The 112523-nt window shown below is 71.0% G+C and carries 106 protein-coding genes and 5 pseudogenes (1 of these 111 only partly in view); 32 read left to right on the forward strand and 79 right to left on the reverse strand.

What is annotated here, in order from left to right; all coding sequences use genetic code 11:
* Positions 1-1722: primosomal protein N' (locus ACGFJ7_RS14920; RefSeq protein WP_392642474.1), on the forward strand; the 1722-nt coding region annotated here is incomplete at its 5' end.
* Here the strand turns inward: ACGFJ7_RS14920 and ACGFJ7_RS14925 are convergent.
* The 4 genes from ACGFJ7_RS14925 to ACGFJ7_RS14940 all read right to left on the reverse strand — a co-directional run bounded on the left by ACGFJ7_RS14925 (position 1719) and on the right by ACGFJ7_RS14940 (position 6946).
* Positions 1719-2312, reverse strand: a complete 594-nt coding sequence (locus ACGFJ7_RS14925; protein WP_392642475.1) for a hypothetical protein — start codon at positions 2310-2312, stop codon at positions 1719-1721. The two genes, ACGFJ7_RS14920 and ACGFJ7_RS14925, sit on opposite strands and share 4 nt — an antisense overlap.
* 1237 nt (positions 2313-3549) lie before the next feature.
* Positions 3550-4740: a methionine adenosyltransferase gene (gene metK, locus ACGFJ7_RS14930; protein WP_392642476.1), complete on the reverse strand. Its 1191-nt coding sequence runs from the start codon at positions 4738-4740 to the stop codon at positions 3550-3552.
* A gap of 45 nt (positions 4741-4785) precedes the next feature.
* Positions 4786-6012 (reverse strand): bifunctional phosphopantothenoylcysteine decarboxylase/phosphopantothenate--cysteine ligase CoaBC, encoded by a 1227-nt coding sequence (gene coaBC / locus ACGFJ7_RS14935; protein ID WP_392642477.1) that lies wholly within the window; start codon positions 6010-6012, stop codon positions 4786-4788.
* Between the two features lie 61 nt (positions 6013-6073).
* Positions 6074-6946 carry a helix-turn-helix transcriptional regulator gene (locus tag ACGFJ7_RS14940; RefSeq protein WP_360239284.1) on the reverse strand — a complete coding sequence of 291 codons (873 nt, stop codon included), beginning with the start codon at positions 6944-6946 and terminating at the stop codon, positions 6074-6076.
* A gap of 94 nt (positions 6947-7040) precedes the next feature.
* Between ACGFJ7_RS14940 and ACGFJ7_RS14945 the strand changes: the two genes are divergently transcribed.
* Positions 7041-7739, forward strand: coding sequence for an SDR family NAD(P)-dependent oxidoreductase (locus ACGFJ7_RS14945; RefSeq protein ID WP_360239287.1), 699 nt, complete (start codon positions 7041-7043; stop codon positions 7737-7739).
* 78 nt (positions 7740-7817) lie between these two features.
* On the opposite strand, the gene rpoZ is transcribed toward ACGFJ7_RS14945, so the two are convergent.
* From rpoZ to pyrR, 11 genes are all read right to left on the reverse strand, one after another.
* A complete protein-coding gene (gene rpoZ / locus ACGFJ7_RS14950; protein WP_015623990.1) occupies positions 7818-8081 on the reverse strand; it encodes a DNA-directed RNA polymerase subunit omega in 264 nt (87 codons plus the stop codon).
* 13 nt (positions 8082-8094) lie between these two features.
* Positions 8095-8685: a guanylate kinase gene (gmk, locus tag ACGFJ7_RS14955; RefSeq protein ID WP_360239289.1), complete on the reverse strand. Its 591-nt coding sequence runs from the start codon at positions 8683-8685 to the stop codon at positions 8095-8097.
* 33 nt (positions 8686-8718) lie between these two features.
* Entirely contained in the window at positions 8719-9036 is a 318-nt protein-coding gene (gene mihF, locus ACGFJ7_RS14960) for an integration host factor, actinobacterial type (RefSeq protein ID WP_020517554.1), read from the reverse strand.
* Between the two features lie 187 nt (positions 9037-9223).
* Complete coding sequence (gene pyrF, locus ACGFJ7_RS14965; RefSeq protein ID WP_392642478.1) at positions 9224-10054, reverse strand: orotidine-5'-phosphate decarboxylase; 831 nt, start codon at positions 10052-10054, stop codon at positions 9224-9226.
* 216 nt (positions 10055-10270) lie between these two features.
* Positions 10271-11509, reverse strand: coding sequence for an adenosylmethionine--8-amino-7-oxononanoate transaminase (locus tag ACGFJ7_RS14970; RefSeq protein WP_392642479.1), 1239 nt, complete (start codon positions 11507-11509; stop codon positions 10271-10273).
* 62 nt (positions 11510-11571) lie between these two features.
* A complete protein-coding gene (locus ACGFJ7_RS14975) occupies positions 11572-12609 on the reverse strand; it encodes a quinone-dependent dihydroorotate dehydrogenase (protein WP_360239298.1) in 1038 nt (345 codons plus the stop codon).
* Entirely contained in the window at positions 12606-15920 is a 3315-nt protein-coding gene (gene carB, locus ACGFJ7_RS14980; RefSeq protein ID WP_360239301.1) for a carbamoyl-phosphate synthase large subunit, read from the reverse strand. The genes ACGFJ7_RS14975 and carB overlap by 4 nt, the downstream gene beginning before the upstream one ends.
* 5 nt (positions 15921-15925) lie before the next feature.
* Positions 15926-17032, reverse strand: coding sequence for a glutamine-hydrolyzing carbamoyl-phosphate synthase small subunit (gene carA / locus ACGFJ7_RS14985; RefSeq protein WP_392642480.1), 1107 nt, complete (start codon positions 17030-17032; stop codon positions 15926-15928).
* A complete protein-coding gene (locus ACGFJ7_RS14990) occupies positions 17029-18294 on the reverse strand; it encodes a dihydroorotase (protein ID WP_360239307.1) in 1266 nt (421 codons plus the stop codon). Before ACGFJ7_RS14990 ends, carA begins: the two co-directional genes overlap by 4 nt.
* Entirely contained in the window at positions 18291-19214 is a 924-nt protein-coding gene (locus tag ACGFJ7_RS14995; protein ID WP_392642481.1) for an aspartate carbamoyltransferase catalytic subunit, read from the reverse strand. Before ACGFJ7_RS14995 ends, ACGFJ7_RS14990 begins: the two co-directional genes overlap by 4 nt.
* On the reverse strand, positions 19211-19771 hold the full coding sequence (gene pyrR, locus ACGFJ7_RS15000) for a bifunctional pyr operon transcriptional regulator/uracil phosphoribosyltransferase PyrR (protein WP_360239313.1): 561 nt from the start codon (positions 19769-19771) through the stop codon (positions 19211-19213). Before pyrR ends, ACGFJ7_RS14995 begins: the two co-directional genes overlap by 4 nt.
* A 288-nt stretch (positions 19772-20059) precedes the next feature.
* Between pyrR and ACGFJ7_RS15005 the strand changes: the two genes are divergently transcribed.
* Positions 20060-20548, forward strand: a complete 489-nt coding sequence (locus ACGFJ7_RS15005; protein WP_020517563.1) for a transcriptional regulator — start codon at positions 20060-20062, stop codon at positions 20546-20548.
* A 411-nt stretch (positions 20549-20959) separates the two neighbouring features.
* Here the strand turns inward: ACGFJ7_RS15005 and nusB are convergent, their stop codons facing one another.
* The 4 genes from nusB to aroB are packed head-to-tail and all read right to left on the reverse strand — an operon-like array spanning position 20960 to position 23489.
* Positions 20960-21397, reverse strand: coding sequence for a transcription antitermination factor NusB (nusB, locus tag ACGFJ7_RS15010; protein ID WP_360239317.1), 438 nt, complete (start codon positions 21395-21397; stop codon positions 20960-20962).
* 2 nt (positions 21398-21399) lie between these two features.
* A complete protein-coding gene (gene efp / locus ACGFJ7_RS15015; RefSeq protein ID WP_097324586.1) occupies positions 21400-21957 on the reverse strand; it encodes an elongation factor P in 558 nt (185 codons plus the stop codon).
* Positions 21958-22017: 60 nt separating this feature from the next.
* Positions 22018-22446, reverse strand: a complete 429-nt coding sequence (aroQ, locus tag ACGFJ7_RS15020; protein ID WP_392642482.1) for a type II 3-dehydroquinate dehydratase — start codon at positions 22444-22446, stop codon at positions 22018-22020.
* Positions 22443-23489, reverse strand: coding sequence for a 3-dehydroquinate synthase (gene aroB, locus ACGFJ7_RS15025; protein WP_392642483.1), 1047 nt, complete (start codon positions 23487-23489; stop codon positions 22443-22445). Before aroB ends, aroQ begins: the two co-directional genes overlap by 4 nt.
* Before the next feature lie 109 nt (positions 23490-23598).
* On the opposite strand from aroB, the gene ACGFJ7_RS15030 reads away from it, so the two are divergent.
* The gene (locus ACGFJ7_RS15030) at positions 23599-24276 is read left to right on the forward strand and encodes a Clp protease N-terminal domain-containing protein (protein ID WP_392642484.1); all 678 of its coding nucleotides are present in this window, start codon (positions 23599-23601) and stop codon (positions 24274-24276) included.
* Between the two features lie 90 nt (positions 24277-24366).
* Here ACGFJ7_RS15030 and ACGFJ7_RS15035 read toward each other — a convergent pair whose 3' ends face one another.
* The 3 genes from ACGFJ7_RS15035 to ACGFJ7_RS15045 all read right to left on the reverse strand — a co-directional run bounded on the left by ACGFJ7_RS15035 (position 24367) and on the right by ACGFJ7_RS15045 (position 27910).
* Positions 24367-24879 carry a shikimate kinase gene (locus ACGFJ7_RS15035; RefSeq protein ID WP_392642485.1) on the reverse strand — a complete coding sequence of 171 codons (513 nt, stop codon included), beginning with the start codon at positions 24877-24879 and terminating at the stop codon, positions 24367-24369.
* Positions 24879-26057 (reverse strand): chorismate synthase, encoded by a 1179-nt coding sequence (gene aroC, locus ACGFJ7_RS15040; protein WP_392642486.1) that lies wholly within the window; start codon positions 26055-26057, stop codon positions 24879-24881. The genes ACGFJ7_RS15035 and aroC overlap by 1 nt, the downstream gene beginning before the upstream one ends.
* 1301 nt (positions 26058-27358) lie before the next feature.
* Entirely contained in the window at positions 27359-27910 is a 552-nt protein-coding gene (locus ACGFJ7_RS15045; protein WP_392642487.1) for an RNA polymerase sigma factor, read from the reverse strand.
* A gap of 95 nt (positions 27911-28005) precedes the next feature.
* On the opposite strand from ACGFJ7_RS15045, the gene ACGFJ7_RS15050 reads away from it, so the two are divergent.
* A complete protein-coding gene (locus ACGFJ7_RS15050; protein WP_392642488.1) occupies positions 28006-28539 on the forward strand; it encodes a hypothetical protein in 534 nt (177 codons plus the stop codon).
* Positions 28540-28556: 17 nt separating this feature from the next.
* Here the strand turns inward: ACGFJ7_RS15050 and ACGFJ7_RS15055 are convergent, their stop codons facing one another.
* From ACGFJ7_RS15055 to ACGFJ7_RS15095, 9 genes and pseudogenes are all read right to left on the reverse strand, one after another.
* Entirely contained in the window at positions 28557-29384 is an 828-nt protein-coding gene (locus ACGFJ7_RS15055; RefSeq protein WP_392642489.1) for a shikimate dehydrogenase, read from the reverse strand.
* Between the two features lie 11 nt (positions 29385-29395).
* The gene (gene mltG / locus ACGFJ7_RS15060) at positions 29396-30589 is read right to left on the reverse strand and encodes an endolytic transglycosylase MltG (RefSeq protein WP_392642490.1); all 1194 of its coding nucleotides are present in this window, start codon (positions 30587-30589) and stop codon (positions 29396-29398) included.
* Entirely contained in the window at positions 30586-31044 is a 459-nt protein-coding gene (gene ruvX / locus ACGFJ7_RS15065) for a Holliday junction resolvase RuvX (protein ID WP_360239348.1), read from the reverse strand. Before ruvX ends, mltG begins: the two co-directional genes overlap by 4 nt.
* Before the next feature lie 26 nt (positions 31045-31070).
* A complete protein-coding gene (alaS, locus tag ACGFJ7_RS15070) occupies positions 31071-33755 on the reverse strand; it encodes an alanine--tRNA ligase (RefSeq protein ID WP_392642491.1) in 2685 nt (894 codons plus the stop codon).
* Positions 33752-34018, reverse strand: a complete 267-nt coding sequence (locus ACGFJ7_RS15075) for a hypothetical protein (protein WP_360239354.1) — start codon at positions 34016-34018, stop codon at positions 33752-33754. Before ACGFJ7_RS15075 ends, alaS begins: the two co-directional genes overlap by 4 nt.
* Before the next feature lie 23 nt (positions 34019-34041).
* A complete protein-coding gene (locus tag ACGFJ7_RS15080) occupies positions 34042-34491 on the reverse strand; it encodes a DUF948 domain-containing protein (protein WP_360239357.1) in 450 nt (149 codons plus the stop codon).
* 75 nt (positions 34492-34566) lie between these two features.
* On the reverse strand, positions 34567-35157 hold the full coding sequence (locus tag ACGFJ7_RS15085; RefSeq protein WP_392642492.1) for a hypothetical protein: 591 nt from the start codon (positions 35155-35157) through the stop codon (positions 34567-34569).
* Positions 35158-35308: 151 nt separating this feature from the next.
* A pseudogene (locus tag ACGFJ7_RS15090) lies at positions 35309-35491 on the reverse strand (pentapeptide repeat-containing protein); the annotation flags it as partial.
* Between the two features lie 961 nt (positions 35492-36452).
* Complete coding sequence (locus tag ACGFJ7_RS15095) at positions 36453-36866, reverse strand: hypothetical protein (RefSeq protein ID WP_392642493.1); 414 nt, start codon at positions 36864-36866, stop codon at positions 36453-36455.
* 976 nt (positions 36867-37842) lie between these two features.
* Between ACGFJ7_RS15095 and ACGFJ7_RS15100 the strand changes: the two genes are divergently transcribed.
* Positions 37843-38310 (forward strand): hypothetical protein, encoded by a 468-nt coding sequence (locus ACGFJ7_RS15100; RefSeq protein ID WP_392642494.1) that lies wholly within the window; start codon positions 37843-37845, stop codon positions 38308-38310.
* A gap of 965 nt (positions 38311-39275) precedes the next feature.
* Here ACGFJ7_RS15100 and ACGFJ7_RS15105 read toward each other — a convergent pair.
* From ACGFJ7_RS15105 to ACGFJ7_RS15135, 7 genes and pseudogenes are all read right to left on the reverse strand, one after another.
* A pseudogene (locus ACGFJ7_RS15105) lies at positions 39276-40769 on the reverse strand (replication-associated recombination protein A); the annotation flags it as partial.
* 67 nt (positions 40770-40836) lie between these two features.
* Positions 40837-41052: a hypothetical protein gene (locus ACGFJ7_RS15110; RefSeq protein ID WP_360239372.1), complete on the reverse strand. Its 216-nt coding sequence runs from the start codon at positions 41050-41052 to the stop codon at positions 40837-40839.
* A 65-nt stretch (positions 41053-41117) separates the two neighbouring features.
* Positions 41118-41807 carry a hypothetical protein gene (locus tag ACGFJ7_RS15115; RefSeq protein WP_360239375.1) on the reverse strand — a complete coding sequence of 230 codons (690 nt, stop codon included), beginning with the start codon at positions 41805-41807 and terminating at the stop codon, positions 41118-41120.
* 7 nt (positions 41808-41814) lie between these two features.
* On the reverse strand, positions 41815-42306 hold the full coding sequence (locus ACGFJ7_RS15120; RefSeq protein WP_360239378.1) for a GyrI-like domain-containing protein: 492 nt from the start codon (positions 42304-42306) through the stop codon (positions 41815-41817).
* A gap of 901 nt (positions 42307-43207) precedes the next feature.
* Positions 43208-44011, reverse strand: a complete 804-nt coding sequence (locus ACGFJ7_RS15125) for an SDR family oxidoreductase (RefSeq protein ID WP_392642495.1) — start codon at positions 44009-44011, stop codon at positions 43208-43210.
* A 37-nt stretch (positions 44012-44048) separates the two neighbouring features.
* Complete coding sequence (gene aspS, locus ACGFJ7_RS15130; RefSeq protein WP_392642496.1) at positions 44049-45851, reverse strand: aspartate--tRNA ligase; 1803 nt, start codon at positions 45849-45851, stop codon at positions 44049-44051.
* 51 nt (positions 45852-45902) lie between these two features.
* A complete protein-coding gene (locus ACGFJ7_RS15135; protein ID WP_360239387.1) occupies positions 45903-46577 on the reverse strand; it encodes a hypothetical protein in 675 nt (224 codons plus the stop codon).
* A gap of 124 nt (positions 46578-46701) precedes the next feature.
* Here ACGFJ7_RS15135 and ACGFJ7_RS15140 point away from each other — a divergent pair, with 124 nt between their 5' ends.
* Positions 46702-47721 carry an Lrp/AsnC family transcriptional regulator gene (locus ACGFJ7_RS15140; RefSeq protein WP_392642497.1) on the forward strand — a complete coding sequence of 340 codons (1020 nt, stop codon included), beginning with the start codon at positions 46702-46704 and terminating at the stop codon, positions 47719-47721.
* Here the strand turns inward: ACGFJ7_RS15140 and ACGFJ7_RS15145 are convergent.
* From ACGFJ7_RS15145 to ACGFJ7_RS15165, 5 genes are all read right to left on the reverse strand, one after another.
* Positions 47712-48824 carry an ATP-binding protein gene (locus ACGFJ7_RS15145; RefSeq protein WP_392642498.1) on the reverse strand — a complete coding sequence of 371 codons (1113 nt, stop codon included), beginning with the start codon at positions 48822-48824 and terminating at the stop codon, positions 47712-47714. The two genes, ACGFJ7_RS15140 and ACGFJ7_RS15145, sit on opposite strands and share 10 nt — an antisense overlap.
* Positions 48825-48913: 89 nt before the next feature.
* Positions 48914-50347, reverse strand: a complete 1434-nt coding sequence (locus ACGFJ7_RS15150) for an MFS transporter (protein WP_360239396.1) — start codon at positions 50345-50347, stop codon at positions 48914-48916.
* A gap of 90 nt (positions 50348-50437) precedes the next feature.
* Complete coding sequence (locus tag ACGFJ7_RS15155) at positions 50438-51208, reverse strand: 2-phosphosulfolactate phosphatase (RefSeq protein ID WP_360239399.1); 771 nt, start codon at positions 51206-51208, stop codon at positions 50438-50440.
* Between the two features lie 4 nt (positions 51209-51212).
* On the reverse strand, positions 51213-52391 hold the full coding sequence (locus ACGFJ7_RS15160) for an alanine racemase (RefSeq protein ID WP_360239402.1): 1179 nt from the start codon (positions 52389-52391) through the stop codon (positions 51213-51215).
* Complete coding sequence (locus ACGFJ7_RS15165; protein WP_392642499.1) at positions 52378-52779, reverse strand: hemerythrin domain-containing protein; 402 nt, start codon at positions 52777-52779, stop codon at positions 52378-52380. Before ACGFJ7_RS15165 ends, ACGFJ7_RS15160 begins: the two co-directional genes overlap by 14 nt.
* A 120-nt stretch (positions 52780-52899) precedes the next feature.
* On the opposite strand from ACGFJ7_RS15165, the gene ACGFJ7_RS15170 reads away from it, so the two are divergent.
* The 3 genes and pseudogenes from ACGFJ7_RS15170 to ACGFJ7_RS15180 all read left to right on the forward strand — a co-directional run bounded on the left by ACGFJ7_RS15170 (position 52900) and on the right by ACGFJ7_RS15180 (position 54478).
* Positions 52900-53376: a hypothetical protein gene (locus ACGFJ7_RS15170; RefSeq protein WP_360239407.1), complete on the forward strand. Its 477-nt coding sequence runs from the start codon at positions 52900-52902 to the stop codon at positions 53374-53376.
* Between the two features lie 295 nt (positions 53377-53671).
* A pseudogene (locus ACGFJ7_RS15175) lies at positions 53672-54208 on the forward strand (DUF4158 domain-containing protein); the annotation flags it as partial.
* A 12-nt stretch (positions 54209-54220) separates the two neighbouring features.
* Complete coding sequence (locus ACGFJ7_RS15180) at positions 54221-54478, forward strand: hypothetical protein (protein ID WP_392642500.1); 258 nt, start codon at positions 54221-54223, stop codon at positions 54476-54478.
* Positions 54479-54595: 117 nt separating this feature from the next.
* On the opposite strand, the gene ACGFJ7_RS15185 is transcribed toward ACGFJ7_RS15180, so the two are convergent.
* From ACGFJ7_RS15185 to ACGFJ7_RS15205, 5 genes and pseudogenes are all read right to left on the reverse strand, one after another.
* Positions 54596-55516: an alpha/beta fold hydrolase gene (locus ACGFJ7_RS15185; RefSeq protein ID WP_392642501.1), complete on the reverse strand. Its 921-nt coding sequence runs from the start codon at positions 55514-55516 to the stop codon at positions 54596-54598.
* Between the two features lie 506 nt (positions 55517-56022).
* A complete protein-coding gene (locus ACGFJ7_RS15190; RefSeq protein ID WP_392642502.1) occupies positions 56023-57057 on the reverse strand; it encodes an aldo/keto reductase in 1035 nt (344 codons plus the stop codon).
* A 78-nt stretch (positions 57058-57135) separates the two neighbouring features.
* Positions 57136-57435: pseudogene (locus ACGFJ7_RS15195) on the reverse strand (VOC family protein); the annotation flags it as partial.
* A gap of 33 nt (positions 57436-57468) precedes the next feature.
* Positions 57469-57597: a hypothetical protein gene (locus tag ACGFJ7_RS15200; protein WP_392642503.1), complete on the reverse strand. Its 129-nt coding sequence runs from the start codon at positions 57595-57597 to the stop codon at positions 57469-57471.
* A gap of 130 nt (positions 57598-57727) precedes the next feature.
* Positions 57728-58141, reverse strand: a complete 414-nt coding sequence (locus ACGFJ7_RS15205; RefSeq protein WP_392642504.1) for a DUF1761 domain-containing protein — start codon at positions 58139-58141, stop codon at positions 57728-57730.
* A 134-nt stretch (positions 58142-58275) separates the two neighbouring features.
* On the opposite strand from ACGFJ7_RS15205, the gene ACGFJ7_RS15210 reads away from it, so the two are divergent.
* The gene (locus ACGFJ7_RS15210) at positions 58276-59325 is read left to right on the forward strand and encodes a helix-turn-helix transcriptional regulator (protein ID WP_392642505.1); all 1050 of its coding nucleotides are present in this window, start codon (positions 58276-58278) and stop codon (positions 59323-59325) included.
* Between the two features lie 360 nt (positions 59326-59685).
* Here the strand turns inward: ACGFJ7_RS15210 and ACGFJ7_RS15215 are convergent, their stop codons facing one another.
* Complete coding sequence (locus ACGFJ7_RS15215) at positions 59686-60711, reverse strand: YndJ family transporter (RefSeq protein WP_392642506.1); 1026 nt, start codon at positions 60709-60711, stop codon at positions 59686-59688.
* Positions 60712-60835: 124 nt separating this feature from the next.
* On the reverse strand, positions 60836-62401 hold the full coding sequence (locus tag ACGFJ7_RS15220; RefSeq protein ID WP_392642507.1) for a beta-N-acetylhexosaminidase: 1566 nt from the start codon (positions 62399-62401) through the stop codon (positions 60836-60838).
* A 19-nt stretch (positions 62402-62420) separates the two neighbouring features.
* Here ACGFJ7_RS15220 and ACGFJ7_RS15225 point away from each other — a divergent pair, with 19 nt between their 5' ends.
* From ACGFJ7_RS15225 to ACGFJ7_RS15260, 8 genes and pseudogenes are all read left to right on the forward strand, one after another.
* Positions 62421-63629, forward strand: coding sequence for an amidohydrolase/deacetylase family metallohydrolase (locus tag ACGFJ7_RS15225; RefSeq protein ID WP_360239434.1), 1209 nt, complete (start codon positions 62421-62423; stop codon positions 63627-63629).
* On the forward strand, positions 63629-64009 hold the full coding sequence (locus tag ACGFJ7_RS15230; protein WP_360239437.1) for a RidA family protein: 381 nt from the start codon (positions 63629-63631) through the stop codon (positions 64007-64009). The genes ACGFJ7_RS15225 and ACGFJ7_RS15230 overlap by 1 nt, the downstream gene beginning before the upstream one ends.
* 124 nt (positions 64010-64133) lie before the next feature.
* Positions 64134-64436 (forward strand): urease subunit gamma, encoded by a 303-nt coding sequence (locus ACGFJ7_RS15235; protein ID WP_360239440.1) that lies wholly within the window; start codon positions 64134-64136, stop codon positions 64434-64436.
* Positions 64433-64738, forward strand: a pseudogene (locus tag ACGFJ7_RS15240) (urease subunit beta); the annotation flags it as partial. The gene ACGFJ7_RS15235 and the pseudogene ACGFJ7_RS15240, both read left to right, overlap by 4 nt.
* Positions 64739-65791: 1053 nt before the next feature.
* Positions 65792-67519, forward strand: coding sequence for an urease subunit alpha (locus ACGFJ7_RS15245; protein ID WP_392642508.1), 1728 nt, complete (start codon positions 65792-65794; stop codon positions 67517-67519).
* 2 nt (positions 67520-67521) lie between these two features.
* Positions 67522-68169: an urease accessory protein UreF gene (locus ACGFJ7_RS15250; RefSeq protein WP_392642509.1), complete on the forward strand. Its 648-nt coding sequence runs from the start codon at positions 67522-67524 to the stop codon at positions 68167-68169.
* The gene (gene ureG / locus ACGFJ7_RS15255; RefSeq protein WP_392642510.1) at positions 68159-68854 is read left to right on the forward strand and encodes an urease accessory protein UreG; all 696 of its coding nucleotides are present in this window, start codon (positions 68159-68161) and stop codon (positions 68852-68854) included. Before ACGFJ7_RS15250 ends, ureG begins: the two co-directional genes overlap by 11 nt.
* Entirely contained in the window at positions 68851-69609 is a 759-nt protein-coding gene (locus ACGFJ7_RS15260; protein ID WP_392642511.1) for an urease accessory protein UreD, read from the forward strand. The genes ureG and ACGFJ7_RS15260 overlap by 4 nt, the downstream gene beginning before the upstream one ends.
* A gap of 2 nt (positions 69610-69611) precedes the next feature.
* Here ACGFJ7_RS15260 and ACGFJ7_RS15265 read toward each other — a convergent pair whose 3' ends face one another.
* The 6 genes from ACGFJ7_RS15265 to ACGFJ7_RS15290 form a co-directional block, all read right to left on the reverse strand.
* Positions 69612-70514 carry a sigma-70 family RNA polymerase sigma factor gene (locus ACGFJ7_RS15265; RefSeq protein ID WP_097324464.1) on the reverse strand — a complete coding sequence of 301 codons (903 nt, stop codon included), beginning with the start codon at positions 70512-70514 and terminating at the stop codon, positions 69612-69614.
* Between the two features lie 128 nt (positions 70515-70642).
* On the reverse strand, positions 70643-70897 hold the full coding sequence (locus ACGFJ7_RS15270) for a hypothetical protein (protein ID WP_360239456.1): 255 nt from the start codon (positions 70895-70897) through the stop codon (positions 70643-70645).
* A 266-nt stretch (positions 70898-71163) separates the two neighbouring features.
* Positions 71164-73203, reverse strand: coding sequence for a serine/threonine-protein kinase (locus ACGFJ7_RS15275; protein ID WP_360239459.1), 2040 nt, complete (start codon positions 73201-73203; stop codon positions 71164-71166).
* Positions 73204-73652: 449 nt separating this feature from the next.
* Complete coding sequence (cphA, locus tag ACGFJ7_RS15280) at positions 73653-76409, reverse strand: cyanophycin synthetase (RefSeq protein ID WP_392642512.1); 2757 nt, start codon at positions 76407-76409, stop codon at positions 73653-73655.
* 54 nt (positions 76410-76463) lie between these two features.
* The gene (locus ACGFJ7_RS15285) at positions 76464-78032 is read right to left on the reverse strand and encodes an MFS transporter (RefSeq protein WP_392642513.1); all 1569 of its coding nucleotides are present in this window, start codon (positions 78030-78032) and stop codon (positions 76464-76466) included.
* A 9-nt stretch (positions 78033-78041) separates the two neighbouring features.
* The gene (locus tag ACGFJ7_RS15290; RefSeq protein ID WP_360243424.1) at positions 78042-78458 is read right to left on the reverse strand and encodes a helix-turn-helix domain-containing protein; all 417 of its coding nucleotides are present in this window, start codon (positions 78456-78458) and stop codon (positions 78042-78044) included.
* Positions 78459-78570: 112 nt separating this feature from the next.
* On the opposite strand from ACGFJ7_RS15290, the gene ACGFJ7_RS15295 reads away from it, so the two are divergent.
* Both ACGFJ7_RS15295 and ACGFJ7_RS15300 read left to right on the forward strand, forming a co-directional pair.
* Entirely contained in the window at positions 78571-79074 is a 504-nt protein-coding gene (locus ACGFJ7_RS15295; protein WP_360239468.1) for a PaaI family thioesterase, read from the forward strand.
* A 101-nt stretch (positions 79075-79175) separates the two neighbouring features.
* Positions 79176-79835: a hypothetical protein gene (locus ACGFJ7_RS15300; RefSeq protein ID WP_360239471.1), complete on the forward strand. Its 660-nt coding sequence runs from the start codon at positions 79176-79178 to the stop codon at positions 79833-79835.
* Positions 79836-80308: 473 nt separating this feature from the next.
* Here the strand turns inward: ACGFJ7_RS15300 and ACGFJ7_RS15305 are convergent, their stop codons facing one another.
* Complete coding sequence (locus tag ACGFJ7_RS15305; RefSeq protein ID WP_360239474.1) at positions 80309-81238, reverse strand: acyl-ACP desaturase; 930 nt, start codon at positions 81236-81238, stop codon at positions 80309-80311.
* 135 nt (positions 81239-81373) lie between these two features.
* Between ACGFJ7_RS15305 and ACGFJ7_RS15310 the strand changes: the two genes are divergently transcribed.
* Positions 81374-82522, forward strand: a complete 1149-nt coding sequence (locus ACGFJ7_RS15310) for a serine hydrolase domain-containing protein (protein ID WP_392642514.1) — start codon at positions 81374-81376, stop codon at positions 82520-82522.
* On the opposite strand, the gene hisS is transcribed toward ACGFJ7_RS15310, so the two are convergent.
* On the reverse strand, positions 82509-83828 hold the full coding sequence (gene hisS / locus ACGFJ7_RS15315; RefSeq protein WP_392642515.1) for a histidine--tRNA ligase: 1320 nt from the start codon (positions 83826-83828) through the stop codon (positions 82509-82511). The two genes, ACGFJ7_RS15310 and hisS, sit on opposite strands and share 14 nt — an antisense overlap.
* A gap of 27 nt (positions 83829-83855) precedes the next feature.
* A complete protein-coding gene (locus ACGFJ7_RS15320) occupies positions 83856-84554 on the reverse strand; it encodes an MBL fold metallo-hydrolase (protein ID WP_392642516.1) in 699 nt (232 codons plus the stop codon).
* A gap of 131 nt (positions 84555-84685) precedes the next feature.
* Between ACGFJ7_RS15320 and ACGFJ7_RS15325 the strand changes: the two genes are divergently transcribed.
* Together ACGFJ7_RS15325 and ACGFJ7_RS15330 are read left to right on the forward strand one after the other, a co-directional pair.
* Positions 84686-85546 carry a peptidylprolyl isomerase gene (locus ACGFJ7_RS15325; RefSeq protein WP_392642517.1) on the forward strand — a complete coding sequence of 287 codons (861 nt, stop codon included), beginning with the start codon at positions 84686-84688 and terminating at the stop codon, positions 85544-85546.
* Positions 85547-85578: 32 nt separating this feature from the next.
* Positions 85579-86424, forward strand: coding sequence for a peptidylprolyl isomerase (locus ACGFJ7_RS15330; RefSeq protein ID WP_360239487.1), 846 nt, complete (start codon positions 85579-85581; stop codon positions 86422-86424).
* Between the two features lie 84 nt (positions 86425-86508).
* On the opposite strand, the gene ACGFJ7_RS15335 is transcribed toward ACGFJ7_RS15330, so the two are convergent.
* From ACGFJ7_RS15335 to ruvC, 8 genes are all read right to left on the reverse strand, one after another.
* Positions 86509-88950, reverse strand: a complete 2442-nt coding sequence (locus tag ACGFJ7_RS15335; RefSeq protein WP_360239490.1) for a bifunctional (p)ppGpp synthetase/guanosine-3',5'-bis(diphosphate) 3'-pyrophosphohydrolase — start codon at positions 88948-88950, stop codon at positions 86509-86511.
* 106 nt (positions 88951-89056) lie between these two features.
* Entirely contained in the window at positions 89057-89596 is a 540-nt protein-coding gene (locus ACGFJ7_RS15340; RefSeq protein WP_360239492.1) for an adenine phosphoribosyltransferase, read from the reverse strand.
* Between the two features lie 64 nt (positions 89597-89660).
* Positions 89661-90851, reverse strand: coding sequence for a protein translocase subunit SecF (gene secF, locus ACGFJ7_RS15345; protein ID WP_360239494.1), 1191 nt, complete (start codon positions 90849-90851; stop codon positions 89661-89663).
* Between the two features lies 1 nt (position 90852).
* Positions 90853-92769, reverse strand: coding sequence for a protein translocase subunit SecD (secD, locus tag ACGFJ7_RS15350; protein ID WP_360243427.1), 1917 nt, complete (start codon positions 92767-92769; stop codon positions 90853-90855).
* A 119-nt stretch (positions 92770-92888) separates the two neighbouring features.
* Positions 92889-93275: a preprotein translocase subunit YajC gene (gene yajC, locus ACGFJ7_RS15355; protein ID WP_360239497.1), complete on the reverse strand. Its 387-nt coding sequence runs from the start codon at positions 93273-93275 to the stop codon at positions 92889-92891.
* 150 nt (positions 93276-93425) lie between these two features.
* On the reverse strand, positions 93426-94457 hold the full coding sequence (ruvB, locus tag ACGFJ7_RS15360; protein WP_360239500.1) for a Holliday junction branch migration DNA helicase RuvB: 1032 nt from the start codon (positions 94455-94457) through the stop codon (positions 93426-93428).
* On the reverse strand, positions 94454-95053 hold the full coding sequence (gene ruvA, locus ACGFJ7_RS15365) for a Holliday junction branch migration protein RuvA (RefSeq protein ID WP_360239503.1): 600 nt from the start codon (positions 95051-95053) through the stop codon (positions 94454-94456). Before ruvA ends, ruvB begins: the two co-directional genes overlap by 4 nt.
* Positions 95050-95619 carry a crossover junction endodeoxyribonuclease RuvC gene (gene ruvC / locus ACGFJ7_RS15370; RefSeq protein ID WP_360243430.1) on the reverse strand — a complete coding sequence of 190 codons (570 nt, stop codon included), beginning with the start codon at positions 95617-95619 and terminating at the stop codon, positions 95050-95052. Before ruvC ends, ruvA begins: the two co-directional genes overlap by 4 nt.
* A 107-nt stretch (positions 95620-95726) precedes the next feature.
* Here ruvC and ACGFJ7_RS15375 point away from each other — a divergent pair, with 107 nt between their 5' ends.
* Positions 95727-96263: a hypothetical protein gene (locus ACGFJ7_RS15375; protein ID WP_392642518.1), complete on the forward strand. Its 537-nt coding sequence runs from the start codon at positions 95727-95729 to the stop codon at positions 96261-96263.
* 43 nt (positions 96264-96306) lie between these two features.
* On the opposite strand, the gene ACGFJ7_RS15380 is transcribed toward ACGFJ7_RS15375, so the two are convergent.
* From ACGFJ7_RS15380 to pdxT, 3 genes are read right to left on the reverse strand one after another with little or no spacing between them, the layout of a single operon-like run.
* Positions 96307-96699 carry a Uma2 family endonuclease gene (locus ACGFJ7_RS15380; protein ID WP_392642731.1) on the reverse strand — a complete coding sequence of 131 codons (393 nt, stop codon included), beginning with the start codon at positions 96697-96699 and terminating at the stop codon, positions 96307-96309.
* Positions 96627-97379 carry a YebC/PmpR family DNA-binding transcriptional regulator gene (locus tag ACGFJ7_RS15385; RefSeq protein WP_360239510.1) on the reverse strand — a complete coding sequence of 251 codons (753 nt, stop codon included), beginning with the start codon at positions 97377-97379 and terminating at the stop codon, positions 96627-96629. The genes ACGFJ7_RS15380 and ACGFJ7_RS15385 overlap by 73 nt, the downstream gene beginning before the upstream one ends.
* Positions 97380-97396: 17 nt before the next feature.
* A complete protein-coding gene (gene pdxT / locus ACGFJ7_RS15390) occupies positions 97397-97993 on the reverse strand; it encodes a pyridoxal 5'-phosphate synthase glutaminase subunit PdxT (protein ID WP_392642519.1) in 597 nt (198 codons plus the stop codon).
* A gap of 22 nt (positions 97994-98015) precedes the next feature.
* On the opposite strand from pdxT, the gene ACGFJ7_RS15395 reads away from it, so the two are divergent.
* The 4 genes from ACGFJ7_RS15395 (at position 98016) to pdxS (ending at position 100165) form a co-directional block, all read left to right on the forward strand.
* A complete protein-coding gene (locus ACGFJ7_RS15395; protein WP_360239514.1) occupies positions 98016-98435 on the forward strand; it encodes an AraC family transcriptional regulator in 420 nt (139 codons plus the stop codon).
* A complete protein-coding gene (locus ACGFJ7_RS15400; protein WP_392642520.1) occupies positions 98432-98836 on the forward strand; it encodes a VOC family protein in 405 nt (134 codons plus the stop codon). Before ACGFJ7_RS15395 ends, ACGFJ7_RS15400 begins: the two co-directional genes overlap by 4 nt.
* Before the next feature lie 66 nt (positions 98837-98902).
* Positions 98903-99172 (forward strand): flagellar biosynthesis protein FliQ, encoded by a 270-nt coding sequence (fliQ, locus tag ACGFJ7_RS15405; protein WP_097324397.1) that lies wholly within the window; start codon positions 98903-98905, stop codon positions 99170-99172.
* A 96-nt stretch (positions 99173-99268) separates the two neighbouring features.
* Positions 99269-100165, forward strand: coding sequence for a pyridoxal 5'-phosphate synthase lyase subunit PdxS (gene pdxS, locus ACGFJ7_RS15410; protein WP_360239519.1), 897 nt, complete (start codon positions 99269-99271; stop codon positions 100163-100165).
* A gap of 955 nt (positions 100166-101120) precedes the next feature.
* On the opposite strand, the gene ACGFJ7_RS15415 is transcribed toward pdxS, so the two are convergent.
* Genes ACGFJ7_RS15415 through pgsA form a run of 4 tightly spaced genes read right to left on the reverse strand, consistent with a single transcriptional unit; the run spans position 101121 to position 104408 of the window.
* Positions 101121-101651 carry a hypothetical protein gene (locus tag ACGFJ7_RS15415; protein ID WP_392642732.1) on the reverse strand — a complete coding sequence of 177 codons (531 nt, stop codon included), beginning with the start codon at positions 101649-101651 and terminating at the stop codon, positions 101121-101123.
* Positions 101652-101708: 57 nt separating this feature from the next.
* A complete protein-coding gene (locus tag ACGFJ7_RS15420; protein WP_360239522.1) occupies positions 101709-102851 on the reverse strand; it encodes a glycosyltransferase family 4 protein in 1143 nt (380 codons plus the stop codon).
* Positions 102852-102861: 10 nt separating this feature from the next.
* Positions 102862-103725 (reverse strand): phosphatidylinositol mannoside acyltransferase, encoded by an 864-nt coding sequence (locus tag ACGFJ7_RS15425; protein ID WP_360239525.1) that lies wholly within the window; start codon positions 103723-103725, stop codon positions 102862-102864.
* Positions 103722-104408, reverse strand: a complete 687-nt coding sequence (pgsA, locus tag ACGFJ7_RS15430; RefSeq protein ID WP_392642521.1) for a phosphatidylinositol phosphate synthase — start codon at positions 104406-104408, stop codon at positions 103722-103724. Before pgsA ends, ACGFJ7_RS15425 begins: the two co-directional genes overlap by 4 nt.
* A 208-nt stretch (positions 104409-104616) precedes the next feature.
* Between pgsA and ACGFJ7_RS15435 the strand changes: the two genes are divergently transcribed.
* On the forward strand, positions 104617-106773 hold the full coding sequence (locus tag ACGFJ7_RS15435) for an elongation factor G-like protein EF-G2 (RefSeq protein WP_360239531.1): 2157 nt from the start codon (positions 104617-104619) through the stop codon (positions 106771-106773).
* Here ACGFJ7_RS15435 and ACGFJ7_RS15440 read toward each other — a convergent pair.
* Positions 106766-107899 carry an FAD-dependent monooxygenase gene (locus ACGFJ7_RS15440; protein ID WP_392642522.1) on the reverse strand — a complete coding sequence of 378 codons (1134 nt, stop codon included), beginning with the start codon at positions 107897-107899 and terminating at the stop codon, positions 106766-106768. The genes ACGFJ7_RS15435 and ACGFJ7_RS15440 overlap by 8 nt on opposite strands.
* 55 nt (positions 107900-107954) lie before the next feature.
* Between ACGFJ7_RS15440 and ACGFJ7_RS15445 the strand changes: the two genes are divergently transcribed.
* Positions 107955-108512: a TetR family transcriptional regulator gene (locus tag ACGFJ7_RS15445; RefSeq protein ID WP_392642523.1), complete on the forward strand. Its 558-nt coding sequence runs from the start codon at positions 107955-107957 to the stop codon at positions 108510-108512.
* 16 nt (positions 108513-108528) lie between these two features.
* On the opposite strand, the gene ACGFJ7_RS15450 is transcribed toward ACGFJ7_RS15445, so the two are convergent.
* The 4 genes from ACGFJ7_RS15450 to ACGFJ7_RS15465 all read right to left on the reverse strand — a co-directional run bounded on the left by ACGFJ7_RS15450 (position 108529) and on the right by ACGFJ7_RS15465 (position 112062).
* A complete protein-coding gene (locus ACGFJ7_RS15450) occupies positions 108529-109335 on the reverse strand; it encodes an endonuclease/exonuclease/phosphatase family protein (RefSeq protein WP_392642524.1) in 807 nt (268 codons plus the stop codon).
* Complete coding sequence (locus ACGFJ7_RS15455) at positions 109323-109787, reverse strand: HIT domain-containing protein (RefSeq protein ID WP_360243436.1); 465 nt, start codon at positions 109785-109787, stop codon at positions 109323-109325. Before ACGFJ7_RS15455 ends, ACGFJ7_RS15450 begins: the two co-directional genes overlap by 13 nt.
* Positions 109788-109843: 56 nt before the next feature.
* On the reverse strand, positions 109844-111097 hold the full coding sequence (locus ACGFJ7_RS15460) for a diguanylate cyclase domain-containing protein (RefSeq protein WP_392642525.1): 1254 nt from the start codon (positions 111095-111097) through the stop codon (positions 109844-109846).
* Positions 111098-111174: 77 nt separating this feature from the next.
* Positions 111175-112062, reverse strand: a complete 888-nt coding sequence (locus ACGFJ7_RS15465; protein ID WP_360239549.1) for an ADP-ribosylglycohydrolase family protein — start codon at positions 112060-112062, stop codon at positions 111175-111177.
* Positions 112063-112158: 96 nt separating this feature from the next.
* On the opposite strand from ACGFJ7_RS15465, the gene ACGFJ7_RS15470 reads away from it, so the two are divergent.
* Positions 112159-112523, forward strand: the 5' portion of a protein-coding gene (locus tag ACGFJ7_RS15470) for a response regulator transcription factor (protein ID WP_360239552.1). Its footprint extends 325 nt past the window's final position; 365 of the gene's 690 nt are visible here — the first part of the coding sequence; the start codon lies at positions 112159-112161; its stop codon lies beyond the right edge, outside the window.

A 112523-nucleotide genomic window follows, 5' to 3' on the forward strand; every position in this document is an offset into this window, starting at 1 on the left:
AGCGGGGTCGGCGCGAGCGGGGTCGGCGCGAGCGGGGTCGGCGCGAGCGGGGTCGGCGCGAGCGGGGTCGGCGCGAGCGGGGTCGGCGCGAGCGGGGTCGGCGCGAGCGGAAGCGGTATGGCGGGCGCGATCGGAGGCCGCGCGGCCGGGAGCGGGGTGACTGGGGCGGCGGTTGAGGTTGGTGGCTGGGGATCGTATGTTGCTGGGCCGGCCTTTCTGCGGGCGCTGGCGGATGGGCGGGACGCGCGGGCGGTCTGGAGTGCGCTGCCGGGTGAGGACTGGGCGGCTCGGATCGCCGAGGCGGCCGCGGCCACTGTTCGGGGTGGGCGCGGGGTTGTCATCGTGGTCGCGGACGCTCGGGATCTCGATCGGGTGGACCGTGCTCTGGGGGTGGCGCTGGAGGCTGGGCAGCATGTGGCGCTGAACGCGGCGCTCGGGCCGGCGGAACGGTACCGGCGGTTTCTCGCGGCCAGCCGGCATCAGGTGCCGGTGGTGGTGGGTACCCGGGCCGCCATGTGGGCGCCGGTGGCCAAGCTTGGGCTCGTGGTCATCTGGGATGACGGGGACGACCTGCACGGAGAGCCGCGGGCGCCGTATCCGCACGCGCGTGAGGTGCTTCTGACGCGGGCTCAGCTGAGCGGGTCGGCTGCGCTTGTGGCGGGCTTCGCGCGTACGGGCGAAGGGCAGTTGCTCCTCGAGACGGGCTGGGCCAAGGAGATCAGTGCCGGGCGGGACGTGCTGCGGCGGCGGGCACCGGCGATCCAGCCGACCGGTGACGATCCTCAGCTCGCGCGCGATCCGGGCGCCGCTACCGCGCGGCTGCCCAGTCTGGCCTGGCAGGCGGCTCGGCAGGCGCTGCAGGCGGGAACCCCGGTTCTGGTTCAGGTTCCCCGGCGGGGCTATCTGCCGTCGATCGCCTGCGCCGATTGCCGTACGCCCGCGCGCTGTCCCCATTGTTCCGGCTCGCTGGAGCTTTCCGGCGCCCGCGACGTGCCCACCTGCCGGTGGTGCGGCCGGGCCGCCGCCGCGTACGCGTGCCCCACGTGCGGCGGCCGGCGCCTGCGCGCTTCGGTGACCGGCGCCCGCCGTACCGCCGAGGAACTGGGCCGTGCCTTCCCCGGCGCGACGGTACGCACGTCCGGACGGGACGAGGTCCTGGACACCGTCCCGGCCGAGCCGAGCGTCGTCGTGTCCACTCCGGGCGCCGAACCGGTCGCCGTCGGCGGCTACGGCGCCGTGCTCCTGCTCGACACGTGGGCCCTGCTGACCCGCTCCGACCTGCGCGCCGCCGAGGAGACCATGCGCCGCTGGCTCAACGCGGCCGCCCTGGCCAAACCCGCCCCGCACGGCCGTGTCATCGTCGTCGCCGACGGCTCCCTGGCCACTGTTCAGGCGCTGATCCGCTGGGATCCCGCCTGGTTCGCCACCCGCGAACTCACCGAACGCCGCGAGCTCGGCTTTCCGCCGGCCGCCCGCATGGCCAGCGTCACCGGCCTGACCGAAGCCGTCAACGACTTCCTGAACACCGCGCGCCTACCGGCCGGCGTGGAACTCCTCGGCCCGGTTCCCGCCCAGGACGACCAGGAACGCATGCTCCTGCGGGTCCCGCGCTCCCAGGCCGCCCCGCTGGCTCACGCCCTGCATGAGGCGGCCGCCGTTCGCAGCGCCAAAAAGGCCCCTCAGCCCGTACGCATCGAAGTGGACCCCACGGCCCTCTTCTAACCCACGGCCAGGTCGAACGTGCCGTCCTCCAGCCGCTTGATGAAGTCGGCCGCGTCCGGCGCCTGCACGACGGCGTCCGCCCACGACTCGCTGGCGTTGCTGACCATCAGCACGGGGGCCGGATCCTGCCGCAGGTCGAATACGAAATTCTCGAGACCACCATCGCCGCCGATCAGCGCGATCCCCGGGAACCGCTCCTCGGCCTCCCAGATCGCCAGGATCTCGCGCCCCTCCGCCGGCGGGTACAGCCACACGTACTTCCCCGAGGCGAGCAGCCCCCGCCGAAACCACGACGGCGACTGCAGATAGGCCCGCCACTCCGCCGGCAACGACGGCCCGCCCGCGAACTCCGCGTCATCCACCGCCCCGCGAAAGTCCACAGCCTCCACAATCGTCCCCGCCAGCTGCGTGTTCAGCTCCGCCACATCCCCGGCGGCGACCACGAGCCCGTCGCCGGGAACCGCACCGTCCGCAAAGAACTCCCGCCGAACCTCGAGCTTCAGTACGAAGCCCGCACCTTCCCGCCCCACGATCTCTTCCCGGGCAACACGTTCCGCGGCCCCCCGCCCGGCAAACACGCGAAGGTCCACCCCACCAGGCAACGCCCGCCACTCACCGGCCTCGATCTTCGCAAAGTCCCCGGCCCCCACCGCACACCACAGAGTGACGGCGTCCTCAGTTAGATCTCGACCCATGCCCGAAGAGACTACCGCCAAGATCATCCCCTCTCGCCATCCTCCCCAGCTCAGAATGCATCCTGCCCCCTTTTCCAACCCCAGACCCCTTTCGTCCCCACCCCCACCGTCCTTAACCCACAGTGACCACCCCGCCCGCCCCCGCACACCAAGCCCTCTCCCCGCACGCACCGCCCCCAGACATCACCGATGGCCAACGCGCACGAAGGAGGCCCAACCCGAAGACGCGCCACCCAGGAGCCGCAGGCTTAGGAAGGCGCGGACCAAGCAACGCGCAGACCGAGCACGCGCGCACCGAGCAAGGCGTGGACCGAGCAAGGCGTGGACCGAGGACGCCGCAAACCCCCGGAACTGCGGCCCGCGGTAAGCGCCGCAGACCGAGGAAGACGCGAACCCAGGCAACATTCGAACCACGAGACAATCGACTCACCAAAGTGACGGGCCGAGTCCGGGCCTACCAAGGTGGTGGGTGCGGAACGAGCCTTCCAAGGCATGCGGTCCGCCAGCGCAACGAACGCGACAAGACCACAGACGAGGAAGGCAGCCGCCAAGCCGACCAGCGAACCAAGCGAGACGCCGGACCGAGCCAGGCAGCCGACCAAGCCAGCCCACAGACCGATCCAGACGCCGGACAAAGGCCGGCGCAGGGGCTGGGACCGGCGCAGAGGCTGGGGCCGGCGCAGGGGCTGGGGCCGGCGCAGGGGTTGGGCCGGGGAATGGGTTGGGCCGGCGCAGGGCTGAAGCAGGCGCAGGTCTGAAGCAGCCAGCGGACCAAGCCCGGCAGGGCACCAAGCCAGCCGACAAACCCGCGCGACCGGCCTGGAATTGCCGCCCGGCCCCCCACCCAGCCCGGCCGGCCCGACAGACCCGCCCACCCGAACCCCCACGCGGCAGCGAACCCCGCCCCACACCCAGGCGCAAGGTGAAAGCCCACCCCTCGTACCACCAAGCAGCCAGTGCCCCCCGACTGCCCGGCACCGAAACCCCACGCAAGGTTGAGGGCCGGGTGTGGCCGACCCAGACGTAAAGCGCTCCCCAGCCAGTCAGGGTCGGCCACACCCGGCCCTCAACCGTCCCAGCGCAAGCAAAAAGCCGGCGCCCCCAAAGGGGACACCGGCTGAAAGCGAAACCCTCAGGCAGCAGCGTTCTTAAGATCCTGGGCCCGGTCAGTGTTCTCCCAGAGCAGCTCCGGAATCTCCCGCCCGAAGTGCCCATAGGCCGCCGTCTGCTGGTAGATCGGCCGCAGCAGGTCCAGGTCGCGGATGATGGCCGCCGGCCGAAGGTCGAACACCTCGTTGATCGCCTTCTCGATCCGCTCCACCGGAACGTTCTCCGTGCCGAACGTCTCGACGAACAGCGACACCGGGTGGGCCTTGCCGATCGCGTACGCCACCTGGGTCTCGCACCGCTCGGCCAGCCCCGCCGCGACCACGTTCTTCGCCACCCACCGCATGGCGTACGCCGCCGACCGGTCCACCTTGGACGGATCCTTGCCGGAGAACGCCCCACCACCGTGCCGGGAGTATCCGCCGTACGTGTCGACGATGATCTTCCGGCCGGTCAGGCCGGCGTCACCCATCGGCCCGCCGATCTCGAAGCGGCCGGTCGGGTTCACCAGCAGCCGGTAGCCGTCGATGTCGAGGCCGAGTCCTTCGAGCTCGGGCGCGATCACGTGCTCCCGGATGTCCGGCGTGAGCAGCGACTCCAGCGAGATGTCGGCCGCGTGCTGCGACGACACGACCACCGTGTCGAGACGGACCGGGCGGAAGCCGTCGTACTCGATGGTGACCTGGGTCTTGCCGTCGGGTCGCAGGTACGGGATCGTGCCGTCCTTGCGGGCTTTCGACAGCCGGCGGGCCAGGCGGTGGGCGAGCGCGATCGGCAGCGGCATCAGCTCGGGCGTCTCGGAGCAGGCGAAGCCGAACATCATGCCCTGATCGCCGGCGCCCTGGGAGTCGAGGACGTGCTCGCTGTCGCCCGCACGCAGCTCCAGCGCGCTGTCGACGCCCTGGGCGATGTCGGGCGACTGGGAGCCGATGGACACGCTGACGCCGCAGGACGCGCCGTCGAAGCCCTTCTTCGACGAGTCGTAGCCGATCCGCAGGATGGTGTCGCGGACGATGCTGGGGATGTCGGCGTACGCCTGCGTGGTGACCTCACCCGCCACGTGCACCTGGCCGGTCGTGATCAACGTTTCCACCGCGACGCGGCTGCGGGGGTCCTGCCGGAGCAGGGCGTCGAGAATACCGTCGCTGATCTGGTCAGCGATCTTGTCCGGGTGGCCTTCCGTGACCGACTCGGAGGTGAACAGGCGGCGTGCCACGGTGCTCCTCAGATTTGTCGAATACAACGTAACCGGGAAGTGTAGTCACCGCACCCGGGCTGGCTCACCGCCGCCCACCTGCCCATCCAGTAGGACGGCGACGCGGTCCAAAATCATATTCGCCACATCGTCTTTAGGGAGTTCGGCGTGGCTCGCCGTGCTCCCGTCAGCGCCCAGCAGCGTGACCTCATTGTGGTCGGCGCCGAACACGCGGTCCACTCCCACCTCGTTAACGACGATCAGGTCGGCACGTTTCTTGATCAACTTAGCGCGAGCGTTCTCCAGAGCGTCGTGCGTCTCGGCCGCGAACGCCACGAGAATCTGCCCCTCCCGTTTCGCCGCGCCCAGTTCCGCCGCGATGTCCGGGTTGGTGGTCAGCTCGATGGGCGACGGCGTACCACTGTCTGTCTTTTTGATTTTCTCGGCCGCGACGCTCACCGGCCGGAAGTCGGCCGGCGCCGCCGCCATGACGATCGCGTCCGCCCCGGCCGCCGCCTGCACGGTGGCCGCGCGCAACTCCTCGGTCGTACCCACCCTGATCAGGTCCACACCCGCCGGATCGGGCAGCGTCACGTTGGCCGCGATCAACGTGGTGCGCGCCCCCCGCGCCGCGGCCGCCTTGGCCAGGGCGTACCCCTGCTTGCCGGACGACCGATTCCCCAGGAACCGGACCGGATCGAGCGGTTCGCGGGTCCCGCCCGCCGTCACCACGACGTGGCGGCCCTTCAGATCAAGGTCAAGACCCCGTTTGAGTACGCGCTGAGCCAGCTCGAAGATCGCGATCGGATCGGGCAGGCGCCCCTTGCCGGTGTCCTGGCCGGTCAGCCGCCCCACGGCCGGCTCGATCACCACCGCGCCGCGCGACCGCAGGGTCGCCACGTTCGCCCGCGTCGCCGGGTTCTCCCACATCTCGGTATGCATGGCCGGCGCGTACACGATCGGGCAGGTCGCCGTCAGCAGCGTGTTGGTGAGGAGATCGTCGGCGATGCCGTGCGCCGCCTTGGCCAGCAGATCAGCTGTCGCGGGAGCGACCACGACGAGCTCGGCCGCCCGCCCGATCCGCACGTGCGGCACCTCGTGCACGTCCTGCCACACCTCGGTGGCCACCGGCCGCCCGGACAGCGCGGCCCAGGTGGGCGCCCCCACGAACTGCAGCGCGGACGCGGTCGGGACCACCCGCACCCCATGCCCCGACTCCGTGAACAGCCGCAACAGCTCACACGCCTTGTAGGCGGCGATGCCGCCACCCACCCCGAGCACGACTTCAGTCACCAAGACCCCCGTACGAGAGCGGGACCCGCCATCCGGAATCCCCACCCGATCCTGCCCCACGTCACCCGGGCGCCGTCAGCCGCGCCAGACGCTCGGCGTCCGGCGTGCCCGGCGCGCCGGAGTAGACCACCATCCGCAGATCGCAGCCGGGAACCTGGAGGACGTCGCCGTCCAGGACCATCGGCCCGGCCGTCGGATGGTCGATGTGCTTGCGCATGCCCCGGTACCGCGCGGGCCGGGCCGCGGTCCAGCGCTCGGCGAACTCGGGGCTGGTCTCGTGCAGCGCGGTGACCAGATCGGCCAGTTCGGCGTCGTCGGGCCTCTCCAGGTAGGCCACCCGCAGGTCACCCACTATCGCGTCGCGGTAGATCTCGTCCTCGGCCGGGTCGACCCACACGCGTGGGTTGGGCTGGGTCATCTCGAACCAGACGACGTTGCGCGCCCGCCCCCGCAGCTCGGCCGAGTCGCCCAGCAGCGCCGTCCAGGCCGGGTTCCAGCGCAGCAGCCACCAGTCGGCGGAGTAGACGGCGACCGGCCACTCCGCCAGGCGGGTGACCATGCGATCGAGGCCGGCGGGCACCACCCGGTCGGCCGGCCGGCTCGGCGGAGCCAGGCCGGCCGCACGGTGCAGAAGCGCGGCGTCGTCCTGGTCGAGCCGCAGAGCCCGGGACAGGGCGGCGACCACCGGCGCGGACGGGCGGGCGGCTCGGCCCTGCTCGAGCTGAACGACGTAGTCGACCGAGACGCCGGCGATCAGCGCCAGCTCCTCCCGGCGCAGGCCGGGGGCGCGGCGACCAGGAGCGGCCAGGCCGGGGGCGCGACCGCCGGGAGCGGCCAGGCCGGGAGGGGCCAGGCCGGCCGGATCGGCGCCGCAGCGGTCCCGGAACCCGCGCAGGAGGGTCCCGAACCCCGGCGCCCGCACCGTCTCGGTCACGTGATCATCGTATCCGGCCGCCCGGGTGGTACCGGTGGTCCTACCGACGCACGGCGCCTTCCCCCCGCGCCCGGCCGGCCGCAGGCTGACCGGCATGGAAACGATCACTCTCGTCACCGGCGGCAACAAGGGCATCGGCCGCGAGACCGCCCGCCGCCTCGCGGAGGCCGGGCACACCGTGCTCATCGGCGCGCGCGATCCCGGACGCGGCCGGGACGCCGCGGGCGAGCTCGGCGTCGGGTGGCTGCACCTGGACATCACCGACCAGTCGAGCGTCGACGCCGCGGCCGAGCGGGTACGAGCCGAGTACGGGCGTCTCGACGTCCTCGTCAACAACGCCGCCGTCAACAGCGTCGCCACCCCGCTCGAGCGGACCACCGCCGAGGACGCGGCGGCCGAGCTGGACGCCAACCTGCTGGGCGCGCTACGGGTCACCAACGCCTTCGTGCCGCTGCTGCGCGCGTCCGAGCATCCCCGGATCGTGAACGTCTCGTCCCGGGTGGGCTCGTTCGCGGCCACCCTCGAGTACGACATGTTCGACTGGCGGGTCGTGCCGCCGATCTACGCCATCTCCAAGACCGCGCTGACGATGCTCACCCTCAAGTACTCGCGCGCCCTGCCCGGGATCCTGGTCAACGCGGCCGATCCCGGATACACGGCGACCGACCTGAACGGCGGTCAGGGCACCCAGACGGTGACCGAGGGCACCGACGCGATCGTTCACCTGGCCACCCTCGGCGACGACGGCCCGACCGGCACCGTGCTCAGCCGCGAGGGAGCAGTGCCCTGGTAGGGAGTGCCGAAAATGCAACGATCCCGCGGCCACCGGGGTGGGCGCGGGATCTCCGATGCTCAGCCGTGCGGCGGGCCGTCAGGGGTTGTCGGTCGCCTCGGCGGTCAGGAGACCGGCGTTGATCTCGCGCATGGCGATCGAGAGCGGCTTCTCCTGGGGCGTGGTCTCGACGAGCGGGCCCACGTACTCGAGGAGGCCCTCACCGAGCTGGCTGTAGTAGGCGTTGACCTGGCGGGCACGCTTGGCCGCGAAGATCACCAGCGAGTACTTCGACGAGGTCTTGTCCAGCAGCTCGTCGATCGGCGGGTTGGTGATGCCTTCGGGGTTCGCGATGGTTCCCACAGTTGTTCAGTCCTTAATGCTCTTGGGGCGTCAGAAATGACGAACCGAGTAATCCTACCAGCTCGTCCGCCGCGCGCTCGACGAAGTCGTTGACGACCGTACGGTCGAATTCCTTCTCGGCTTCGAGTTCCTCATCCGCGTGGGCGAGGCGGCGCCGGATGGTCTCCTCGTCGTCGGTGCCCCGGCCGACCAGGCGACGGCGCAGCTCCTCGACGCTGGGCGGGGCCAGGAAGATCAGTTGCGCGTCGGGCATCGAGGCCCGGACCTGGCGCGCGCCCTGCAGGTCGATCTTCAGCAGGACCGGCCGGCCCTGGCCCAGCCAGCCCTCGACCTGCGCCCGCGGCGTGCCGTAGAGGTTGCCGGCGAACTCGGCCCACTCCAGCAGTTGTCCGCCATCGATCAGCCGCTGGAACTCCTGGCGAGTCACGAAATGGTAGTGCTCGCCGTCGGTCTCGTAGTCGCGCTTCTTCCGCGTCGTCACGGACACGGACAGCTTGATCCAAGGCGAGCGCGCCCGGATCAACTCGATCACGCTGTCCTTGCCGACCCCGCTGGGGCCGGAGAGGACGGTGAGTCGGGCCGCCGGGCGCGCGTCGTCATCCATGCTCACAAGGCTCATTCAACACGAGCCCTCGAGTCAGTTCGCAGCGAACTCCCCCAGGAGGGCCTTGCGCTGCTGGTCGCCGAGACCGCGCAGCCGGCGGCTGTCAGCGATCTTCAGCTTCTCCATGATCTGCGTCGCACGGATCTTGCCGATGCCCGGCAGCGCCTGAAGCACGGCCGAGACCTTCAGCTTGCCGACGACCTCGTCCTCTTCCGCGCGGTCGAGCACGGCGGCGAGGGTGGTCTTGCCGGACTTGAGCTGTTCCTTCAGCTCAGCCCGAGCTTTACGAACTTCAGCAGCCTTCTCCAGCGCGGCAGCGCGCTGCTCGGGGCTCAGTGACGGGAGCGGCACCAGTTCTCCTCAGGTCCCTATCGCGACGGTAGGTCAATACCGGCGCTTCTGTGAAACGTGGTGTGCCAGGTAACCAAAGGGGCATGTGGTTCCCCGGCGCGGGGAAAACTAGCGGTCAACGGCGGTTTCGGCAACGTGGGGGTACCCCCGCACCCGCTGTCCGCGTCCCTGGTAAGCAGGGACCTTTTCACCCGAGCGCAGCTGCGCACTCGTCTGCGGCCCGCTCTGCTGCTAGACGCAGCCCGGCCACTGATGGTCCCGCTGTCAGAACTTCCCGTGAGTACGACGGCAGCACGTTACGCAGGCTTTCGCCGAAGACGCGGCGCAGGTCGGCGGGGGTCGCGCCCTGCGCCCCGAGGCCCGGCGCGAGCAGTGGACCGTTCACCGCGGACAGGTCGTGGCCGGTCTCGCCGATCGTCGCCCCGATGACCAGACCGAAGCTTCCCAGGGGCTCCGCACCCCTGTTGAGCTGGGAAATCTCGTCGATCATGGTTTGCGCCACGGTGCGGCCGCCGGCCGCGACGGCATGCTGGACGGACGGTCCCTCCGGATTGGACGTCAGGCCGAGGACGAAGACGCCGCCGCCGTTGGCGGCCGCGACGTCGAGTGCCGGCTGCAACGATCCGAATCCGAGATAGGGACTCACAGTAATCGCATCGGCACACAGAGAACTCGCCGGATCAAGGTAGGCGGAGGCGTACGCGGCCATGGTCGAACCGATGTCGCCCCGCTTCACGTCCAGCAGAACAAGGGCTCCGGCCTCCCGAGACTGTCGGATAGTTGACTCAAGAATGCCGATGCCGCGTGACCCAAATCTCTCAAAAAACGCGGACTGCGGCTTGAGCACGGCCACCCGATCGGCCAGGGCTTCGACCACCGTTAGGGCGAAGCGTTCCAGGCCGGCCACGTCGTCGGGCAGACCCCACTTAGTGAGCAGGGCGGCGTGCGGATCGATGCCGACGCATAGCGGGCCGCGCTTCGCGGTCGCCTCGACGAGGCGCTTGCCGAAGGTCTCCATCGCTGTCATTCCTCTTCCGTGTCGGGTGGCCGCCAGCGCGCGGGCGGCCGATGCGGTAGGGGGTTCATGGGTGAGCCGGCCGCCGGGACGGCGGCGCTCGTTAAGCGGACAAAGCAGTCAGATCGATCGGCCGGGCCGCGACCCGGCAAAGCAGTCGAAAAATAGCGATGTGTTTTGCGCCGCAGAGACGCCGGACGGAGACCGGGGGACGCCGAATCAGCCGACCGTGGCCGCCGCGGCGACGCCCGCGGTGATCCGGGCGACGTCCTCGGCGCCGGTGACGTACGGCGGCATCGTGTAGACGAGGTCGCGGAAGGGCCGCAACCACACCCCACGCGCGACCGCCGCGGCCGTCGCGGCCCGGATGTCCACGTCATGATCCAGCTGCACCACCCCGATGGCGCCCAGGACCCGGACGTCCGCGACGCCGGGTCGCCCTCGCAACGGCTCCAGACCGTCCCTGAGACCGTTTTCGATCAGTCGTACGTGATCTACCCAGGATCCGTCCCGCAGCAGCCTGAGCGACGCTCTGGCGACCGCGCAGGCGAGCGGATTGCCCATGAAGGTCGGCCCGTGCATGAGCCCGCCCCCGGGCCCGTCCGAGATCGCCTCGGCGACCGCCGTCGTGCACAGCGCCGCCGCGAGCGTCAGGTAGCCACCGGTGAGCGCCTTGCCGACACACATGATGTCGGGCCCGACCCCGGCGTGCTCGGCCGCGAAGAACTTCCCGGTCCGCCCGAACCCGGTGGCGATCTCATCGAAGATCAGAAGGACTCCGTACGCCGCGGTCGCCTCCCGCAGCACCCGCAGGTAGCCCGGATGGTGGAACCGCATGCCGCCCGCGCCCTGCACGACCGGCTCGACGATCACCGCCGCGAGCTCCCCCGCGTGCCGCTCGATCATTTCCACGAGCTTTTCCGCGTACGCCTCGTCGAACTCCACCGGCGGCGCGTCCGCGAAGACCTGCGCCGGCAGCACCCCCGTCCACAGCGAGTGCATCCCCCCGTCCGGATCGCACACGCTCATCGGATGGAAGGTGTCGCCGTGGTATCCACCCCGCCAGGTCGCCAGCTTGCGGCGCCCGGGCCGGGCCTGCAACGCCATCTTGATCGCGACCTCGACGCTGACCGACCCCGAGTCGCACAGGAAGACGTGCTCCAGCCCGTCCGGGGCCACCTCGACCAGTTCGGCCGCCAGTTCGACGGCCGGTTCGTGGGTGAGCCCGCCGAACATCACGTGACTCATCCGCCGCGACTGCCCGGCCAGCGCCTCGTCCAGCGCGGGATGCCGATAGCCGTGGATGGCGGCCCACCACGACGACATCCCGTCGACCAGTTCACGCCCGTCGGCGAGCTTCAGACGTACGCCGGAAGCACTCTCGACCAGATAGGGCTCGCTCCGGCCGGGCATCGGCCCGTACGGATGCCAGACGTGCGCCCGATCGAGCGCGAGCAACCGCCCCGCCCGGCCGGCCGAAGACGATGTGCTGCCTGGGGCCGGCGGGGACGGAGGGCTGGTCATCGCGCCGGGCGGACCAGGGTCGTGTGATGGGCGGCGGCCGCCTTCGCCGCGGCCCGGACCAGGGCCGGGCCCCGGTAGATGAAGCCGCTGTAGAGCTGCACCAGTGACGCGCCCGCGTCGAGCAGGCGGACGGCGTCGTCCGGCTCCATGATGCCGCCGACGCCGATGATCGGGAGGCGGCCGTCGGTCTCGGTGTGGACGAAGTGGACGACCTTGCGGGCCTTCTCGGTCAGCGGCCGGCCCGACAGGCCACCCGCCTCGGCCGCCCGCGGCTGGTCCGAGGGGGCCAGGCCGTCACGCGACAGCGTCGTGTTGGTGGCGATCACGCCGGCCGCGCCGTGGCTCAGGCAGACCTCGAGCAGTTCCGCGATCGCCGGCTCGGTCAGGTCGGGCGCGATCTTCACGAGCACCGGCTTCGGGCCGACCAGGGCCTTGAGCAGGTCGGCGATCGCCGACTTGTCCTGCAGGCTGCGCAGGCCCGGGGTGTTCGGCGAGGAGACGTTGACCGCGATGTAGTCCGCGTACGGGTGGAGCAGCCGATGCGAGGTCAGGTAGTCCTCGACCGCCTCCTCCAGCGGGGTCACCTTCGACTTGCCCAGCGAGACGCCCAGCGGCACGCCGATCGGGCCCAGCGCGGCCAGGCGGGTGGCCAGGGCGGCCGCGCCGGCGTTGTTGAAGCCCATCCGGTTGATGATCGCCTCGCTGCCGCGCAGCCGGAACAGCCGTGGCTTGTCGTTGCCGGGCTGCGCCTTCGCGGTGACCGTGCCGACCTCGACGAAGCCGAACCCGAGGGCCGGCCACGCCGGTAGCGCGACGCCGTTCTTGTCCATGCCCGCGGCCAGGCCGACCGCGTTCGGGAACCGGACCCCGAACGCTTCGACCGGCGCGCTCGTCGCGTAGCGGGCACGCATCAGCGACCGCGCCGGCGCCGGCAGCCCGGCCAGCCGATGCAGCGTGAACTCGTGCGCCGTCTCCGCGTCGCCACCGCCCAGCCGGAACAGGACCGGCCGGACGGTGGACTCGAACAAGGTCACTTCTCGGCACCCCGGAGGGCGGCGTGCAGCTCCTGCAGCGGGCGGACGGACATGTCGCCGCGCATCAGCGCCTCGATGCCCATGACCGCGGCCGCCGCGCCCGGCACCGTGGTGATGCACGGGATGTCGGCGGTGACCGCCGCGCTGCGGATCTCGTACCCGTCGGAGCGGGCGTTGGCGCCCGAACCCTGCGGGGTGTTGATGATCATCGCGATCTCGCCGGCCGCGATGAGTTCCAGCGCGTTCTGGCCGGCGCTCTCGAAGTGCTTCGGCACGATCTCGCAGACCACGCCGTAGCGGCGCAGCACCTCGCCGGTGCCGGCGGTCGTGACGATCGTGAAGCCGAGGTCGGCCAGCCGCTTGATCGGGAAGACCATGGCCCGCTTGTCCCGGTTCGCCACCGACACGAAGATCTTGCCGGCGGTGGGCAGCGATCCGTACGCCGCGGCCTGGGACTTGGCGAACGCCTGGCCGAAGCCGGCGTCGATGCCCATGACCTCGCCGGTCGACTTCATCTCGGGCCCGAGCAGGCTGTCGACGCCCTTGCCGGCCGGGGTGCGGAACCGCTTGAACGGCAGCACCGCCTCCTTGATGGCGATCGGCGCGTTCTCCGGGACCGTCCCGCCGTCGCTGTCGGGCAGCAGGATGCCCTCGGCCCGCAGTTCGCCGATGGTGGCGCCCAGCATGATCCGGGCCGCCGCCTTGGCCAGCGGCACCGCCGTCGCCTTGGAGACGAACGGCACGGTCCGCGACGCGCGCGGGTTGGCCTCGAGCACGTAGAGCACGTCGTCCTTGAGCGCGTACTGCACGTTGAGCAGGCCGCGCACCCCGACCCCGCGGGCGATCGCCTCGGTGTAGCGGCGCACCTCGGCCAGGTGCGAGCCGGCCAGGGTGATCGGCGGCAGCGAGCAGGACGAGTCGCCGGAGTGGATGCCGGCCTCCTCGATGTGCTCCATCACGCCGCCGATGTAGACGTCGCCGTTGGCGTCGCAGAGCGCGTCCACGTCGATCTCGACCGCGTCGTCGAGGAACCGGTCGACCAGCACCGGGTGGTTCGGGGAGATCTCGGTGGCCCGCTCGATGTAGCCGCGCAGCGTCGGCTCGTCGTAGACGATCTCCATGCCGCGGCCGCCGAGGACGTACGACGGGCGGACCAGCACCGGGTAGCCGATCGCGTCGGCGATCTGTTTGGCCTCGTCGAAGCTGGTCGCCGTGCCGTGGTCGGGCGAGCGCAGGCCGGCCTTGGCCAGCACGGCGCCGAACAGCCCACGGTCCTCGGCCAGGTCGATCGACTCGGGCGAGGTGCCGACGATCGGCACGCCGGCCGCCTTGAGCCGGTTGGCCAGGCCGAGCGGGGTCTGCCCGCCGAGCTGCACGATCACGCCGATCACGCCGGGGCCGCCGGCGGCCTTGCCCGAGCTGTCCTCGGCGTGGAACACCTCGAGGACGTCCTCGAAGGTGAGCGGTTCGAAGTAGAGCCGGTCGGCGGTGTCGTAGTCGGTCGACACCGTCTCCGGGTTGCAGTTGACCATGACGGTCTCGAAGTCGACCCCCCGCAAGGCCATGACCGCGTGCACGCAGGAGTAGTCGAACTCGATGCCCTGCCCGATGCGGTTCGGCCCCGAGCCCAGGATCAGCACCTTGGGCCGGTCCGAGGGCGCGACCTCGGTCTCCTCGTCGTACGTGGAGTAGTGGTAGGGCGTGTTCGCCTCGAACTCGGCCGCGCACGTGTCGACGGTCTTGTAGACCGGGCGCACGCCGAGCCGGTGGCGCAGCGTGCGGACGCCGTCCTCACCGGCCAGCTCGGGCCGCAGCGCGGCGAGCTGCTTGTCGGAGATTCCGGAGCGCTTGGCCGTACGAAGAAGCTCCTCGTCCAGCACGGGCGCGTCCAGGATCTCCTGGCGGAGGTCGACCAGCGCCTTGATCTCGTCGAGGAACCAGGGGTCGATGCGGCCGCTGGCCTCGTGCACCTGCTCGACGGTGGCGCCGAGCCGCAGCGCGGCCTCCACGGTGTAGAGCCGGCCGTCGTGCGGAACGCGCATCGCCTCAAGGGCGGCCTCCGCCGTCTCGAAAGAAGGCGACGTCCAGAATCCCGCGGCCTTCGTCTCCATCGACCGCATCGCCTTGTTCAGCGCCTCGGCGAAGTTGCGGCCGATCGACATCGCCTCGCCGACCGATTTCATCGTGGTGGTCAGCTCGGCGTCGGCCCCGGGGAACTTCTCGAACGCGAACCGCGGGATCTTCACGACCACGTAGTCGAGGGCCGGCTCGAAGGCGGCCGGCGTCTTGAGCGTGATGTCGTTCGGGATCTCGTCCAGCGTGTAGCCGATGGCCAGCTTGGCCGCGATCTTGGCGATCGGGAAGCCGGTCGCCTTGGAGGCCAGGGCCGACGAGCGGGACACGCGCGGGTTCATCTCGATCACGACGAGCCGGCCGTTGTCCGGGTTGATCGCGAACTGGATGTTGCAGCCGCCGGTGTCGACGCCGACCTCGCGCAGCACGGCGATGCCGAGGTCGCGCAGGTTCTGGTACTCCCGGTCGGTCAGCGTCATGGCCGGCGCCACGGTGACCGAGTCGCCGGTGTGCACGCCCATCGGGTCGACGTTCTCGATCGAGCAGACGACCACGACGTTGTCGTGCTTGTCGCGCATCAGCTCGAGCTCGTACTCCTTCCAGCCGAGCACGCTCTCCTCGATGAGGACCTCGTGCACCGGGGAGGCGGCGAGGCCGGAGCCGGCGATGCGCTCCAGGTCCTCGTCGGTGTGCGCCATGCCCGAGCCGAGGCCGCCCATGGTGAACGAGGGTCGGATGACGACCGGCAGGCCGAGCTCGGCCACCGTCGCCTTGACCTCGTCCATCGAGTGGCAGACCCGCGAGCGCGGGGTCTCGCCGCCGGCCTTGGCCACGATCTCCTTGAACAGCTGGCGGTCCTCGCCGCGGCGGATGGCGTCGACGTCGGCGCCGATCAGCTCGACGCCGTACTTCTCCAGGACGCCGCTCTCGTGCAGGGCGATCGCGGTGTTGAGCGCGGTCTGCCCGCCCAGCGTGGGCAGGATCGCGTCGGGGCGCTCCTTGGCGATGACCAGCTCGACGAACTCGGGGGTGATCGGCTCGACGTACGTGGCGTCGGCGAACTCCGGGTCCGTCATGATCGTGGCCGGGTTGGAGTTGACCAGCGAGACGCGGATGCCCTCGGCCCGCAGCACCCGGCAGGCCTGGGTGCCGGAGTAGTCGAACTCGCAGGCCTGGCCGATGACGATCGGGCCGGAGCCGATCACCATGACGTGCTTGAGATCTTCACGCTTCGGCATGTGGGTCAGCCCTTCTTTTCCACGAGCTCGACGAACCGATCGAACAGGTAGTCGGCGTCGTGCGGGCCGGCGGCGGCCTCGGGGTGGTACTGGACAGTGAACGCGGGCACCTCGATGCCCCGCAGGCCCTCGACCACGTCGTCGTTGAGGCACACGTGCGACACCTCGACGCCGCCGAAGTCGGTGTCGATCACCTTGTTCAGCGGGGCGTCGACCGCGAAGCCGTGGTTGTGGCTGGTCACCTCGACCTTGCCGGTGGTCTTGTCGAGCACCGGCTGGTTGATGCCGCGGTGGCCGTAGCCCAGCTTGTAGGTGCCGAAGCCGAGCGCCCGGCCGAGAATCTGACTGCCGAAGCAGATGCCGAACAGCGGCTTCTCGCGGCGCATGACCTCGCGGGCCAGCGCGACCGGGCCGTCCGCCGTGGCCGGGTCACCCGGGCCGGGCGAGAAGAACACCGCGTCCGGGCTGACGGCCAGGAGGTCCTCGATCGACGACGAGGCCGGGAAGACATGCGTGGTGACGCCGCGTTCGGCCAGCCGCCGGGTGACGTTGCGCTTGATCCCGAGGTCGAGCGCGGCGACCGTGTAGCGGTGCTCACCGACAGCAGAAACGGTGTAAATGTCCGGAGTGCTAACTTCGCCGGAAAGATCCGCGCCAACCATCTGCGGCTGCGCCTGAACACGTTCAAGGAGCGACGAGGGGTCCAGGTCGACCGATGAGACACCGACTCGCATCGCGCCGCGCGACCGCAGGTGGCGAGTCAGAGCCCGGGTGTCGACGCCGCTGATCCCGACGATCCCCTCGGCCGCGAGCCGGTCGCCCAGATCGCCGGTGGAGCGCCAGTTCGAGGGCCGGCGGGCGGGGTCACGCACGACATAGCCGGCGACCCATATGCGAGAGGACTCGTCGTCCTCCTCGTTGACGCCCGTGTTGCCGATCTGCGGCGCGGTCTGGACGACGACCTGCTTGTGGTACGAGGGGTCGGTCAGCGTCTCCTGATAACCCGTCATGCCGGTCGTGAAGACAGCCTCGCCGAACGTCTCCCCGACAGCGCCGTACGCCGTACCGGAGAAGGTCCGCCCGTCTTCCAAGACCAAGATTGCTTTCGTCACTTAACAGCCTTCCCATCGAGGACCGTAGGAACTCCCCGGAGGAACGTCGCCACGATGCGACCCGGCAGGGTGGTGCCCGCGTACGGTGTGTTGCGGCTGCGGCTCGCCAGCTCGGCCGGGTCGACGACCCGGCGGGCGGACGGGTCCACCAGCGTGAGGTTGGCCGGGCTCCCGACGCTGAGGTCGGTGCCGTGGCCGGTGAGGCCCGCGATCTTGGCGGGGGTTCGCGACATGCGGTCGGCGATGAGGTCCCACCGCTCGCCGAGCACCGAGAGCACGACCGGCAGCGCCGTCTCCAGCCCCACCATGCCGGGCCGGGCGTACGCCCACTCGCACTCCTTGTCCTCCACCGCGTGCGGCGCGTGGTCGGTGGCGACCACGTCGATGACGCCCTCGATCAGCGCTTCCCGAAGGGCGTGCACGTCGGACGCCGTACGCAAGGGGGGGTTGACCTTGAAGACCGGGTCGTAGGACGCGGCCAGCTCGTCGGTGAGCAGCAGGTGGTGCGGCGTCACCTCGGCCGTCACCCGGACGCCGCGGGCCTTGGCCTGCCGGAGCACCTCGACCGAGCCGGCGGTGGAGACGTGGCAGACGTGCAGGCGGCTGCCCACGTGCTCGGCCAGCAGCACGTCGCGGGCGATGATCGCCTCCTCGGCGACCGCGGGCCAGCCGGTGAGGCCGAGGCGGGTGCTGACCTCGCCCTCGTGCATCTGGGCGCCCTCGGTGAGCCGGGGCTCCTCGGCGTGCTGGGCGATGATGCCGTCGAACGCCTTCACGTACTCCAGGGCGCGGCGCATGAGGCGCGGGTCGGCCACGCAGAAGCCGTCGTCGGAGAAGATGCGCACCCCGGCGGCCGAGGTGGCCATCGCGCCCAGCTCGGCCAGCTGCTTGCCGGCCAGGCCCACGGTGACGGCGCCGATCGGCTGCACGTCGACCAGGCCGGCCTCGCGGCCCAGGCGCCAGACCTGCTCGACCACGCCCGCGGTGTCGGCCACCGGCGACGTGTTGGCCATCGCGAAGACGGCCGTGTACCCGCCGAGCGCGGCCGCCCGGGAGCCGGTCTCGACCGTCTCGGCGTCCTCACGGCCCGGCTCGCGCAGGTGGGTGTGCAGGTCGACCAGGCCCGGCAGCGCGACCAGGCCGGCGGCGTCGATCACCTCTGCGGAGGGATCCGACTTGTCGGAAATGCGGCCATCGACAATCGCCAGATCAACCGGATCGGCGCCGAGCACCGACACGCCCTTGATCAAGTATGAGCTCACGCCTTGCCCCCAAGCAGCAGATAGAGGACGGCCATGCGGGCGCTGACCCCGTTGGCGACCTGTTCGACGATGGTGGATCGGGAGGAGTCGGCCACCTCGGGCGTGATCTCCATGCCCCGGTTCATCGGGCCGGGGTGCATGACGATCGCGTGCTCGGGCAGCTTGCGCATGCGCGCGAGGTCGAGGCCGTAGCGCCGGCTGTACTCCCGCGCGGAGGGGAAGTACGAGTCCTGCATGCGCTCGGTCTGCACTCGAAGCATCATCACGACGTCCATGTCGGGCAGGACGCTATCGAGGTCGTACGACACTTTCGTCGTCTTGGAGAGAGCGGCCGCCACGTCGAGCGGGATGAGGGTCGGCGGGCCGACCAGAGTCACCCGCGCGCCCAGCGTCGTGAGCAGCAGAACGTTTGATCGCGCGACCCGGCTGTGAAGCACGTCACCCACGATGGCGACCTTGAGGCCGTCGATCCGGCCGAGGCGCGAGCGCATCGTGTACGCGTCCAGCAGCGCCTGGGTCGGGTGCTCGTGGGTGCCGTCGCCGGCGTTGACCACCGACCCGTCGACCCACTGGGCCAGCCGGTGCGGCGCGCCCGACGCCGGGTGGCGGATCACCACCGCGTCCGCGCCCATGGCCTGCAGGGTCAGCGCGGTGTCCTTCAGGCTCTCACCCTTCGAGACGCTGGAGCCCTTGGCCGAGAAGTTGATGACGTCGGCCGACAGGCGCTTGGCCGCCGCCTCGAACGAGATGCGGGTGCGGGTCGAGTCCTCGTAGAAGAGGTTGACCACCGTGCGGCCGCGCAGCGTCGGCAGCTTCTTGACCTCGCGGCCGGCCAGGGCGGCCATCTCGCCCGCGGTGTCCAGGATGAGGGTGGCGGTGGCCGCGTCGAGGTCGGCCGCCGAACGGAGATGCTTGATCAATTTTCGCTCCCCGTCAGTCGTACCTCGTCGAGCCCGTCCGTCTCGGTCAGTGAGACGCGGACGCTCTCCGAGAGCGCGGTCGGAATGTTCTTGCCGACGTAGTCGGCGCGGATCGGCAGCTGCCGGTGGCCCCGGTCGACCAGCACCGCGAGCTGCACCGAGCTGGGGCGCCCCTCGTCGTTCAGGGCGTCGAGGGCGGCGCGGACCGTGCGCCCGCTGAACAGCACGTCGTCGACGAGGATGACCCGCAGGCCGTCGATGCCGCCGCCGGGCAGCTCGGTCTTGCCGAGCGCGCGGGTGGCGTGCAGCCGCAGGTCGTCGCGGTAGAGGGTGATGTCGAGCGATCCGACGGGCACGTCGATGCCCTCGAACGCGTGAATGCGGGCGGCCAGGCGCTGGGCCAGCGGCACGCCGCGAGTGGGAATCCCGAGAAGGACGGTGCCGGTGGCGCCGGACGTCTTCTCCAGAATCTGATGAGCGACCCGGTCGACGACCCGGTGCAGGTCGGACGCGCTCAAAATGATCTTGCTGGGCGTGTCGGCACGTGGCTGCGCCACGGCGGACCTCCTTCCCCGCCTCACGGGACGGGTCGTTAAAGGAAGTTCAGGATGGTCCCGGGAGGGGCCACCACATGGGCTGACGCTACGTTACCAGTGCCGCCGGCGGCGGCCATCGTGACATGGCTGACCGTCACGTCAGACGGACTAATCAGACAGATCTACCGTGTGCCACACGACTCATCGGTAACCGACACTTGACCGGAAGTCGCAAACTCCGTACCGTCACGCTGCGTAGCGATCGCGGAGGAAGAACCCTCCGCGGCATGCACAGTGGGAGTGTTCCGAATGCCGTCTGAGTACGCCAAGTCGTTGGGCGCCCGCCTGCGTTCCATCCGCCAGCAGCAGGGCCTGTCCCTGCAAGGCGTGGAGGAGAAGTCGAACGGTCGCTGGAAGGCCGTCGTGGTGGGATCGTACGAGCGTGGCGACCGCGCGGTCACCGTCTCGCGTCTCGCCGAGCTGGCCGACTTCTACCGCGTTCCCGTGTCGGAGCTGCTGCCCGACGGCAGCGGTGTCCGCCTCGAGGCCACCAACAAGATCGTGCTGGACCTCGAGAAGCTGTACGACACCACCGGCGAGGACCTCGCCTACGTCGCGCGGTACGCCCGTGCGATCCAGCAGCAGCGCGGCGACTACAACGGCCGCGTCCTCTCCATCCGCGCCGACGACCTGCGGGCGCTCGCCATCGTCTACGACATCTCCCCCTCGGGCCTCATCGAGCGCCTCACCGAGCAGGGTGTCCTCGTGGCCGACCCGCGCGCCTTCTTCGCCAGCTGACGTTCACCAACTGAAACGTTCCGCCTCCTTTTCTCCATGAGGCGAAGCGCACCAATCCCCCATCCCCCCTGCGACTCGCCGCGCCGGCGCCGTGTCCCACACGCTGAAAAGCCCGCGTTCCGCACGCGGGCTTTTTTGCGTTCAACCCGCCGAGGTACGCCACGCCGGCTGACCCAAGCGCAAGTGACGCCGCCCCGCAGGCGCAGCGCGACCATCGTCCGGGGCCGGCCATAGCGCGCCTTTCGCGCGGGGAGATCGCAAGGGCGTGCTCACCGTGGTGTCAAACCCCCGCAAACTCGGTCACGGTAAGGGCGACCGCCACGTGGAGTGATGTCGACCGTTTTGATCAAGCAACACGTCGAGGCAGCACGAAGGCCCCGCACTCCGAAGAGCCCGGGGCCTGAGAAGCGCTCAGCGGGTCGCGAACTCCGCGATCCGGCCGAGAATGCCGTTGAGGAACCGCGGGCTGTCGTCGGTGGACATCGTCTTGGCCAGCTCGACCGCCTCGGAGATGGCGACCGGGTCGTCGATCTCGGGGACGTAGAGCAGCTCGTAGACGGCGATCCGGGCCAGGTTGCGGTCGATCACCGGCATCCGCTCGAGGGTCCAGCCCTCGGCGTAGCTGGCGATCAGCTCGTCGATGCGGTCGAGGTGCTCGGCCACGCCCTCGACCAGGCCGACCGAGTACTCCAGGTGATCCGGATGGGGCTTGGCGATGCGCTCGAGGTAGGTGGCGAGCACCTCCCGCGGCGGGAGGTCACGCAGATCGGCCTCGTACAGCACATCCAAGGCCCGTTTCCGGGCCTTGCGACGAGCCGGCGTCTGCGTCGAGCGAGGGGCGTCAGCCATGATCAGGAACGACCGAGGTAACGGCCGTCGCGGGTGTCGACCTTGATCTTCTCGCCGGTGGTGATGAACAGCGGAACGTTCACGGTCGCGCCGGTCTCGACGGTCGCCGGCTTGGTGCCACCGGTCGAGCGGTCGCCCTGCAGGCCCGGCTCGGTGTAGGTGACCTCGAGGAACACGCTGGTCGGCAGCTCGATGTAGAGCGGCACGCCCTCGTGCGTGGCGACAGTCGCCTCGGCCTCGGGGAGCAGGTAGTTCGCGTTCTCGCCGACGGTCGCGCCGGCCACGGTGATCTGCTCGTAGGTGTCCAGGTCCATGAAGACGAAGTCCTCGCCGTCCTGGTAGAGGTACTGCATCGTGCGCTTGTCGACCGTGGCGGTCTCGACCTTGGTGCCGGCGTTGAACGTCTTGTCGACGACCTTGCCGGACAGCACGTTCTTCAGCGTGGTGCGCACGAACGCGCCACCCTTACCCGGCTTGACGTGCTGGAACTCCACCACGGACCAGAGGCCGCCGTCGAGGTTGAGCACCAGGCCGTTCTTCAGGTCGTTCGTGGAAGCCATGCCCTGCCTTGATTTCTATGGAAGCTGTCGGTGACCGACCGAGTTTACCGGCGGGAACGTCTAACCGGCGAATCGGGCCAGGTGCTCGAGCGCGAGCCGGTAACCATCGACACCCAGACCCGCCAGAACCCCGGTGGCGACGGCCGAGATGACCGAATGATGCCGGAATTCCTCGCGGGTATGGATGTTCGAGATGTGCACCTCGATGAGCCGGCCGCCCAGTTGGGCCGCCGCGTCCCGGACGGCGATGTTGTAGTGCGACCACCCGGCCGGGTTGAGCACCACGTCGGCGCCCTCGTCGGCCGCCTGGTGCAGCCAGCGGATCATCTCGAACTCGGCGTCGGTCTGGCGCACCTCCACCCGCACGCCGAGCCGCTCCGCGGTCTCCAGGCAGAGCTTTTCCAGGTCGGCGTACGTGGTGTGGCCGTACACCGAAGGCTCTCTGGTCCCCAGACGGCCGAGATTCGGGCCGTTCAGCACGTAGATCATCGCGCCACCTCCGCGTACGCCCGCTCGAGCAGGCTCTCGTCCGGGCCGGTCAGGATGCCCGGCTTGGCCAGGCCGTCGAGCACCACGAACCGCAGCGTGGCCGCCCGCGCCTTCTTGTCGACCCGCATCGCGCTCAGCAGCTCGGGCCACGCCTCGGCCGGGTACGAGGTCGGCAGTCCGACCTTCTCCAGCGCCGCCCGGTGCCGCCGCGCGGTCTCGTCGTCCAGGCGCCCGGCCAGCCGGGCCAGCTCGGCCGCGAAGATCATGCCGACCGCCACCGCGTGCCCGTGCTTCCACGTGTACCGCTCGCGCTTCTCGATGGCGTGCGCGAGCGTGTGCCCGTAGTTGAGGATCTCGCGCAGCCCCGACTCCTTCAGGTCGACGCCCACCACCTCGGCCTTGACCCGGATCGCCCGCTCGACCAGCTCCCGCAGCACGGCGTCGCCGAGGTCACCCTTCTCGATCAGCTCGAGGATGACCGGATCGGCGATGAACCCGCATTTGATCACCTCGGCCAGCCCGGCCACCAGATCGTCGGCCGGCAGCGTGGCCAGCGAGTCGAGATCGCACAGCACGCCGGCCGGCGGGTGGAACGCGCCGACCAGATTCTTGCCGGCGGCGATGTTGACGCCGGTCTTGCCGCCCACGGCCGCGTCGACCATGCCGAGCAGCGACGTCGAGCACGGCACCCACCGCACCCCGCGCAGCCAGCTCGCGGCCACGAAACCGGCCAGGTCGGTGACCGCTCCCCCGCCCACGCCGATCACCACGTCCGTACGGGTGAAGTTGTTCGCGCCCAGCTCGTCCCAGCAGATCGCCGCGACCTCGACGCTCTTGCCCGCCTCGGCGTCGGGCACCTCGATGAGCAGGGTCTTCACCCCCGTCGCGGCCGCGATCCGCTCCGCCCGGTCGCGCAGCGGCGCCGAGAAGAGGACAGCGGCCTGCGCGGCCCCGTCGATCAGCGACGGCAGCTCGTTCGTCAGATCCCGGCCGACGAGCACGTCGTACGGACGGTCACCGGCCACCTGAATTCGTGTCACCACGGCGCAAACCCTAGACCCGCGCCCTCGGCCAGACGCACCCCATGGCGCCCGTTCCACCACCCGGAATGGGGTTATATCTTTCTACCCCCATACGGGTTACACATGAGCCATGCCGAAAATCAACGTGTACCTGCCCGACGACCTCGCCGACGCCGTCCGGGAGAGCGGCATCCCCGTCTCCGCGATCTGCCAGCGCGCTCTGGAGCAGGCCGTCCAGCGCGTCGCCGCCATCCGCGACGCCACCGCCATCGACCTCGACCCGGCCGCCCTGGCCGAGCGCCTCCCCAGCTTCACGGCCCGGCTGGTCACCGTCCTCGAACTGGCCGCACAGCGCGGCGAGCCGGTCACCACCGGCGCCCTGCTGCACGGTGTCCTGGCCGAGGGCGACAACCTGGCCCTGCAGATCCTCACCGCGATGGACATCCCGCCCACCACGCTGACCGCGCCCGAGACCGCCGAGCCGACCGGCGACGCCACCGGCCCCCGCTTCAGCCGGTCGGGCGCTGTCGTCCTGGAGCTGGCCGTCGGCGAGGCGATCGGCCTCGGCCACAACTACGTCGGCTGCGAACACCTGCTGATCGCCCTGGCCGCCGAGCCCGACGGGGCCGCGGGCGAGGTCCTGCGCGCCCGCGGCGCCGACGTCCGCGTCATCCGCCGAGCGGTCAGCGCCGCCCTCGCCGGATACGCCCACCTGCGCGCCAGCCACACCCCGCCCAAGGACGCGCTGACCGCGGCGCTCGCCCCCTTGATCGAACGCATCGAACGCTTGGAGACTCGCCTGGGCTGAGCACAGTCCGCACTGCTCGATGTGGGCCGTGCCGTCGTCGCGCCCCTGCTCACCCACCGCTGGAGATCGCCTTCTCCGGACGCAACCGGATCAGGCGGCCGGAGCCCTGAGCAGTTCCGCCACCTCGGCCGCGATCTCGTGCGGCTCGCGGCCGTCGGTGGTGACCGTGTGGGTGGCGACCTCGGCGTACAACGGACGCCGTTGATCGAGAAGGAACTTGAGCGTGGCCCGCGGGTTCAGGTTGAGCAGCGGGCGGCCCGCGCCCAGGCCGACCCGCTTGACCGCGTCGCTCAGCTCGACCGACAGGTAGACCACGGTGTGCTCGGTGAGCAGCTTGCGGGTGCCGTCGTGCAGGATCGCCCCGCCGCCGAGCGCCAGAACGCCGTCGAAGCTGTCGAGCGTCTCGGCGATCACCTGGCGCTCCAGCGCGCGGAACGCCTCCTCGCCGTCGTCGATGAAGATCTCCGGGATGGGCTTGCCGGCCCGCTCCTCGATGATCGTGTCGGCGTCGGCGAACTCCGTGGCCAGCAGCGCCGCCACGGCCGCGCCGATGGTGGACTTGCCGGCGCCCGGCGCGCCCACGAACACGGCCCGCGGCGCCATCAGCGGATGACCAGGCTTTCCAAGTATCCGGCGAGGTTACGGCGGATCTCGGCCACCGAGTCACCACCGAACTTCTCGACCGCCGCCTCGGCCAGCGTCAAAGCCACCATGGCCTCGGCCACCACGCCGCCGGCCGGCACGGCACAGACGTCCGACCGCTGGTTGATCGCGGTCGCCGGCTCGCCGGTGACCACGTCGACGGTCTGCAACGCCCGGTTGAGCGACGAGATCGGCTTGAGCGCGGCCCGCACCCGCAGCGGCTCGCCGTTGGTGATGCCGCCCTCGAGCCCACCGGCCCGATCGGTCACCCGGCGCACCCCGTCCGCGGTCGGAATGATCTCGTCGTGAGCCACCGACCCGCGCGAACGGGCCTGGGTGAACCCGTCACCGATCTCCACACCCTTGACGGACTGGATCGACATGAGCGCGGCGGCGAGCCGGGCGTCGAGCTTGCGGTCCCACTGCACGTGGGTGCCCAGGCCCGGCGGCACCCCGTACGCCAGCACCTCGACGATGCCGCCCAGCGTGTCCGCGTCCTTCTTGGCCGCGTCGACCTCGGCCACCATGCGCGCGCTGGCCTCGGGGTCGAGGCAGCGCAGCGGGTCGGCGTCGATCCGCGCCGCGTCCTCCGGCGCCGGGATGAGCCCGACCTTGGCCGCCACCGACCCGAGCTCGATCACATGAGAAACGATCTCGATACCCAGCGCCTGCTTGATCAGCGCCTTGGCCACGACACCGACGGCGACCCGGGCCGCGGTCTCCCGCGCACTGGCTCGCTCGAGAATCGGCCGGGCATCGGTGTGCCCGTACTTCTGCATGCCGGCCAGATCGGCGTGCCCCGGCCGCGGCCGGGTCAGAGGCGCGTTACGCGCCTGGCTGGCCAGCTCCTCCGGGTCGACCGGGTCGGCCGCCATCACGGTCTGCCACTTGGGCCACTCGGAGTTACCGACCCGGATCGCGACCGGACTGCCCAACGTCAGCCCATGCCGGATCCCACCGATGATCTCGATCTCGTCCTGCTCGAACTGCATGCGCGCCCCGCGCCCATAGCCGAGACGACGGCGCGCGAGATCGCGCCCGATCTCCGCACTCGTCACTTCCACCCCGGCGGGAACGCCTTCGAGAAGCGCGACGAGCGCCGGTCCATGCGATTCACCTGCGGTTAGCCAGCGCAACACCCCCAAATTCTGTCACGCCGCCCCCAGCACCCACCGCACCCCCACCCGCGTCCCGCCAGCCGGAACCCCCGGACCCTGTTCCTGCGCAGACTCGCCCCACCGATCCCCTCGTAATCCCCGCGATGAAGGCGTCACGTCGGGCCGCATGCGTGCCATGCCATCGCCCGCAGAGGGGGCCGTCTCGCCGGTCCGCCTCGTGGACGTCGCGCCATAGCCCGCCGTGGCCATCTTTGCCTGGCCGCTAGGGGCGCCAACTCATCGCGCGGCGGGGACCGGCTCGCCGGTCTGCTCACCGCGCCTTGGTTGCGCCCGGCCATCGCGCTGACGAGGGCTGCGGGCACCCTGCCGGACGCGGCGGCTATCGGCGGTTCGTCCTCCTCAGGGTTGCGAACGCCGGGAGGTTGTGAACACCTGTCGTCGAGCGCGGCGGCTCCACTGTTCCGAGGAGTTGTGGGGCTTCGCGACGGGCGCGGTAGGGGTGGTTCGCTTCCCGCGGGCCTTGCTGTCGGGTGCAAATGGGGACAGCTTCCTAGGAGGTTGCGAGTCTCCTGCGGAATACGCCCGAGGTCGCTTTCCAGGAACTGCGGGCCATCCGCCGCCGGAGGCCCCGTTTCAGCGGCTGCGTCCGCGTCGCTGCCCAGCACGAAGTGGCTGCTTTCCTGGATGGTGAGCGCCTGCCGTCGGGCGCGGGCAGGGCGGGCGCGGGCAGGGCGGGCGCGCGGGCAGGGCGGGCGCGCGGGCAGGGCGGGCGCGCGGGCAGGGCTGGGCAGGGCAGGGCGGGAGTCGGCTGGCCTAGGGGGTTGTGGGCGGCTTGCCGTTTGAGGCGGTCGGGGTTGGGCCGATGGAGGGCTGGCCCTTGGGGGTTGCGGGTGACCTGCTGACGGACGCGGAAGGGGGTGGCTCCGCGGTCGGCTTTCCGGTGGGGGTTGTGGGGGGCCTGGCGCCGGATGCGGTGGAAGTCGGCGCGATGGCTGACGACGAGTGTGCGGGGGCGGGTGAGGTTACGGTCGCCGTGGGGGCCGGGAGCACCGTGGGTGGGGCGGAGCGGCTGGGGGCGGTCGAGGAGGACGGCGAAGCCGGGGAGGCGGGCCGGGACGGGGTCGGGTCCGTCGGCCGGAGCAGGGCGAAGGCTGCGATCGAGACCGCCGCGGCGGCGGCGCCGGCGGTCAATGGGAGCCACCATCGGGCTAGCGCGGACCGGGTCGCGGGTCTCGTGGGGGCGGGGCGCAGGCTCTGGCTCGTCACGGCGGCGGCGCGGGCGGACAGGGCCGTGCGCAGGCGCTGTTCCAGGTCGGCTTCGGTCATCTCTCCCCCAGGTGGGCGCGGAGCAGCGTCAGCGCGCGGTGTGCGGTCGACTTGACGGTGCCGGTGGTGACGCGCAGGGCGCCGGCTATCTCCCGTTCGGAGAGGCCGGACCAGTAGCGCAGGACGATGACCTGACGCTGGCGGGTGGTGAGGTGGCCCAGTGCCCGGATCACCTCGCGGTCGCCCGCGCCGAGCAGGGCCTCCTCCTCGGCGGCGGGGGCCGGGTCGGGGCGCGGCGGCAGGTAGGCCCGGGCGATCCGGCGGCGGCGCAGGGTGGACCGGGCCGCGTTCATGACGGCGGAGACCAGGTACGCCTCGGGGTCGGTGACCGTGTCCAGGCCGGTGCCGTGACGGCGGTAGAGGCGGGTGAAGACGTCCTGGACGATGTCCTCGGCCGTGGGCAGGTCGTCGACCATGAGGACGGCCAGCCGGACCAGCGGCAGGCGGCGCTCGCGGAAGAGTTCGTCGATCGCGGGGGCGGCGGTCGCCGCCGCCACGAGCGGGCCGGGCGCGGCTCCCCGCCGCCAGCGCAGCAGCGACCTGGGCATCGGCAGCACGAAGATCACAAAGGGCCTCGCGATAACGGTCGGTGGCGCGCCGGCCGGACGGCCGGCGCGCGGGACATCAGGAAACGGCCCGGGTCGTGGCGGTGGCCGAGGGCACCGGGCCCGCCGTGGGCTTCCGCCCCGTGGCCGGTGCGCTCGCCGAAACGGTGGGGGCCGGCTTGGCGGTCGCTCTGGGCGCGGGGGCCGAGACCGTCGGCTTCACCCCGGAGGCGGGAGGAGATACGGCAACGGAGGCGGTGGGGGAAACCGCAACGGAGGCGGAGGGGGAAACCGCAACCGAAGCCGGACGGGAAGCCGGACCTGAAGCGGAAGCGGTAGCCGCAACCGAAGCGGACGGGGAAACGGCAACCGAAGCGGTAGGAGAAGCCGCGCCTGAAGCCGGGGGAGAAACCGCAGCCGAGGCGGGGGCGGAAGGAGCCGGCTTGGGGGCCGCGTCGTCGGCGAAGGCCGCCGCGGCGGCCACACCGCCGATGGCGACGGCGGCAACGGCTCCGGCGGCGACCGCGAGGGCCCGGGTGGATCTGCGCATCTCAAGCTCCAGCACTGTCAGTGGGTGCACTGTCGACTGGGAGGACGCGCGGGCGCGGAAAAGGTTGGCGGCTGCGCTGTGACCTGAGCCACAAAGCGGTCAGCGGGCCGCCGCGGCCGCGAACAGGGCCGCCCGCATGGCCGCCTCCGGGGCCGGGTCGACGCCCGTGAACTGGGAGAACTGCGAGAGAGCCTGGGCCAGAAGCAGGTCGAGCCCCGAGATCACGGCCAGCCCACCGGCCACGGCCGAGGCCGCCAGCGGGGTCGGCCACGGGTCGTAGATGGCGTCGAACAGCACCGTGCCCGGCCGCCACTCCGCCTCGATGGCCAGGTGGTCGGCCGCGCCCTTGGGGACCGTCGAGATCACCGCGTCCGCGGTCAGGGTCGCCGCCGCGTCCTCCCAGGCGTGCCCGACCAGGCGGACGCCCAGGGCTTCCGCCGCCGGCGCCAGCTCGAGCCGTGCGGACGGGCGGCGGGTCACCACCGCCACCTCGGCCACTCCCAGCGACGCCGCCGCCCCGAGCGCCGCCCGGGCCGTGCCGCCACCGCCGAGCACCGTCAGCGATGTCGGCGCGCCGGCCCCCGCGTCGCGGAGCACCCGGACCATGCCGGTCACGTCGGTGTTGTCGGCGTACCAGGTGCCGTCGTCACGGCGTACCAAAGTGTTGGCCGCACCCGTCGCCACCGCGAGCGGTGACGCCTCCGCCGCCAGGCGGAGAGCCGTCTCCTTCAGGGGCATCGTCAACGACAGCCCGGCCCACTCGGGTCCGAGGGAGTCGACGAGCCCGGGCAGAGCGAGCTCGTCGACCTCGAACGACGTGTAGCGCCAGTCGGTCAACCCGGCCGCTTGGAAGCCCGCCGTGTGGAGGACCGGCGAGAGCGAGTGGGCGATCGGCTGGCCGCAGACGGCGGCCCGGCGTGGTTGCACGGTTGAAAACCCTAGAGGACGCCGGCCTTCTTGGCCTTCTCGATGTTCCTGTTGTGCTCGGCGTACGTCTTGGCGAAGGCCGAGTGGCCCTGCTTGTCGATCGCCACGAAGAAGAACCAGTCGCCCTTCGGCGGGTTCAGCGCCGCCTCCATGGCCGCCCGGCCCGGGTTGTTGATCGGCGTCGGGGTCAGGCCCTTCTTGCCGTGCAGGCGGTACGGGTTCTTCGGGTCGGTCAGCTCGGCCAGCGTCATCTTGCCGGACGGCTTCGTCCGACGGCCGGTGAGCTGGTAGTAGTAGTTGATCCCGACGTCGAACTCGAGGCAGCCGCAGGCGATCTCGGGCGTACCGACGTAGAGGCGGTTGTACGCGACCCGTGCGACCTTGCCCAGGTCGTCCTTGTTGCCCGCCTCGGCCTGCGCGAGCGAGGCCACGGTCAGCACCTCGTTCGGCGTGAGGTTGCGGGCGCTCTGCGACTTGTCGACGAAGCCGGTCTCCTCGGCCACCGTGTTGAAGTGGCTGACCATCGTCGTGAGCATCTCGGTCGGGGTGGCCTTGGGGTCGAACTCGTACGTGTCGGGGAAGAGGAAGCCCTCGATCGACTTGGTCGCCTTGGTGTTGTTGCTGCGGTTGAACCAGAAGTCCGCCACCCCGAGCGCCTCGGGATCCTTGGCCGCCGCCTTGAAATCGTCGACCTTCTTGCCGGTCGCCTTGGCCAGGATGTCGTACACCTGGTTGGCGGTCTTGCCCTCGGGGATGGTGATGCCCTTGGAGACGCGCGCTTTGGGGTCGAGCAGCAGGGTAACGGCGCTCTCGGCCGACATCTGCTTCTTCAGGTTGTACGTGCCCGACTGGATATTCTTGCCCTTGGGGTTCGCGTCGGCCGCGTTCACGAAGGCTTTGGTGCTCTTGACGACGTCCTTGTCCACCAGCGCGTTGCCGATGTCGGTGAGCGTCGAGTTCTTGGCGATGTCGACCTGCACGGCGGCGCCGCCGCCGCCGTCGTAGTCGGCGGCGACGAAGAAGTCCTTGACCTTGGTGTAGCCGAAGTACACGCCGCCACCGAGGACGGCGAGCAGGACGAAGGCCATAAGGAACGCGACACCGGACTTACCGCCGCTTTTCTTCCCGCCGCGAGAGCCCCGGCGATGTCGGGGTCTCCCTTTCTCGGCGTTCTCGTCGAACGCGAGGTCCAGCTCGTCGATCATCTCTGCCTCCGCTGAGCGTCCAGCCAGCCCTGCAGGATCTCCACCGCGGCCGCCTGGTCGACGACCGCCCGCTGCCGCTTGCCGCGTACGCCTCGCTCGGCGAGCCTGCGGGTTGCGACCACGGTCGACATCCTCTCGTCCGCGAGGACGACCGGCACACTACCGACTGCCTCCACCAGTCGCCCAGCGTACGCACGAATGTCGATGGCGGCAGGTCCCTCGGCCCCGTTCAGGCGAACCGGGAGCCCCACCACGATCTGCACCACCTCGTGTTCCCCCACGAGGCGGACAAGCTCAGCAATGTCAGCGGGCACGGCATCGTCTGCCGCGCCCATGTCACGGGGCACCGTGACCAGGGGGGTGGCCAGGATCCCGTCAGGGTCGCTGATCGCGACCCCGACGCGCACCTTACCGACATCGACGCCCAGCCGCCTACCCCGCGACAGTGCGCTCATTCCTGGCTACCCCCAGCTACGTTCGGTCAGCTCGCGGTGTCCGCCACCGCCTTCTCCACGGCCGCGAGCAGCGCCGGAACCTGGTCGGCGGGAAGACCGCCACCCTGCGCGAGGTCGGCGTTGCCGCCGCCCCGGCCGGAGAGCGCACCCTTGACCAGATCCGCCGCCGACAGGCCACGGCCCTTGGCCGCGCTGTTCAGCGCCACGATCAGCGACGCCTTGCCGTTCGAGCGGGCCGCCACCGCGACGACCGCGGGACGAGCCGCGTCGATCTTGCCGCGGATCTCCTGAGCCAGCGTACGCACGTCGTTGCCGGCCGCGCCCTCGGGAGCCTCCGTGCCGACGTACGCCACACCGCGCAGGTCCTTGGCCTGCGACGCGAGCGTCGAAGCCCCGCCCAGCACCATCTGCGCCCGCAGCTTCTCGAGCTCCTTCTCGGCGTCGCGCAGCGCCGTCACGGTCTGCTCGACCCGGTCGGCGACCTGGTCGCCGGGCACCCGGAACAGCTCCGCGAGCCGGGAGACCAGCAGGTGCTCCTTGGCCAGGAAGCCGAACGCGTCGATGCCGACGAGCGCCTCCACCCGGCGTACACCGGAACCGATCGACTGCTCGTTGAGGATCTTCACCAGGCCCAGCTGGCCCGAGCGGTCGACGTGGGTGCCACCACACAGCTCACGCGCGTAGTCACCCACTTCAACCACACGGACCTCATCGCCGTACTTCTCACCGAACAGCGCCATCGCGCCCAGCCGGCGCGCTTCCTCCTGGGAGGTGAGGAACCAGTGAACCTCGAGGTCACGCAGCAGCACCTCGTTGACCTGCTGCTCGACGTCGTGCAGCACCGCGGGCGAGACGGCCCCGGGAGTGTTGAAGTCGAAGCGCAGCCGGCCCGGCGCGTTCAGCGAACCGGCCTGGGTCGCCGACTCGCCGAGGAACGCCCGCATGGTCTGGTGAACCAGGTGGGTCGCCGTGTGCGAGCGCGAGATCGCCTTGCGGCGGGTCACGTCGATCTCGGCGAAACCCGTCTCGCCCGTACGGACCTCGCCCTGAAGGACCCTGGCCTTGTGCACGATGAGGCCGGGGATGGGCTGCTGGACGTCGACGACCTCGAGCCGGCCGCCGCCGACGTTGATGATGCCGGTGTCGGCCTGCTGGCCACCGCCCTCGGCGTAGAACGGGGTGGTGTCGAGGACCAGCTCGACGAAGTCGCCCTCGCCGGCCACCTCGACCGAGCCGCCGCCCCCGATGATCGAGCGCACCCGGGACTCGCGGGAGACCTCCTGGTATCCCGTGAACTCGACCGGGCCACCGTTATCCAAAGCGCCCCGATAGGCCGACAGGTCCGCGTGACCCGTTTTGCGCGCGGCGGCGTCCGCCTTCGCGCGGGCCCGCTGGTCGGCCATCAGGCGACGGAATCCGTCCTGGTCCACGGACAGGCCCTGCTCCTGCGCGATCTCCAGGGTCAGGTCGATGGGGAAGCCGTACGTGTCGTGGAGCTGGAACGCCTGCGCACCCGACAAAGTCGAATTTCCGGACTTTTTGCTGTCGGAGATCGCCGTGTCGAGGATCGTGGTGCCCGCGCGCAGGGTGGACAGGAACGCGTCCTCCTCCGCGTACGCGTACGTGGAGATCCGCTCGAAGTCCTTCTCCAGCTCGGGGTACGACGGCGCCATGCAGTCGCGCGCCACCGGCAGCAGCTCGGGCAGCGCCCGCTCCTGCCAGCCGAGCAGGCGGATGGCCCGGATCGCCCGCCGCATGATGCGCCGCAGCACGTAGCCCCGGCCCTCGTTCGACGGGGTGACCCCGTCGCCGATCAACATCAGCGCCGTACGCACGTGGTCCGCGATCACGCGCAGGCGCACGTCGTCGGGGTGCGACTCGCCGGCCACGTGACCCGAGTGCGCGCCGTACCGCTTGCCGGTCATCTCGGCCGCGCGGGCCAGGATCGGGCGGACCTCGTCGATCTCGTACAGGTTGTCGACACCCTGCAGGATCGAGGCGATCCGCTCCAGGCCCATGCCGGTGTCGATGTTCTTGTTCGGCAGCTCGCTCACGATGGTGAAGTCGGTCTTCGACTTCACGTCGGTGATCTCGTACTGCATGAAGACCAGGTTCCAGTACTCCATGAACCGGTCCTCGTCGACCTCGGGGCCGCCGTCCCGCCCGTACTCCGGGCCCCGGTCGTAGAAAAGCTCGGAGCAGGGGCCGGCCGGACCCGGGATGCCCATCGACCAGTAGTTGTCCTTCTTGCCCCGGCGGACGATGCGTGACTCCGGGACGCCGATCGCGCGCCAGAGCTGGAACGCCTCGTCGTCGTCGTGGTAGACGGTCGGCCAGATGCGCTCCGGGGCGAGCCCGTAGCCGCCCTCGGCCTGCGACTTCGTCGACAGCTCCCAGGCGAGCTTGATCGCGCCCTCTTTGAAGTAGTCGCCGAACGAGAAGTTGCCGTTCATCTGGAAGAACGTGCCGTGCCGGGACGTCTTGCCGACCTCGTCGATGTCCGGCGTCCGGATGCATTTCTGCACGCTGACCGCGCGCTTGAAGGCCGGGGTCTGCTGTCCCAGGAAGTACGGCACGAACTGCACCATGCCGGCGTTGATGAACAGCAGGTTCGGGTCGTCGATGGCCGGCAGCGGGGCACTCGGCACGACCGTGTGCCCGTTGGCCTCGAAATGCGCCAGATAGCGCCGCTTGATCTCCGCCGTCTTCATCGGTTCCCCTCCTGAGCCTCGTCCGGCTCGTCCTCGTACAGCTCACCCTCGGCGAACGCCTGGTGGATCTGCTGCTCCCGCTCGGCCATGCCGTCGCGGACGTCATCCACGAAGCTACGCATCGACTCGACCAGGCCGCCAGCGGATTGCGACAGCGAGGTGGCGATGCCGGACGGGGTGTACTCGTTCGCCTTCTGCGTGAGCTTGCGAACGACGATGGCGCCGACGGCCAAGCCGACACCCAGCCAGAGCAGGCGCTTCATGGCTTTTTCCTCCGAGTGAGTTTTCAGCGGGCGGCTTTGCGGCGGGTCTTGATTTCCGTACGGACGGCGCGGTCCTCGTCGGCCCGGCGGCGCGCGGCGGCGGCCTTGCGCAGGCCGTACCCGAACGAGGCCACCTTGACGAGCGGGTTCGCGGCGGCCGCGGCCACGACCGTGGACAGGTTGGCCACGTTGGCGGTCACGTGCGCGGCGTGCTCGGTGATCGTGTCGACCTTGGCCAGTTGGACGTTGACACCGTCCAAAGAGACCTGAACCTGGCCGAGCGCGCTATTGACGTTACGCACCGTGTCGTTGACGTCACCCAGCAGCGGCCCGGTCCGGTCGGTCAGGTCATTGATCGCCCTGGTGGCGGCGTCGACCGTGCGGCCCAGCTTGAGGATCGGCACGGCCAGCACGATGACGAGCATCAAGAAGGCGCCCGCCGCGATCAGGCCTGCGATTTCTCCGGCGTCCATGAGGCGCTTCTCCCTTACGTGGTCACGGGTGGCGAGTCAACGTGCAGACCCTACCGTCCGTGACCGCGAGCCGCGTCACGACGCCGAGGGTGTCGGCTCCAAGAGCGGATCATTCGACAGGACCGGGTCCGGAGTCTCGCCCACGAGCGGGCTCTCCTGCACCTCCGGCTTGCCCCGCGTGTCGGCGATCGCGTTCTGCACCTTGATGCTCACGGTGGAGCCGGTGCAGTTCTTCGGATCGACCGGCTCGGTACCCGTGTCCTGGGCGGCGACCTGATCCACCTGACACTCCGGCAACCGCACCCAGAGGTCCAAAGTGAATTCGTCTCGCTTCCAGCAGCTGTACGTGCCGTCCTCCGGCCCCACCGGCTGCTCAGGACACTCGGCGACCTTCCACGGCTGCCAGCCGGCGGCGCTCAGCGCGGCGGTGTAGACCTGCGTGGTCTCCTTGAACGGCTTGGCCGACTGGGCGATCCGCTCCCGGAAGGTGCAGTCGATGAAGCACCAGCGGCTGCCGCTGCTCTGATCGTCCACCTTCTCGGCGGCCCAGGCCGGCACGTCGAGCGAGTTCAGGGACCCGAAGACGGGATCGTTGCCGGCGGCCCTCAGCCCGAAGAAGGCGGGCAGCACGAGAAGCACGACAGCGGCGAGAGAGACCAGAGTCACGACGCGCAGACGCCGCTGAGTCCGCAGTTTCTCCCGGAACCCTCCGACGACACCGGCGGGTTCGTCCTCGGTCCCCGCTGCGGCGGCTTTGGCGGCCGCGGCCCGGGCGCCCACGACGGGACTGACTCTCGCGCCTTGCGGCGCTCCATCTTCACCCGTCTGGTGTACGCCCGGAGTACCGGCCCGCACATCGGCGGGCACCGCGCCGACGCGGGCGGCTCCTACCGAGGCGGCACCCACGGAGGCCGCTCCTACGGACGCCGCACCCACGGAGGCAGCACCCACGGAGGCAGCACCCACGGAGGCAGCACCCACGGAGGCAGCACCCACGGAGGCGGCACCCACGGACGCCGCGCCCACCGAGGCAGCTCCGACAGACGCGGCCCCTACCGAGGCTGACGCCCGGCCGCCGACCGGGGCTCCACCCACTGCCGGACGACCCGCCGGGGCGCCTCCCGGTACCGGGGCTGCTCCCGCCACTGGGGCTGCTCCCGCTGCTGGACCTCCCACCGACGCCGAACCCGTTACCGGGCCGCCGCGCGAGGCCAGACCCGGCCCTCCCACCGAGGCAGCACCGGTCACCGGCCCACTCGTGTTCGGGCCGGCCACCGACGCGGCGCCGCCGGCCGGACCACCCCTCGCAACGGGGCCGCTTACCGGCCCTCGTCCGCGGCGGCCACCCGGCAGCTCACCCGAAGCCTCCGGATCGAAGTCCTCCTGCCCGTGGCGGCCACGCCGCCCGTCCTCACCATCCGAGCCGTAGCGCCCCGCTCCGTCAGCGTCGCCACCTTGCCCATGCCGCCCCCCGGCCCCAGCAATCGGCCCGGACCCGAAGTCGTCGCTACTACCCGGCCCACGCCGCCCGTCCGGCCCGGACCCGAACTCATCGCCGCCGCCCGGCCCACGCCGGCCGCCCGGCCCGGACCCGGCGTCGTCGCTGCCACCGGGCCCATGCTGCGGCTGTCCCGGGGAGACCGGCCCGGCCGGAACGGCACCGGTGGCGAATCCCCCACGCGCGCCCGGCCCTGGCCCCTGCCCCGCACGAGGCGCGACGCCACCCGACCCCTCACCCGGCCGCGGAACGACACCGGACCCGCCCGCCATCGCACCGGCCCGCCCGGGAAGGGCCGGCGTCCGTACGCCACCCCGCCCCGGCACCACCGGCGGCACGACACTGGCCGCCGCCCGCACCGGCCCGGTACCCGGCGCTCCACCTCGGAAGCCCCCGGTCGTCTCACTCTGCCCGGCCCCCGGGTTCGGCCCCACAGAGGGCTCGGCAGGTCGCTGACCACCGGTCACCGGCCCCGAGGTGCCTGGGCCACGCTGACCACCCTGCGGCGGAACAGCACGCCCGGCTCGCCCTCGCGGCCCCTCAGGCCCACGGCGACCGTTCCCGTCCTCGTCCTCCGGCCCGGCATAACCGGACTCACCGGCACCCGGCCCACCAAAGCCAGCACCCGGCCCACCGAACCCCGGACCGCCAGCGCCCGGCCCACCAAACCCTGGACCGCCAGCACCACCAGCGCCCGGCCCACCGACACTTGCACCGCCAGCACCGCCGACAGCCGGCCCACCGAAACCTGGACCGCCAGCACCGCCAGCAGCCGGCCCACCGAAACCTGGACCGCCAGCACCGCCAGCAGCCGGCCCGTCGAAGCCGGGGCCGCCGGGCGCCGGGGAACCGGGTGCGGCCGACGCGCCGAAGCCACCGGTCGTGTCGGAATTCCCGCCACGGCCCTGGGACCGACGGCCGCCATCGCTGGGATCGGAAACGCCGTGCCGTCCCGATCGGCCACCCGGGCCCTCGCCATCCGGCGCGCCGTGCCGTCCGGTCGGCTGCTCTTCACCGGGATAGCCATGCCCCGCATCGGAGACCGGCCGGCCCGTACCGGCTGAACCAAGATCGTTGGGGCGGCCCCTGGAATCGCGTCCGCCGAACCCCGGCGCCGGAACGCCTGAGACCGGACGCCCAGCGCCACCGGACCCTGGGGCCGGGACACCCGACACCGGACGCCCCGCACCGTCGTACCCCGCACCGTCGTACCCCGGACCTGGAACACCCGGCACCGGACGCCCAGCGCCATCGAATCCCGGCGCCGGAACGCCCGACACCGGACGCCCCGCACCGCCGAACCCGGAAGCGGGCACGCCGGAGACCGGGCCCGGACCGCCGGCCTGCGGTCCATCGGAGCGGAACCGATCACGCCCGCGAACCGGCGGAGAAGAAGTAGGCCGCGACGCCGGCGACACCGGGCGCGCGGAAGGAATCTCCGGGGCATTGCCGGAGAGCGGAATGGGACCCGAGGTCATCCCGTCGACGGCGTACGGCTCGGCTTCGACACCGCGGCGTGCCGCGCCCCCGAACGGCTGCTCCGGTCCGCCCCGTCCGGGCACGGAAGCCGCGCCCCGGCCGGCCGGCACACCGGAACCAGGCATGCCCGGCCCGGAAGCCGGCTGCCCCGGACCACCCTGCCCTGGAATGCCCTGCCCTGCAATGCCCTGCCCAGGAGCGCCCTGCCCGGGTAGGCCCTGCCCGGGTAGGCCCTGCCCGGGTAGGCCTTGCCCGGGTAGGCCCTGCCCGGGACCGCCTTGACCGGCCGTCGCGCGCCCTGGGCCGGCTTGACCCGGAATGGCCCGACCGGCCGACGCGCGACCGGGCTGACCCTGAGCGGAGACTGGTCCACTTTGACCGACTTGCCCCTGTCCGGGCACGGCATGCCCAGGACCACCTTGGCCGCCCTGGCCCTGCCCGGGGACGGCCCGGCCGGGAGTACCTTGGCCGCCCTGTCCGGGCAGCGATCGGCCGCTAGCGCCTTGATCGCTTTGTCCCTGCCCGGGCACGGCTCGCCCAGGAGCACCCTGCCCGGGACGGAATCGGCCGGACGCCCCTTCGCCGAGAGCTGGCTGACCCGGCACCTGACCGGGCGATATCGGACCAGGCGGCAGCTGGCCCGAAGGAGTCTGTCCAGGCGGGACCCGCCCGGAAGGGAACTGTCCGGAGGTCTGCCCGCTTTGCGCCCGGCCGGCACCCGCGGTTCCAGCTGGCGGAACAGCCCGGCCGGGACCCTGCGGCCCGGCCGTCGGTACAGCCCGACCAGCACCCTGTGGTCCTGTCGGCGGAACAGCCCGACCAGCACCCTGGGGTCCGGCTGATGGAACTGGTCGACTGGCGCCCTGAGGTCCGGGTGGTGGAACAGCCCGACCAGCACCCTGCGGTCCGGACGGCGGAACAGCTCGACCGGCGCCCTGTGGGCCGGACGGCGGAACAGCCCTACCGGCACCCTGCGGTCCGGACGGCGGAACAGCTCGACCGGCGCCCCGTGGGCCGGGAGGCGGAACGGCTCGGCTGGGAGTGCCGGACGGGGCCGCGGCGCCTCGGCCCGGAGCCGGGGGGCTCTGGGGGGCGGCGGGTGGGCGGCGGTCGGAGTCGTCGCTGGAGTCGTGGAAGCCGGGGATGGCCAGGTCGTCGTCGGGCTCCTCGTCGGGGCCCGGGGCCAGACGCCCGGATTTGCTGTATCTGGTTTCTCCGGCCAGGGTGCCGGGGCCGATCGCGGAGCGCTGCTGCTTGGCCGTACGCAGGTCGTCGAGCCAGCCGGTCTCTTCGGGCTGCACGATCTCGGGCTCGGCCGGTTCCTGGCGGCCTCGTCCGAACCGGCGGCCCTTGCGCCCGCCGGCCTGCTCGTTGCCCAGGTCAGCGTCGTCGGGCCGTTCGGCACCGCGCGGTGTCACGGTCGTTCCTCTCCGGCGGCTGCGCCGCTGTCGTCTCCCCGGCCGTCCATGGCCTTCGATCCCGGATCGGCCTTTGCTTCCGGATCGGAGAAGGTACCAGGGTCACCTGTGTACGAGCTGCCCTCGGCATCGCGTACGTCCGCGGGCTTCCGATCCGCCGACGAGCGTGCCCCAGATTTGCCCTTCGCACCACCCGCCGCGCGGCGGACGCGACCCCCCGAAGGTCCACCCGCCGACGAATCAGCAGCTCCGACCCGGTCACCGCCATCGGAACCACCCACCGCGGAGGAATCCGTCACAACCGCGCCGTCCGCAACGGCCCGCCGCGGCCGGCTCCCCCGAGCCTTCGCCCCACTCTCGGGTGCACTTTCAGTCGCCAATTCAGCACCCTGCGCGTCATCGCCGGATTCCACCCCGTTCAAAGAGGCCTCCACAGGCCCGGGAGTGGGGGTGGGAGAGGGAGACGCGCCGGCCGCAAGCGGAGGGGTGTCAGGCGTAGCCGTGGCAGACGCGGCTGGTCGCGGGGCGGCCAGCCCTCGGACGATGCGGCGGAGTTTCGGGACGCGGTCGTTGACCGCCCGTTCGGCGCCGTGGTCTGTGGGGCGGTAGTACTCCGCCTCCAGGAGGTCGTCGGGGACGTACTGCTGGGTGACCACTCCGCGGCTGTCGTCGTGGGGGTAGCGGTATCCCCGTCCGTGCCCCAGACCTCGCGCCCCCGGGTAGTGGGCGTCGCGCAAGTGGGTCGGCACCGGGCCTCCGCGGCCCGCCCGGACGTCGGCCATGGCCTCGCCGATGGCTGTGGTCACCGCGTTCGACTTCGGGGCGGTGGCCATGTGCACCACCGCCTGGGCCAGGTTGAGCTGGCACTCCGGCAGGCCGATGGTCTGCACCGCCTGGGCCGCCGCCGTCGCCACCAGCAGGGCCTGCGGGTCGGCCATGCCCACGTCCTCGCTGGCGAAGATGACGATGCGCCGGGCGATGAAACGGGGGTCCTCCCCCGCGACCAGCATGCGGGCCAGCCAGTGCAGGGCCGCGTCGGGGTCACTGCCGCGCATGCTCTTGATGAAGGCGCTGGTGATGTCGTAGTGGGCGTCGCCGTCGCGGTCGTAGCGGACCGCCGCCACGTCGACCGCTTTCTCGGCCGTGGCCAGGTCGATCTCGGTGACCTGTTGGGCCAGGGCGGAGCCGGCGGCCGCCTCCAGTGCGGTGAGCGCTTTACGGACGTCGCCGGACGCCAGCCGTACGAAATGGTCCTCGGCCTCGGCACTCAGCGTGACCGCACCGCCCAGGCCCCTTTCGTCGGTTACCGCGCGCCGCAGCAGGCCGCGGACGTCATCGTCGTCCAGCGCCTGCAGCGTCAGCAGCACACAGCGGGAAAGCAGAGGCGAGATGACCGAGAAGTACGGATTTTCGGTCGTGGCCGCGAGCAGCGTGACCGTCCGGTCCTCGACGGCGGCGAGTAGCGAATCCTGCTGGGTCTTGCTGAAGCGGTGCACCTCGTCGATGAACAGCACCGTCGGCGGGCCGCCCGAGCGGCGTTCGCGGCGGGCCGTGTCGATCACAGCGCGGACGTCCTTGACACCGGCGGTCAGCGCCGACATGGCGACGAACTTGCGGTTCGTGGCGCCGGCGACCAGATGGGCGATGGTGGTCTTGCCGGTGCCGGGCGGGCCCCACAGGATCACCGACATGGGGCTGGCCCCGGTGACCAGCTGGCGCAGCGGGGCGCCGGGGGCGAGCAGATGTCCCTGGCCGACCAGCTCGTCGAGGGTCGCCGGGCGCATCCGCACCGGGAGCGGCGAGTCCTCCGCGGGAGGGGTCAGGGCGTCACCTGGTGCGGATGCGCCCGGCTGCGCCAGGGAGAAGAGCCCGTCCATTTCCATCGGGGAAAACAGTACCGGCCCGTGGCTTCACGTTCGAAACGCGCCGCCACGGGCCGGTGCCGTCGGATCAGCCGCGGCCGGGGCGACGGCCGTAGAAGCGGCGGCCGCTGCCGGAACCGGCGCGCGGGCCCGAGCCCACGCCGGCCAGGTAGAGCGCGAGCAGCAGCAGGCCGAGCGACGCCATGGTGGGGAAGTTGAACAGATCGGGGGCGCCGAGGTTGGTGTTGAACAGGTCGAGAAGCAGCCAGATGCCGAAGACGATGGCGGCGGCGATAGCAAGCATGTCTATTTCCTCCGGGGGGTGAGAGCGCTGACATGCAGATACCCAGGTGACCTCGCTCACCAAACTCATAGGACATTCACCGCCCGGGCGATGACCAGCGCCGCCGTCACGAGCGCGATCGCCGACTCGAGCGCCATGGCGGCCTTGACCCACCGGGTCAGCGGCAGGGTGTCGGTCGGGCTGAACGCCGTGGCGTTGGTGAACGCGACGTAGAAGTAGTCGAGGAAGCGCGGCTCCCAGTCCTTGGCCACCATGTCGGGGGCCGTCATGGGCGGGAAGAGCAGGTCCGGGTACGGGTCGGTGCCGTGCGCCCGCCGGGCCGGGCCACCCCGGTCGAGCTCCCAGAACCACACCGCGAAGGTGAGCACGTTGATCAGGTAGATGGCGCTGCCCCCGGCCAGCAGCTGCGCCGCCGAGCCGGTGTCGCGCCCGCTGACGATGGCGTGCACCAGCATCCCGACCGAGGAGGCGGTGCCGAGGCTGGCCACGGCGATCAGGCTGAGGCTGAGCATCCGCAGGGCCGGGGTGTCGCGGTGGATGCGGCCGGGGTCGGCGGCGAACAGGACGACGCCGATGGTCAGCTCGATCGCCGGCAGCAGCCAGTGCGGTCCCAGGGTCAGCCGGGCCGGCAGCGTCCACTGCAGCGCGATCATCACGGCGATCGCGACCGTGGCCGGCCACCGGTGTTCGCCGCGGGTCCGCCGCCGCCAGGCGGGGCCGAGCGCCTCGGTCAGTTTCTCGATCTCGTCGGGCACACGCCCATCATGCGGCCAGTTTGAACAGCAGGACCGTCTCCCACTTGTGCATGTCCGGTTCCTTGGCCGGGTCGGTCATCATCATCTCGAGCCGGCAGCCCCACACCTCGCCGGTCGGGGTGGGCTGCATGTCCCAGGCCAGACCGCGGTCCTGCGCCCACCCGAGCAGCCGGGCGGTGACACCCATCAGCTCGTCGGGGTGCCCGACGTGGGTGAGGGTGGCGTAGCGACCGGCGGGCAGGGTGTCGGCGAACATCGGCGAGGCGATCTCGGTGGGCGCCGAAACCGGGATGCCGGCCTCGACGACGAGGTCGGCCGACATGTCGATCACGCGGTACCGGAAGAACGGCGCCCCGGCGACCGGCACACCCCGCTCGGCGAGGCGGGCGAGCATGCCGGGCAGATGGTCGGCGACCCGCGCGAACTCGGTCATCGTGATCGACTCACGCCGCCCGACGTACGGCTGTTCACCCAGCTCCACGATCTTCGGCTCCACCATCCCAGTCTCACAGCCCATCACCCCACCCGCACGTCGGCGGCTCCCGCCCGCCACCCGTTCGATGCCCCGAAGCGCCACCACCGGGACGGGGAAGCGCTTACCCCGCCAGGCAGCGGAGAGACGCGAGGGCGAGGGGCGCGAAGACGGTCGATGCGGATAAATACCGATGAAAGCGGTACGGAGGTACGGAGGACGGAGGTACGGAGGCGAGGCGGGCGGAAGTGCGGAGGTACCGAGGTGAGGCGGCGCAAAGGTAAGGCGATGCGAAAGTGAAGCGACGCGGACGTGAAGCGACGCGGAGGCGCAAGGGCACCCAGGCACCCAGGCACCCAGACACCCAGGCACCCAGGCACCCAGGCACGAAGGCACGGAGACGCGGAGGTACGAAGGCGCGGAGGCGCAAGGACGCGAAGGCGCGGAGGCGCAAGGACGCGGAGGTACGGAGGCGCGAAGGCACGAACGCGCGGAGGTACGGGGGCGCGGAGGTACGGGGGCGCGGAGATGGAGGTTAGGCGCGGCAGAGGTGCGGAGGTGCAGCGGCGCAGAGGTAAGGCGGCGTGGAGGTGAGGTGGGGCGGAGACGCGGGGTGGGACGGCGCAAGGCGCGCGGAGGCGCAAGGGCGCGAAGGCGCGGAGGCGCAAGGACGCGAAGGCGCGGAGGCGCAAGGACGCGGAGGTACGGAGGCGCGGAGGCGCGAACGCGCGGAGGTACGGGGGCGCGGAGATGGAGATTAGGCGCGGCAGAGGTGCGGAGGTGCAGCGGCGCAGAGGTAAGGCGGCGTGGAAGTGAGGTGGGGCGGAGACGCGGGGTGGGACGGCGCAAGGCGCGCGGAGATGGGCGGCGCGAGGGCGCAGTCAAGGGGGCCGCAGGTAGGCGCGGAGGTGGGGCCTGGCAGGCGGTGTCAGAGGAATTCTGAGACGGGCCGTAGGCGCGTGCGGAGGATGGAGCGGGCCAGTGACGTGTCGAGTTTGACGTCGAGGGGGCGGGGGCCCATGGCCGCGTCGGTGCTGAGGCCGACCGGGACGGCGGACTCGTTCAGGCCGTGGGTGCGGGCCACCAGCCGGCCGAAGTCGGCGCGGGAGATGGGCTCGGGGCCGGCCACGTTGATGACGCCGCTGAAGCGGGAGTCGGCCAGTTCCAGGATGGCGGCGGCCAGGTCGGCCACGTGGATGGGGCAGCGGATCTCGTCGGAGAACATCGTGCCCGGCTCGCGGCCCGCGGCCACGTCGAGGGCGAACCGCACGTGCTTGCTCTCGTCCGTGCCCGCGATCAGGGACGTCCGCACGATCACCGCGGCCGGGGAGATCGCGGCCACCGCCGTCTCGGCCGCCGCCTTGGCCGAACCGTACTGGGACACCGGCGTCGGGGCGTCCGCCTCGGTGTACCACGCCGCTCGCCCCGCGTGCAGCGCGTCGGTGGACACGTGCACCAGGCGGGCGCCGATCGCGGCGGCCTCCGCGGCCACGGCGGCGCCGCCGTCGGCCAGGACACGCCAGTCGTTCGCGTGGCCGACGCAGTTGACGACCAGGCGGGGCAGCACCGCGGTGACGACCGCGTGCACCGCCTTGCGGTCGGTCACGTCGACCGGCACGTGACCGCCGGCCGCGGTGGTGGCCGTTACCACCACCGCGTGCCCGGCGGCCCGGGCCTGCCGCACGACCTCACTGCCGAGATATCCCGAGGCTCCGACGATCAGTGTGCTCATAGGACGGAAGTACCTCAGATTCTCTCGGCCGGCAAGGTCAGTTCGAGCGCTCCACGGGCGCCGCCTGGCCGTCGGTGCCGGGGGTGCCGGCCGCCGGCTTCGGCTTGGCGTCGATGCCGGCCTCGAGGCGCTGCTGCGCCGTGATCGGGGTGGGCGCCGTGGTCAGCGGGTCGTAGCCGCCGCGCGTCTTGGGGAACGCGATGACCTCGCGGATCGAGTCGTTGCCGGAGAGCAGCATGCAGGTGCGGTCCCAGCCGAGCGCGATGCCGGCGTGCGGCGGCGGGCCGTACTTGAACGCCTCGAGCAGGAAGCCGAACTTGTCCTGCGCCTCCTCGGGGGTGATGCCGAGCAGGTCGAAGACCCGGCTCTGCACGTCGGCCCGGTGGATACGGACGCTGCCGCCGCCGATCTCGTTGCCGTTGACGACGATGTCGTACGCGTACGCGAGGGCCTGGTCGGGCGCCTCCTCGAAGCGGTCGATCCACTCGTCGTTGGGCGAGGTGAACGGGTGGTGGACGGCGGTCCAGCCGCCCTCGTCGGTCTTCTCGAACATGGGCGCGTCGACGACCCAGCAGAACGCCCAGGCCGACTCGTCGATCAGGTTCGAGCGCTTGGCGATCTCGATACGGGCCGCGCCGAGCAGCTCCTGCGCCTCGCGACGCTCAGCCGCCGCGGCGAAGAAGATGGCGTCGCCCGGTTTGGCGCCCACCGCGTCGGCCAGTCCCGACAAATGCTCAGCAGACAGATTTTTCGCCACCGGTCCCCGAGCCTCGCCGGTGTCGGCGTCGAGCACCACGTACGCCAGACCGCGGGCCCCGCGAGCCTTGGCCCAGTCCTGCCAGCCGTCCAGCTCTTTACGGGTCTGCGACGCTCCGCCGGGCATGACCACCGCACCGACGTAGCCACCGGCGTCGATGGCGCCGGCGAAAACGCGGAAGGAGGTGCCCGCAAGGTAGGAAGTCAGCTCGACCAGCTCGACCCCGTACCGCAGGTCGGGCTTGTCGGAACCGTAGCGGTTCATCGCGTCGGTCCAGGTGATCCGCGGGATCGGCCGCTGCACCTGGTAGCCGGCGAGCTCGCCCCACAGCCGGGACACGATCTCCTCGCCCAGCTCGATGATGTCCTCCTGGGTCACGAAGGACATCTCGATGTCGAGCTGGGTGAACTCGGGCTGCCGGTCGGCCCGGAAGTCCTCGTCGCGGTAGCAGCGCGCGATCTGGTAGTACCGCTCCATGCCGGCCACCATGAGCAGCTGCTTGAACAGCTGCGGGGACTGCGGCAGGGCGTACCAGGTGCCGGGCTGCAGGCGTACCGGAACCAGGAAGTCGCGGGCGCCCTCGGGAGTCGACCGGGTGAGGGTCGGCGTCTCGATCTCGTTGAAGTCGCGGGCGTGCAGCACCTCGCGGGCGATCTGGTTGGCCCGGCTGCGCAGGCGCAGCGCGCTCGCCGGGCCGGAGCGGCGCAGGTCGAGGTAGCGGTACTTCAGGCGCAGGTCGTCGGACGCGGTGATCGTGTCGTCGACCGGCAGCGGCAGCGGGGCCGCCTCGGACAGGACGGTCAGCTGCGAGGCGACCACCTCGATCTCGCCGGTGGCCAGCTCGGGGTTGGCGTTGCCCTCGGGGCGGGCCGAGACCTGGCCCTCGACCAGCACGCAGAACTCGTTGCGGAGCGCGTGCGCGTCCTCCTCGCGGAAGACCACCTGGACCACGCCGGAGGCGTCCCGGAGATCGACGAAGATGACACCGCCGTGGTCGCGCCGGCGGGCCACCCACCCGGCGAGGGTCACCGTCGAGCCGGCGTCGCTCGCGCGAAGGCTGCCGGCGTTGTGCGTACGGATCACGGGATGCTCTCCTCATCAAGCTGTCAGGGCACCCGCCATTCTGTCAGGTGCTCAGCCCCCGACCTTCCACGAGGTGGCCCGCATGCCCGCCGTGCCGGTGGTGCCGACCTCGGTGATCTCGACGAGCGCCATCTTGGCCGGCGTGCCGGCGGTCAGCACGCACAGCACGGCCCCCTTGCGGACGGCCACGGTGGCGCCCGGGCCGAGCGGGGCGGTGCGGATGGCGCGGTCGCAGCCGGCGGCGTCGGTGTCGGAGCCCTGCACCTGGGCGCCCGCGGTCGCGCCGGGCCCGAGGGTCAGATTGGGCACGCCGGTGCCGCAGCGACTGTCGTACCGCAAATCGCTCTTCTTCTCCTCGGCGTTGGACCGGGGCTCGTCCAGGTCGAGGAAGAGTACGGCCGAGCAGCCGACCTGCACTTTCAGGGGCTCTTGGGCGTACGTGACGTGGTAGCCGCCGCCGGTCGGGACCGGCGCCGCCGGCGGGCGTTCGGCGACCGCGCGCGCCGCCTGCGAGGAGCGCCAGGCGACGAAGACGGCCACCGCGGCCACGTTCAGCGCGAACAGCGCGACTCCCGCGACCAGCAGCAGCGGCCAGTTGCGGCGAGGCCGGGGTTTGGTACCGCCGAGCTTCTCGGTCGGCCCGTCCGGGATGCCCGCGCTCTGGTTGATCTGGTAGGGGTCGCGCGGCTTCGACGGGTTGTTGTTCGACGCGCGGAAGACAGACATGGAGCGGGCTCCCATCGGCAGGGGCAAACCGGGTGATCCCGACCCTAGGCTCGGAGATCATCGGGACCCATCCCTCGACGTGGGGACTGACAGCCCACGTACCACCCCGCCATAGAATGACCTGGTGGCGACAGAGTCCCGCGGGCCGGACCACATCGACCGGCAGATCCTCCACGCGCTTCATCTCTCGCCTCGGGCGCCCTTCGCCCGGGTCGCCGCGGTGATCGGCGTGTCCGAGCAGACCGTCGCCCGGCGCTACCAGCGGATGCGCGGCACCGGCATCCTGCGGGTGCTGGCCCGCCCCGACCCGGTGAAGATGCCGGGCACGACGCACTGGACGCTGCGCATCGGCTGCCGGCCCGGCACCGCCCCGGCCCTGGCCGACGCCCTGGCCCGGCGCGGCGACACCGCCTGGATCAGCATCGGCGCGGGCGGCGCCGAGATCACCTGTTCGGCTGTCGTCGCGGCCGGCCAGGGCGGCCTGCTGCACCACCTGCCCCGGGCCTCCAACGTGCTCACCTTCAGCGCGCACCAGATCCTGCACCGCTTCGCCGGGCGGGGCGAGGTCGACTGGGTCGCCACCGGCCACGAGCTCGACGCCGGCCAGCAGGCCGCGCTGACCGAGGGCACGACGGTGGTGATGGGCCACGTGGCCGCCCTGGACTCGGACGCCCGCGTCGAGCCGGCCGACCAGCCGCTGCTCGACGCGCTGGCCCGCGACGGCCGCGCCAGCTGGGCGTCGCTGGCCGAGGCCACCGGCTGGACGCAGCGCCAGGTCGCGCAGCGGGTGGCCGCCTTGACCGGCAGCGGCGCGATCCTCTTCGACCTCGACGTGGCCGACGCCGCGATCGGCATCCTGGCCTCGGCCAACCTGTGGTTCACGATCGCCCCGGCCCATCTGGCCGAGGTCGGCGCCCGGCTGGCCGATCACCACCAGCTGTCGTTCGCCGCCGCCGTCACCGGCTCGGCCAACCTGATGGCCGCCGCCCGCTGCCGCGACGCCGCCGCCCTCTACCGCTATCTGACCACCGAGGTGGCCGCCATCGACGGCATCCACAGCGTGGAGACGGTCCCTCAGCTCACCCGGGTCAAGCAGGCCCACTTCCTGATCGAGAACGGCATGGTCCGCGACCCCTACGCCTGAACCGGCGCCCCGGGCGCGGGGAAGGTGACCACCATGGCGACGCCAGGCTCGCGGGCCTCGGCGACCACCCGGCCGTCGTGCGCCTCGGTGAGGCTGCGCACGATCCACAGGCCGAGCCCGATGCCGTCGGGGCCGCCGACGGCGAACCGGCCGAACAGGCGCGGCCGGAGGGCTTCCGGGATCCCGGCCCCGTGGTCACGGACCTCCAGCCGGTCGGTGCCGCCGTCGCGGGTGAGCGTGACGATCACCGGCGGCCGGCCGTACCGCAGGGCGTTGCCGACGAGGTTGACGACGATCTGCTCGAACCGCTGCGGGTCGACGTAGATCTCCAGGCCGTCGTCGATCCGGACGGTCACGTCCTTGCCGCTGGTGTAGGACACGGCCTCCCGCACGAGCGGCCCGGCCGGGGTCAGCTCCCGGTCCAGGCGCAGGTGCCCGGAGCTGTCGATGCGCTGCACGTCGAGCAGCCCGTCGGCCAGCCGCCGGATCCGGGTGGCCTGCCGGAGCCCGGCGCCGATCATCCCCGCGTCCGCCGGGGAGGCGTTCTCGCCGAGCTCCTCGAGCACGATCTGGAGCGTGGCCAGCGGCGACCGGACGTCGTGGGCCAGGGTGCTCATCATCGCCGACTGCCAGGTCTCGATGCGGGCCAGCCGTTCCCGGTCCTCGCGCAGGTGCCGGGCCTGCGCCTCGACCAGCAGGGCGATCGCCACGGCGACCGGGAGCAGGACCAGGGCGCTGCTGAGCACTTCCGGCGGCCGGTGGGTCACGATCAGCGGCAGCAGGTACGCCACCCCGGCCGGCACGGCGTACGCCAGCAGGATCCACCGGGGGAAGTGCAGCGCCGCCCAGGTGTAGAGCAGCACCAGGAACGGGCCGGTCCCGGCCGCGACCCCGCCGAACGACCAGGTGGACAGGCCGAGGACGGCGAACCCGGCCAGGCCGAGCAGGGCCGGCGACTCCGGCCGCACCCGTTCCCAGGGCAGCAGGAAGCCGGCCAGGCCGAGCGCGCAGTCCAGCGCCGCGACCAGCAGGAGCCGGGCCGGCGAGCCGCCCTGGCCGGCGATGCCGACCAGGGCCAGCGCGCCGGCCAGGAAGAAGAGCATCGCCGACTGCCGGGCCGCGGTGCGCGCCCCGGTTCCCAGGAGGTCAAAAGGGGCTTTTCGGGTGATGTCCTCCAGAATAGGCTGCTCCGCTATCCCGCGGTCGCGGGTTCGGGCTGCCGCGCCGGGGTGCGCTCCACCGGCCGTACGAGCAAGAAGACCGCAAGCGCGCCGACCAGCCCGACCCCGGCCGAGAGCCAGAAGCCGGCGTCCAGACCGGCCGCGGCGGCCGCGGGCGAACCGCCACGACCCGACGCCAGCGCGTGCGCGGCCGCCGAGTCGCCCAGGTAGGACGTGGCCCGGGACAGGAAGACGGCGCCCACCGCGGCGACGCCGATCGCGTAGCCGAGCTGGCGGGCCGTGTTGAGCGCGCCGGCCGCCATGCCACCCCGGTGCGTGGGCACCGCGGCCATGCCCGACTCGGCCAGGTTGGGCATGACCAGGCCGACGCCGAGGCCGACCAGCGCGTACCCGGGCAGCAACGCCGGCCAGCTCGATCCCCGGTCGAGCAGGATCGCGCCCAGCGCGGCGCCGGCCGCGATCAGCAGCATGCCGGTGCCGATCAGCACACGCGGCGAACGCCCGTGCAGCTTGGCCCCGGCCACCCCGGAGACCACCAGCGAGAGCAGGCCCATCGGCAGGGCGGTGAGCCCGGCCTGCAACGGCGTCAGCCCGATCAGGGACTGAAGCCAGATCGAGGTGTACGTGAGGATCGCGAACCCGGCGAAGTTGACCAGAAGGGCGGCGATCAGGATGCCGGCGAACGAGCGGTTGCGCAGCAGCCGCAGGTCGAACATGGCGTGCGGGCTGCGCAGCTCGATCGCCACGAAGCCGGCCAGCGCGACCACGGCCACCGCGAACAGCCACCACGACCAGCCGTGCTCGTTGGCCCGGATCACGGTCAGGGTCAGCGCGGTCGCCGCGACCGTGAAGGCGGCGGTGCCGGCGAAGTCGAACCGGCCCCCACGGCCGGCGCCGTCCGGGCGGAGCACGAACTTGCACAGCAGCAGCGCGGCGACGCTGATCGGCAGGTTCACCAGGAAGATCCAGCGCCAGTTCAGCGCATCGGTGAGCAGGCCGCCGAGCACCGGGCCGATCGCCGCGGCGGCGCCCGAGACGCCACCCCAGACGCCGTACGCGACCCCGCGCTCCCGCCCCTGATACGAGCTGTTGAGCAGGGCGAACGTGGTGGTGAACATGGCGGCCGCGCCGGCGCCCTGCACCACCCGGGCCGCGATCAGCACGCCGTCGCCGGTGGCCAGGCCGCAGGCGAGCGAGGAGAGCGCGAACAGGGCGAGCCCGGCCGCGTAGAGCCGGCGGTGCCCGATCCGGTCGGCCAGGGCGCCGGCACCGAGCAGCAGCACGGCGAGCGCGAGGGCGTAGCCGTCGATCACCCACTGCAGGTTGCCGAACGTGGAGTGCAGGTCGTCCGCCATCCGCGGCAGCGCCACGTTCACGATGGTGACGTCGATGAGCAGCATGAAGGTGCCGAGGCAGACGGTCACCAGGGGCCACCACTTACGCATTACGGGGTTCCTTTCGTCACCCCAACGGTGGCTTCCCTCCCGACGATCTTCGCAACCAGAACCCTCCAGCTGCCGCTTTCCGCCATCTGCTCAGGCTGCCGCGTCGGATCCTCCGTCGACGAACCATCCGTCGCGCAAAACCGGCACGACCTTACTGGCCCCGACGGCGGCCGCCACCGTCACATCACCCTCGAAGCCGTTGTTGCGCAACTCCCGTCCGCTCACCGACTCGTGCAACTCCTCGGCCAGCCGGTCGGCCACCCCGCGATAGGCGGCCACGGCCGTGGCCGCCTCGGGCGACAGCCCCTCCTGCTTCAGGCCGTCGAGGAAGGCCCCCGCGCCCCACAGGTCCTCGACCGCCGGGCGCAGCGACCCGTCCGGCCACCGCTCCCCCGCCGCGACCACCGCCACCGGCCGGTCACCGCAGCGCTGCCGCACCCACTCGGCGGCCGCCGCCGCGTTCCGCAGGCAGACGCCGACCACCGTGGCGCCGGCGTCGGCCATCCGGGCCGAGATGGCCGACCCGTTCGGCGACGGCAGTACCAGGCGGTCGATCCGGGCCGCCTTCAGGTCGGTACGCAGGATGCTCTCCGGCGACAGCGTGATCTGCCCCGGGCCCGCCTGCGACCGGAACACGGCCAGCGCCGCCCCGTTGCGCCGGGCCACCGCCACCGCCGAGTCGTCCCGCCAGCGGTACGGCAGCACGCTGATCCCCTGCTCCACGGCCACGCTCAAGGTGGTCGTGAACGACAGCACGTCGACCACCGCCACGAACGCGACCTCGGGCGCCACGGCATCCGCGCCCACCGGCCCCCAATCGAACCGAACCCGGTAGCCGCCCTGCCCGTCCGAAGTCTTCATTCCGCTAAAAATAGGTCTCCAGGACGTCCACCACGCGTCGATCCTCGTCGATGACGGGAATGTGCCGCCATTTGTCGAAAGCCGTGCAGGGATGGGAAATCCCGAACCGGATGAGATCACCGGGCTGAAGGTCGTCGGCGGCCAGGTACGTGTGGTGGTCGTTGAGCTTGGTCACCTCGACGCCGGTGGTGGCGGCGTACGAGCCGTCCACCCGGCGGATCTCCATCGGCACCGGCAGCCCCTCGTCGAACGGCGCGTCCCGCTTGCCCATGCCGACCAGGGCCAGCCCCGGCTCGGGGGTGGAGGTGACCTGAGCCCAGATCTCCAGCGCGGCCGCGAGCGGCCCCTCGGCCGGCACCCGAAGGAACGGGGTGCGCTCACGGTAGAAGCCGTCGTCGTGGGTCACCGAGGCGCCGCTGCGCAGAACGAGACGGGCCTGCTTGATCGGGGCCAGCCGGTCGATCACCCGGTCGAACCAGGCACTGCCGCCGGCCGACACGATCGGCTCCGCCGGCAGAAGCCCCGCCTCCACCAGCCGGGCGACACCGGCGGCGAACAGGTCGAGGAAGTCGTCGACCTCCCGCTCGGTCGTCAATTGACCCTCGTACGCGGTCACACCCACCAGCTCGACGTTCTCGCTGGACACGGCGGCGCGGGCCACAGCCTCCAGCTCGTCGAGCGTCCGCACCCCCGTACGGCCGTGGGAGTGCCCGAGCTCGACCAGAACCCGCACACTCCTGCCGGCCGCGGCGGCGACCCCCGCGACGGAGTCGACCTGGAAGTAGACGTCCGGTTCACCGTCCAGCCAGCGCAGAGCGACCGGGTCGAGCACCTGGTTGGCGATGAGGATGCGCCGCACACCGAGCCGGCGCAGAACCAGAGCCTGGTTGGCGGTGGCCACGGTCATGCCCCAGGCCCCGGCGTCGAGCTGGGCGGCGAGCAGCCCCGGCGCCATGGTCGTCTTGGCGTGCGGTGCGAAATCCCACCCGTGCCGCCGGCAGTAGGCGGCCATGGTCGCGATGTTCGCCTCGGCCGCGGCCCGCCGCAGCACCAGGACCGGCCAGGTGAGCAGCCCGTCGAACATGCCCGGGCTCTCCCGCGCGATGTCGGCCGCGGCGCGCTCGCCCTCCGGCAGCCAGAAACCCTTGCTGCGCCAGTCGACGGTGACCTCAGGAACCCGCATCGTCGATCACCCCGTCCAGTCGTGGGGTCGGCTCAAGCGCGTTCAGCACGGCGACCAGGCGCTTCTCCTCCCCGATGAAATGCGTTTCCAGTACGGCGGTGAGCCCGTCCAGCTCCTCGCGCGTCATGTCGTCCTTCACCATCCCCGCGATGATCGCGTGATCACGGGCGAGGCTGTCCAGAAATTCCCGCAACTCCGGATGCCGTCCAGCCAGAACCGGAAAGACGGTGGCGTCCTCGCCGGTGTGATGCCGGGTGAGAGCGGCGCAGAAGGCCACGCCGTCGCCGTCGCCCGCGCGTATCTCGTCGATCATCTCGAGGAGATGGTGATGGCAGGCGATCAACTGATTGCCGTACGCCCTCAATCGGTTGACGTTCGATTTGTCCACGGAGGCAAGTCCCATGGTCCGGCGCCTCCATGCCCTCGGCGGTCTCTTTGCCGGGCGCACCGCGACGCTGCCGGAAGCCTACCAACGATTCTTGTCGCACCCGTGTGGTGTGCTACCGGCATGGGTGTTCTGACCGACTACTTCCGCGCTCCTTCGGCCGCCGCCGTCCAGGAACAGCTGACGCTGAACGAAGGCGGCCCGCTGCTGACCAGCGACCCGTCCACCACCGTCTACGACGGCGTCGAGGCCAAATGGATCGACACGAGCGTCGTACTGGGCAAGCTCATCGGCTTCATCCGCGACGAGCCGTGGCATCCCCACATCGTCGACGACCACCTGATCTGGCCCGAGGGCGGCGAACAGGACACCTCCCACGAGGGCCCATGGGTCACCATCCTCGACAACGAGACCCGCGACACCTTGGCCGCGGTGCCCGCCGACCGCGTGCCGTCCCTGGCCGTTCAGTGGTCCGCCATCGAGGAGCTACAGCCCAACACCGACCCGCAGTACTTCGCCGAGCTCATCACCGAGCTGTCCGCCTTGGCCACCCGAGCCCAAGCCACCGGCGACTCCCTCTTCTGCTGGATGAGCCTGTAACCCCTCCTGCCCTTCCACTTCCTCCACGGCATCCCTCCCGTCCCCGCCTCCCCCGCCATGGCCCTCACCGTTTCTGCCTCTCCTCGCTCCCACCCCAACCGCCCGCCATCACCGAGACCTCCCGCTCCTCGCCGTCGACGTCGGCGCCGGCTGCCTCCCTGTCGTTTCGGGCTGTGCCGGTTGAGTTCCTCCCTGATGAGCAGGCGACCTCCTATGGCCGGTTTCCCGACAGGCTGACGCCGACACAGCTGGAGGGCTTGTTCTTCCTGGACGACTTCGACCAGGACTTGAGAACCGGATCGGGTTCGGATTGCAGGTGGCGACCGTGCGGGCGCCGGGTCTGTTCCTGGCCGATCCCCTGGATGTGCCGACCGAGGCGGTCGATGACGTCGCCGGGCAGGTCGGTGCGGCTGATCCGTCGAAGGTCAAGGAGTGTCTTTGGCGCCGGCCGACCCGGTTCGAGCATCAGCGTGAGATCGCCCGGGAGTACGGCTACAACGACTTCGCCGCGGCGGAACCGGATCCGATCCGCTGGATCGACGCCCGGGCGTGGACCGCGGGAGACGGCCCGAAGGCGATCTTCGACGCCGCGTTCACAGCGCTGTCCCGGGCGGCCACGCGCCGGGACGACCTGCACGTGACGGTCGCCGCGACGCTGACGGCGCACGCGCTCAACGCCGGCTTCGGGCCGGTGATCTCCGACGGGATCCCGGCGCTGACCCGGGGCCGGATCAGCCACGTCGACGCGACCTACCTGCGGCCGGAGACCTACGCCGCAGCCAACAGCGTGCTGATCGACGCCCAGGACGGCATCGGGCTGGCCCGGGCGTGAGGCGGTATCACCTTGTGGAACACCCTGGACCTGGACCTGGACCTGGACCTGGACCTGGATCTGGATCTGGACCTGGCCGGGCTGCGCGGGCAGGGCTATCGGGTGCTGGACGCGGATGTCGCCCGGCTCTCGCCGTACGTGCGCCATCACATCCGCGTCCACGGCCACTACACGTTCACGCTGCCCGACCTGGGCGGACGTACCTACCGGCGGCTGCGTGACCCCGACAGTGGCGACGACGAGCAGCCCAGCCGCCGGCACCTCCGATAGTGATCAAGCCGGATGTTCTTCCCCTGGGGGTGCATCCGGCCTTTTCGTGCTCGGGATCCCCGCGCCGAGGGCCTCTCACTCCTGCTGGGACCGTGAGTCGGTCTCAGGAATGCAAGCTCAGCCGTGCTCGGCGACCATCTTCTCGATCTGCTCGAGTACCAACTCCGGTTGATCTTGGGGGATCTCGTGGGAGCTACCGACCGCGGTCACCAGCGTGCGGCCCGGCGCGGCATTGACGAACGCGGCGGCCGCATCGCGCCAGTGCTGGGCGTCCTGCGGCGAGCCGTCGAAGGGCGTCTTCTCCGAAACGATCACGGTGGCCGGCACGCTGCTGGGCCAGGACACCTTGTGGTAGGCGTGGTGCATCGGGCCGTAGTTCGCCGCGGTCGCGATCAGTTGGCGGGTCTGCTTCGTCGACGGCTGCTTCTTGAGCTCCTCGATCTGCGGGGTCGTGACGGCGATGATCCGCTCGATCTGTTCATCGGTGGAGAACTGCGGCAGGCTGGCGTCGACCAGGACAGCACCTGAGACGAGTTTGGGGTATTTGTTGACGAAGTAGGTGGCGACCTCGCCAGCCTGCGAGTGCGACACCAGAATGACGTTTCCGGTAACGCCAAGCTGATGAAGACCGGCTTGCAAGTCCGACACCGCGGCATGCACGTCCCAGGCCCCCTTGACTTCGTCGCTGGCGCCCAGGCCCGCCCGGTCGTAGGTGATGATCTCCGACCCAGTGGCCTTCGCCAACCGGGGGACGATGTCCTTCCACTGGGTGTGGTCCTCGCCGCCACCGGCGTCCAGCACAATTGCCGGCTGGTGCCCGGGGGTTACGTAGAACGCCAGCCTGTGGCTTTTGTTGGTGATCATGTGAGTCTCTGTGACCGGCGCGCTCGTGACCGGCGCGCTCGTCGCCGGGAGCGTTGCTGCGGCGGGGGCCGGCGCTGGGGTTTCACTGCAAGCGACGAGTGCCCCGACGGCCATCGCCGGGAGCACGACGGCGAGCACGGCTCGGCGCAGAGAGGCGGGGAAGTAGGAGTTCATGGGGGTTCCTTCAAGGATTGCCGGTTCGCGGTAGTGGAAGCTGACCGCGGCGGCCCACTGGGCGGGCAAGATCAATAGTTCGCGTCCGCCGCGTGAAGTTCGATCCTGCTGCCTGCCGATCCGTCCTACGGGCACCGTCACCACCGCACGGGGGGCTATCCCTACCCCGGCGGTTTTCTGCGATGTCTCGCGAAGTCGTCAGGTGATTCCGAGCAGTTCCAGGGATCATGTGCTGCCGGGGGCGTGATGGCGGTTGGCGGCGGCAATGTTGGTGACGCCGGTGAGGCGCAGTGCGCCGGTGGCGGCCTTGCGGAGGGCGGCATGACTTGCGGTCCGTTGCCGGTACGGATTTGGGACCGGCCTTCGTCGTAGGCGACATCGCGGACCCAGTGGATCTGGTTTTCGATGTGCCAGTGGCGGCGGATTCGGAAGGCTTGGGCGGCGGGTGGGAAGTCGATGCCGGTGGAGAGGGCGTTTCTGAGAACATGCGCCTGGCCGGCGAGCGTTCAGGCGGCGGCGCGGTCGCCGGTGCGGCGGCGGCGCAGGTCTGTGTGCGTGAGGGCGGGCGGTGTGTAGGCGATGTCGAGGGTTCCGGGGTTGGCCCCGGGCGCGACGATCTCGTCGATCCGGTCGAGGGTGTCGTCGTCAAGGGCGGTGCCGGCGCCGGCGAGCAGGTCGTCGAGGTGGGCCATGGTGCGAGGGCCGATGATCGCCGAGGTGACGGCAGGGTGGCTGACGACGAACGCCAGGGCCAGGTGGGTCAGCGATAGGCCGGCCTGCTCGGCGATCGGGACGAGTTGTTCGACGGCCGCGTGGTTGCGGGGGTCGGTCATGTGCTTCGGCACCCAGTGCATGCGCCGGGCGGAGGGCTGTTCGCCACCGAGGCGGAAGCGGCCGGTGAGCAGACCCGACGCGAGTGGGCTCCAGGTCAGTACGCCCATTCCGTAGCGTTCGCACACGGGGAGGACGTCGCGTTCGATGCCGCGGTTCAGGATCGAGTAGGTCGGTTGCTCGGTGCGGAACCGTGCCAGCCCGCGGCGTTCGGCGGTCCATTGGGCTTCCACGATGTCGGCGGCCGGCATGCTGGAGTGGCCGATCGCGCGGACCTTGCCGGCCCGCATCAGGTCGGTCAGGGCGGCGAGGGTTTCCTCGATGTCGGTGCCGGGTTCGGGGTGGTGGACCTGGTAGAGGTCGATGTGGTCAACGCCGAGGCGCCGCAGGGAGTCCTCGATCGCGGTGACGATCCAGCGGCGGGAGTTGCCGCGCCGGTTCGGGTCGGTGCCCATGACGCCGTTGAACTTGGTGGCGAGCACGACGCCGTCGCGGCGGCCTTTCAAGGCTTTGCCGACGATGCGTTCGGTCTCGCCGTCGCCGCCGTAGACGTCGGCGGTGTCGATGAAGTTGATGCCGGCGTCCAGGGCCCGGTGGATGATCCTGGCGCAGTCGTCGGGGTCGGGGTTGCCGAACGGGGCGAACATCATGGTGCCCAGGCAGTAGGGGCTGACCTGAATGCCGGTGCGGCCGAGGGAGCGCATGCGCATGTGCTGTTCCTATGCGGGACGGGGGCGGCCCGGGGCGGCCTGGCTCGGCGGCCCCGGACCGGAAACGGGTGTGGTGGGTCAGCCGGCGTAGGCCACGGCAACGTCGAGGATCCAGGTGACGCCGAACCGGTCGGTCAGCATCCCGAAGCCGGGCGCCCACTGCGAAGGGCCGAACTTCTCGATGATCTCGGCGCCTTCGGACAGCTTGTCCCACAGCGCGCTGACCTCGTCGGCGGTCTCACCGCGGACGGAGACGAAGAACCGTTCGCCGGTCAAGGTCATGCCGTTCTCACGGGTGGTGATCGCGGCCGGCGCAGCGGCGGGGCTCTGGCTGGGCACGTCGTAGGCCATGACGCTGAACCCGTTGTCGGCCGTGACCTGGCCGAAGACGACCTTGTCGGCGTCCGGGAGTTAGTTGGGCATGCCGAAGTCGCCGTAGGCGACGACGGTGAGGTGTCCGCCGAAGACGGACTGGTAGAACTCCAGCGCCGCGCGGGCGTCGCCGCGGAAGTTCAGGTGCGTCGTGGTGGTGATGGCCATACGGGACTCCTCGGGTGGTTGTTCTCGGGCGGGATCAACCCGATATGGGCTGGTTGGACCTCATGCGAGGGAACCAGAGCAAGCGGTGGTGGGCGGCTGGACCGGCGGATCCGACCGCTTCCGGCGCGTGTCAGATGGCCAGCAGGATGGCGCTGACGACGAGGCTGCCGACGATGTTGTAGCTGCCGGAGATCGCTGCGTAGAGCAGCGGTCGCGGGAAGTTGGGGTTGATGGCGATGGTGACGGTGTTCGCGGTGAGGTAGCCGAAGCCGACGATGAGGCCGAACAGCAGCGCGTCGCAGTAGGCGTCGATGTTCAGCGCGGCGAACAGGATTGCGCTGGTGAAGGTGATGATCAGGCTGGTGAGCGGTGGCCCGGCGAGAAACAGTGGCGTCGTCGGCGCTTTCGCGTTCGTGTCGCGGCCGAGCGAGCGGTTGTACGCCTTGGGGAACAGGGCTGCGAACCAGAGGCCGCCGAGCAAGGTCAAGGCGATGAAGCCGACCAGAATCCCGAGCCAGTTGAGATCGCCCAGAACATCGAACATGTGTTGACTCCGTACATGAAAGGGGGATGAGCGGCTCTCGGCGTCGCCGAAGCACCGTGCTTGACCGGCTCGAGTTCAAGACTTGCAGGAGTAGGTGACAGGATGTGGCACCTACTGTGAGCAGAATCAGGTTCATGCCGAAAACTTCCGCGCGATTGCTGGCCCTGCTGTCGCTGTTGCAGACCCGCCGGGACTGGTCCGGCACAGTGCTGGCCGACCGCCTGGACGTCAGCTTGCGTACCGTGCGCCGCGACGTCGATCGGCTGCGCGAGCTCGGCTATCCCATCGCCGCGGTCAAAGGCCCCGACGGCGGCTACCGGCTCAGCGCGGGCACCGAACTGCCCCCGCTGCTGTTCGACGACGACCAGGCCGTCGCTCTCACCGTCGCCCTGCAGATCGCCGCGACCACCCCGGACAGCGGCCTCGCCGAGGACGCCGAACGGGCGCTGAATACCATCCGTCAGGTGATGCCGTCTCGGCTACGGCACCGCCTCGGCGCCCTCGACGTCACCGCCGTCCAGCGGCCCACCACCCGCCCGGCCGAACCGGTCGACGGCAACGTGCTCCTGACCATCAGCGCCGCCGTGCGCGCCCGCGAGATCCTGCGCTTCGAGTACGGCGACGACGGCACCAAACAGCCGCGCCGCGCCGAACCACACCACGTGATCACCCGGGACGGACGGTGGTACCTCATCGCGTGGGACCTCGACCGCGACGACTGGCGCACCTTCCGCGTCGACCGGATCAGCCCGCGCACCCCCAACGGGCCACGCTTCACTCCCCGTGCGCTACCCGGCGCAGACGTCGCCGCGTACGTCACCGGCGTCTTCCGCGGATCCGGCGACGCCTCCGGCAACTGGCCGTGCCAGGGCACGGTGCTGCTCGACCTGCCAGCCGCCACCGTGGCGCTCTACACCCGTGACGGGCTCGTCGAACAGATCAGCCCCGGCCGGTGCCGGCTCACCCTCGGGTCCTGGTCCTGGACCAGCCTGGCCGCCGCGATCGCCCGCTACGACGCCGACATCGACGTCGTCGGCCCGGACGAACTGACCGAGGCCTTTGCGCACCTCGCCCGCCGATTCACCCGAACCGCAGCAGGCCGCGCCTCCACACACCCCCCTCCCGGCGGTAGAGACCGGTGCGGGCGGTCATCAGACCAGGAAGGGCGGAGCGACGGGGCGTAGTGGCCGGTTGCCGTCGGCGTCGTGCAGGTTCTCGCCCTTTTCGTTCCGATGTTCCTCAAGGGCCGTTTCGCGCTTTCGCCCCTTGCCCCCGCGACGTCGCCCCTCCTGTCCATGTCGCTGCTCTCGTGCGCGGCCCAGCCCTCGCTTCCCTTCCGCTCTGTCTCTGGCCGCCGGCGCCCTGGACGCCCTAGCCCGAATCAGCCGCTGGGACGGCGCCAACGGCATGGCGCACCACGCCGCCCAGCCCGTCACGGGCAAGGCGCTGGCGGTCTCCGCACCGGCTGAGGGCGCCGCACGGCGAACCAGTCGCGGGCAAGGCGCTCATGGTCTCCGCACCGGCTGAGGGCGGCGCGCGGCGAGTCAGTCGCGGGTCGGTGCGGGTGTCCGGAGGGCGGCGGTGTGGAGGCGGGTGTAGGCGGCCAGGCCGAAGCCGAGGGCGTTGGCCACGCCGTGGGTGGCGGCCATCCAGGCCAGCGACGGGTGCGGCAGGTCGGTGGCCTCGCCCAAGGCCCAGCTCACGGCGAGCACCATCGAGGCGGCCAGGACGAGAGCCGAGGTGGCCAGCAGAGCGGCGGTGAGGCGGTCGGGGACGCGGGTACGGGCGTGGCGCCACGTCGACCAGCCCATGGCCCACATGCCGGTGGTGAGGACGAGGGCGCCCGCCAGCTCGACGAACTCGCTGGTGAAGTAGCCGGCCAGCACCAGCAGCGTGCCCGCCGGCACGGTGAGCACGGCCGCGTCGGCGAGGCGACCGGGCGCCAGGCGCCGGTGGAGCCCGGCGATCAGCGCGGCCGCGAACCCGGCGAAGTGGAAGTGCGCCACGGTCAGCGTCAGCACACCCAGCTCGAACCCGAACAGCCGGTACCCGGCCCGCTCGGCAACCAGCGCCCCGGCCGCGACAGCGGGCCCGGCCAGCGCGGTCGCCAGAGCAATCCACTCCCGCCACCCGCGCGAGAGCCGGCGCCAACACCAAACCGGGAGCCGGGCAAGCGCTGGTGTCGGAGCCGGGGCTGAAGTGAGCGCCGCGGCTGAGCCGAGGGCTGGAGCCGGGATGAGCGCCGGGGACGGAATGACGGCTGGAGCTGGACCCAGAGTAGGTGCTGGGGCGAAAGCCGGAGTCGCCGCCGAGGCTGGGGCTGGGGCTGGGGCCGGGGTAAGAAACCGGGGCTGTAGGGCCTGAAGGGCGAGTGCCACAGCCGCGAACGCGTAGAGGACCGCGAGGCCGGTCGCTGGAATGCCGCGCGGTAGCCACAGGCTCGCCGCGCCTGCGGCCGCCGCGAAGGGCCACGACCCGGCGACCGGGCCTTCGACGCCGATGAGGCGGAGGCCCGCCGGCACCACGAGCACCATGCCGAGCGTGATGAGCGCGTTGACCAGGGCCCACACAGCGACCTCCTATAGTTGAACATGTTCAACTATAGGCCATGGATACTCACAGGTCACGGCGCCCGCAGAGGAGAGAGGGACACGCGAGAAGGAAAGAGTGGACGAAAAAGGGCGGGAGATCCTGTCAGTCCGTGGGCGGGAGGTCGGCGGTCATCTCGGCCAGCTCGGCCAAGCGGTCGGGCATGCTCCGCGGGTTGCCGGGAGCGTCGGGGCGGGCGTCCCACGGGCGCGGGCCGGTCAGTGGGCGGTAGTTGACCCCCAGGGCGTCCAAGCGGGACAAATGCTCCGGCAAACGCGCCCGGAACGACTCGTAGGAGCGGCCCGGCGGGTCCCACACCGCCTCGGCCAGGGCGCACAACCGCGGGTATGTCATGTAGTCGACGCGGCGGGCGTTCTCCATGTGTTCGGTCCAGACGTTTGCCTGGCCGCCCAGGACGTGGGCCGCCTCCCGCTCCGTCAGACCTGGCGGGACGGGGTCGAAGCCGTACACGTCCTCCAGCGTCAGCCGGGTGCCGACCGGGGTGGGCTCGCCCGGGTCGTCCGACTGGCGGTAGTCCAGGTAGACCGCTATGTCGGGGCAGGACACCACGTCGTGGCCCAGGCGGGCCGCCACCGTGGTCGGGCGCGGGCCCCGCCAGGCCGCCACCACCGCGCCGGGTGGGGTGCCGCCGGTCAGGATCTCGTCCCAGCCGTAGAGGCGGCGGCCGGAACGGGCCAGGTGGGCGGCCATCTGGGCGGTGAACCACGGCTGCACGCCGGGCAGGCCCAGCCGGGCCGCCAGGGGGCTTCCCTCCCATTCGCCCGGTGGGCACTCGTCGCCGCCGATGCCGATCAGCTCCGAGGGGAAGATGTCGCACAGGTGGTCCAGGACGTCGCGGCAGAACGCCATGGCCTCCTCGCCCAGGTTGAGCACGTGCGAGGAGATGCCCCATGTGGTCCGGACGCCGCCGGAGAAACCATTTCCGAGCCTGGGGTACGCGGCCACCGCGGCCTGCATGTGCCCGGGCATGTCGACCTCCGGGACCACGGTGATGTGCAGCGACGCCGCGTACGCCACGATCTCGCGCAGGTCGTCCGTCGTGTAGAAGCCGCCGTGCGGGCGGCCGTCGTCGCGGGCGTGGACGCGGGCGCCCAGCATCGAGGACGGGCGCCAGGCGCCGACCGACGTCAGGCGGGGCCAGCCGGGGATCTCCACGCGCCAGCCCTGGTCGTCGGTCAGGTGCAGGTGCAGGACGTTCAGCTTGTGGAACGCGGCCAGGTCGAGGAAGCGCAGCACGTCGGCCACCGGCATGAAATGGCGGGCCACGTCGAGCATCACGCCACGCCAGGCGAACCGGGGCTGGTCGGTGATGTGCACCGCGGGAACGTTCCAGTCCACCTCGCCGGCCCGGCGCAGCGCCGCCGCGGGCAGCAGCTGGCGCAAGGTCTGCACGCCCCGGAACACGCCCGCGGGCGACCCGCCGACGATCTCCAAGGAGGTCGGGGCGCACGTCAGGGCGTACCCCTCAAGCGGTTTTGCGTCGTCGACGCGCAGCGTGACGCCGCCCCGCCCGGGCGGGAGTGGGCAGCGCAGAGCCTGGCGAAGCCAGGTGGCCACGCCGTCGAGACCGGGCCCGGCGTCGAGCGGCACGGCCGGATTTAGGTGGAAGAAGCCGTCTTTACGGGTGATGGACACCGGCTGCGGAATCATCGCTTATTACAGTATGCGAGTGACGCACGACCTGCTCCTGAGCGGGGGCGAGCCGTTCGATGTGGCGGTGACCAACGGGAAGATCGCGGCGGTGGGCACGAACCTGCCGCGGGACGCCCGCACGATTGTGGACGTCAGCGGCAAGCTGGTCACGCCGGGACTGATCGATCTGCACACTCATGTCGGGCCGGGATACTGGGGGATCTCGCCGGACTCGGTGGCCTGGTACACGGGCGTGACGACGTGGGTCGACGCCGGATCGACGGGCGCTTACACACTGCCGGATCTGACGAACAGGGTTCTTCAGGTACGGGTCCCCGTGCTCCTGAACATCTCGGCGGTGGGGCTTTCCGGCCGTACGGGCGAAGGTCGTGACCTTGACAATTGCGACGTGGCCCTGGCCATCGACACCGTGCAGGCGCACCGCGAGCTGATCCGCGGTGTCAAGGTCCGCGTCGACCGGGACACCGTGGGCGACAACGGGGTGGAGCCGCTGCGGCGCGCGCTGGCCGTCGGCGAGACATGCGGCCTGCCGGTCATGGTCCACGTCGGGACCACACCGCCGCAGCTGGACGAGGTGCTGGATCTGCTGCGGCCGGGCGACATCGTCACCCACTGCTCCAGCGGGATCGCCGAGCCGCTCGGGCCGGCCGTCAAGGCGGCGTTCGGCCGGGAGGTCCGGTTCGACATCGGGCACGGCTCGGGCGGATTCGCCTTCGACGTGCTGGAACGGCAGCTCGAATCGGGCATCATCCCGGACACGGTCTCGACCGACCTGCACTGCCGATCGCTGTACGGCCCGGTGTTCGACCTGCCGACCACGATGGCCAAACTGCTCGCGGTCGGCCTGCCGCTGCCCGACGTGCTGGCGATGGCGACCACCCGCCCGGCCGAGATCCTCGGCCTGCCGGGCGGCACGCTGACGCCGGGCTCGCCGGCCGATCTGGCGGTTTTCGAGGTACGCGACGAGGAGCACGAGGTCGTCGACTCGCACCGCCAGGTACGCCGGGCGCCGGTGCGCCTGGTGAACACCGCGACCTACGTGGCCGGCCGGCTGCTGCGGCCGCGACTGCCGGCCCCACCGGCCCCCTGGGTCCCGCTGACCGGTGCCCAGCGCGCGGCGCTCGACCGGCGGGAGCAAGATCTTCGGGAGATGCTCGCCGCGCCGCTGGTCGGCGTGGACGGGCTGGCCGAGCAGTTTCCGCGAACATCCGAGGGGGACATCTGATGCCCAAGCGCGCCATCAACACCGACAAGGCGGGCCCGGTCGGCGGGCCGTACTCGCAGGCGGTCGTCGCCGGCGACTTCATCTACCTGGCCGGGGCGATCCCGTCGCTGCCCGACGGCACCTGGGTCACCGGCAGCTTCGCCGAGCAGGCCCACGCGGCCTTCCGCAACCTGGCCACGGTGGCCGAGGCGGCCGGCGCGAGCCTCGACCAGGCCGTACGGCTCGGCGTCTACCTGCGCGACTTCGACGACTTCGCGGAGATGAACGAGATCTACAAGGAGTACGTGAACGGCGAGAACCCGCCGGTGCGGACCACCCTGCCGGTGCCGCTGGTCGGCTTCGACATCGAGATCGACGCGGTTCTCTACACCGGGGCCTGAGCGCGTTTCCCCGCTTCGTGTGCGCGAGCCTGGTTTGATCACCTTGGAGGCTCGCGCCACGAACGGGTAACACGAGCGAAACGTCGGCCTGCGAGGCTCGCGGAGCGCTAACCGGGGAGGTCCCTTGTTCCTCAGCCAGCACGAGCAGGAACGGCTGCTCATCCACGTGGCGGCCGACGTCGCCCAGAAACGTCGCGAACGGGGCCTCAAGCTCAACCACCCCGAGGCCACGGCGATCATCACGGCGTTCCTGCTCGAGGGCGCCCGCGACGGCCGCACGGTAGCCGACCTGATGGACGCGGGACGGCGGGTCCTCACCCGCGACGACGTGATGCCGGGCGTCCCCGAGATGCTGGGCGAGGTCCAGGTCGAGGCGACGTTCCCGGACGGCACAAAGCTGGTCACCGTCCACGGGCCGATCGCATGATCCCCGGCGAGATCCTCCACGGCGACGGCGACATCGAGATAAATTCCGGCCGTACGCCCATAGCCCTGACCGTCCGCAACACCGGCGACCGCCCCATCCAGGTCGGTTCCCACTTCCACTTCGCCGAGTCGAACGCGGCCTTGGACTTCGACCGCACCGCGGCCTGGGGCCACCGCTTGGCCGTCCCCGCCGGCACATCGGTCCGCTTCGAACCCGGCATGCCCCGGGACATCACCCTGATCCCCTTGGCCGGCGCCCGCATAGTCCCCGGCCTACGAGGCTTGGCAGCCGGCCCCTTGGACCCACCTCCCCCCACCCCCGGGTTCCCCATCACCGCCCCGCAGACCACCACCGGCCCGGCCACCACCAGCCCGCAGACCACCACCGGCCCGGCCACCACCAGCCCGCAGACCACTACCGGCCAGACCCCCACCGGCCCGGCCACCACCAGCCCGCAGACCACTACCGGCCAGGCCACCACTGCCCCGGCCACCACCAGCCCGCAGACCACCACCGGCCCATCCGCCGCCGGACCGCAAGGCGCCGCACTCCCGATCGCCCCTCCTCCCTCGCGTTCGCTCTCCGACATTTCCGATTTATCGCCTTCGACAGACGGACCGGAGAACGGAAGCTCGCGGTGACGCAGACGGACCGGAGAACGGAAGGTCGCGGTGACCACGACCGGACCGGAGAACGGAAGCTCGCGGTGACGCAGACGGACCGGAGAACGGAAGCTCGCGGTGACCACGACCGGACCGGAGAACGGAAGGTCGCGGTGACCACGGCCGGACCGGAGAACGGAAGGTCGCGGTGACCGCGACCGAACCGCAGGGCGCGGCGCTCCCACCGCCCGCTCGCCCTCACCCGCCCACCTTTCGGATATTTCCGATTTGTTGTCTTGAGGGAATGCGCCCAAGACGGGAGTTCGCGGTGACCGGGGACCAACCGCGGCGCGGGAACGCGGTGACCGCCGACCAACCGCGGCGCGGGAACGCGGTGACCGCCGACCAACCGCGGCGCGGGAACGCGGTGACCGCCGACCAACCGCGGCACGGGAACGCGATGACCGCCGACCAACCGCAGCGCGGGAACGCGGTGACCGCGGACCAACGGCGGCGCAAGAGCGCGGTGACCGGCGACGAACCGCACCGCGAGAACGCGGTAATTACGGACCAACCGCGGCGCGGGAGCGCGGACCAACCGCGGCGCGGGGAACGCAGTGACCGCGTACGGGCCAGGACGGGAGCTGGCGGTGACCGCAGCCGGACCGTGGGACGGGAGCGCGCCGTGACCGCGTACAGACCAGGACGGGAGCTGGCGATGACCACGGCCGGACCGCAGAACGGGAGCTTGTGATGACCAGCGCGGGGCGCCTTGAGCGGAGCCGGTACGCGGCTCTCTACGGGCCTACGGTCGGCGACCGGATCCGGCTTGCCGACACCAATCTGCTCATCGAGGTCGAAGAGGATCGCAGCGCCGGACCCCGGCCGGGCGACGAGGTCGTCTTCGGGGGTGGGAAGGTCATCCGGGAGTCGATGGGGCAGTCGCGGGCCACCCGGGCCGAGGGCTCGCCCGACACCGTCATCACCGGTGCTGTCGTGCTCGACCACTGGGGTGTCGTCAAGGCTGACATCGGCATCCGGGATGGGCGGATCGTCGCGCTCGGCAAGGCCGGCAACCCGGACACCATGGACGGCGTACATCCGGATCTTGTCATCGGGCCCGGCACCGAGATCATCGCTGGTAACGGCAAGATCCTCACCGCGGGGGCGATCGACAGTCACGTTCACCTGATCAGCCCGACCATTCTGGACACCGCGATCGCGTCCGGCATCACCTCGATCATTGGGGGTGGGACCGGGCCGGCCGAGGGCACCAAAGCCACCACCGTCACCCCGAACGCCTGGTATCTGGCCCGGATGCTCGAGGCCATCGACACGTACCCGGTCAATGTCCTGCTTCTCGGCAAGGGCAACACCATGTCGGCCGAGTCGATGTGGGAGCAGCTGCGCGGGGGCGCCGGGGGTTTCAAGCTGCACGAGGACTGGGGCACCACGCCCGCCGTGATCGACGCCTGCCTCCGGGTGTGTGACGCCTCCGGCGTGCAGGCGGCGATCCACACCGACACGCTCAACGAGGCCGGCTTCGTCGAGGAGACGTTGCGGGCGATCGGCGGCCGGTCGATCCACGCGTACCACACCGAGGGCGCCGGCGGCGGCCACGCGCCCGACATCATCACGGTCGCCGGGCAGCCCAATGTCCTGCCGTCGTCGACCAATCCGACCCGGCCGTACACCCGCAACACCCTCAGCGAGCACCTGGACATGCTGATGGTCTGCCACCACCTCAACTCGGCCGTGCCGGAGGATCTGGCGTTCGCCGAGAGCCGGATCCGCCCGTCCACCATGGCCGCCGAGGATCTGCTGCACGATCTGGGCGCCATCTCGATGATCGGCTCCGATTCGCAGGCCATGGGCCGCGTCGGCGAGGTCATCCTGCGGACCTGGCAGACCGCCCACGTGATGAAGGCCCGCCGCGGCGCCCTCCCCGGTGACACGGCCGCCGACAACAACCGCGCCCGCCGCTACGTCGCCAAGTACACGATCTGCCCGGCGGTGGCGCACGGCATGGCCGATCAGGTCGGCTCGGTCGAGCCGGGCAAGCTGGCCGACCTCGTCCTGTGGGAGCCCGCTTTCTTCGGCGTACGGCCGTCGCTGGTCCTCAAGGGTGGCATGATCGCCTCCGCGCAGATGGGCGACGCGAACGCCTCGATTCCCACGCCGCAGCCGATGCTGCCACGACCCATGTTCGGCTCGTACGGCGTGGTCCCGGCCCAGACGTCGCTGGCTTTCGTGGCCCCGGCCGCCATCGACGCCATGCTGACCGACCGGGTCGGCGTGAAGCGCGCGTTCGCCCCGGTCGCCGACACCCGCCACGTCACCAAGGCCGACCTGCCCTTGAACGACGCCCTCCCCCGCATCGAGGTGGACGCCGACACGTTCGAGGTCCGGGTGGACGGCGAGATCATCGAGCCCGAGCCGGTGACCGAGCTGCCCATGGCCCAGCGCTACTTCCTGTTCTGACCATGAGCCTCGCGACGCTGCTCCTGCTGGCCGACGGCCGCCTCCCGGCCGGCGGCCACGCCCATTCGGGTGGCCTGGAGGCGCAGGTCTCGGCGGGCCGGGTGCGTGACCTCGACGGCCTGGCCGGCTTCCTCCGCGGCAAGCTGGCCACCTCGGGCCTGGTCGCCGCCGCCTTCGCCGCCGCGGCCTGCCACCGCACGCCGGAAACCCTGGCGGACCTGGACGAAGGGCTTGATTCCCGTACGCCGTCGCCCGCGCTCCGGAGGGCGTCGCGGGCCCAGGGCCGGGCGCTGCTGCGGGCGGGCCGGGCCATGTGGGCGATCCCGGAGATCGGGCGGGAACCGCATCAGCCGGTCGCCCTCGGCGTGCTGGCCCGGGCGGCCGGCCTGGGACCTCTCGAGGCGGCCGTCGCCGCGGCGCACGGCACCGTCACCGGGTCGGCCAGCGCCGGGGTGCGGCTGCTGGGTCTCGATCCGTACGCGGTGCACGGGCTCCTGGCCCGGCTCGCCCCCGACTGTGACCGGGTGGCGGCGTCGGCCGCGGCCCGGGCCGGCGACCCGGTCGGCGACCTGCCGGCCGCGGGCGCTCCCCTGCTCGACATCGGCGCCGAGCTCCACGCCACCTGGGAGGTGCGTCTCTTTGCATCCTGAAACTCACACGCATGCCGCTGACGAGGTGCCGCACACGCATCCCGAGCCGGGCGTCGACCCGCACGCGCCCCTCCCCGACGCGCCCCGGGCGCTGCGGGTGGGCATCGGCGGGCCGGTCGGGTCGGGCAAGACGGCGCTGGTGGCCGCCCTGTGCCGGGCCCTCGGGGACGAGCTGCGGCTCGCCGTGGTCACCAACGACATCTACACGACCGAGGACGCCGACTTCCTCAAGCGCAACGGCGTGCTCCCGGTCGAGCGGATCCGCGCGGTCGAGACCGGCTGCTGCCCGCACACGGCGATCCGCGACGACATCTCGGCCAACCTGGACGCCGTCGAGGAACTGGAGGCGGCGCTCGGCCCGCTCGACCTCGTGCTGGTCGAGAGCGGCGGCGACAACCTGACCGCGACGTTCAGCAAGGGCCTGATCGACCAGCAGATCTTCGTGGTCGACGTGGCCGGCGGCGACAAGGTGCCCCGCAAGGGCGGCCCCGGCGTCACCACCGCCGACCTGCTGGTGATCAACAAGACGGACCTGGCCCCGCTGGTCAGCGCCGACCTGTCGGTGATGGACCGTGACGCCCGGGCCCGCCGCGGCGAGCTGCCCACGGTCTTCCTGTCTCTGGTCGAGGACCGCGCCGCCACCCCGGTGGCCGATTGGGTCCGGGGATTGGTCGCCGCACGGTGAAGGCGTTCGCGCGGATCGCCGCCGAGTCCGACGGGCGCGGCGGCACCCGGCTCGCCGAGCTGCGCGGGGAGTCGCCGCTGCTGGTGCGGCGCACCGGGCCGGGCCGGGTCCACCTCGTGGGCGGCGCCGCCGGACCGCTGCGCGGCGACGACCTCCGCCTGGAGATCGCCGTCGGTTCCGGGGCGACCCTAGAGATTCGCAGCGTCGCGGCTCAGCTCGCGCTCCCCGGCCGGTCCCATCTGCCCACGTCCCGCTACGAGGTCCAGGCCCGGGTGGCCGAGGGCGGTGAGCTGCGCTGGCTTCCCGAGCCGCTGATCGCCGCCGCCGGCTGCGACCACGTCACCGTCACCCGGGTCGAGGTGGCCGACGGGGGCCGCCTGCTCTGGCGCGACGATCTGGTCTGCGGCCGTCACGGCGAGGACCCCGGCGACGTACGGACCGAGACCACCGTCCGTTATGCCGGCCGGACCCTCTACCGCCATGACCTCTCGGTGGGCCCGTCCGCTCCCGGCTGGTCCGGCGCCGCCGTGCTCGGCGGCGGCCGGGCGATCGGCACCGTGGTCACGACCACCGTCGCGGATCCCGCGCTGCTGGGCGGCGAGGCCGTGCTCATGCCGCTCGCCGGCCCGGGCATGCTGGCCACCGCGGTCGGCCGGGACATCCGGCAGGTGCGCGCGGCCCTGGACCCGTTGTGTGCGGCCCTCGATCCGTTGTACGCGGCGAGGTCGGCCGGAGCCGCCCTCGCCGTCGGGTGAGCTCAGGCCGCTACCGCGATCGGTACGCCGTGGGCGTCGGTGAGGGCCAGCCTGGTGTGCAGGTTGCCCTGCTGGGCCACGCGGGCGAAGTACTCGCTGCGGCGCCGCTGCATGCAGCCCTTGCGTGTCCTCGGGCCGCCCGCGGCCACCGTCAGCAGTTCCGGGGCCAGGGAGCTGTTCAGGCCCTCGCGCAGCAGTTGCAGCGCCTCGGTGCGCAGCTGGGAGATGCGCGACTCGGTGACGCCGAGCCGGGCCGCCACGTCGCTGAGGGGCTGTTCCTGCAGGAAGGACTCGGTGACGACCAGGCGCAGCCGTTCGGGCAGCGCCTGGATCGCCTGGTGCAGGTAGCCGAGGCGCTCCCTCTTGAGCAGCAGGTCCTCGGGGCCTTCGGACAGCTCGGGCACCATCTCCTCGGCCGCCCCGGTGGGGAAGCCCTGGAGGCTGAGCAGCGCCGCCTTCTGCACGTCGTCCTCGACCGTCGCCAGCTCCTGCACCCCGATGCCGAGCATCTCGGCCACCTCGGCGTCGGTGGGTGTGCGGCCGAGCGCGGCGGTCAGTTCCTGGCGGGCGGCGGCGGTGCGCCGGGCCCGGGCCCGGACCGAGCGGCTGGCCCAGTCCTGGCCGCGGAGCTCGTCCAGGAGCGCGCCGCGGATGCGTACCGCGGCGAATCGGTGGAACGGGATGCCGCGGGTGACGTCGAAGGACCGGGCCGCGCCGAGCAGGGCGGCGAATCCGGCGGAGGAAAGGTCGTCCGCGTGGACGTGGCCGGGTACGCGGTTCAGCAGTTCCCGGACCAGGTGGCCAACCATCGGCATGTGTTCGCGGACGAGGTCCTCGATGTCCCGCGCGGACGGCGCGTCGTGGGTCGTGCCGATGGTGGCGGGGAGTTCGGTCGTGTCGCTCACGTGGTCCTCCTCGCTATTCGACCGGTTGCGTGAAAACCGGCTAACGAGAAGAACTTTTACGAACGAAAGGTGCGAAGGCGGCCGAACTCGGTTGCTATTAGGGTGCTTTTCGTGAGAAAAGCTCAGGTTCAGTGGAAGGCGGCGACGTGCCGGTTCCGCAGGACCCCGGTGAGCTCCTCGTGCACCCAGTGCATGCGCGTGACGGCGATGTCCGGGTGGTCGCCGAACTCCAGCGCCACCTCCGCCGCGCATCCGTCGCTGCCGTGCAGCAGCAGCATGGCGGTGACCGCCCGCTCGACGGCCGCCTGACTGGGGCACTGGGACGGCTGGAGATCCGAGACGAAGAGGGCCTCCGCCGCCAGATCCTTGACAATGCTGATCATGTCGAACTCCCCGATGTACGACAACTAGTGCGCTGCCCTTAATGCCCGGTCGGCGGTGGTTACAACCGATCGGAGCGGAAAGAGCAAACCTCATCTTCCTCGCGCACCCCTCCCGCCCCAGCCAACACGCCGGGCGAATCGGGAGAAAATGCATGCGCCATCAGGTTCACCCTAACTCCGTGCCGCGCGGGGTGTCGTCTGCTTTTTAGGGGCGGACGCGACAGGGCCGGCCCGGAAGCCGGGCCGGCCCTGTGCAGCACCGTGGATCAGGGGACGTCGGGCGGCAGGTTGGGCCCGGCACCGGCGTCACAGTTCGGATCCTCCTCCGGGTCGTCGCAGTTGAGCGTCGCCGGAGGATCGGTCGGCCCCTCCTCGACCGGCAGCGTCGGTGTCGGCGTGGGTGTCGGCGTCGGCGTGGTACGTGGCGGAGGCTCGGGGTCGGGCGCGCCGCCGCCGGTCGTGGTGGTCGGCGTTCCCGTCGGGGTGGTTGCCGGGGTGGTCGTGGTCCCGGTCGTCGTGGTGCCCGGCTTGGGCAGCGTGGTCGTCGTGCCCGGCTTGGGCGACGTGGTGATCGGCTTGACGTTGACGCCCCCGGTCGGCTTCACGGTCGGGGTGATCGTGACGGTGCCGTCGGGCGCGATGCTGTAGCCCGGATCGGTCGTCGTCGGCACCAGCCGCGTGCTGCCGTCGCTGAGCTGCTCCACCTTCTGCGGCGGGCCGCCCGGCTTGGTCGACACGAAGGTCTCGCACGTCGCGCCGTTGAGGGTGAACGTCAGCGGCGCGATGTTGGTCGACGTGTACCGGCCGGTGATCGGCACGCTCACCGTCGATTTCGCCTTGATCGCGGCCGCCGTGGGCGAGCTGACCTCGATGCTCTGGCCGTTCTGGTTCAGCGTGGTCCGGCCGTTGCCGGAGATGGTCTGGTCGCCCGGCATGAGGAACCAGAGCTTCCAGTCGTTGACCGGGGTGTCGTCCTTGTTGGCCACCGTGACCTGGGCGCTGAACCGGCCGTTGCTGTCGTTCACGACCGCGTAGTTGACGACGCACTCGCCCGTCGGCGCCACCACTTGAGGCCCGGCGATCGCCGTCTTGTCCTTGGGGCTGCTCCCGCTGGCGCTCCAGCCGTACGTGCCGATGGCCAGCAGCAGCACGCCGGCCGTGACGACCAGGATGCGCCGGGTCCGGTTGCCCGGGCCGCGCTGCCCCGCGGCCGGCGCGGCCTGGTTGCCGTAGGCCGGGCGCAGCTGCTGCCCGGCCTCGATCGGCACCGACTCGAGGCCGGCGAACCGGCTGTTGCGGGCCGGGGCGGCCGGGTTGCCCGACGTGGGCGCCGGGGACTGCGGAGCGGCCGCGGCCGCCGCGGCCGCCGCCGCCTCGGTCATGTACTCGTTCGCGGTCGGCAGGATCGTCGTGTTCTCGGCGTCGTCGGCCCACTCGGGCACATAACCGCGGGCCACCGCGGGCGCGCCCGCCGAGAGCGCGGCCAGGATCCGGGCCAACTCGGCGCTGGACGGCCGGTCGGCCGGCCGCTTCTCGAGGCAGCGGCCGACCAGGGCGTCCACCTCGGCCGGCAGGCCCTCCACCGGCGGCAGCGGGTCGGGCTCGACGTACTGGTGAGCGCGGAGCAGGGCCGTGGTGGTGCCCACGTCCCACGGCAGCTGGCCGATCAGCGTGCGGTAGATCAGCAGGCCCACCGCGTACACGTCGGTGGCCGGGCTGACCTGGCCGCCCTCGAGCCGCTCGGGCGCGAGGTAGGCCGGCGTGCCCAACAGGCTGCCGTCGGGGTCGATGTCGTTCTCGCCGATCAGGGCCGAGATACCGAAGTCGACGACCTTGGCCCCGGTCGGGGTGAGCATGACGTTGGCCGGGGTGACGTCGCGGTGGACGATGCCGCGGGCGTGCGCGGCGGCCAGGGCGGCGGCGACCTCGGCGGTGATCCGCACGGCGTGCTGCCAGGGAAGCTTGCGCGCGCGGGCAAGCACGGCGGCCAGCGACTCGCCGTCGATCAGCTCCATCACGACGTACGGCACCGGCTCACCGTCGGCGGTGGTCGCCTCGCCGTAGTCGTAGACGTTGGTGATGTTCGGGTGGCTGAGACGGGCGGCCGCCTGCGCCTCCGCGCGCAGCCGGCGGCGGAACGCCGGGTCCGTGCTGGTCGACGGCGGCAACACCTTGACCGCGACCTGGCGCCCGAGGACCTCGTCGAACCCTCGCCACACCACTGACATCCCGCCGGCGCCGAGCCGCTCGACCAGTCGATAACGACCGGCCAGCAAACTCGAACCGGGCAGGTCCGGCTGGCTCATGTGCCCCCACATGCGCGCCTCGTGAGAAACGCCGAGTCGCACCGCCATGCTCCTCAGCGCCGGGGGAAGCTTTCCCCATCGACGGGTCGGATGCTAGCCGATGATCGCCTGTATCAGAATCCCGCGTCGGGCGGTCTACCTGCGGTTCGTTACCGTCCGTTTCACGACGGATCCCGGCCGTGGCGCCCAGGGGGAAGACCCCCGAAAGTCGGATCTCCGACTGACGTCGGGTGGCGATATCCGGATAAGGCGGTGAATGCCCGCTTCATCGGAAGTGACGGCAGGAACGAGATTCCCGCCGCCCCTTAAGAGCCGCTTAACTGGCGGTCGCCGAAAGATAACGGACCGCCACAGGTAACGATCATGAGCAATTACTTACCGTAGGGCAATTGTTGAAGCCTTGACCTGAGCAACCCCCGCTGATCGGGTGAATACCTCCGCTGATCAGCCTATTTCTCATGCCAACCTGAGAACGCGGCGTGTCGATCCGTCGCGGGAACGCTCCCGTTCCCGAAAAGTACCGACGCCGGCGACGGCCGCTTCGGCGGAGTCAGCCGCACCGGCACGGGCGCCTCCCCGGCCGGGAGCGCGCCCAGCCGAGCCAACAGGTCCAGCACCGGGTCGAGCTTTTCGTAGATGACCAGCACCACATCGCCCGCGCGGGCCAGCCGCAGCGCCGCCGGCACGGCCTCCTCGTAGCCCCGCGCCCGCACCGCCGTCAGCTGCGGGCGGCGCGCCCGCATCTCCCGCTCGACCAGTTCGGACACCTCACCGGGAGCCCGCCCGCCCGGGTCCTCATCCTCGTAGAGGACCGCCCGCGTCACGCCGTCGGCGACCACCTGGGCGCTTCCCGCCAGCAGGTCGTCGCGCCGGTCGCCGGGCAGGGTCAGCGCCACCACGCAGCGGTCCGGGCCCCACAGCTTGTGCAGGGTGCGCAGTGTGGCGGCGAGCGCGGCCGGGTTGTGCGCGTAGTCCACGAAGACCGAGACGTCGCCCAGCCGCAGCAGCGTGGCCCGGCCCGGGTTGTCGACCGTCCACCGGAACTCGGTCAGGCGGCGCACCACGTCCTCCTGGCCGGCGCCGAGCGCGCGGGCGGTGGCGATCGCGGCCAGCGCGTTCGCCACCACGTGGGGTGCCGCTCCCCCGTACGCGCCGGGCAGCTCGGCCATCCGCATCAGCGGGGTCCGCCGGGCCCCGGTGGCCTGGGTCAGCCAGCCGTCCTGGAGCAGGTACGCGGTCGCGCCCTTGGCCAGATGCTCGACCACCACCGGCTGCCGCGCGTCCAGGCCGAACCAGACGATCCGCTTGCGGTCGGCCCGTACCCGGGGCCGCTCGACCAGGTTGCGCACCCACGGGTCGTCGGCGTTGAGCACCAGCGTGCCGCCCTCGCGGACCCGCTCGGCGACCAGCGCCTTGACGTGTGCGAGGTCCTCGATCGTCTCGAGGCCGTCCTGCCCCAGGTGGTCGGCGGTGATGTTGGTGATCACGCCGACGTCCGACCAGTCGTAGCCCAGGCCGCGGCGGATCAGCCCGCCGCGCGCCGTCTCGAGCACGGCCACCTGAACGCTCGGGTCACCCAGGACCATCTGGGCCGAGAGCGGCCCGGTGGCGTCCGCCCGGTAGATCACCCGCCCGCCCACGCGCACGTCGTCGGTGGTGGTCAGGCCCACCCGCGTACCACCGGCGGCCAGCAGATGCGCGGCCAGCCGGACCACCGTGGTCTTGCCGTTCGTGCCGGTGACGGCGGCGGTCGGGATGCGCCCGTCGGAGCCGCCGGGGAACATCGCCCGCACGATCGCGTCGCCCACGTCGCGGGCCCGGCCGCGCACCGGGGCCAGGTGCATGCGCAGGCCCGGCACCGCGTTGACCTCGATCACGCCACCGGCGACCTCGCCGCCGTCGGTCACCGGCGGCACCGGCTCGGCGATGTCGGGCAGCCGCAGGTCGATCCCGGCGATGTCGAGGCCGAGCAGCGCGGCCACCCGCAGGCAGAGCCGGGCCACGTCGGGATGCACCCGGTCGGTGACGTCGTGGCTGGTGGCGCCGGTGGAGAGATTCGCCGTGCCGGCCAGCCAGACGGCAACCCCGCTCGGCGGTACGCCCGTGAGCGCCCATCCCTGGCGCTCGAGCAGGTCCGGGTCGGCCTCGACCCGGGTGAGCAACCGGGAATGGCCGATGCCGCGGCGGGGGTCGGCGTTGGTCCGCCCGATCAGTTCGGCGATCGTCGACCGGCCGTCGCCGACCACGTGGGCGGCGATCCGCTCGGCCGCGGCCACCACCTCACCGGCCACGACGAGCACGCGATAGTCACGGCCGCCGAGCTGCCGCTCCACGATCACGTCCCGGCCGGCCGCCTCGAAGGCCCGCTCGGCCTGCGCGGCGGTGCCCACGTCGAGCGTCACGTGCTCGCCGTGCCGTCCCTGACGGGGCTTGATCACGACGGGCCCGCCGAGGCGGGCGAGAAGATCAACTGCTTCCCGGGCCGTACGGGCCGGGCCGCCCTCGGCCATCGGCACTCCCGCCTCGCCCAGCAGCCGGCGGGTGACCTGCTTGTCGCCGGCGATGTCGACGCCGACGCCGCTGGTCCGGTCGGTCATGGCGGCCCAGGCCAGCCGCCGCCGCACACCCCAGCCGAGCCGCAGCAGGCTGAGGTCGTCGAAGCGCTCGACCGGGATCCCCCGCCGCCGCGCCGCCGTGATGATGGCCCGGGTGCTCGGCCCGGCCGCTTCCCTCTCGGCCAGATCGGACAAGCGCTCGAGCCCGGTCCTTCCCGCGGCGCCGCCGGCGTGCGCGCTCAGCACGAGGTCGACCGCGGCCTGCAGCAATTCGGCCGGCAGGGACGAGTCGGGCGACTCGTCCACCGGGCACTCGATGATCAGGTCGTAGAGGCCCGGTGCGCCCGCCGACACCGTACGGCCGAAGCTGACGTCCCGGCCGATCATCTGCGACAGCTCGATGCAGGCGTGCTCGGTGACGTGACCGAAGTACGTCCCCCCGCGCAACCGGCTCACGAACCCGCCCGGCGCACCCGCCGCGCAGTGGTGCTCGGCCAGCCCCGGCAGCGCCCGCAGCAGCCGCTCGGCGAAGCCGGTCACGTCCGAGGTCTCGACGCCGGTCAGCTCCTCCAGCCGCAGCCGGGCGACCATGGCGGGCCGGGAGAGGTACACGTTCGGGCCGCGCAGCCGGCGCAGGGATTCGATCTTCATGCGACGCGCCCCCCTTCACTAGGAGGCTAATCGGAACAAAACCGAAACATCCGGCTAATCGGCGTTATGGGCGGGCAGGAGGTGAGTGACCTCGGGCGGTCCGGCGGCCAGCGCGAGCGCCCGCTTCTCGGCCTGCTCGTCGCTGCCGGTCATCCGCCCCTCATGCTGGCGCAGGTGTTCCTCCCAGGTCGGCACCTGGTAGACCTCGACGTACTTGCCCGGTTCCTCGCCGTCCCGGAACAGACCCCACCGCGACGCGCCGGTGCGCTGCCGCGAACCCCGTACCGCCTCCATGGCCGCGACGAACTCGCCGGCCTTGTCCGCCGCGACCCGGTAGACGGCGGTGACCAGGATCGGCCCCTCGTCCAGGTGCGGCTCGAGCATGATGTGCGGCTCGGCCCAGAAGATGGCCGGGCTCCGGTCGGCGCCGTCCTGCTCGTGCACCGGCCACCAGCGGATCGTCACCGTGCCCGCCAGCAGCGCCACCGCGGCGGCCAGGAAGGCCGTGTCCAGGCCCAACAGCGAGGCCACCTGCCCCCAGACCAGCGCCCCGAGCGCCTGCGACCCGGCGAAGACCACCTGGTAGATCCCGAAGCCGCGGGCCCGTACCCAGTTCGGCAGGAAGAGCTGCAGGGTGGCGTTCATCCGCGAGACCAGCGTCATCCAGGCCAGCCCGGCCAGGACCAGCACGGCCGTCACCGCGATCACGTTCGGCACCAGCGCGGTGACCACCAGCGCCCCGCCGTAGACGAGCCCGGCCAGCACGATCAGCCGGTTCGGCGACAGCCGCTGCCGGATCCGGGGCATCAGCAGCGCGCCGGCGATCGCGCCCACGCCGAGTGCCGCCAGCAGGATGCCGTAGCCGCTCGCGCCCATGCGCAGCTCCTGGTGAGCGACCAGCGGGAGGAGTCCCCAGACGACCGCTCCCGGCACGACAAAAGCCACAACTCGCGCCAGGATGCGCATGACCGTCGGCGAATAGCGGACATATCGCGCGCCCGCCCGTACCGCCTGCCCGAAAGGTTCAGGTTGCGGGAGTTTCCGGGCGGGCCGTCGCCACCGGAAAAGAGCGAGCGCGAAAACCCCGTACGACAAAGCGTTCATCGCGAAAACCGTCGCCGACCCCGTCTGCGCGACGAGAAGGCCGGCCACCGCCGGCCCGGCCGACCGGGCCAGGTTCGTGTTGACCGCGCCCAGCGCCGACGCCGCCGGCAGCTCGTCGCGCGGCACCACCTCCGGGATCACCGCCTGCCAGGTCGGCAGGGTCAGCGCCTGCCCCACGCCCAGCAGGAACGTGAAGACCAGCAGCAGCACCGGCGGCATCAGGCCGAGGATCGTCAGCACGGTCAGCACGCCGGCCACCGCGAACAGCCCGAGCTGCACGGCCAGCAGCAACCGCCGCCGGTCGACCGCGTCGGCCAGCGCCCCCGACGGCAGCGCCAGCAGCAGCACCGGCAGCATGGTCACGGTCTGCACCAGCGACACCCAGGTGGCCGCGTTCGGCTCGCCGACCACCAGCCACTGCGCGCCGACCGTCTGCATCCAGGTGCCGACGTTGCCGGCCAGCACGGCGATCCAGAGATGACGGAAGACCCGCTCCCGGAGCGGTGACCATGGACTCACCGCGAGAATCTACCGGCGCCGCGCTCCCGGCCCCGGCCGGGGCAGCACCTCACGGTAGTCACCGACCTCATGCCCGCCGTCGCAGACCACCCGCACACCTACCTCGTGACCGCAGCCGCGATGCTCGAACCGCAGCGGCGGCCCCTCCGGATCGGCCAGGTGACGGTCGCCCCACGCGGCCACCGCGATCATCACCGGGTAGAGGTCGAACCCCTTGGCCGTCAGCCGGTACTCGTGCCGGACCCGCGCCCCTGGCTCCTGGTACGGCTCGCGGCGCAGCACCCCGTTCTCGACCAGGGTGGCCAGCCGGTTGGTCAGCACCTGCCGCGGAATCCTGGTACGCACCCGCATGTCGTCGAAGCGCCGGATCCCGCTGAAGATCTCCCGCAGCACCACCACGGTCCACTTCTCCCCGAGGATCGCCATCGACCGCTCGATCGTGCAGGCATCTACCGACCATTCCAGCGCCTCAGTGGAATTCACGACACCAGGCTAAGTCCACTGGACAGACCCAGCAAACGGCTGCGAGGCTGCGTCCATGACCCAGACCCAGCAGGACACGCGTACCCGGACCTTCAGCTGGACCGACCCCGCGGTCCACGCCGAGCTCATCGGCCGCCGATCCGGCCTGGAACTCCTGCGGGCCATGGCCTCGGGCGAACTCCCCGCGCCCCCGATCATGCACCTCATCGACTCGGCCGGCATGCACGTCGAGGAGGGCGCGGTCACCGTCTACCTGGACCCCCAGGAGTTCCACTACAACCCCCTGGGCACCATGCACGGCGGCGTCATCTCCACCCTGCTCGACACGGCCGCCGCCTGCTCCGTCCACAGCACCCTGCCGGCCGGCGTCGGCTACACGAGCCTCGACCTCAACGTGAAGTTCCTGCGCCCCGTGACCCTGACCTCCGGCCGCCTGACCTGCACCGGCAGCGTCCTGCAGAGCGGCCGCCGCACCGCCTTGGCCGAGGCCCGCCTGACCGACTCCCAGGACCGCCTGGTGGCTCAGGCCATGTCGAGTTGCATGCTCTTCAACCTTTAGCGATACGGGATCGACGAAAGACCACCCGCCACGGGGATCAGCGCCGTCGTGGTCCGGGCCGTCGCCCGCCGCCGGGCTGTCCTGCAACGAAAGCTCAAACCATGAACTCCCTGCTGACCGCCCTCGACGGCGCCCACCTGCACGACATCCTGCTACCCGGATACCTGGACACCGACAACGGACCACCCCGCTTCGCCCGGTTGATGGGCCGTGCCTACCTCGACCTGGGCGACCGCCTGCTCCACCTGGACGGCACCGCCTACGAAGGTTTCCTGACCCTCAGCTTCGCCACCGAGCCCACCACCTCGGACTACATGATCGGCGAGGACGAGGAGTTCGCCACCGCCTCGATCGGCTCCCTGTTCTTCGACACCACCATGCCCCACCCGATAACCGAGATCCGCTACGCGGCGACCGCCCGCTTCGGCGCGCTCGAACCCGACCCCGCCCCCGGTTCGTTCCTGGTCCGCTGCGCCGAGTTCCGCCTCCACCACGGCACCCGCCTCTTCTTCGACCCGATGTGCGTCGAGCGCCTCCAGATGGCCTCCTCCGACGGTTACGAGACCTGGCAGGCGAATGACCGCCCCCGGGACGAGCAGGTCTTCGGCCCGGTCGAGGAGCACCACTGGACAGCGCCGCCGGCCGGCCCCGGCCCAAATCGTGCGACAGGATTCTCCAGCATCGACCACACTGTGCCGACGCTGGAGGCAGAAACTCGACGGGCGGGATCACCTACGGCAGATCGAGCTGCTCGCCCTTGACGTGGTCGCCGCGGCACGGGAGGAGGGATGGCAAACGTGTGGCGACGACCCGGCGGACGCCACCCCGTTGCAACGCTCGGTCAACGAACTGGCGCGCATTCTTCGGCACCATCACTTCCCGGACGACGGCTGCGGTGAACCGGACCGGCCCACACCATGGTGACCACCGCGCTGGAGACCACTCGGGGCCTGTTGGACAACTGGGCACAGGGCCGTGATGTCCATCCCGCTCAACCCCGGCGCAGCCAGATCCGCGCCGTCATCCGGGGGTGGGCCGGGCCGATCACCCTGTCACCCAGTCACGCCGCCCGGAACGGCCTGGGCGGGCTCTGAGGCCGGAGCGGTCTCGCCGGGCGTGGGTTGAGTCAGCGCCGCCAGGCGCGGGCGTTGCCGGACAGCCCGGCGGCCGGGGACGGCCCGGACCACCTCGCAGCTGGGCCCTGCGGCGGGGGCTTGTCGCTGATTCCGTATCTCTAAGAGGTCTTGCGCAGGAGGCGCTGGCGGCGGGCCTCGCGCTTCTCCTCGAAGCGGGCGGCCTGGGTGTCCAGGTCGGCCATGTGGGCGGCCAGTTCCTCGCGGGCCTTCTCGCCGTCGCCGGTCAGGTCGGTTCGGCTGAAGACGTTCCACTGGCGGATGACGGGCTGCAGGACCTCGTCGCGGTGCTGGCGCAGGTCGTAGATGCCGGCCAAGGCTATCGACAGCGCCTTGCGGCCGAAGCCCTCGATGTTGGCGCCGGGCATCTCGAACGAGCTGACCACGTCGGTCACCGCGCGCATGGCGTGGTTGGGGTCGAGGTCGAAGGCGGCGGCCAGCAGGTTGCGGTAGAAGACCATGTGCAGGTTCTCGTCGGCGGCGACGCGGGCGAGCAGCTGCTCGGCGAGCGGGTCGCCGGTGGCCTTGCCGGTGTTGCGGTGCGAGATGCGGGTGGCGAGCTCCTGGAAGGCCACGTAGGCGATCGAGTGCAGGATCTCGTCGGGGTGCCCGTTGCTGTAACCGGCCTGCATGTGTGACATGCGGGCGCGTTCCAGCTCGGTGGGGTCGACGGCCCGCGAGACGGTCAGGTAGTCGCGCAGGGCGATGCCGTGCCGGCCCTCCTCGGCCGTCCACCGGTGCACCCACGTGCCCCAGGCGCCGTCGCGGCCGAAGAGCGTGGCGATCTCGTGGTGGTACGAGGGCAGGTTGTCCTCGGTGAGCAGGTTGACGATCAGGGCGGTGCGGGCGACGTCGGGGATCTGCGAGTCGTCCTCGCGCCAGGGGTCGCCGCCGAGCAGGCCGTCGAAGGTGCGGCCGTCGCTCCACGGCACGTACTCGTGGGGGAACCACTCCTTGGCCAGCGAGAGGTGCCGGTCGAGGTTGGTCGCCACAACGGGCTCCAGCTCGATGAGCAAGGCGGTCTGATCCATGTCCCCAACCTCCAACTGCCCAGCACTCCCTACGGTTACGCAACCGTAGGTTACTCCCCCACCCCGCCGGTGAGCGCGGGGCTGGCACGCGTCGACCACGATGGATGGCCACGACCGACCCTCGAGGAGGCAGTCTTGGTACGACGCGCGCTCATCGCTCTGATCGCCACCGTCGGATTGATCGCCCCGGCCGTTCCCGCGGCCGCTTCCGACAAGTCGCTTTTGCAGGAGAAATTGGACGCCGTGCACGCGGCCGGCATGCCGGGTGCGTTTGCCGAGGTGCGGGACGGGAAGAAGACCCTGCGGCTGACGACCGGGGTCAGCGACGTGGCCACCGGGGAGCCGGTCCGCGACGGCCTGCGCCACCGCGTCGGCAGCATCTCGAAGACGTTCCTGGCCACGACCGTGCTCCAGCTCTCCGGGGAACGCCGGCTCGACCTGGACGCGCCGATCGGGCGCTATCTGCCCCGGCTGGTGCCGGCCGACGTCGGGCGGCGGGTGACCCTGCGGACGCTGCTCAACCACACCAGCGGGATCGGCGACTACGACACCGAACTGCTGAAGACGGCCGAGGACATCATCACGCTGTGCGAGCGGACGTACCGGCCGGAGCAGCTGGTCCGGATCGGGCTGGCCGCCCCGCCCACCGAGCCCGGCGTCTACTCGTACTCGAACACCAACTACGTGCTGGCCGGGCTGATCGTCGAGAAGGTCACCGGGCACAGCTACCGCGGTGAGATCGGCCGGCGGATCCTGCAGCCCCTCGGGCTGAGGGACACCTACTTCGAGGGTACGGATCCGCTGATCCGCGGGCCGCACATGCACGCGTACGTCCCGTGGACCGACGGCGAGCTGCGCGACTTCACCCGCTGCAACATGTCGTGGGGCTGGGCCGCGGGCGAGATCGTCTCCACCGCCCGCGACCTGAACGTGTTCTACCGCGCGCTGCTGACCGGCCGCCTGCTCAAGCCGTCCCTGCTGGCCCAGATGAAGACCACCACGGGCGTGGACGGGTACGGGCTCGGCCTCTACTACGTGGATCTGCCGTGCGGCCGGATCTGGGGACACGACGGCGGAACCATCGGCCACCAGACCGTTTCCTGGCACAGCCCGGACGGGGTGCGTCAGGTGACGTACGCGCAGAGCATGGCCTTCTATCAGACCTCGCCCACCGAACCGCACCCGATCGACGTGGCGGCGAGCGACTTCCTGGTCACCGCGCTCTGCGGCGACCAGGCCGTCACCCGGAAGTCGTCCTACGTGGAACCGTTCAGGACCCGCTGACCACGGGGTACAGGTCGGCCGCCGGCGCCGCCCACGTGGCGGCGTCGGCCTCGATCTGCTCCCCCGAGCGGATGTCCTTGACCGTGTCGGGCTCGCCCTCGCGGCCGGGGAACCAGACGTACGGGATGCCGCGCTTGTCGGCGTACTGGATCTGCTTGCCGAACTTGGCGGCGGTCGGCGCCACCTCGGCCGGGATGCCGCGCTTGCGGAGGGCGGCCGCCGTCCGGTCGCACGAGCGCCGCAGCTCCTCGTTGGGCAGCGCGACCACCACGCAGGTCGGCACCGAGCGGGAGACGGACAGGGCGTTCTGCCCGAACAGGACGCCGAGCATGCGGGAGACGCCGATCGAGATGCCGACCCCGGGGAACTTCTCGTTGCCGACGGTGGCCAGGTTCTCGTAGCGGCCGCCCGAGCAGACCGACCCGAAACGCTCGTAGCCCTCGAGCTGGGTCTCGTAGACCGTGCCGGTGTAGTAGTCGAGGCCCCGCGCGATCTTCAGCTCGGCCACCACCAGGCCGGGGTTGATGTCGCGGGCCGTCTCGACGACCTGGAGCAGTTCCTCGAGCCCTTCGTCCAGGAGCGGGTCAGTGACGCCCAGTTTGCGAACCGCATCGGCAAACGAGCCGTCTTCCGATGAGATCTCCGCCAGCTGGATACACGCCTCGGCCTGTTTCTGGGACGCGCCGGCCGTCTCGATCAACTGCTCGATGACCTTGGCGGGGCCGATTTTGTCCAATTTATCGACAACGCGCAGCACCTGAGCCGTGTCCTCGAGACCCAGGCCCCGGTAGAAGCCCTCGCACACCTTGCGGTTGTTGACCTGGATGCGGGCCTTCGGCAGCGGCAGCCCCGACAGCACGTCCCCGATCACCAGCGGCATCTCGGTGTCGTAGTGGAACGGCAGCGTCCCCCGGTTGACCACGTCGATGTCGGCCTGAAGGAACTCGCGGTAGCGGCCCTCCTGCGGCCGCTCGCCGCGCCACACCTTCTGGATCTGGTAGCGCTTGAACGGGAACTGGAGCTTGCCCGCGTTCTCGGTGACGAAGCGGGCGAACGGCACGGTCAGGTCGAAGTGCAGCCCGAGCTGGTCGTCGCTCTTCTGACCCTCCTCGGCCTGCAGGCGGCTCAGCAGGTAGACCTCCTTGGAGGTCTCCCCCTTGCTGAGCAGGGTCTCCAGCGGCTCGACCGATCGCGTTTCCAGCGGGGCGTAGCCATACAGCTCGAACGTGGCCCGCGCGCGGTCGATCACCCGCTGCTCGATCATGCGCTGCGGCGGCATCCATTCGGGAAAACCGGAAATGGGCATTCTCAGAATCTCCTAGGAAAAAAGTCTTCAGAGACCACGGCGCGGTGCGTCAGCCAGTTCCCGCAAGTAGGGGTTCTGGGCGCGCTCGCGGCCGATGGTCGTGGCCGGTCCGTGGCCGGGCAGGACGACGGTGTCGTCGGCCAGCGGCAGGATCTTGTCCCGCAGGCTGGCCAGCATCGTCTCGGTGCTGCCGCCCGGCAGGTCGGTGCGACCGATCGAGCCGGCGAAGAGGACGTCCCCGGAGAGGCAGACCTGGTCCGCGTCCCACGTGGAGCTCGCGCCGGGCAGTCGGAACAGCACCGACCCGCCGGTATGGCCCGGCGCGTGGTCGACGGTCACCTCGAGGCCGGCCAGCGACAGCGTGGCGCCGTCGGTCAGCTCGGCGACGTCCTCGGGCTCCGAGTACTCGATGCGGCCGCCGAACAGCTGATTGAGGTCCATGCTGAGGCCCTTGGACGGGTCGGCCAGCATCTCCCGGTCGGCCGGGTGCACGTACGCCGTGATGCCGCGCGCGCCGCACACCGGCGCGACGGAGAAGGTGTGGTCGAGGTGGCCGTGCGTGAGCAGCACCGCGGCCGGGTGCAGCCGGTGCGCGGCCAGCACCTCGTCGAGGCGGTCGAGAACACCGATGCCGGGATCGACGATCAGGCATTGCTCGCCGGGGCCGGTGGCCACGACGTAGCAATTGGTGCCGAAGGCATCGGCCGGAAAGCCGGTGACGAGCACAACGGCCCCTCTCTCACAGATTAGAGCGAAATCGTAACGAGAGTAGCCCGGCGGTCGCACACCACTTTCCCAGGAGGTACCCGTACACTCTTGCGGGCGTGTGACAAGGGTCGTAGGAAGGACAGGTTTCGGTGGCATCCAGCAGGGACCGGCAGCGCAAGCTGGCGCGGGCGAAGCTCGATCGGCAGATGGCCCGGCGAGCCGTGAAGGAGCGCCGCCGACGCCGCATGCTCGCGGGCGTCGGGTCCGGTGTCGCGGTCCTGCTCATCGTCGCCGGCATCGCCTGGGCCGGCGGGGCCTTCGACTCCGACGACGCCGAGACCACGGCGGCCGAGGACATCTGCGCGTGGACGCCGCAGAGCGCGACCGCCAACCCCAACCTCAAGGACGTCGGCACCCCGCCCACGACCGACATCCCGACCTCCGGCACGCGGACCATGACGATCACCACCAACCAGGGTGACCCGATCAAGGTCAGTCTCGACAACACGCTGTCGCCCTGCGGTGCGGAGAGCCTGGCGTTCCTGGCGGGCAAGAAGTTCTACGACAACACCGACTGCCACGAGATCACCACGTACGGGGCGATCCGTTGCGGCGACCCGAGCGGCACCGGCCAGGGCGGCCCGACGTACAGCGTCTACAACGAGAACGTGCCGTCCGCGCCCGAGCCCAGCCCGTCGGCCTCCACCGGCACGGCCGGGAAAGCGCCGCTCTACCCGAAGGGCACCGTCGCCCTGATCGGCGACCCGCCGGGCACCAACGGCAGCCAGTTCCTCATCTTCGCCAAGGACTACAGCCCGGCCACGCCGGAGTTCTCGATCGTCGGCACGGTGGCCGGCGGCCTCGACACGGTGACGAAGATGAGCAAGATCGAGACGGTGGCGAACGCCACCGGCGACAAGGTCAAGCCCAAGCAGAAGATCACCATCAAGAGCCTGACTGTCGGCGACGAGGCCACCGCCCCGTCTCCGTCGGCGAGCACTCAGTCTTAATCCCCACGGCCGAACACAGCAGGAGGAACACCGTGTCGTCGATCAAGGACCGGCAGCGCGCGGCGGCGCGGGCCCGGCTCGAGAAGGAGATGTCCGAGCGCGCCGCGGCAGCCCGCAAGCGCCGGCAGCGCCAGGCCATCATCGGCTCGGCGATCGCGGTCGTGCTGATCGCCGGCGCCGCGGTGCTCGTCGTCACCCAGCTCAACAAGGACGACAAGAAGAGCACGTCGTCGGCCAGCCCGGTGCCGGCCGGCCAGGTCGCCTGCACGTGGACGCCGAACACGGACACGTCGACCGGCGCCAAGATCAAGGATGTCGGCGGCACTCCCCCGGCCACCGTGCCGAACACCGGCACCGACACGATGAACATCGCCACCAGCCTCGGGACGATCTCGGCCACTGTCGACAAGACCAAGGCGCCCTGCACGGCGGCGGCGTTCGAATTCCTCGCCAGCAAGAAGTTCTGGGACAACACCAAGTGCCACCGCCTGGTGACCGAGGGCATCAAGGTCCTCCAGTGCGGCGACCCCTTCGCCACCGGCAAGGGATACCGCCAGACCGACGGCTCGGGCGGACCGAACTTCGAGTACCCCGAGGAGAACCTGCCGGTCGGCAAGGACCCGACCTACCCGACCGGGACCCTGGCCATGGCCCGTACCCAGCAGCCGGGCACCACGGGCAGCCAGTTCTTCCTGGTGTACGGGGACATCGCGGCCGCCTCGCTGCCCGCGCAGTACACGGTGCTCGGCACCGTGACGAAGGGCCTGGACATTGTCCAGAAGGTGGCCAAGGCCGGCAGTGACAACGCCAACGGCCAGGGCGACGGCCACCCCAAGCAGGAGATCGACATCAAGTCGCTCACCATGGCGGCCGCCTGACACTCCGCACAACGCGACAGAAGAGCCCGAGGGGATTCCCTCGGGCTCTTCGGTCAATTTCCGCCGTTCTCGTCTGTGGCGAAGTCAGGCGCCGGACGTGACCCGGTACGCGTCGAACACACCGTCCACCTTGCGCACCGCGGCGACCAGGTGGCCCAGGTGCTTCGGGTCGGCCATCTCGAACGTGAACCGGCTGACCGCCACCCGGTCGCGGGTCGTGGTCACGGTCGCCGACAGGATGTTCACCCGCTCCTCGGAGAGCACCCGGGTCACGTCGGCCAGCAGCTTGTGCCGGTCGAGCGCCTCGACCTGGATGGCCACGAGGAACGTCGACGCGCTGGTCGGCTTCCAGGTCACCTCGACCACGCGCTCCTCCTGCTCGCGCAGGTCCTCCGCGTTGGCGCAGTCCTCCCGGTGCACGCTGACGCCGCCGGACCGGGTGACGAAGCCGAAGACCGCGTCGCCCGGCACCGGGGTGCAGCAGCGGGCCAGCTTGACCCACACGTCGCTGACACCCTTGACCACCACGCCCGGGTCCTGGGCGGTGCTGCGGTTGCGCGGCGGGCGGGTGGCGACGGCGGTCTCGGCGATGTCCTCGACCGCGCCCTCCTCGCCACCGAAACCGGCGACGAGTTTCTGCACGACGGACTGGGCGCTCACCGTGTTCTCGCCGATGGCCGCGTACAGCGAGGCCACGTCGGGCAGGTGCAGGTCGCGGGCGATGGTCGTCAGGTTCTCGTTCGTCAGCATGCGCTGCAGGGGCAGGCCCTGCTTGCGCATCGCCTTGACGATCGCCTCCTTGCCGACCTCGATCGCTTCCTCGCGGCGCTCCTTGTTGAAGTACTGCCGGATCTTGGTACGGGCCCGGGGGCTCTTGACGAAGCCGAGCCAGTCCTGCGTCGGGCCGGCGTTCGACGACTTCGACGTGAAGATCTCGATGACGTCGCCGTTCGACAGCGTCGACTCGAGCGGGACCAGCTTGCCGTTGACCCGGGCGCCGATGCACTTGTGCCCGACCTCGGTGTGCACCGCGTACGCGAAGTCGACGGGGGTCGAGCCGGTCGGCAGCGGGATGACGTCGCCCTTGGGCGTGAAGACGTACACCTCCTGGCTCGACAGGTCGAACCGCAGCGCGTCGAGGAACTCCGACGGGTCGCTCGCCTCGCGCTGCCAGTCGAGCAGCTGCCGCAGCCAGGTCATCTCGTCGATGTGCGCCGGCGGGCCGACGATCGTCGCGCCCTTCTGCTCCTTGTACTTCCAGTGGGCGGCGATGCCGAACTCGGCCGTGCGGTGCATGGCGAAGGTGCGGATCTGCATCTCGACCGGCTTGCCGGTCGGGCCGATGACCGTGGTGTGCAACGACTGGTACATGTTGAATTTCGGCATCGCGATGTAGTCCTTGAACCGGCCCGGCACCGGCTGCCAGTTCGCGTGGATGACGCCCAGCGCGGCGTAGCAGTCGCGGACCGTGTCGACCAGGATGCGGACGCCGACGAGGTCGTAGATGTCGTTGAAGTCCCGGCCCCGCACGATCATCTTCTGATAGATCGAGTAGAGGTGCTTCGGGCGGCCGGTGGTCTCCGCCTTGATCTTCGCGGACTTCAGGTCGAGCGAGACCCGGTTGGTCACCTGGCGCAGCAGCGCCTCACGCTGCGGCTGGTGCTCGCCGATGAGGCGGTTGATCTCCTCGAACCGCTTCGGGAACAGCGTGCCGAAGGCGAGGTCCTCGAGCTCCCACTTGATCGTGTTCATACCGAGGCGGTGGGCCAGCGGGGCCAGGATCTCCAGCGTCTCCTTGGCCTTCTGCTCCTGCTTGGGACGGGGCAGGAAGGTCAGGGTGCGCATGTTGTGCAGCCGGTCGGCCAGCTTGATGACCAGCACCCGCGGGTCCTTGGCCATCGCCACGACCATCTTGCGGATGGTCTCGGCCTTGGCCGCGTCGCCCAGCTTGACCCGGTCGAGCTTGGTGACGCCGTCGACCAGCAGCGCCACCTCGGCGCCGAAGTCGGCCTTCATCTGCTCGAGCGAGTAGTCGGTGTCCTCGATCGTGTCGTGCAGCAGGGCCGCGACCAGGGTTGTGGTGTCCATGCCGAGGTTGGCCAGGATCGTCGCCACCGCGAGCGGATGCGTGATGTAGGGGTCGCCGGACTTGCGGTACTGACCCGAGTGCCAGCGGGCGGCCACGTCGAAGGCGCGCTGGAGCATGCGCCCGTCGGCCTTGGGGTGGCTCGCCCGGTGAGTGGCGATCAGCGGCTCGAGAACCTCGCTGACCTGCGTGCTCTGCCACGGCGCGTTGAAGCGCGCGAGACGGGCCCGGACCCGGCGCCCGGTGGGCGCGCTGGCCAGGCCGAACCTTTCCTCACCCCCGGGCAGCGGCTGGGTGGCCTCGGCGTCGGCCGCGGGAACGGCCGGCCGGGGGCCGTCAGGCTGTGACTCGACAGCGGGCGCCGTAGCGTCCGCACCGGTCCGTGTGTTCTCGGTCGGCTGCACCGTGCCCTCCGCCGGAGGGGCGACGTCGCTGGACACCGGCCTCCTCACACCCTCGTCAATAGTGGGTTGGTTCACCTGGTTAGGAACGCCATCCTACCCGCACCCTCTTCCCCGATAACCCGGCCGAAGCCCGAGAAAAGAATCAGACGGTCAAGAGCGCGTGCACCGTACGGGGGCGCAGCCGCTCCCGGCCCTTCAGGAACGCCAGCTCCATGAGCACCGTGAAGCCGGCGACCGTGCCGCCGGCCCGCTCGACCAGCTCCAGCGCGGCGGTCGCCGTACCGCCCGTGGCGAGCACGTCGTCGACCACCAGGACGCGCTGTCCGGCGATGAACGCGTCCTCGTGCACCTCGAGGGTGGCTTCGCCGTATTCGAGCTCGTACGAGGCCGACAGGGCCTTGCGCGGCAGCTTGCCGGCCTTGCGCACCGGCACCACGCCGGTCCCGGTGGCGTAGGCGATGGCCGCGGCCACCACGAAACCGCGGGCCTCGACGCCGGCCACGACGTCGAAACTGTCCGCGCCGTGGTGCGCGATGATCCCGTCGATCACCCGGCGGAACGCCGGCCCGTCCGCGAACAGCGGCATGAGGTCCTTGAAGACGACACCCGGCTTGGGGAAGTCGGGCACGTCCACGGTGCCGCTCTCGACGACGGCGGCCAGGTCGGTGTGCTGGTCTGTCACGGGGGCAAGCCTTTCACAACGAAAAGGGCGGCCCGACCGGGCCGCCCTTTTCTGTGCCGACGTGTCAGCGGCGCTTGCCGCCCGGCCGGTTGCCCGGACCGCGGTTGGCGTTACCGCCGGTGCTGCGTTTGGCCGTGGGCCGGGCGCCGGGACGCGGCGCCGAGGACGCCAGGGCCGGGGCCTCGTCCGACTCGGTCAGGTTCGACTGGCGGCCGGCGCGCTCGCCGCGGGCCACGTCGCCGGACTTGGCCTGGGCCCGCCGGGCTAGGACCCGGGCGGTGTGCGCCTTGATCTTCGGCTCGCGGTCCTTGAACACGGTCAGCAGCGGCGCCGCGAACATGATCGAGGCGAGGACGCCGAAGCCCATGCCGACGAACAGCACCAGGCCGAGGTCCTTGAGCGTGCCCGCGCCGAGCAGGCCGGCGCCGATGAACAGCAGGCCGCCGACGGGCAGCAGGGCCACCAGACCGGTGTTGATCGAGCGCATCAGGGTCTGGTTGACCGCCAGGTTGGCCGCCTCGTTGTAGGTGCGGATGCTGCTCGCGGTGATGCCCCGCGTGTTCTCCTGCACCTTGTCGAACACGACCACCACGTCGTACAGCGAATAACCCAGAATCGTCAGGAAGCCGACCACCGTCGAGGGCGTCACCTCGAAGCCGACCAGCGAGTACACACCGGCCGTGAAGATCAGGTCGAGCAGGAGCGAGGAGACGGCCGCCGCCGCCATGCGCCACTCGAACCGGATGATCAGATAGATCATGACGACGATCAGGAAGATGATCAGACCGAGCAGCGCCTGCCGGGTCACCTGCCCACCCCAGGCCGCGGAGACCTGGTCGTCGCTGACCTTGGTGGCGTCGAGCTTGAGGTCGCTCACCAGCGCGGTCTTGGCCTGCTCGGCCTGCGCCGCGGTGAGCGTCGAGGCCCGGACGGTGTACGTGTCGCCGCCACCGCCGGTGCTGCCGAGCGTCTGCGACGAGACGACCTTGGCGGCCGGGTCGACCGACTTGATCGCCCGATCGACCGCGTCCGACACCTCGTCCTCGGTGTAGGTCGTGCTGCCGGTCGTGGCCGGCACGCTGAACGACGTGCCGCCGGCGAACTCGATGCCCAGGTGGAACCCGCGGACCGCGATGCTGGCGATGGAGATCAGCACGAGCACGGCCGCGATGGTGAACCACAGCTTGCGCCGGCCGATGATGTTGACATTGGCCTCACCCGCGTAGAGCCGGGCGGCAAGACCTTGGCTGGCCATGTCAGGCCTCCTTGACGTCGGTCGGAGCGCGGCGCAGCACGCGGCCGAGACCACTCACGCGCGGCGAGAGGAACGCCTTGGTGCTGGCGAACATCGTCATGATCGGGTGACGGAAGAGGAACACCACGACCAGGTCGAGCACCGTCGCGACGCCCAGTGCGAAGGCGAAGCCCTGCACCGCGCCGACCGAGACGATGTACAGCACCACGGCGGCGAGGATCGTGATCGTGTTCGCTGAGATGATCGTACGGCGGGCGCGGGCCCAGGCCCGTGGCACCGCGCTGCGTGGACTGCGGCCCTCGTGGATCTCGTCCTTCAACCGTTCGAAGTAGATGACGAACGAGTCGGCCGCGACACCTAGTGACACGATGAATCCGGCGATACCGGCCAGGGTCAGGGTGAAGCCGACCGTCCGGCCCAGGAAGACCAGGGCGCCGAAGGTGAGCAGACCGGACAGCAGCAGGCTCAGGAAGATGACCGAGCCGAGCAGGCGGTAGTAGAAGAACGCGTAGATCGCCACCAGGCCCATGCCGATCGCGGCCGCGATCAGACCGGCCTGCAGCTGCTGGGTGCCGAGGGTGGCCGAGACGGTCTGGGCCGGGCCCGAGCTGAAGGTGACCGGCAGCGCGCCGAAGTTCAGCTGGTCGGCGAGCTCCTTGGAGCTCTTCGCGTTGAACTGGCCGGTGATCTGCGAGGTGCCGGTGAGCACGCCCTGGATCTGCGGGGCCGAGATGACCGACTTGTCGAGCACGACCGCGACGGCGCAGTGCTCGATCGAGCCGTACATCGCCGTGGCGGCGGTGTAGCAGGGCGCCGACGAGGTGGCCTCGAAGGCCTGCCGGGTCAGCGCGGCCCACTTGGTCGAGCCCTCGCTCTTGAAGTCCAGCGAGACGACCCACTGGCCGGTCTGCTGGTCGAGCTGCGGGCTGGCCTTGTCGATGTCGTCACCGACGACCGACGCCTTGTCCATCAGGATCTTGCCGCCGTTGTAGCAGGCGACGACCTGGCTGTCCTTGTTGTCGATCGCGCCGTTGGGACGGGCGTCGAGCTGCGGGCAGCCGACGGTCGGCACGTACATCTGCATCTGCGGGGTGAGGACGTTGACCTCGTCGCCGCTGAGCTTCGCGAACGGGGCGTACGCCTTGCCGGCGTTGGGGTCGGTGCTCAGGTCGACCGGCGCGGTCAGCTTGCTCGCGGCGGCCCAGACGGCGGTGCCGACCTTCTTCTGGACCTCGGCCAGCAGCGCCTTCTCGTCGGCCGTGGCCGGCGGCGTCGCGGCGGCGCTCGGGCTCGGGCTCGCGCTCGCACTCGCCGAGGCGGACGGCGTGGGGGTCGGCGTCGGGGCCTTCACGACCTCGCCGCCACCCTGACCACCGGACGAGGGGCTGTTGGAGGCGGCCGGAGCCTTCGCCGGGGTCGACGGCTTGGCGCTGGAGCCGGCGCCCGGCTTGGCGCTGGAGCCGGCGCTCGGCTTGGCGCTGCCGGACGCGCTCGGGGCCGGCGTCGCGGTCGGCGGGTTCAGCGCCACCGTCGAGACGTCGCCGGTCGCGCCGATCACCAGGCGGAAGCGCATCTGCGCCGCCTGCGACAGGTCCTTGAGCTGGTCGTCGGCCTTACCGGCGAGGGAGACCACGATGTTGCGGTCACCCTGGATGACCACCTCGGCCTCGGAGACGCCGAGCGCGTTGACGCGCTGGTCGATGATCCCGCGGGCCTGCTCCATGCTCTCCTTGGACGGCACCTGGCCGCCCTGCACGGAGGCGATGTAGGTGGCCTGCGTGCCACCGACCAGGTCGAGACCCAGTTTCGGGTGCAACCGGTCGGTGAAGCTGCCACTCGCGCCACCCGCGAAGAAGACCAGCAGATACAGAACGACGAAGATGAAGCCGAGCACGGCGAGCTGCCGTCCGGGATGCATCTGTCCCTGTGGTGGTCGTGCCACGGCTTTCGGTCTCCCTGTGTCTTAATGTCCGAATCTGGTGGCCGCGCGCGGCCTGACGGACCGGCCCGTCTGGACCGGCCCGCCGGAGTGAACTGTCAGTCCTTTTTACGCGTGTCGACGATCGGGTCGGCGACCGGCTCCTCGACGGCGGGCTCGGCGGCCTCCTCGATCACGCCGGTCTCCACCGGCGCGTCGGCCTGCGAGACGACGCGGGCGATCGCCGGGCGCGCGAACTGCACCTCGACGCCGTCGGCGATCTCGAGGTGGACGACGTCGTCGCCGACCGAGACCACGGTGCCGTGCAGGCCACCGATCGTCACGATCCGGTCGCCCGGCCCCAGCGCGTTCTGCATCTGCTGCGCCTCGCGGCGGCGCTTCTGCTGCGGCCGGATCATCAGGAAGTACATGACGGCGAAGAGGAGGACGATGAGAAGCAGCGGCGTGAAGCTGCCACCACCCGATGCCTCGGCTGCCTGAATCACCAAAAAAGCCTTCCGTAGGCCGCCGGCGACGCGCCCGTGCGCGTGACCGGGGCGATAAACACATCCCGGGTTGGAACGGCGGCGAGTCTAATCGGTCAACCTGGGAAGTCCGAATGCGGCACACATCACGTTCGCATTACGAGGAATCTCTCACGCGTCGCGTGCGAACAAATCCCCTTGGACCACGCCCGACGGGGGCGTCTTTCCCAGGTGCACCCAACCCGCTTCGGTGGCGACCCGGCCTCTCGGCGTACGGGCCAGAAGCCCGGCCCGCACCAGGAAAGGCTCGCACACCTCCTCCACGGTGTCAGACTGCTCGCCGACCGCCACCGCCAAGGTGGACAAACCGACCGGCCCGCCCCGGAAAGACTCGATCAGCGCCCGCAGCACGGCCCGGTCGAGACGGTCGAGGCCCAGCTCATCCACGTCGTACACCTTGAGGGCGTCACGGGCTGTGGATTCGGTCACCACGCCGTCGGCGCGTACCTCGGCGAAGTCCCGAACGCGCCGAAGGAGACGGTTTGCGATACGCGGTGTCCCCCGCGACCGGCCGGCGATCTCGGCCGCCCCCTCCTCGGTGATCGGCACGCCGAGGATGCGAGCCGAGCGGTGCAGCAGAGCGTCCAGATCGGCCGGTGAGTAGAAGTCGAGGTGGGCCACGAAGCCGAACCGGTCACGCATCGGGCCGGACAGCAGGCCGGCCCGGGTGGTCGCGCCGACCAGGGTGAACGGCTCGACGTCGAGCGGGATGGCGGTGGCGCCGGGGCCCTTGCCGACCACGACGTCGACCCGGAAGTCCTCCATCGCGCTGTAGAGCAGTTCCTCGGCCGGCTTGGCGATGCGGTGGATCTCGTCGATGAACAGCACGTCACCCGGCGCGAGGCTGGTCAGGATCGCGGCCAGGTCGCCACTGCGCTCGATCACCGGGCCGCTGGTGGTGCGGATGCCGGTGCCGAGCTCGGCCGCGACGATGTTGGCCAGCGTGGTCTTGCCGAGGCCGGGCGGCCCCGACAGCAGGATGTGGTCGGGCGGCGCGCCGCGGCCCATCGCGCCCTTGAGCAGCAGGTCGAGCTGGTCACGGACCCGGTGCTGGGCGATGAACTCGGCCAGCCGGCGCGGCCGGACGCTGGCCTCGGCGTCGAGATCCTCGTCGCCCGCGTCGGCCGAGACGAGATCGCTCATCGGGTCTTGCCCAGCAGCCTGATCGCCTGGCGCAGCAGCTGCGGAACGGGCGGAACCTCACCGTCGATCGACTCGGCGACCGCGGCCACGGCCTGGTCGGCCTGGGCGGCGGACCAGCCGAGCGCGAGCACACCCTGGCGCACCTGCTCCTGCCAGGCGCCGCTGAGCATGGTGCCGTTCTCGCCGGCGATCGGCATCGGGCCGATCTTGTCGCGCAGCTCGAGGACCATGCGCTCGGCGCCCTTCTTGCCGATGCCGGGAACCCGGGTCAGGGTGGCCAGGTCACCACCGGCGAGAGCCCGGCGGACGGTCTCGGGCGAGTGCACGGCCAGCACGGCCTGGGCGAGGCGGGGACCGACGCCGCTGGCCGTCTGCAAGAGCTCGAACAGGTGCTTCTCGTCGTCGTCGGCGAAACCGTAAAGGGTCAGCGAGTCTTCCCGTACGACCATGCTGGCGGCCAGTCGCGCCTCGGCTCCCGGCTTGAGCCCGGCCAGGGTCCCCGGCGCGCAGTGCAGCTGCAGGCCGACCCCGCCGACCTCGATGACGGCGCTGTCGGCCGCGATGGCGGCCACGACCCCCCGCACACTGGCGATCATCGGCGGGTTCCCCCCTTGAGTTTCTGCGCGGCGGCCCGCTGGGCGGCCACCTTGGTGGCCGCGGCGACGGCCGCCGCCTGGATACGGGCGCGGGTGCCGCCGCGCCAGATGTGGCAGATGGCGATGGCCAGCGCGTCGGCCGCGTCGGCCGGTTTCGGCGGCGCGTCGAGGCCCAGCAGCCGGGTCACCATCGCGGTCATCTGCGCCTTGCCGGCCGTACCGGACCCGGTGATGGCGGCCTTGACCTCGCTCGGCGTGTAGGTCTCGACGGGCAGCCCGGCCCGCGCCCCGGAGAGAATGGCGACGCCGCTGGCCTGGGCGGTGCCCATCACGGTCCGCGCGTTGTGCTGCGAGAACACCCGCTCGACGGCAACGCTCTCGGGCTGGTGCTCGGCCACGAGCTCACCGAGCGACTTGTCGAGATGCAGCAGCCGCAGAGCGATGTCGTCGTCGGGCTCGGAGTAGACCACGTAGTAGGCGACCAGCTTGCACGGACGGCCCGGCATGCCCTCGACGACTCCGACTCCGCAGCGTGTGAGCCCCGGGTCGATGCCGAGCACGCGCACCATGGACCTCCCCTGCCTCACGTACGTGTGTTCGACACCCTAGTACGGCCGCCACTTGCGCCCGGCAGCGACACGCCCCGACGATGGCAGTGGAGGGGGTGAGCCCCATGTATCTCGTGCCGCCCATGGACGACGAGCCACCACCCGACTACGTCACGTTCGTCGCCCTGCACGTCAACGACCTGCGCCGCGAGACGCTGCGCCTGGTCGGCGGCGACCGCGAGGCCGCCCACCTGTACATGGACGTCCTGGCCGACGTGGCCTGCCACTGGCGCCGCCTGCTCTGGCGCCGCCGCCTGCTGGGCCACCCCCAGGCCGCCGCCGACTACATGACCCACCGCCTGGCCACGAGGACAAAACAGTGGCGAGACGACCAGTTCTACGAGGTGGACGTACGGGTGATCCCCCCACCGCCGGCCTATTACAGCCGCTCGGGCCCCACGGCGTCCCTGGCCCTGCGCAAGGCCGACCTGCTCCCCGACACGCACCGCTCAGGCGTGGAGGCCACCGCCGACGCCGGCATAGCGTGGGTTCAGGCCTACCGCCGCCAGCTATGGCACCGAGCCGGCCGCCTGATAGTCGGCGGCATCCTCCTCATAGCTGCAATGATCCAATTCATGACCTCGATCTCCCCCACGCCTTGAGCACGCAATTAGGCATCGACCTCGGACATTGTCCTGCGCCGACTCAACGGGTGCGGTACTCGGACTCGAGCTCGGAGAGAAGGACATTGCGTTCCCGGATGTAGGCAGGCACGTCACCAGTCAATGTCAGACGGTGGATGCGCACGAGCCCGTCGTCGTCGGGGCGCCCCTCGGCCTGATCCACGATCCAGTACTCAGGGATGCCCTGCTCCGCATACCAAGCAGCCTTTTCGGTGTACTCACCGTTCGGTGACCGCTCCGACACGACTTCGACGACCAGGCTGTAGGACGATCCCGGCAGGCTCGAAACCTGAAACGGGGCCGGCCGCCGCAGCGACCAGGCCCCGTTTCCCGGATGCGATATCAGGCGTCGATGGCGGCCATGACCTCGTCGCTGACGTCGAAGTTCGCGAAGATGTTCTGGACGTCGTCGCAGTCCTCGAGGGCGTCGATCAGCTTGAAGACCTTGCGGGCGGCCTCCTCGTCGACCGGGACGGTCATCGTGGGGACCAGGGAGGACTCGGCCGAGTCGTACTCGATGCCGGCGTCGACGACCGCCGTGCGGACCGCCACCATGTCGGTCGGCTCGCTGACGACCTCGAAGGAGTCGCCCAGGTCGTTGATCTCCTCGGCGCCCGCGTCGAGGACGGCCATCATGAGGTCGTCCTCGCTCAGGCCCGCCTTCGGCACGATCACGATGCCCTTGCGATTGAACAGGTACGACACGCTGCCGGCGTCGGCGAACGTGCCGCCGTTGCGAGTCAGGGCCGTCCGCACCTCGGTGGCCGCGCGGTTCCGGTTGTCGGTCAGGCACTCGATGAGCAGCGCCACGCCGTTGGGGCCGTAACCCTCGTACATGATCGTCTGCCAGTCGGCGCCGCCGGCCTCGAGGCCGGAGCCCCGCTTGACCGCGTTGTCGATGTTGTTGTTGGGGACGGAGCTCTTCTTCGCCTTCTGGATGGCGTCGTAGAGGGTCGGGTTGCCCGCCGGGTCCCCACCGCCGGTGCGGGCCGCGACCTCGATGTTCTTGATGAGCTTGGCGAACATCTTGCCGCGCTTGGCGTCGATGACGGCCTTCTTGTGCTTGGTCGTCGCCCACTTGGAGTGGCCGGACATGCAAAACCTCCGTGTTGTCAGGCGGCCTGGCGGACCATCTCGACGAAGTACCGGTGGACGCGAAGATCGCCGGTGAGCTCCGGGTGGAAAGCCGTGGCGAGCAGGTTGCCCTGCCGAACGGCGACAATCCTACCGGCGGCGGGACCGTCGCTCACGCGGCCCAACACCCGCACGTCGTCGCCGACCTCCTCGACCCATGGCGCGCGGATGAAAACGGCGTGAAAATCGTCGCCGGCGATGTCCTCGATCGTCACCGCGGCCTCGAACGAGTCGACCTGCCGGCCGAACGCGTTGCGCCGTACGGTCATGTCGATCCCCTGGAAGGACTCCTGGTCCTTCCGTCCGTCGAGCACCGTCGAGGCCAGCATGATCATGCCGGCGCAGGAGCCGTAGACGGGCATGCCGTCGGCGATCCGCTTGCGGATCGGGTCGAGCAGCCCGAACGCCACGGCCAGGTTGCTGATGGCTGTCGACTCGCCGCCGGGGATCACCAGCGCCTCGACGTCGGCCAGCTCCTCGGGCCGCCGGACGGGCCGGGCCAGGACGTCGCTCTCGGCCAGCGCGGCCAGGTGTTCGCGCACGTCGCCCTGCAGGGCCAGCACTCCGATGTTCACCGGGCAAGCTTAGGCTCGTCGCGTGTTCGCCCTGCGCCGGGTGCGCGACCACATCGACCGGCATTCCGCCGACCAGATCAGGCTGAGCGATTTGTCGCGCTTGGCGGGCATGTCGCGCTTTCATTTGGTACGGGCGTTCCGGTCGGCGTACGGCGTGACACCCATCCATTACCTGTCCCGCCGCCGCATAGCGCACGCCCAGGAGCTGCTGCGCCACGCCAACCTGACCGTCACCGAGGTCTGCATGGCCGTGGGCTTCTCGTCCCTGGGCTCGTTCTCCTCGCGCTTCACCGAGCTGGTCGGCGAGAGCCCGGCCGCCTACCAGCGCCGCTACGCCACCGACAATCCCCACATTCCGGGCTGCTATCTGTTCATGCGCGGCGTCATACCGCAATCGGGGAGAAGCGCGGCCGGCGACACCGGGCCTAGCGTCAGCCCATGATTCTGAACATCTCGCTGACCACGGTCTACTGCCTCGACCAGGACGCCACCCGCGACTTCTACGTCGAGCACCTGGGCTTCGAGCCGCGCGTCGACACCATGCTCGGCGAGTTCCGCTGGGTCACCATCGCGCATCCGGCCCAGCCCGAACTGGAGGTCACCCTCATGGTGCCGGGCCCGCCCCTGTCACCGGAGTCCGCCGATCTCGTGCGCCAGCAGCTCGAGTCGGGTCAGATCGGCGGCCTCGGCCTGCGCGTGGACGACTGTCACAAGACGTACGCCGAACTCAGCGCCGCGGGCGTGGTCTTCCTTCAAGAGCCTTCCGACCGGCCGTACGGCGTCGAGGCCGTCATGCGCGACAACACCGGCAACTGGCTGGTGCTCGTCGAGCCGCGAACCTGAGCGTTCTAACCGTTTCGCAACCGTCCCGCACTCAGCGCGCTCCCGGCAAGGCCCGAAAAGCAGGGTATGACCGACACGATGATCGTGGAGCTGGGCCTGCAGGCGATGACCATCGCGGCCAAGATGTGCGCGCCGACGCTGATCACGGCGCTGGTCGTCGGCTTCGCCATCTCGCTGTTCCAGTCGGTCACCCAGATCCAGGAGGCGACGCTCTCGTTCGTCCCGAAGGCCGCCGCCGTCGGTGCGGCCCTGCTGTTCTCCGGCAACTGGATGCTGCACGAGATGATCACGTACACCGAGCAGCTCTTCGCCCGGATCCCGCAGCTGCTGGCGTGACAGCAGGCCACCTGGGGGTCGATTGGCCATCGTCCGATCCCCGGCCGCTGCCTACGCTTCTCGGCACCGACATCCCTGCGTGAGGAGCCGATTCCCATGTCCGACAACAAGCCCGCCGTCGGGACCGCCCGCGTCAAGCGCGGCATGGCCGAGATGCTCAAGGGCGGCGTCATCATGGACGTCGTCACCCCCGAGCAGGCGAAGATCGCCGAGGACGCCGGCGCGGTCGCGGTCATGGCCCTCGAGCGCGTACCGGCCGACATCCGCGCGCAGGGCGGCGTCTCCCGCATGTCCGACCCCGACATGGTCGACGGCATCATCAACGCCGTCTCCATCCCGGTGATGGCCAAGGCCCGCATCGGCCACTTCGTCGAGGCGCAGATCCTGCAGTCGCTCGGCGTCGACTACATCGACGAGTCCGAGGTGCTGACCCCCGCCGACTACGCCAACCACATCGACAAGTGGAACTTCACGGCCCCGTTCGTCTGCGGCGCCACCAACCTGGGCGAGGCCCTGCGCCGCATCACCGAGGGCGCCGCCATGATCCGCTCGAAGGGCGAGGCCGGCACCGGCGACGTCTCGAACGCCACCACCCACATGCGCAAGATCCGCCAGGAGATCCGCCGCCTGCAGACTCTCCCAGAGGACGAGCTGTTCGTCGCGGCCAAGGAGCTCCAGGCCCCGTACGACCTGGTCAAAGAGGTAGCCGAACTGGGCAAGCTCCCGGTCGTCCTGTTCACCGCCGGCGGCATCGCCACCCCCGCCGACGCCGCCATGATGATGCAGCTGGGCGCCGAGGGCGTCTTCGTCGGCTCCGGCATCTTCAAGTCGGGCAACCCGGCCCAGCGCGCCGCCGCCATCGTCAAGGCCACCACGTTCCACGACGACCCCGACGTCCTGGCCAAGGTCTCCCGAGGCTTGGGCGAGGCCATGGTAGGCATCAACGTCGACGACGTCCCCGTCTCCCACCGCCTAGCCGAACGCGGCTGGTAACTCCCCGCCGGCGCCTTCGCAAGCCCGGGCGGTCAGGTCACGCTCTTCCAGCGGTACGCACACACACCGCTCCGCCAAACCCTGACCGCCCCCGCCGCAGCGACGGCCTCCCTGCAACTCCTTCTCCGCACCGCCCTCCGGCCGGTTCGGCGCCAACCCCAACCCGCCCAGCTCCCGCCACCTCCGACCGCGACCGCCCCCGCGCCGACCCGAGCGCCCACCGAACTCCCACGCTCCGACCTCCAGCTGCTCCCGCGCCAACCCCAGCGTCCACCCCACTCCCACGCTGCAACCTCCAGCCGCTCCCGCGCCAACCCCAGCGCCCACCCCACTCCCACGCTCCAACCTCCAGCCGCTCCCGCGCCAACCCCAGCGCCCACTGTCGACCCCTCCCGCGCCATGCCCCACGACTCCCCCTTCCGCGCCCCTCGGCAAGCCAATCCTCACGGCGCCCCGACACGCTCAGCAGCTCTCGTAGCCCCTCCGCAGCGCTCGCTCCCGCCGAGCCCAACCTGCCAAGTCCTCATAAGTACGGACAAATCTCACTTAGAGGTTGTGCGCGAGCGGTAAACAGAATGCCGTCTCGGCGCGAGGAAGAAGGGCGGCGAGTATGGGCAGGCGGGCGCTCCGCAGCAGAGCGAACGCGCGCTTACGCAGAGAAGAGCAGACCAGCGCTTACGCAGAGAAGAGCGGACCAGCGCTGACGCAGGAAGCAGGGGGCGCCCGCACGAGGGCGCTGGGGGCGGATGCCGCGCGCGGAGGGTGGACAGCTTCCACAGGACCGCTGGGGCGGATGCCGCGCGCGGAGGGTGGATTAGCTTCCACAGGACCGCTGGGGCGGATGCCGCGCGCGGAGGGTGGACAGCTTCCACAGGACCGCTGGGGCGGATGCCGCGCGCGGAGGGTGGATTAGCTTCCACGGGGCCGCTGGGGCGATGCCCGTCCGCGGGGTGGGTTAGACCGCTTCCAGGGGGACCGGTGGGGCGGCGGGGGCCGGGACCACTGCCAGGGGCAGGGCTGGGTCTTCGATGTCGAAGTACTGAGGGCGGGGATAACGGCGAGCCAGGCGCAGGGCGCGGACCAGGAGGCGGCGGCGGGCCGTCAGAGCGTCGCGGACCGTGTCGGTGTGTACCTGGCGGGCCAGGACCACGCGGCGGCTTGTCGCGGTCAGGGTGCGGGCGGCCGGGTCGGTTTCGTCGACCTGGACCGCGTTGAGCTGGCGGGTCAGGTCGTTCTCGGCGGACTCGCGGTCGCCGGGGGCGGCGTCCAGGGCCAGGCGGGCCGCGGCGTAGAGCTCCACGTGGTCGCCGTGTTCGGCCACCACGGCGGCTGCGGCGGCGCGGCGCATCAGGTGGGCGTCGAGGGCCCGCTCGGCCGACTGGGCCCGCACGTGGACGCGCTCGACCCGGTGGGCGGTCCAGCCCAGATATGCCGTCAGCAGTGCGACCACCGCTACGACTGCCAGGACCCACCACATGGCGGGAATGGTAGTGCCCCGGCGCTTGCGCATGTTAGGGCATGTCCGGCCCGTCACAGCCGAGACTCAGGAAGTGAACGGCTCGTCGTCCATCACACGGCCGTCGGTGGCCTCGATGGCCGTCGCGTACACCTCCAGCACCCGCTGGGCCACGCTCGGCCAGTCGAAGGCGCCCACCGCGACGCTCGCCGCCGCCGACAGGGCGGCGCGGCGTTCCTGATCGTCCAGCAGCTGGTCGAGCAGGCCGCACAGGGCCGAGGCGTCGCCGGTCGGGAAGAGGGCGCCGGCCCGGCCGCCGTCGAGGACCCGGCGGAAGGCGTCCAGGTCGCTGGCCGCGATGGCCGTGCCGGCCGCCATCGCCTCGGTGAGGATCATGCCGAAGCTCTCGCCGCCGGTGTTCGGGGCGACGTACACGTCGACGCTGCGCAGCATGCGCGCCTTGTCGGCCTCCGAGACCAGGCCCAGGAAGGTCACGCGGTCGTGCAGCTCGGCCGGGATCGGGCCGTACAGGTCGTCCCGGTCGCCCGGGCCGGCGACCAGCAGGCGCAGGCCGGGCCGGCGGGCGGCGAGCGTCACGAAGGCCGAGCGCAGCAGCTCGAAGCCCTTGCGGGGTTCGGTGAAGCGGCCCAGGAAGCCGAGCGTGCCGCCGTCGCCGGGCCAGCCGTCCATGGGTTCGGCGCCGGCGAACTTGGCCACCGCGACCCCGTTCGGGATCTCCACCGCTCCCCCGCCCAGGTGTTCCACCTGCACCTTGCGGGCGAGTTCGCTGACCGCGATCCGGGCCGTGATCTTCTCGACGACCAGTTGGAGCAGGCCCTGGGCGGCGGACAGGGCCCGGGAGCGGGTCATCGCCGTGTGGAAGGTGGCCACCACGGGGCCGCGGGCCGACAGCACGGCCAGCAGCGACAGGCTGAGCGTCATCGGCTCGTGCACGTGGAGCACGTCGAACTGGCCCTTGTTGAGCCAGCGCCGTACCCGGGCCGTCGAGACCGGGCCGAAGGCGATCCGGGCGACCGAGCCGTTGTAGGGCAGCGGCAGCGCCCGGCCGGCCGGGACCACGTACGGCGGAAGGTCCGCGTCCTCGTCGGCCGGCGCCAACACCGACACCTCGTGCCCGAGACCGATCAGGGCCTCGGAGAGGTCCATGATGTGGTTCTGCACGCCGCCGGGCACGTCGAACGAGTAGGGCGAGACGATCCCGATCCGCATGGCACTCTCCCTACAGCCACAGTTTCTGCAGCATGTGCCAGTCCTGCGGGTGCTCGGCTATGCCCTCGGCGTAGGCGTCGGCCAGCATCTGGGTGGTCTGCTTGACCCGTACGTCCAACGGCCCGTCCGTCGGCGGGGTGACCCGCCGCAGCACGGCGACCGTCTGGGTGTCCGTGAATGACAGGTCGACGCCGAACAGTGGCGCGCCGGTGCGGATGGCCAGGATGGCCGGGCCGGCCGGCATCTTCGTACGGCCGCCGAAGAAGGTGACCTCGACCCCGCTCCGCGAGAGGTCGCGGTCGCCGAGGAGGCACACCGCGAAGCCCTGCTGGAGACGTTCGGCGAGCACGTCGAGCGGCGGGCGCTGACCGCCGGTGAGCGGAAGCACCTCCATGCCGAGCTTCTCGCGATAGGCCACGAACTGCTGGAAGACGCCCTCGGGCTGGAGCCGCTCGGCCACGGTGACCATGGGCCAGCCGTTGGAGACGACCCACGCCGCGGCCGCGTCCCAGTTGCCGACGTGCGGCAGCGCGAGGACCACGCCGTTGCCGTCGGACATCGCCGTCTTGAGCCAGTCGTAGTGTTCGGCGGAGATGGCGAAGCCGTCCAGGAACTGCTGCCTGGTCTGCGACGGCAGCCGGAAGGCCTCCATCCAGTACCTGGCGTACGACCGCAGGCCGTCGCGCACCAGCTCGTCGGGCATGTCCGGCACGACCTGCTGAAGGTTGCGGCGCAGGCGCTGGGTTCCGGGACCGTTCTTGCCGTACGCCCGGTCGGCCGCGGCCGTGAACAGGCGCCGCGCCACCGGCAGCGGCAGGGCGCGGACCAGCCGCCACCCGGCCGCGTAGCCGAACTCGATCAGGCCGTCTTTCACGCAGCCGGATCCTTGGGGTCGACCGGCGGGACGGCGACCGGCGAGTCGGCCACTGTCGGCTCGGTGCGCGCGCCGGCCGGCAGGTCGGAGCGGCTCGCCGAGACCAGGCGCTGGAAGATCGTGACGATGGACAGGGCGGCCAGCACCCACAGCGCGGCCGGCAGGCCCCACTCGAGCCCGGCGCTGCCGAGCAGGCCGCCGATGCCGACGATGACCAGCCGCTCGAGGCGCTCGGCGATGCCGACGTCGGCGTTCAGGCCCAGGCTCTGGGCGCGCGCCTTCACGTACGACACCACCTGGCCGGCGGCCAGGCTGATCAGAGCGGCGATCATTCCGCCGTACGGGTTGTCCTCGCCGGCCAGGTAGAACGCGACAGCGCCGAAGACGGCGGCGTCGGCGATCCGGTCCATCGACGAGTCGAGCAGGGCGCCGAATTTGCCGCCGCCGCCGCGCATGCGGGCCATCGTGCCGTCGAGCACGTCGGTCAGCGCGCAGGCGGTGACGATCCAGGTCGCCCAGAACAGGTGACCCCTCGCGCCGAAGTAGGAGCCGATCAGCACACCGATGGTGCCGGCGACGGTGACGGCGTTGGGCGTGACCCCGATGCGCAGCAGGAAGCGTGCGGTCGGGTTGACGCCGTAGGCGACTACGGCGCGCGCGGGAACTTGGACGATCTTTGCCATGGCCTGACCACCTTATCGGCGACCTCGGGGTCCTGGCGCTCAGGCAACCGACCGTGGCCGTATCGTTCTCCCGTCCAACCACCCCGCCACCGCCCTTAAGCGGACTAAAGGCATTCTTGCCTCGTTTGCCGACTACAAAGGGTTGCCAGCCGTATACCAGCGGGTGTGGGATTTACCAACAGTCTCGAAACGACGGGAGCGGGCCGCAATGGCGCAGAAGACCTCCTCGGAGAAGGGGCTCAACGGCGCCACGGCGCCGGTGGTGACCGAGCCCGGCAGAGTACGCAACGTGGTGCTGGTGGGACACTCCGGCTCGGGGAAGACGACCCTGGTCGAGGCCCTGCTGGCGGCCACCGGCACGATCTCGCGGGCCGGCTCGGTGACCGAGGGCACCACGGTGTCCGACCACGATCCGGCCGCGATCCGCCAGCAGCGCTCGGTGTCGCTGTCCTGCGCGCCGCTCAGCTACCACGACACCAAGATCAACCTCCTGGACACGCCCGGTTACGCCGACTTCGTCGGGGAGCTGCGCGCCGGCCTGCGGGCCGCGGACGCCGCGCTCTTCGTCGTCTCGGCCGTCGACGGCGTCGACGAGGCCACCGCCGCCCTGTGGGAGGAGTGCGCCGCCGTCGGCATGCCCCGGGCCGTCGCCATCACCCGGCTCGACCATCCGCGGGCCGACTACGAGCAGACCCTCGAGGACTGCCAGGAGAAGTTCGGCGAGAACGTGATGCCGATCTACCAGCCCATGCTCGGCGACGACGGCCAGTCCGTCGTCGGCCTGATCGGGCTGGTCACGCTGCGGGTGCTGGACTACTCCGAGGGCTACCCGCCGAAGGAGCGCGAGGCCGAGCGGGAACACCTCAACCCGATCTCCGACGACCGGAACGCGCTGATCGAGGGCATCATCGCCGAGAGCGAGGACGAGACCCTCATGGACCGCTACCTCGGCGGCGAGCTGATCAGCACCGCCACCCTGGTCCCCGACCTGGAGAAGGCGGTCGCCCGGGGCAACTTCTACCCGGTCATCCCGGTCTGCGCGGGCACCGGCGTCGGCCTCGACGCGCTGCTCGACGGCCTGGTCACCGGGGCGCCGTCGCCGCTGGAACACGAGCCGCCGGTGGTCACCGGCGTGGACGGCTCGCCGCGGCCGCCGATCACCTGCGACCCCGACGGCCCGCTGGTGGCCGAGGTGGTCAAGACCACCATCGACCGGCACGTGGGCCGGGTCTCACTGGTCCGGGTCTTCTCCGGCACCCTGCGCCCCGAGCAGGTCCTGCACGTCTCCGGCCACGGCCTGGCCGAGCGCGGCCACCCCGACCACGACGCGGACGAGCGGGTCGCCCACGTCTACTCGCCGCTCGGCGCCCAGCTGCGCGAGGTCCCGTACGCCATCGCCGGCGACATCTGCGCGATCACCAAGTCGGGCAGCGCCGAGACCGGTGACACGCTCAGCGGCAAGGACCAGCCACTGCTCATGGAGCCGTGGTCGATGCCCGAGCCGCTGCTGCCGATCGCCGTGGTCGCCAAGTCCCGCTCGGACGAGGACGCCCTGGCCAAGAACCTGGCCCGGCTGGTCGCGGGCGACCCGACCATGCGCCTGGAACGCAACGCCGACACGCACCAGCTGGTGCTCTGGACGATGGGCGAGTCACACGCCGACGTGGTGCTCGACCGGCTGCGCTCCGGCGGTGTCGAGCTCGACACCGAGCCGGTGAAGGTGCCGCTGCGCGAGACCTTCGGCTGCCCGGCCAAGGGGCACGGCCGGCACGTGAAGCAGTCCGGCGGCCACGGCCAGTACGCGGTCTGCGACATCACCGTCGAGCCCCTGCCCCGCGGCTCCGGCTTCGAGTTCGTCGACAAGGTGGTGGGCGGCGCGGTGCCGCACAACTACATCCCGTCGGTCGAGAAGGGCGTACGGGCGCAGCTCGAACGCGGATTGGTAGCCGGCTACCCGGTGGTCGACCTGCGGGTCACGCTGCACGACGGCAAGGCGCACAGCGTCGACTCGTCGGACGCCGCGTTCCAGACGGCCGGCGCGCTGGCCCTGCGCGAGGCGGCCGGCGCGGGCCAGGTGACCCTGCTCGAGCCGATCGACGAGATCGTGGTCCGGGTGCCCGACGTCTACGTCGGCCCGGTGATGAGCGACCTGTCCGGCCGCCGCGGCCGCCCGCTCGGCACCGACAACGACGGCGACCACAGCCTGGTCCGCGCCGAGGTGCCGGCCACCGAACTGGTCCGCTACGCGGTCGAGCTGCGGGCGCTGTCGTCGGGCTCGGGCACCTTCACCCGCACGTACGTCCGGCACGAGCCGATGCCGTCGCACCTGGCCGAGGCCGTACGCAAGGATCACAGCTCTAAATAGCGATCGCGGTGGCCGCCTCGCGCAGGGGCGCCAGCACCCTCTCGATCACCTGCTCCTTGCGCGGGTGGTACTTGAGGGTGCGCATGCCGTAGTTGCGGAACGCGATGGCGAAGCGGCCGCCGGGCACCATGTCCTTGACCATCCGGCGGCCGAACGCCATGTTCTTGGCCACGTACGGGCGCATCCGGCTCTCGTACGTGGCGAACGCGGCCGTGTGGTCACCGGCCTCGGCCAGCGCTTCGGCCAGGACGTACGCCCCGACCAGGGCCATGCTCGTGCCCTGGCCCGAGGCGGGTGACGGGCAGTGGGCGGCGTCGCCCAGCAGCGCGACCCGGCCCGACGACCATCGCGGCGCCTCGACCTGGCTGAGCGAGTCGAAGTACAGGTCGCCGGCCTTCTGCATGGCGGCCAGCAGTTCCGCCGTGCGCCAGCCGCCGCCGCGGAAGGCTTCGTCGATGGAGCTCTTGGGTTCCCCCGCGAAGATCATTCCGACTCGGGCCGGGCCGCCCGCGGCGTACGCGAAGATCAGGCGCCCCGGCTCGGCGTACATGATCTCCTCCCGGTCGATCCCGAGCGTGTTCTCGGTGGTGAAGATGGCGATGTTGCCGCCGAGGTGGGTCAGCGGCACCTCCCCGAACACCTGCCGCCGGGTCGCCGAGTGCAGCCCGTCGGCCCCGACGACCAGCTCGTAGCGCCCGGCACGCCCGCTGGTGAACGTGACGTCGACCCCGTCCGGCCCGTCCTCGAGCGAGGCGATCGCGTCCCCGAAGCGGTAATCGGTCTCCTCCACGGTCGCGTCGTGCAGGATCCGCCCCAGATCCCCTCGCATGATCTCCACGTCGTCCCCACGCCGCCCCATGATCAGGTCGGCCGGCAGCGCCGCGATCGTCTTACCCCGCTTGCTGACGTACGTGATCCGGCGCATCCCGGTGTCGGCCGCCTTCGCCGCCGCGAGCAGCCCCATCCGCCCGAGCACGGTGCTGGCCGCTCCGCGCACGTCGACCTTGTAGCCGCCGGCGCGCGGTTCCGGCGCCCTTTCCACGATCTCGACCCGCCGCCCGTGCCGGGTCAACCAGTAAGCCAATGCCGGGCCGGCCACGCCGGCGCCCGAGATGAGGATCGTCATGCCTCGCACTATACAAACGTCTTATACGTTTGTATAGAAGTTAGGATCCACGGTCATGGGGCACCGGGAAGACCTGCTGGCGGGAGCCAAGCGAGCGCTGTACGAGAAGGGGTACGCGCGAACCACGGCGCGCGACATCGTGGCCCTCTCCGGCACCAACCTGGGATCGATCGGCTACCACTACGGCTCGACCGAGGCGCTGATGACAGCGGCCATGCTCGCCGCCATGCAGGAGTGGGGCGAGACCCTGGGCAGGGCCCTGTCCTCCGGCGACGGCACACCGGCCGGTTTCTGGCGGCGCATCATCGCGTCGATCGAGGCCGACCGGCCGCTGTGGCTGGCCAGCGTCGAGGTGATGATCCAGGCCGAGCACAACCCGGTCCTTCGCGAACAGCTGGCGGCCGGCCTCGACGCGGGCCGGCGGGGCATGGCCGCGATAGCGCTGGGCGTACCGGAGGATCAGATCGACGACGCGACCGCCCGCGGCGTCGGCTCGGTACAGATGGCCCTGCTCTCGGGCATCGTCACCCAGTGGCTGACCGACCCGGCCGGCGCCCCCGGCCCCGACCAGATCGTCGCCGGCCTCCAGCAGCTGCCCCGCCCCAGCGCCTGAGGGCAGCTTCCGCGGCTCAGAGGTCGAGGATCAGCGCGCGATGGTCCGAGACCTCCGGCGCGGCCATGATGTCGAAGCTCTTGACCGCGGCGATGTCCGACACCAGCAGGTAGCTCGCGTGGCGTACCGGCTTGCCGTAGTGCGATGTCCGGGTGTCAGCCTCTCCGACCAGATCGGTGAGACCCACCTCCGCGAGGATGCCGAACGTCTCGCTCTCGGGCCGCAGGTTGAAGTCTCCGCAGAGCACCACCAGGTCACGCGGGCCGCGGATGCGGACCACGAGTTCCGCGAGCCGCTCCGCCTGCCGGCGACGGGCCGGGCTGTCCGCCTTGCCCGCCGGGTCGCGCAGCCCGTGCACCTGGACGATCCAGACCGGGCGGCCGGCGGCGCGGTCGGCCGTACGCACGGCGAGCGCGACGCGGGGCCGGTCCGCGACACTCCATTCGACGTGATCGGCGAATTCGCCGTGGACGAACGCCGAGTCGACACCGATGACGGGCAGATGGTCGGCGATCAGCGTCGCCACGCCGAAGTCCTGTCGATGGCGAGCCCCCTCGCCGTCCGCCACGGGCCCGGCGTCACTCGCCACGAAGATCGCCTGGTGGCCTGGCAGCGCGACCTGGACGTCCCGCAGAAGGTCGGCTCGCTGGGGCAGACTTCGGTGTTCGTCCGCGAAGCGCGTCCACCCGCTCAGGCCCGGGGTCCGCGTCACCTCCTGCAGGCAGACGACGTCCGCCCCGCTTTCCGGCAGCCACCCGGCCAGCTGGTCGAACAGCGCGCCACCCCACGCGTTCACGCTCGCGATCCGCACTACGACGGCCACGCTTTGATGAGGAGCTGCCGGGTTTCGCCGAGCAGCTGGGGCAGGACCTTCGTGCGGCCGATCACCGGCATGAAGTTCGCGTCGCCGCCCCAGCGGGGCACGATGTGCTGGTGCAGGTGGGCGGCGATGCCGGCGCCGGCGATCGAGCCCTGGTTCATGCCGATGTTGAAACCGTGCGGGCTGCTCACCGAGCGCAGCACCCGCATGCCGGTCCGGGTGAGGGCGGCCAGCTCGGCCGTCTCGTCCTCGGTCAGGTCCGTGTAGTCGGCGACGTGCCGGAACGGGACGATCATGAGGTGGCCGGGGTTGTACGGGTACAGGTTCAGGATCGCGTACACGGTCTCGCCGCGCGCCACCACCAGGCTGTCCGCCTCGGGCAGGCCGGGGGCCAGGCAGAACGGGCAGCCGTCGGGGCGGTCCTCGCCGGTGACGTAGGCCAGCCGGTGCGGCATCCACAGCCGCTCCAGGCCGTCCGGCTCACCCGTCTCGGCGTACGCAGCGTCGTCCGTCACACGGGCAGCTTAGGCCGCCGCCGGTCCACGGTCCCGGCGGCCGGGAGGACGGTCCCGGCGGGAAGGACATCCGGTGCGTACGACGTGGCGCCGTGCAGCTCGTACGATCCGCCGCCGCGCCGCTTGGCCGTGTACATCGCCGCGTCGGCCATCCGCAGCAGCTCGTCGGGGTCCTTGACGTCGGTGTGGGACAGGGCGATGCCGATGCTGGCCGGGGTGCTCAGCTGCCGGCGCCCGACCGGTACCGTCTCGTTCAGCGCGGCCACGACCCGGTCCGCGATCACCATGGCGTCGCGGGCCGACCGCAGGTCCTCGGCGATGATCACGAATTCGTCCCCGCCGAGGCGGCCGACCACGTCTTCCGTACGCACGCACCGGCGCAGCCGGTCGGCCACCACCTTGAGCAGGTCGTCGCCGGCCGCGTGCCCGTGCATGTCGTTCACCCGCTTGAAGCCGTTGAGGTCGAGCAGCAGGGCGCCGACCGGGCGGCCGCTGCGGCGCGAGCGGGACAGCGCGACGGTGAGCCGTTCGCGCAGCAGCGCGCGGTTGGCCAGCCCGGTGAGCGGGTCGTGCAGGGCACGATCGGTCAGCTCGGCGGTCAGGGCCACGCTGGCCAGCGCCAGCGACACCTGGGTGCGCAGCGCCTGAAGGGCCTGGAACACCTCGGCCGGCAGTTCGGCGTCGGCGCTGACGCTGAGCACGCCGAGGAACCGGTCGCCGTTGCGCAGGGGCATCAGGATGTACGGGCGGTGGGTCGCCCGGTCGACGTCGGCGTACCCGGCCGCGGCCATGTCGGCCACCCGGACCACCTCGCCGGCCATCAGCCGGGTCAGGATCTCGGGCGGGACGCTGGCCGCCGGCACCTGGCGGCCGAGCACGGCGCCGGTGTCGTCACCGGCCGAGTCGGCGATCGAGAAGCCCTCGGCCGACGCCTCGACCGTCGAGGCCCGGGCGCCGGGGCACTCGGCCAGCAGCTCGCCGGCGGCGGTCACCGCGAGCCGGTGCACCTCGGCCGCCTCGGTGGTCATGATCAGGGAGGTGCCGAGCTGGCTGAGCACGTGCTCCCGGGCGACCGCCCGGCGCAGGGCGCGCAGGCTCTCGTTCCGGTTGGCGAGCAGGCGCGAGAGCAGCACCAGCATGACCAGGATGGCCGCCGCCTCCACGCCGCCGCGGGCGGTCGGCTCGATCAGCCACCACGCCGCCGCGACGATGAGGCCCGAACCGGCCAGCACGTTCTCGCTCTTGATCACGGCGGTGCAGATCGGCGCCCGCCGGATTCACCTGACCCGACCCGAGGTAGCGAATGGGTGGCAGATCACCGGGCCGGTCACTCGGTCGCGGCGGCCAGCCAGCCGGGCAGCGGCTCGCGGGCCGACAACCAGGACGGCGGAATGCCGTCCAGGCCGGTGTACGCGGCCACGATGCCCCCGGCGATGGCGCAGGTGGTGTCCACGTCGCCGCCGGCGGTGGCGCACGCGCCGATCGCCGCCGGGTAGTCGTCGAGGAACTTCTCGGCCACCCACACCGCGAACGGCACGGTGTCGCGGGCCATGGCCCGGGCGCCGTTGCCCAGCTCGTACGCGGCCTCGCCGGGGTCGGTGATCCGGGCCGCGGCCACCAGGCCGTCGCGCACGGGCCCGTCGGGGGTGTGCGCGGCGACCGCCCGCAGCAGCGGTGGCCGCTGCCCGTCGAGCCGGCCCGCCGCCGCCACGGCCGCCGCGACCGTGACCGCGACCCCGCCGGCGATGCCCTCGGCGTGCGCGTGGGTGACCTCGGCGGCGCGGGCGCCCTGGGCGGCCGCGTGGGTCAGCGAGTCGGCGTGCCAGGCGCCGAGCGGTGCGGCCCGCATGGCGGCGCCGTTGCCGGCCGAGCCCTGCCCGTCGAAGGCGGCGGCCGCGGCGATCGGCCAGGGCAGCCCCTCGCGGATCTCGCGCAGCATCACCACCGCGCCGGGACCATAGCCGCGGTACGGGTCGTGGTGGCGCCCGAGCAGGTCGGCGAAGCGGTCGCGGTCGAAGTCGCCCTCGGTGAGCACCGCGACCAGGCAGCAGGCTTCCTCGGTGTCGTCGGTCCACTCCCAGGGTGCGGGCGGTGGATCGGCCAGGTCGACCTTGGCCACGAAGTGCTGAGCGCCGAGCGCGTCGCCCACGCTCAGGCCCGCAAGGCTCTCGAGGGCCAGGGCCAAGCGCGTACCGGGAAAAAGAGTGAATGACATCGGCAGTACGGATAGTAATAGGTCACGTTAGGTAATCGACCGGTGTCCCTGGATGACCGGTTAGGACCAGCTTGCCAACCGCAGTACCTTCTTCGCATGGCCACGGTGTTGCTCGTCGAGGACGATCACGTCGTGCGCGGCGCCATGCTCCGTTCGCTCGCCGATCGGGGACACGCCGTGCACGCCGTCGGCACGGCGCTGGACGCGCTGCGCCGGGTCGCCGCCGAGACGCCCGACCTGGTGGTGCTCGATCTGGGGCTGCCCGATCTGGACGGCTCGGACGCGCTGCGCATGCTGCGCGGCATCACCGACATCCCGATCATCATCGCCACCGCCCGCGACGACGAGCAGACCGTCGTCCGGCTGCTGCGCGCCGGCGCCGACGACTACATGGTCAAGCCGTTCACCGGCGCCCACCTGGACGCCCGCATCGCCACCGTGCTGCGGCGCGTCGGCCGCGC

The sequence above is a fragment of the Actinoplanes sp. NPDC048988 genome (genome assembly GCF_043197815.1).
Lineage (GTDB): Bacteria > Actinomycetota > Actinomycetes > Mycobacteriales > Micromonosporaceae > Actinoplanes.

What these genes read in the sequence shown, in the direction of transcription:
- ACGFJ7_RS15465 (WP_360239549.1), bottom strand. Translation starts at nt 112,062, where the DNA reads ATGTCATTCACTCTTTTTCCCGGTACGCGCTTGGCCCTGGCCCTCGAG.
- alaS (WP_392642491.1), bottom strand. Translation starts at nt 33,755, where the DNA reads ATGAAGACGGCGGAGATCAAGCGGCGCTATCTGGCGCATTTCGAGGCC.
- ACGFJ7_RS15290 (WP_360243424.1), bottom strand. Translation starts at nt 78,458, where the DNA reads ATGGCGATCCTCGGGGAGAAGTGGACCGTGGTGGTGCTGCGGGAGATC.
- ACGFJ7_RS14945 (WP_360239287.1), top strand. Translation starts at nt 7,041, where the DNA reads ATGGAAACGATCACTCTCGTCACCGGCGGCAACAAGGGCATCGGCCGC.
- ACGFJ7_RS15075 (WP_360239354.1), bottom strand. Translation starts at nt 34,018, where the DNA reads ATGAAGCGCCTGCTCTGGCTGGGTGTCGGCTTGGCCGTCGGCGCCATC.
- ruvA (WP_360239503.1), bottom strand. Translation starts at nt 95,053, where the DNA reads ATGATCGCCAGTGTGCGGGGGGTCGTGGCCGCCATCGCGGCCGACAGC.
- pdxS (WP_360239519.1), top strand. Translation starts at nt 99,269, where the DNA reads ATGTCCGACAACAAGCCCGCCGTCGGGACCGCCCGCGTCAAGCGCGGC.
- ACGFJ7_RS15250 (WP_392642509.1), top strand. Translation starts at nt 67,522, where the DNA reads ATGAGCCTCGCGACGCTGCTCCTGCTGGCCGACGGCCGCCTCCCGGCC.
- pgsA (WP_392642521.1), bottom strand. Translation starts at nt 104,408, where the DNA reads ATGGCAAAGATCGTCCAAGTTCCCGCGCGCGCCGTAGTCGCCTACGGC.
- gmk (WP_360239289.1), bottom strand. Translation starts at nt 8,685, where the DNA reads ATGGATGACGACGCGCGCCCGGCGGCCCGACTCACCGTCCTCTCCGGC.
- ACGFJ7_RS15135 (WP_360239387.1), bottom strand. Translation starts at nt 46,577, where the DNA reads ATGTCTGTCTTCCGCGCGTCGAACAACAACCCGTCGAAGCCGCGCGAC.
- efp (WP_097324586.1), bottom strand. Translation starts at nt 21,957, where the DNA reads ATGGCTTCCACGAACGACCTGAAGAACGGCCTGGTGCTCAACCTCGAC.
- ACGFJ7_RS15030 (WP_392642484.1), top strand. Translation starts at nt 23,599, where the DNA reads ATGCCGAAAATCAACGTGTACCTGCCCGACGACCTCGCCGACGCCGTC.
- cphA (WP_392642512.1), bottom strand. Translation starts at nt 76,409, where the DNA reads ATGAAGATCGAATCCCTGCGCCGGCTGCGCGGCCCGAACGTGTACCTC.
- secF (WP_360239494.1), bottom strand. Translation starts at nt 90,851, where the DNA reads ATGGCCAGCCAAGGTCTTGCCGCCCGGCTCTACGCGGGTGAGGCCAAT.
- ACGFJ7_RS15155 (WP_360239399.1), bottom strand. Translation starts at nt 51,208, where the DNA reads ATGAAGACTTCGGACGGGCAGGGCGGCTACCGGGTTCGGTTCGATTGG.
- ACGFJ7_RS15300 (WP_360239471.1), top strand. Translation starts at nt 79,176, where the DNA reads ATGAACTCCCTGCTGACCGCCCTCGACGGCGCCCACCTGCACGACATC.
- fliQ (WP_097324397.1), top strand. Translation starts at nt 98,903, where the DNA reads ATGACCGACACGATGATCGTGGAGCTGGGCCTGCAGGCGATGACCATC.
- hisS (WP_392642515.1), bottom strand. Translation starts at nt 83,828, where the DNA reads ATGCCCATTTCCGGTTTTCCCGAATGGATGCCGCCGCAGCGCATGATC.
- ACGFJ7_RS15385 (WP_360239510.1), bottom strand. Translation starts at nt 97,379, where the DNA reads ATGTCCGGCCACTCCAAGTGGGCGACGACCAAGCACAAGAAGGCCGTC.
- pyrF (WP_392642478.1), bottom strand. Translation starts at nt 10,054, where the DNA reads ATGGAGACCTTCGGCAAGCGCCTCGTCGAGGCGACCGCGAAGCGCGGC.
- ACGFJ7_RS15205 (WP_392642504.1), bottom strand. Translation starts at nt 58,141, where the DNA reads ATGTTCGATGTTCTGGGCGATCTCAACTGGCTCGGGATTCTGGTCGGC.
- ACGFJ7_RS15125 (WP_392642495.1), bottom strand. Translation starts at nt 44,011, where the DNA reads ATGAGCACACTGATCGTCGGAGCCTCGGGATATCTCGGCAGTGAGGTC.
- ACGFJ7_RS15160 (WP_360239402.1), bottom strand. Translation starts at nt 52,391, where the DNA reads ATGCGGGTTCCTGAGGTCACCGTCGACTGGCGCAGCAAGGGTTTCTGG.
- carB (WP_360239301.1), bottom strand. Translation starts at nt 15,920, where the DNA reads ATGCCGAAGCGTGAAGATCTCAAGCACGTCATGGTGATCGGCTCCGGC.
- ACGFJ7_RS15190 (WP_392642502.1), bottom strand. Translation starts at nt 57,057, where the DNA reads ATGCGCATGCGCTCCCTCGGCCGCACCGGCATTCAGGTCAGCCCCTAC.
- ACGFJ7_RS15375 (WP_392642518.1), top strand. Translation starts at nt 95,727, where the DNA reads ATGTATCTCGTGCCGCCCATGGACGACGAGCCACCACCCGACTACGTC.
- ruvX (WP_360239348.1), bottom strand. Translation starts at nt 31,044, where the DNA reads ATGAGCGCACTGTCGCGGGGTAGGCGGCTGGGCGTCGATGTCGGTAAG.
- nusB (WP_360239317.1), bottom strand. Translation starts at nt 21,397, where the DNA reads ATGGCTGACGCCCCTCGCTCGACGCAGACGCCGGCTCGTCGCAAGGCC.
- ACGFJ7_RS15185 (WP_392642501.1), bottom strand. Translation starts at nt 55,516, where the DNA reads ATGAACTCCTACTTCCCCGCCTCTCTGCGCCGAGCCGTGCTCGCCGTC.
- ACGFJ7_RS15435 (WP_360239531.1), top strand. Translation starts at nt 104,617, where the DNA reads ATGGCGCAGAAGACCTCCTCGGAGAAGGGGCTCAACGGCGCCACGGCG.
- ACGFJ7_RS15005 (WP_020517563.1), top strand. Translation starts at nt 20,060, where the DNA reads ATGCCGTCTGAGTACGCCAAGTCGTTGGGCGCCCGCCTGCGTTCCATC.
- ACGFJ7_RS15035 (WP_392642485.1), bottom strand. Translation starts at nt 24,879, where the DNA reads ATGGCGCCGCGGGCCGTGTTCGTGGGCGCGCCGGGCGCCGGCAAGTCC.
- ACGFJ7_RS15400 (WP_392642520.1), top strand. Translation starts at nt 98,432, where the DNA reads ATGATTCTGAACATCTCGCTGACCACGGTCTACTGCCTCGACCAGGAC.
- secD (WP_360243427.1), bottom strand. Translation starts at nt 92,769, where the DNA reads ATGCATCCCGGACGGCAGCTCGCCGTGCTCGGCTTCATCTTCGTCGTT.
- ACGFJ7_RS15245 (WP_392642508.1), top strand. Translation starts at nt 65,792, where the DNA reads ATGACCAGCGCGGGGCGCCTTGAGCGGAGCCGGTACGCGGCTCTCTAC.
- ACGFJ7_RS15445 (WP_392642523.1), top strand. Translation starts at nt 107,955, where the DNA reads ATGGGGCACCGGGAAGACCTGCTGGCGGGAGCCAAGCGAGCGCTGTAC.
- ACGFJ7_RS15170 (WP_360239407.1), top strand. Translation starts at nt 52,900, where the DNA reads ATGGGTGTTCTGACCGACTACTTCCGCGCTCCTTCGGCCGCCGCCGTC.
- mltG (WP_392642490.1), bottom strand. Translation starts at nt 30,589, where the DNA reads ATGATCGACGAGCTGGACCTCGCGTTCGACGAGAACGCCGAGAAAGGG.
- ACGFJ7_RS15110 (WP_360239372.1), bottom strand. Translation starts at nt 41,052, where the DNA reads ATGCTTGCTATCGCCGCCGCCATCGTCTTCGGCATCTGGCTGCTTCTC.
- ACGFJ7_RS15120 (WP_360239378.1), bottom strand. Translation starts at nt 42,306, where the DNA reads ATGGTGGAGCCGAAGATCGTGGAGCTGGGTGAACAGCCGTACGTCGGG.
- aroQ (WP_392642482.1), bottom strand. Translation starts at nt 22,446, where the DNA reads ATGATCTACGTGCTGAACGGCCCGAATCTCGGCCGTCTGGGGACCAGA.
- ACGFJ7_RS15455 (WP_360243436.1), bottom strand. Translation starts at nt 109,787, where the DNA reads ATGCCGCACCGGCTGGCCTACGTCACCGGCGAGGACCGCCCCGACGGC.
- ACGFJ7_RS15150 (WP_360239396.1), bottom strand. Translation starts at nt 50,347, where the DNA reads ATGCGTAAGTGGTGGCCCCTGGTGACCGTCTGCCTCGGCACCTTCATG.
- ACGFJ7_RS15145 (WP_392642498.1), bottom strand. Translation starts at nt 48,824, where the DNA reads ATGCTCTTCTTCCTGGCCGGCGCGCTGGCCCTGGTCGGCATCGCCGGC.
- ACGFJ7_RS15080 (WP_360239357.1), bottom strand. Translation starts at nt 34,491, where the DNA reads ATGGACGCCGGAGAAATCGCAGGCCTGATCGCGGCGGGCGCCTTCTTG.
- ACGFJ7_RS15200 (WP_392642503.1), bottom strand. Translation starts at nt 57,597, where the DNA reads ATGGCCATCACCACCACGACGCACCTGAACTTCCGCGGCGACGCCCGC.
- ACGFJ7_RS15305 (WP_360239474.1), bottom strand. Translation starts at nt 81,238, where the DNA reads ATGGATCAGACCGCCTTGCTCATCGAGCTGGAGCCCGTTGTGGCGACC.
- ACGFJ7_RS15270 (WP_360239456.1), bottom strand. Translation starts at nt 70,897, where the DNA reads ATGATCAGCATTGTCAAGGATCTGGCGGCGGAGGCCCTCTTCGTCTCG.
- ACGFJ7_RS15210 (WP_392642505.1), top strand. Translation starts at nt 58,276, where the DNA reads ATGCCGAAAACTTCCGCGCGATTGCTGGCCCTGCTGTCGCTGTTGCAG.
- ACGFJ7_RS15295 (WP_360239468.1), top strand. Translation starts at nt 78,571, where the DNA reads ATGACCCAGACCCAGCAGGACACGCGTACCCGGACCTTCAGCTGGACC.
- ACGFJ7_RS15220 (WP_392642507.1), bottom strand. Translation starts at nt 62,401, where the DNA reads ATGATTCCGCAGCCGGTGTCCATCACCCGTAAAGACGGCTTCTTCCAC.
- ruvB (WP_360239500.1), bottom strand. Translation starts at nt 94,457, where the DNA reads ATGAGCGATCTCGTCTCGGCCGACGCGGGCGACGAGGATCTCGACGCC.
- ACGFJ7_RS15440 (WP_392642522.1), bottom strand. Translation starts at nt 107,899, where the DNA reads ATGACGATCCTCATCTCGGGCGCCGGCGTGGCCGGCCCGGCATTGGCT.
- ACGFJ7_RS15420 (WP_360239522.1), bottom strand. Translation starts at nt 102,851, where the DNA reads ATGCGGATCGGGATCGTCTCGCCCTACTCGTTCGACGTGCCCGGCGGC.
- ACGFJ7_RS15230 (WP_360239437.1), top strand. Translation starts at nt 63,629, where the DNA reads ATGCCCAAGCGCGCCATCAACACCGACAAGGCGGGCCCGGTCGGCGGG.
- ACGFJ7_RS15045 (WP_392642487.1), bottom strand. Translation starts at nt 27,910, where the DNA reads ATGCCCAGGTCGCTGCTGCGCTGGCGGCGGGGAGCCGCGCCCGGCCCG.
- ACGFJ7_RS15275 (WP_360239459.1), bottom strand. Translation starts at nt 73,203, where the DNA reads ATGAGCCAGCCGGACCTGCCCGGTTCGAGTTTGCTGGCCGGTCGTTAT.